Genomic DNA, 112,348 nt, shown 5'->3' on the forward strand with positions numbered 1-112,348 from the left:
TTGCGCACCCTCAATTGAGGTCCGGCTTTTACGGTTGTTCATCCAGATGGTTAACGAAGAGAACACCAACAAATGGATAGAGATGATCGGCAGAAAAACCAGCGGCTCGTCCAGCACGAGTAATAGAAAAGGTAATGACAGAACAGCGCCACCAAATCCTAAACCGGAACGCACAAAACCGCTCCACACGAAAATCAGCGCAATCAAAATATACTGAACAACTGACAAGTCAGACATAAAGAACTATAAACTCCAGCAAGCCTGACGGCTCAGTTTGCAAGATATTTACGAGGAGGACGATGTGCAGGATGCAGAATCGCTGGCAAACATTAAAAGCTGCCTAATGGTCATAATGCTACTGGCATTTGCACAAAATGCCCAGAGCGAGGCCACCCCGTTTCACGAAAACCATCATTACCAGCCAGTCTGGACATCCCCCATTGCTCGCCACGAATTACTTCAGGCGATTAACGAGTTGGCCGATGACGGATTGAACCCGGCTGATTACCACCAAGAGGCCTTACGCGACATTATTCACAGATCAGCGGTTGATGCCTCGCAGACGCTTCCCGAAGAGCTGGATCTGATTTTTACCGATGCCTTTCTATTACTCGCTGCCCATCTTCGTGACGGTAAGGTGGACTCGCAAACCATTCAGGCGCAATGGCTCTCTCAGAAGCGGCAACCCCTCTTACAATCGACCCTTGAACAAGCCTTGCAAGACGAAACCGTCTACCAGACCCTACAATCCTTCAAACCGCCTTTTCCAGCCTATCAGAAACTGCGCGAGTACCGGCGCCAGCTCTCCGGCCTGCTTGGCCGGCCTTGGCCTTTACACGATTCAGGCCCCACCATTCATCCGGGCGACAGCGACCCACGCATACCCGCGATTCGTCAGCAGCTCAGGTTGCTGGGTGATCTTCCGCCCGCTGACCACGACACCCATTACAGTGCCCTCGACACCCCCGAAAGCCAGCTTTATGCGGGCAACCTGATTACAGCCATACCGGCGTTCCAGGCCCGCCACGGTCTTGAACCTGACGGCCTTGTCGGCAAAAAAACACTGGAAGCTCTGAACATTATGCCCATTGAGCGCATTCGCCAGATCGACGCTAATCTCGAGCGTTGGCGCTGGCTGCCAGATTCCCTCGGCGACACCTATGTGCTGGTCAATATCGCTGGCTACGACATGGTTCTGGTGGAAAACGGCAAGGAGGTCATGCATCAACGGGTGATCGTTGGTGATCCTTTCAGGCAAACCCCAGTGTTCAGTGATCGTATTCGTTACTTGGTATTTAACCCAACCTGGACGGTTCCGCGAACGCTGATGATCAAAGACCAGCTGCCCAAATTACAGGCCGATCCCGGCTACCTGTCCCGGATGAACTTCAAGGTTTACAAAGGCTGGGGAGCCAGCCGCGTCGAAATGGCTCCGGACGAGATTGACTGGAATGCCCTAACGGCCGACAACTTTCCGTATCAACTTATTCAGCAGCCCGGGCCCAACAATTCACTCGGGCAGGTTAAATTCATGTTCCCGAACAAACATGCGATATATCTACACGACACGCCGGGCCAGTATCACTTCAGTCGGGAACAGCGCACCATCAGCTCTGGCTGCATCCGAGTTGAGCGCCCGTTCGAACTGGCAGAAAGATTACTCACCCTGAACAGCTCCTGGACCCAAGAAAACATTAGACAGGCCCGGCAAGAAAATGAACCGGTGAAGGCCATTTTGGATAAGTCTGTCCCTGTCCACCTGCAATACTGGACAACTTGGGTTGATAAAGCAGGCACGCTGCAGATACGGAAGGACGTATACGGGCGGGACCGTCGGCTGGTTGATGCGTTAAGATCTGATGTCAAAGGAAACTTGCAGCTAACGCCGAGGAGCCACCCATGATTCGAACGCTTGCCCCCTTGCTTATCGCCGTGTCGCTCACGGCATGCCAGAGCCTGCCAGGCGTCGATCCGGACATTGGGGATAACACCGTACTCCTGAGTGCTCAACACTGTTTGGAAGAGCCTGTGGGCGATAACAACCGCATTCATTACGGACCCTGTCTCAAAATCACGGAGATCAACGGTAACAAACCAGCGGTTCGGGATGACGGGTTCATTGCCTTACCCGTCGGCCAGCCTTTCACGATTGAAACGGCATGCGTCTACCGTTTGGCCGACGGCCGCCCCATCCCCGCTACGGTGGAAACCGCAACGTTTCCAGTCCGGGCGGACACTTTCTCTCGCGGCGGCCGGCGCTGGTACCTGCACGCGCACAGACAGGCTCGTGGCGTAATCGGCTGCTCGCCTACCCTGGCACCCTCAGTTTATCCTCTTGAAAAAACTGACTAAAACCTGACCGCACGATGACCATCCTTTAACGTGCCGTTCTCTAAATTGCAGGATCGCCAATCTTGTGCCAAGTTTATGGTGCATTGCAAAAAAGGAGGATAACCAATGCTCTATTGGGCTTTAGTGTGTCTCGTTGTTGCGATCATTGCGGGCGTGCTGGGTTTCGGCGGTATAGCCGGTACAGCTGCAGGCTTCGCTAAAATTCTGTTTTTTATCTTTTTGATACTACTGGTTGTAACGGTAGTGATGAACGTGCTCAAAGGAAAAGGCCCGAAGGTCTAGGGCTTCAGAGATGTTCATGGCCCTGGCTAGCCAGGGCCGTGGTATCGCTTGCCTCTTAGTCGCCAGCCAACATGGCCTGCAACTTCTGCGTCAATTCAACCGCTTCACACCCCATAGGGGTTAGATAGCCGCCATCTTCCTGCGAAATCAGCCCCTTCGAGAACAGAGAAGCAGCTGCCCGAACCGTTTCCGGGGCCGCCTGACTGGCGTGTACTTTAATGCCCTCTTGAGTGGAGGTAGAGGGAAACTGCAACAGCAGATTCAGTTCGGCAAGATGAACCGGCGAGAAAGGCATAAGAAACTCCTTGTTAGGTATCTTCTTTGCAGCATAGCGGAAATAATCTCCATCGAGCGAAATTTCTCACAAACAAACAAAAAGCCTACACTTCGCAGTACCTGTCCGTTGGCATTAACGGTACATTGAAGCCTTAGGTCCAGCATTCCGGTTATGAAATGACGTCGAGCATCACCACCCGCAGAGTTTTCGTTATTGCCCTTACTTCCCTGTTGGCTTGGGCGGCAGGTTCCAGCGCAGTCGCCGACACCATCAAACGGGTTGTCCACCCCGACGGACGCGTGGAATTTACCAACGTCAAAAGCAAAAGCCAGCCGCGCCCCTCCACCAAGAGCGAAACCGTTTACCGGTACAAGGATCAGCACGGCGTTGTTGCCTACAGCAGCCAACGACCGGCCAGCTCTGACTTCGATGTGATCAGCTTCCATTGCTACGCCTGCGACCCGAACTCAAACGTAGACTGGCGCAAAACACCGTTGTTTCTTAGCCCGTTCAAGAACGAGATTACTACCGCCGCCAAAGAATACGGCGTAGACCCGGCTCTGGTCCGCGCGGTTATTCATGCCGAATCTGCCTTTAATCCACAGGCGCTTTCCCCGGTAGGCGCTCAAGGCTTGATGCAATTGATGCCGGGCACCGCAAAAGAACTCGGAGTGAAAAACCCGATGACCGCGTCCGAAAACATTCGAGGCGGCGTGAATTACCTGTCTCAGATGCTTGCACGCTTCAAAGGTGACACACGCCTTGCCACCGCAGCCTATAACGCGGGCCCTGGCGCAGTCAGGCGCTATAAAGGCATTCCTCCCTACGCTGAAACCAAAGCCTACGTGGAACGAGTAGGCATCCTGCATCAACGCTACGCCGCCAACTAATGAGCAACCCGATTGTCTCAGTCGCCATCCCCGGCGATATTGTTCACGTGGACCGGGATAAGTACGGCAACATTCTGGTGATCGACGACCGCAAGCATCGGATACTCAGTTTTGATTCGGTGTTTGAGCAAAGCAAAATCGTGCGTGCCGCGCCAAACCTGCCGGTGCATGAATACAACCGCGCGATGCTGTTACCCGTCGCCTTTCGGGAACCTCAACATGTCACCGTACTGGGCCTGGGCGGCGGTGTACTTGCCCACGGTTTACACAAGCTACTACCCAAGAGTGAGATTCAGGTCTTCGAGCTACGAGAAAAAGTGGCGGAGATTGCCCGAAAATGGTTTGGCCTGCCGAACAGCAACCGGCTACAGGTGACCATTCAAGATGCGCGACTGGCTGTGGATAACCTACCGGAAGCCAGCACTGACATGATCCTCACAGACCTCTACAGCGCCGATAAAATGAGCCCGGCCCAGGCTCAGAGGCAGTTCATTAAAGCCTGCAGCAGAGCCTTAACCAGCACGGGGTGGCTTGCCCTGAACTACCACAAAATGCCCGAGGCTAATGGCAACCTGGTTCGTGAGCTACGCCGGCAATTCCCACTGCTCCTGGTATTCAGAAGCAAAACCAATAACTGGGTGATTTACGGCAGCAAGCAAGGCTTCAGCAACGTTAAAATAGATTCTTCGCGGTGTGCAGAGTTGGAAAAGCGCTTACCCATAGGCTGGGCAAAGCTGAGGAAAAAGCTGGAAGTGATGGAACTGAGAGAGGCTAGGCGCCCCTCTCTACCGTGCTCAGACCCCGTATCAGGCCCGGCTTAGGAACTTCCGCTCTTCCACGTTAACCTTGATGCGGTCGCCTGTGGAAATGTGTTCAGGCACTTGCACAACCAGACCGGTGGTCAGGTGCGCAGGCTTGGTGCGTGCCGTTGCGGAACCGCCCTTCACAGAGGGATCGGTTTCTTCAATGGCTAACTCGACCGTAGGCGGCAAATCCAAGGCTACCGGGGTATCGCTCACCAGAATAGCCATCACACCCTGTGTTTCCTCAGTAATGAACAGCAGCTCGTCTTCAATAGCGCTCTTATTCAGCATGTACTGAGTGAAGTCTTCGTTATCCATGAAAACGTACTCGTCGCCGTCGGCGTAGGAAAACATAACCGGACGGCGAACCAGGTCGGCCAGGTTCAGCATGTCTGAATCTTTGAAGGTTTCGTCTACCTTCTGGCCAGTGACCACATCATAAAGACGCATGCGGTACAGGCTGCCACCGGCACGGCCTTGGGGCACCGAACGCTCGATGTCTTTTACGAAAAACGCACGTCCATCAAACTCAACCGCTTGGTTCTTTTTAATCTCACTCGCTTTTGGCATGTCACCTATTCCAATATAAGTTGATCACCGTGGCCGTGATATACCACGACTGGGCTAAATATGCGACTTTACTCAGCTATTCGCCTTAGTCAGTTGCTCGCGTGTTTGCAGGCGCCCGGCCCTTCGTATTTCAGCGTTGGCATAACGCCGGCGCTGTTCACTCGTTTCGGGAATCACCTCCGGGACATCCACCGGCTTACCCTCTTCGTCTACGGCCACAAAGGTGAAAAACGCAGACAGGATGTGCCGAACATCACCGGTATAGCTATTTTCTGCCTCCACCCGCGCACCGATCTCCATCGAAGAGCCCCAGCTGCGGTTCAAGGTCAAACTGAACAACAAAGTATCCTTCCCCCTTGCCGGTGCGCGAAAGTGGATGGAATCGACCGCTGCGGTCACGCACACATGCGCTGAGTGCCGTTCGGCTACAACCAGCGCCAAACGGTCGCACTTGGCCATGATCATGCCTCCGAACACCGTGTCGTGTGAGTTCATATCGTTGGGAAACACTTTATACACATGCTTCTCAATGGCGGAAGCCGAAACAGGCTTGGCCGGTTTTTCAGACATCGTAAGATTTTCCTTCTGTTAATTACTCACAAATACTGTGGACAACCGTGTTAGCAAGGTAAGGACATATAGGCTACAGCCGCGCTACGAGCGGGCTAAAGAGATTTGTCGGTAATTTAACCAAGGTAGAGACTAACACATAAAAACCAACAAAAAAGGGCGTTCCTTGAAGTAATGCACAGCTAATGACTGCGTCCCGCCCAGAATGGGGATAACCCTGACCAGTTACGCACATATTCTGTGGACAACTGTGTTAGCAAGGTAAGGACATATGGGCTAGAGCCGCTCTACAAGCGGTCTTACGGATTTTGTAGGTAATTTAACCAGAGCGGAAGCTCTACCATAGAAATACCGAATCACCCGTTTTTTACGCCCAAAAGCAAGCAAAATCAGGCTTTTTTTGAGAGTCGCTGGGGATAACAAAGTACGGTTACCCACAAAGTCTGTGGAAAACTGTGTTAGCAAGGTCAGGACATACGGCTGGGAGGCTTGGTATTGCTGGGTTTTCGGAATATGACGGTAAATTGATCAAGGCCAAGTTGGGCGGCCGCATTTTAGCGGCCACCCAAACCCATCACCCCATCAAATCAGACTTATCTGCGTCTTGCTCAATGGCACGATCCAGTGTGGCCAGATACTCGGCCTTCACCTTAAGCTTGGTTTGCTTGTGCGCGCGCATATTCAGTTGTTTGTACTGAGTAGCAACGGCTTTGGCGCGCTCCATCAGCTGCTCGGGTGCAACCAATTCATCCAGAATACCGGCCGAGATCGCGCTTTCCGGGTTGAAGATTTCAGCATTCACCACAGAGCGATAGAAATAAGGCGCAGGCATGCGGTGGCGAGCGATCTCAATACCCGCGTGGTGCATGGTCATACCGATCGCCACTTCGTTCAGGCCCAGCTTAAAGTTGCCTTCTACACCAATGCGGTAATCCACAGACAGCAGCACAAAGACGCCTTTGGCAATCGCGTGACCACCACAAGCGGCAATCACCGGTGTCGGGAAGGCGGCCAGACGGCGAGTCAGCGAAGAGCCCACTTTCACCAGCGCCATGGCGGCGTCTATGCCTTTCTGCATTTCTTTCAGGTCGTAGCCACCCGAAAACATACCCGGCTGACCTGTCAGGATAACGATTGCTTTATCGTCTTCGGCACGGTCGAGTGCGGCGTTCAGCGCTTCAAACACGTCGTGGCTCAGGGCGTTAGCCTTGCCATTGTTCAGAGTAATCGTGGCAATGCCGTCGTTCAGTTCGTAAGTTACGAGATCTGTCACCGTTGTGTCCTCATCAATTTCATCAAATAAAGTGAGCGTTTGTTAACTCTATACATTAGGCCGGGCTTCGGCAATGCAATCATCCTCACTATATAGCCGTCAGGGTTGAACAACCCCGGATTGCCGAACCAGACAGTTCATAGTGGTAATAGAGACATCTCTGAAAACTGCATCAGACCGCACCTTTTCCGGAAAGCGATCATACACCGCCCGACGACAGGATGAGGTGCGGGATTCCGCAAGCGCAACGCATTCGTCTTCCGCTTCGGAGCTATTTGCGTTTGCAGTGGCCTCTTCACACAGATCATTTATCCGCGAAATGGCCAAGTCCACCACGGCACTGCGGTCTACCGGTTTGGCCTCGAGATTGGCAAAATCGGCCGCCCCAACCTGAGCTGGGTCAGGCTGTATCTGGTTCCAAAACACGTACCCCAGTGCCGCAACCACCAGAGTCACGGTAACGATGGGAAATTTCATCAGTAAAGCTCGCTTTTCATGAGTGTTTGCCACGGCGTGTCAGGCGGAAAATTAACTCCGGTGAAAGTCGTTTCACCCAAAGTGCCGCCATTTCTTTACCCTTACCCACAGGAATTTCACGCTTGCGGGCTTTTAGACCTTTAAAAACCACGGCCGCACATTCGTCCACATCCATCCCACTGGCAACGTCGCTATCCGTTTCGCCATGAGGGGTGCCATCGGCAGACAAAGAGTTTTTAGCGATATTAGTACGGATAAAGCCGGGAAGAATGGTAGACACATGCACACCGCTGCTTTCCACTTCCGCCCGCAAGGCATCGAAGAAACCAACCATCGCGTGCTTGGCGGCGCAGTATCCGGTCATTTTCGGCACGCCCACCTTGCCCGCAACACTGGCCGTTACAGCCAGATGACCTTGGCCGCGCTTCAGCATATGTGGCAGTACGGCTTTCGTCAGGGCGATCTGGCCCATCACATCCACATCCATCAGTTTCTGATACACCGACATATCGGTTTCGGCGCACAACGAGCCTTGCGAGAGGCCCGCGTTATTCACCAACAGATCAATCGCTCCAAAGCGATCCACTACCGTTTGCGTGGACGCTTCGTGAGAAGCCCAGTCTGTGACATCCAGAGGCAGCACAAAAATATTATCTTCGGGCAAACCCGCCTCAACACAACGAGCGGCCACGCGCTGCAATTCATCTTCACGACGAGCCGATAACACCAACCCGGCGCCATCTTTCGCAAACTGAAGCGCCAACGCTTCACCAATACCCGACGACGCGCCGGTGATCCAAACGGTTTGAGCCGTCATAAACAAGCCTCCAACAGGCAACACATAGTTATTATTTATGCGCACGGATACTAGCAGAAAAGCGCACCGTCTCCTCAAACGGCCGGCGGCAATAACCCACTTTGACCTCAACGGCTATACGGCGGGTAATCCTTAAGCGCCTCCGGCCGCCGGAAACTGTCAAAAGCATCGATTTCCCAAGGCCGAATGGCCATCAATAGGCTCACTCCGAAACGATGTTCCAAGGGCAACGCCAGATCTTCTTCGTGGCAGTGTCGGAACTCCAGAGCCAGCCGCTTGAGTTTCTGCTGGACCGCTTCATTCGATTGGGTTGAGAGCATACCGCTTACGAACAGCCGCAGTTCACCGGGGTGATTAAACCGGCACTTCAGAAAATCCTGCTGTACTTCGGCTTCGAAAAATTTCTGTATGGGCCCACCCGGCTGCCAGGCGAAATCATGGCTGACCAAAAGTTTGAATCGGTTCCCGGGCAGTAGCTCCAGCACCCCCATGCGATCCAGCTTGGCGAGATAGCCAATTAAATCGATTTCCGACAACTCGTAAACCTGATGAATCTCCAGAAACTGCCATCGGTTCATGGCACAAACGGCGACCAGTAACAGACGCACATCCGACACCAGTTCCTTTTCCTGCTCCTCGCTCAGTTGCTCGACCTTAGGCTCTGGTGCCAGCTTGCGTACCAGATCGCTGATTTCCATGCCCATCAGCGTGCAAATCTGGTCAAGGCGTTTAAGTGAAAACTGTTTCTCTGAAAACAGGCGCTTAACACTCGCTTCTGACAGACCCAAAGCATCAGCCACGTCCTGATAAGTCAAGCCGTGGGACCTTAGTTGTCGTTTAAGCTCGCCGACAATGGCACTGGTTTGCGCCATGAACTTTCCTCCCGCTGTGCTCCACCGATCAGAAAGTATCATCATTCGATACGCGAGAGATACACCCTCAATACCTTTCCGGAAACGCTCGCGACACATTCGGCGATGACGCACAGTTCGGTTGTCCCAACAACAACACCAATGAGGAAGACATCATGGATAGCGAACTGAAGAGCAACTCAAACTCCTGGGTATTTTTTGTGAAAGTTTCATTCGCGATTGCGCTGTTTGCCGCCGCCGCGGGTGTAGTGCTTGCGCCTGTGGATATCGTGATAAAGGGCTATATGGCGATCAGCGCCCTGTTTCTTGTCAGCACCACCATCACACTTTCAAAAACGCTGCGCGATGAACACGAGCAGAGCCGGATTTCGAACCGCATATCCGAAGCTCGCACCCATCAACTGCTGAAAGAATACGGGGAGTAACACCATGAGCATCTGGCGCAAATTGAACACTCTGTTTCGGGCCTCGGCTCACGAACCGGTCGCAAAGCTGGTAGAGGCCAACGACATTCGTATCTTTGAACAGGAACTCCGGGACGCCGAGCAAGCGATCGCGCGCTCCAAGCGAGAGCTGGCGCACCTGATGGCTGAGAAAACCCGGCTCGAGCGCGACAACACCGGTCTGCAAGCGGCTATTAACAAACGGGAGCAACAAGCCAGCCAGGCGCTGGAGCAAAACGACGAGGCCTTGGCGCTGGAACTGGCCAACCTGATCGCCGAGGATGAAACCGTGCTGCAACGCCAGCAACAACAGCACGCAAAATTACAGCAACAGGAAAGCCAGCTACGCCGACAGCTGCGGGATTCCGGACGGGCACTGAAACATTTTCACAGTGAAATGCGACTGGCGAAAGCCAACCGGCACGCCGAACAGGTCACTCGACAACTTCGGGGCCACTCAACAGGGTTGCACAGTCACATGGAAGACTTGAACGTATCGGCTGATCGCATTCGCGCTCGCCAAACGGAGGCGGAAGACGTAGAAGCCGCCTTGACCGAGCTGGATGAAGAACAAAACAACGGGAATTTGAATGCCCGCCTGAAAGCCGCGGGCATCGACAACGAAGCGAACAGTGGAGAAAAAGTGTTGGCTCGCCTAAAAGCCCGCTAGCGCAACAATATCTGAATACTGTCGCACAGACACGTTCACACCCGCGCTGCGGCCAGCATCGATACGAGAAACTTCGTTCGTCATGGCCGCAGCAATCGTCTCCGCCTCAATGGCACGGTACTTACGCAGCGGCCCGATCAGGGCACGGTTGGCTACCGGCATCACCGCCATACCCAGTGCTTCTGCCGTACGATGCTCGTCACGCTGCCCTAATAGCAGGCTGGGCTGATAGATGGATAGATACGAGAATTCCAAAGCCCGAATGGCGTCTTCCAGCTCACCTTTCACCCGACTGTAAAACACCGAAGAACGCGAAGATGCGCCAATGGCCGACATCAAAATACAGGCTTTCGCGCCCGCTTCTTTCGCCAAGCTCGCCGCGTTCAGAGCGTAGCTGTAATCCACCTTACGGAACGCTTCTTTAGAGCCGGCTTTTTTGATGGTGGTGCCCAAGCAACACACAAGCACGTCAACGTTGAACTCCCCGGCATGAGCATCCATGTCATCAAAATCGATAACCGGTGCTTCCAGATTCGGGTGGCTCCACCCCAAAGGCCGGCGCACCGGCGCCACGACGGCCGTAATGCCGGGATTGCTCAGCAACTTCTTGACCAACAAACCACCCGTTAACCCCGTCGAACCCAGAACCATAACCTTCATAAAGCGCTCCGTTGCTGTTTCGCCACTTCTGATCGCGGCACTGATTGCGTAGGATGATACTAACAGGAAGCGGAAGCTGACCCTCACATCATCAATGCAGGTACTATGCTCAAAATCTCAAACGCCGTAGAAATTGCCGACTGGGAAATCGAAATCACGCAAATTCGAGCCCAAGGCCCCGGCGGCCAGAACGTCAACAAGGTGGCCTCTGCGGTACACCTTCGCTTCGACATTCAGCGCTCTTCCTTGCCGCCTTTCTATAAGGAGCGACTGATGGCGTTTTCAGACCAACGCATCAGCAAAGAAGGGATTGTGATCATCAAGGCACAGTCTTCCCGCACCCTGGAACTCAACAAAGAAGACGCGCTAGAGCGCCTGAAAGAACTTATCTTGGAAGCGGTGAAAATCCAAAAAGCACGGCGACCAACCCGCCCTACCAAAGGTTCCCAACGCCGGCGCGTGGACAAGAAAACTCAGAAAGGTAAAACCAAGGCGCTTAGAGGAAAGGTCAAAATTTAAATGCCTCTGCCCTACTATCTCGGTTGCCCGCAATGGCAAGACCCAAACTGGACCACACAACTGCCACCCGGAGCATCCGCTCTTGCCCGCTATGCCCGCGTGTTCAATACCGTTGAGGGCAACACCACTTTTTACGCAACTCCCAGTCAAGCGCAATGCGAACAATGGCGCAAACAGGTGCCGGATGATTTCCGCTTTCTGCTCAAGTTGCCCCGAGCACTGACACACGAGCGCATGCTCACAGGAGTGGGGACGGAGTTACAAGCGTTTCTGGATGTGATCGAGCCCTTGCTGGATGTCCTTGGGCCGATGCTGCTGCAACTACCGGCAAGCTTTGGTCCGAACCGACTCTCGCAACTGTGGCGTTTTCTGGATACGGCACCAGACACCTTGGACTGGACTGTAGAAGTAAGAAACCCGGCGTTTTTTGCCAAAGGCGAAGAAGAGAAGGCGCTGAATCAGGGGCTGCGCCAGCGCAAGCTGGCCCGCGTATGCATGGACAGCCGGGCAGTGTTCTCCGCCGTCCCCGACAACGATGTGATCGTGGATGCCCAGCGCAAAAAGCCTCGGGTTCCCGTTCACTTGCTGCCCAGCGACGCCCCACCCGTCATCCGCTACATCGGTCACCCGGATTTAGAAACAAACCGGGACTTCCTTGCGCCCTGGGTCACTCGGGTAAAAGGCTGGCTAGAATCCGGTGTCCAACCCTATGTATTCATGCACATGCCCGATAACGCGCACGCGGTTGCGTTGGCCGAGCTTTGGACGGAGTTATTACGGGCGCAGCTTCCGAGCTTGGAACCTCTTCCTGTGGATGTTTCAAAACCCCAGCTTGGGCTGTTCTAAAACAGCAGACTTAACCCACCGGTCACCAGCGCAAACAGAACGGACAACCAAATCAGCGTTTTCCAGGGGAATGGTGGCGCAGGCGGCTCTACCTCGAGTTGCTTCTCCAGATAGTTTTTCAGCAACCGTGTATTGCGGGTATTCGCTTTGAAAATCGCATCAAAGGCATCCCCGAATACCGGCAACAAGCCCCCCACGAAGTCGATGCCCATGTTACGGAGCATCTTCAGCTTAACGCCTTTGCTTGCCCCAGCTCGCTGGGCTTCCACCAACACATAACTCGCCAGCACCAGACCTGCAACATCGCCCACCACCGGCACCACACCGATAATGGCCTCTGCACCGATTTTAAATTTGGTAAACGGGATGCCAATGCTGCTGTCGGTAAAGCGGCTGAACTTATCCAGCCGTGAAAGCGTTGCTCGTTGCCGCGCTTCGATGGGGGCTTTTGCCATTTGCGCTCCAAACCTGAGGGGAACTCACACGTTTATTTGGTCATCTGGCCAACATAGGCTGCAGTGAACGCGGTCTCCTGAAACACCTTCAGGCCAGTGTCAGAGAACGGGATCGGCAGCGGCTTAGATGCCAACGTGGATTTAATCAATGCGGGCGTCAGCAATTTTACGTCTAACGCCACATCGGTAATCAACTGAATAGTTGCTTCCAGCTTAAAGCTAATCGCGCCACCTGCAAACTTGCCTTTCGGCATTCGTTCTTTGATGGCAACGCCGGTGACCCCATGTTCCGCCATCAACTCAGCAAACGCCTTCTGAAACTGTTGCAAGTCTTCGCGGGTGTGATTCTTCGGCAGCGACAATTTGCGCACCTTACACTCCGGCAAACTGAACTGGCCACGGTCCAGACTCAGCAAACAGATGACGGCATCGCTGCCACTCAGTTCAACACCACAAATCGTCATAGAAACTTTCCCAATCTCAAAACAGCCTTAACCACAACACTTCTTGAACTTCAGCCCGCTACCACAACTGCACGGATCGTTGCGCGAAGGCGTTTTAGTTACCGTAACCGTCTCGCCCTTGTTCAAAATCGCGGTTAATTCACCAATCGAGTCCACCGCGCCGTCACGAGTATCAACGGTAATGTTGGCGTAGAGGTTGGCTTCGGCCACCTGGGCTTCTACTTCTTCTTTACGAGCCTCACTGGTCACCACCAAGGATAAAGGGAACTTCTCGCTGCCACTCTTCTGGCTGGCGTTGGTTTTAAAACCACCGTAAGCCGTGTGATGCTGGCGAGCGTCCTGCCGGCCTTTGTAAAAAAATTTGTCTGACATGCTGAAATCCTGATGAATGAACGTGCGCCCAGGCTCGCCAAAGATTGCCGACCCTCGCGAGGCGACGTTTTAACACGCTTAAGGAATGGGATATATAGGCAGCCGCGTAAATCTTTAAGAGCTTTGACTATCCGCTGCATCGTTTGCCGCTTCCGAAGCTGCGCCCTCTGCATCGCCGTTTTCCTGATTTCGCCCGGCCTCTTTCGCGAGCGCCATGCCACCCTGCATCAATAGAGACTTCATACGGGGGTCCTTCTGCTCAGCCACGCCTAAGGCAAAAGCCGCCAACGCCGCTTCCAGCGGGTTTTTCTGAATGAGCCGTTTAATCGACGCGATGGGAGAACCGCTCGAGTGGCCGCTGCCCGAACCTTCTGACTGCTTCGAAGGCAGGGGGCGAGTCATGCGATAAAAGAAAAGGGACAACAACAATAGACAGGACAAGCCCGTCACCGCCAAAGCGCCGGCCCCGCCCAACAGAGGGGTCAGCGCCAAGGTGGCGGCGTTGACGAGCAAGTAAAAGCCGGTGAGCAACAAGGCAACCAACAACACAAAGCCCAGCATAAAGCCCAGAAAAGCGGCTATGGCTTTGCGCAGGGCGCCTTGCAGCCAATCCGAATCAGGCATCATCAGCGATCCAAAAACCGACCAACCAACACACCGGCAAGGAACATAATAACAATACTGAGGAAGGGCCGCTCCTCAATCTTATGCTCTACACTCTCGACCGCTTTGCCACTGGCATCCCGAGCCCGGGTGAGCGCTTCGTCACCGCGCTGCTTTACCTGATCAAACGCGGCAAGGCTTTCCCTTCGAATTTCATCCCGTAGATTACTGATGTTGCCCTTTTGGCCATCAGCCACACTTTTAGCGAGCGTGGAAAGATCTGCCTGAAGTTTTCTCAGATCCTCACGAACCTGATCGTATTCGCTCTTATCCGATTTTGCTTCCATATCGTGCCTCCTTATCAGTATCGATAACTGCTATTTCGGCTTTGCCACCCCAACGTGAATACGGATGGCTAACCTCAATCTAGCACAAGGATCGCAACCTGAAATGAGGACTTGTTAATCTCCGGTTCAGAACGAACCGGACAGCACCTCCTGAAGATCGCTCTTCAGCGCTTCGGGCTCAGTGATCCAAAGCTCGCTGTCGGCACCGGGGAACACGCCAACCTCGAGCTTGTCGCGGGTTAGGCCGGGCACCCACTTCTTGAAGAAGTCTGGCAAAGACAACGCTTTCGGAGACAGATCGCCGGAACCACTGGCGTAATCAGCCGCAAACGCCTCACTTGGCCATACTGGGAGATAACCAACACCGTCTTCTTCTGACACAATCTTTAGAAACTGGTTATCGGAATTGACCAGGATCCACAGCTCGCGCTCTTCCACCACGGCATCCAGAAAATAGTCGTATCGTTCCTCGCCATCCATCTCGAGAATCTGGGCTAACGGGTTATCGCTCATTACGGCTTCCTTATGGGAATACGGCCTTTGGCCTGAATTGGAAAGATAGATACGAACGCCCGGATCATACCCAAAGCGTGAGCCTGCGTCTTACCCGGACAACATCATCTCGCCAATCAACCCCAGCATAAAACCGGCCACGGCCCCTAAAGGCGGGCCCCAGTGCTTCTCCAACCGCGACTGCGGTGCAATATCCTGAAAGATAATGTAAAGAATGCCGCCCGCTGCGAACAACATAATTCCGGACACCAACTGATGCGAATCCGATAAAAAATAATGGCCGGTAGCGCCAGCCACGGGCCCCAGCAGTGCCATCAAGGCAAAACCACCCACGATTTTCACCCGTCCGTAGTCGGTGGAACGGGTGAGCTCGCGATAAGAGTTAAATCCTTCTGGCAAATTCTGCAGCGCAATGATGCCAGCCAGCAGAACGCCGCCCTCGCTGGAGACCGAAAACGTAGCCCCTAGCGCCAACGCCTCCGGCACAAAGTCGGTCAGCATCGCCACCAACTGGCTCGCCGACGTGCCATTAGCCGCCAGCCAGCGATCAATCAACATGAAGGTGATTCCGCCCGCCGCAAAACACGCGACAACCGCCGGTATCGCCAGATTGGCTGTTCCCTCTGGCACCAAAACCAACGCCACGGCCGCCAACAGCGCGCCACCGCCGAACGCAATCACGCTATGGTGCAGTTCGGATTCCAGCCAATCCGGGTGAATACGCTCCACCGATGCCAAGGCTGCCCCCAACGGCATGGCGGCCCCTGCCATCAGCGTGAGCAGTAAAACTTGCAACAGGCCGTTAGCTTGAATCGCCTCAACCATTCCCAATACCGTCCTAGTTGTTCATCCTGAACTATCAGCATAAGCGCCTTGATTACAAAACCAAAATACGGCCAAACATTACCATCTCGACAATGTTTCGGTTTCCTGCACTGTAAAAAGGTTCAGATTGCCCCAATATAAAAAGCATTCGCTCGCACATTCAACATCAGGACCCACGCATGAATGCTATCCTCAAACAGTTCCTCCTAGTCTCCAGTATCTATTTGCTCGCCCCTAACGCCGGCGCGTTTGGTCTGAACGATGCTCTGAACACCGGCGCCATGGCGCTATCGCCAACGACTGAAGTAAGTGGCGAAGCCCAGCAACTGGTAGGCCAGCTGACCAACGATTTAGGTGTTACCCAAGCTCAAGCTGTTGGCGGTACCGGCGCCTTGTTACAGTTGGCACAAAACCAACTTGGCCAAGAAGCCATCAACAACTTGAGCGGTGAAACCTCTGGACTGTCCAGCCTTCTAGGGGGCGGTGGCGGGCTAGCCGAAGGCCTGCTTTCCAACATTTCATCAATGGATGGGGTTCAATCAGCCTTCTCGGCTTTGGGAATGGATGCCGCCATGGTGCAGCAGTTTGTTCCGGTTATTCTGGGTTTCCTGGGCAACCAGGGCGTTGGCTCCTCACTGCTGGGGCAACTGCAGGGTCTATGGGCGCCAGCCGAATAATCCGGCACCCGATCATTTAGCCTTAATGTCTTATCCGAACGCTCTCCCCAGCGTTCGGATACAGGCAATGGGCTGATCAATCAGCGGCACATGCCCGCTGTTTTCTAGGGTGACCAGTCTCGCGTTAGGCAGCGCAGCGGCCATGCGCGCCTGCCCCTCCCAAGGGTACATTTCCGAACGACGACCCGCGATCACCGTGGTCGGCACGTCCAGAATTGGCAAAAGCCCACGAAAGTCGTACTCCCGCTCTGTGTAGGCACGCATGTGCTGATACAAGGTGTACCAGTTATCCAACGGCACAAGCTGACGAGAAATTTGCGGCACCCGCATGAGCTGCCCCGCGCTCCATTTCATCCAATCGCGACTCAGCGCCGCGCCCATGAAACCGGCCAAATCCTCATGCAACTGCTTTCGTAGCGATAACGGTAGCGCCTCATAGGGAGTTTGAGGATCAATCTTCGACACCGTATCCAGTAACGGTTGCCATCCCCGAATTCGCTCCGGCCCCTGCTCTCCGAAAATGCCCCACGGCCAGTCCGGGGCATGAGATATACGCGGAGCCTGATCAATATGGACGTAATGGCGGATAGCCTCGGTGCCGAACATTTCCATATAGCGCAATGACGTACTGGCCCCCATGGAGATGCCGCCCAAACCAACCGGTTTGCCGTAACTGTAGGCACGGATGACGGCATCCAGATCCTTGGCGTGGCTGGTCAGCACACAGGGTTCGCTGCAGCTCAGCCGCGAAGATCCGCCAAATCCTCGAAAGTCGGGAAGTACAAACCGGAACTTATGCGCCAACGGCAACACAATCGGCAACCAATGGCGGCTTTCCATACCAAAACCATGAAGCAGGATAACCACCGGCCCACGGCCAATTTCCCGTACTTTCAGCCTGGCGCCATCGTGTGCCGTAACTCGTGCCATCTTTACTCTTGCTCCGCTGGGTTCAATGGCCGACATTGTCTATGGGCTGACAAGAACGCCGCAATGGGCTTAGAAGGCCAACCGCGCATCCATACTGTTTTGCGCCAACTTGCGGGCCTGCTCTTCGGTCATCCCCAAGGCATCTCGCAGCGCCACGAAATTCTCCAGCACATAGCCACCAAAATAGGATGGGTCATCGGAGTTCACGGTGACCTTCAAGCCACGTTCCAACAACTCCAGAATGTTGTGTTGGCTCATGTCCGGGAACACTTTCAGCTTAGTGTTCGACAAAGGGCACACGGTTAGCGGAATTTGCTCATCCGCCAGCCTATCGAGCAATCTCGGATCTTCTGCGGCACGCACACCGTGGTCTATTCGACTCACTTTCAGCAAATCCAGCGCTTGCCAGATGTATTCGGGTGGTCCTTCTTCACCCGCGTGAGCGACCGCCAGCAAGCCTTCGGCCCTCGCCTTGGCAAACACCCGCTCAAACTTGCCAGGCGGATTCCCCTGCTCAGAGCTGTCCAGCCCCACCGCAAAGAACTGCTCGCGAAACGGCATCGCCTGCTCAAGTGTTCGGAAAGCCTCGTCTTCTGACAGGTGACGCAAAAAACTGAGAATCAACCCGCTAGAAATACCCAACTGCTCCCGCCCATCGCGCAGGGCAGCGCTGATTCCATTAATCGCCACCTCAAAGGGGATGCCGCGCTCGGTATGGATTTGAGGGTCGTAGAAAGGCTCAACATGCACCACGCCCTGCGCCTCGCATTTCTGCAGATAAGCCCACGTGAGATCGTAGAAATCCTGCTCCGTGCGCAGCACGTTGGCCCCCTGATAGTATAAATCCAGGAACTCTTGCAGGTTATTGAAGGAGTATGCCTGGCGCAGCGCATCAACATCGCTCCACGGCAATTCAATGCCATTACGCCGGGCCAGCGTAAACATCAGTTCGGGCTCAAGGGCACCTTCAAGGTGCAGATGCAGCTCCGCTTTCGGTAACGCTTTCAGCCAGTCTTCGTTCATCGCCGCCTCCGGGGCTCACTTTTTTAGTGGATAGTATTCAAAGCGACATCTGGATCAGCCAAACCGGCTTTATACCCAGTGCCTGCCGCGCGCCTTCCGCTTCCGGCCAAGTCAGCAACCAGCCAAGCACGGCGAGGTTCAGAAGTACCTGGAGCCAGAAGGTTGCCTGAAACGAAGCTTTTCGGGTTTTGTGCCGAAAGAACTGCTGACCTACCAAAGCCCCCGGCCAGCCACAGAGAAGCTCAAACAAGTGCAATCGCCCCTCCGGCACCCGCCGATTACCCCGTTCCGCCGCACCTTTATCAACAGCGTACATCAGAAACGTTATCAGGCTCATCACGCCGTAAGCCGCGGGAAGCAGCAGCGGCACATAGCCCAGCCAACTCAGCAGTGAAAGTGCGCCTAACACCCCGGCAGCAACCAATAACCCCAACCAAACACCCGGCGCGACGGAGGCACTCAAGCGAGCCGCGCCGGCATACTGAAACTGCGACGCTCGCAACCGCCCTTGCTTGTCTTTAGTGAGCGCGAAATTCACTTGGCGCCCGGAGGAAGGCCGGCCCTGCCCCTGATAAGCGCTAATGTGTGCGAAGATGCGGTCGCCACCGTTTTCCGGAGTGATAAAGCCAAAGCCTTTGGCGTCGTTCCATGACGTGAGTGATCCTTTCTGATTCAATGTATGCTCCTTCATGATGGCAGCGATGTGGGTTTTCTTTATCGGTATCATCGCATTATATGCAGGCGCAGCCCCAGCGGGATTCGTTTTCAGGGGCACTTAACACGCATAACCTGAAAACAGTGTTCAGCAACAGGAGATCTAGTTCAATGACCACCAACCTTCCCTTTTCTCAAGCTTGTGAGAACAACAAAGCACCGATTCTCGAAAAGCTTCAAGAAATCTTTGTTGCGTCAGGTAAGGTGCTGGAAGTGGGCACAGGCACCGGCCAGCACGCCGTGCATTTTGCCACGGCTATGCCTCATCTGCAGTGGCAGCCGACCGACCATCCACAGGCAGCGGATACTTGTCGCCCTCGGTTGGCACAAGCTGCGTTGCCCAATATCCTACCGGTGCTAGAACTGGACGTAGCCACTCCCCCTTGGCCCGTTGAAGCCTTCACCTGGGCCTTCTCGGCAAATACAGCCCACATTATGGCTTGGGAAGAGGTCGAACACATGTTCCGCAACATTGGCGAACGTCTGCCCAAGCAAGGCGCCTTTTGTCTGTATGGCCCATTCAACCGTCAGGGCCGCTATACCAGTGAAAGCAACGCACAATTTGACCAACACCTGAAGGCCAATGCGGCCCACATGGGCATCCGAGATTTGGAAGATATTAGTAAACTGGCGGAAAATGTGGGGTTAACCTTGTCAGAAAACCATTCGATGCCTGCAAATAACCAACTGCTGGTTTTCAGGATAAAAAGGAGCAAGTTATGAGTAATCAATTTGACATCAATTATCTGGACCGATGCGTCGAACTGGCCGCAGAAGCGCTGGAGTCCGGCAATCCGCCATTCGGGTCGGTGCTGGTCGATGCAAACGACAATGTATTGTACGAAGGCCACAATCTCACCGCCGGCGGCGATAGCACCCAACATCCCGAGTTTGCCATTGCGCGCTGGGCGGCTACCAACATGACGCCTGAAGAGCGTGCCCAATCCACTGTGTACACATCGGGCGAACATTGCCCCATGTGCGCCGCAGCTCACGGCTGGGTAGGCCTTGGCCGCATCGTTTACGCCAGTTCTTCAGAGCAGCTAAGCGCCTGGCTGAACGAGATGGATCTGCCACAACCCCCAGTCGCAACCCTGCCCATTAATAGCGTAGTGCCAAACGTACCGGTTGAAGGCCCTTTCCCGGAACAGGCAGACGCGATTCAGCTGCTACAGAAACAGTATCATGCAGGCCGCTGAGCAAATCGTCGTCAAGGTGAGGTGATCCAAAAAAGCAGTTGCGGACTACTCTATCAGTCTTATTCCAATTTCAATGCAAATGGAGTTCTGCATGATTACCGTCCATCACCTGAACAACTCTCGCTCACAGCGCATTCTCTGGATGCTGGAAGAATTGGGCGTGCCGTACGAGATCAAACGTTACGAGCGCGATGCCAAAACCATGCTGGCGCCGGAAAGCCTCAAGAAGGTGCACCCGCTGGGCAAATCACCAGTCATTACTGACGGTGATCTGGTGGTGGCGGAATCGGGCGCCATTATCGAATACCTGGCCCACACTTACGGCAAAGGCACCATGCTGCCAGAAGCCGGTGGCCAGACCTGGCTGGATTACACCTACTGGCTGCATTACGCCGAGGGATCCTTAATGCCACCTCTGGTCATGCGCCTGGTTTTCGAGAAAGTCAAAACCAGCCCGATGCCGTTCTTCATCAAGCCCGTGGCCAAAGGCATTTCGGACAAAACCAATGAGGTTTTCATTGGCCCGATGATCAAAACCCACCTGGATTTTGTCGAAGCCCATCTGGCGAAGAACACCTGGTTTCTGGGGGATAACCTCAGCGCGGCGGATATTCAGATGAGTTTCCCGCTGGAAGCCTCGGTTGCTCGCGGCATCGTTGGCAAGAACCGGCCCAACATCACCGCTTGGGTAGAGCGCGTCCACGCCCGGCCTGCTTACAAATCCGCGCTGGAAAAAGGCGGAGAGTACGACTTTGCCTGATGCGGCACTCTCACGCTGGGCCAGAAACCTGCGCCCTCAAAAACTACCGTTCCGGCGGCGCGTCACCCGCGCTTCCGTGGCGTTGGTCTATCGAAAGACCGAGCACGGTGAAACGGAACTGCTGTTCATCCAGCGGGCGCGCCGGGAAGGTGATCCCTGGTCTGGGGACATGGCGTTCCCCGGAGGCCGACTGCAACCGGAGGACCCCTCCACCCGTGCCGCCGCCGAACGGGAAACCCTCGAGGAAACCGGCGTCGATCTCAAGCAATACGGTCGTTTCCACACCCGGTTATCAGATCTGCTCACCCGACATCACAGCCGTTGGCGGCCGATGGTCATTACACCGTATGTGTACGAGTGGCAGGGACCTTCGTCCGTCATGCTCAACCACGAAGTGCAACAAGTGGTGTGGGTTCCCCTATCCTTCCTCGCTAAAAAGGAAAATCAGAGCACCCTGCCCTGGCGAACTCCGCTCGGCACCTTAAACATGCCCTGCTGCCGGTATCAGGGATACTGCATTTGGGGCCTGAGTTACAGCATGCTGCAGGAGCTGTTAACGCTTACTACCGACGCTTGATCACAGCGATTGGCGCAGGACGTTTTCTATAATGTCTGCAGGCAGCACAACAGGATTAGCCTTCATAGAGGAAGCACTAGCAGCTGCCTGAGCGGCTGACTTAATGTGGTCTTCCGTCACACCGATCGAAGCCAGCCCCGGCAAGCCATTCTGAACAATCCATTCGCGAAAACTCTCAAGAGCCTTGCCGGCTGGCACTTCGAATACCTCCGCAATCCAACCAATTACATGATCGATTCGAGCCTTGTGCTCTACCTCAACCACGCTACCACGGTTCGCGGCAATGCCCGCGGGCAACAATGCACCACATATAGCCCCGTGGGGCGCGCCACACAAACCGCCTAGCGGCCCGGCGATGCCGTGTACAACCCCAAGCCCCGAGTTCGCAAGAGCCATTCCGCCAAACAGACTCACCTGCGCCATAGCATCTCGCGCTTTCCGAGATTCGCCCTCCATCAGCTGCTTTAACGCAAGAAGCCCTTTGGGAATCGCCTCTTTACACAACATATCCGTGAACAGGTTTGAACGCGACGAGAGATAAGGCTCGATCACCTGAGTGATTGCATCCAATCCTGAATGCAGGGTCACCTGCCTAGGGCAGTTATCGGTCAGCGCCGGATCAACCAAGGCAAGATCAGGCAACAACTGATTATCCCTGAGGCTAACCTTGCGCTGGGCATCGGCGACATCAATAACTGCGTTTCGAGTGACCTCCGCGCCGGTACCCGAAGTCGTTGGCACCAGAATCAGCGGCAGGCGCCGAGCAGACAATGGCAGCCCGCTGCCGACCACTTCCAAATGACTCAACAAATTCGTCTGGCTTGGCAACATCGCAGCCATCACCTTTGCCGAGTCCATAACAGAACCGCCGCCAATTCCCAGCACCAGATCAATGCTCTGCGATTTGCCTTTATCAATGGCGGCTACAAGCGTTTCAAGATCCGGCTCTTTTTCGATTTCCAGCGTTTGGACAACGTCCACATCCTTAAGCGATTCAAATGTCTCGGCGAGTCTGCCGGGATTTCTACCGTGGACAATCAGTGCCCGCTTGCCCAGGCTCGCCGCCCGCTGGTTCAGTTGAGCAACGAGCCCGCGCCCGAACACAATCTCGGTGGGAGTAACCAAGCTGAATGCGCTTAACATAAAAATCGCCCTGAAAAATGAGAGGAAACCCTTTTTATCAGCCTACCTTTTCCTTGGTTGTTCGGGAACGCACGTTTCACTAATTCAAACATGAACTATCTTGCCTAATAGACGTTTGCTGTTACCATAAATGTTCAATTGAACATCTAGAAATAAAAACCAATGGAGCCGGCCCTCCCAGATGTTCAGTAAAAACGCATGGACCGCTCCCCCACGGAGAATCACAATGAATTTCCAGAAGAAAAAGCTTCCCGGGGTACTGCCCACTGCTGCCTTGGCGGCATCCGTTTTGATGACAGTCTTTAGCGGTCAGGCATTGGCAGACTGCGAAAGGGGCGCACTGGATACGCTGTATTGCGACGAAAACGGCGACATGGTTGCCGACCTGCCCAACGACAAGTCGCAGTGGAACGATCCCGACACATTGATTTTTGCTTACACACCGGTTGAAGACCCCGCTATTTACTCCGACATCTGGCAGCCGTTCATCGATCACCTGTCGGAAGTGACCGGCCGTGATGTTCGTTTCTTTGCCGTTCAGTCGAACTCCGCTCAGGTAGAAGCCATGCGCAGTGGCCGTCTGCATATTGCTGGTTTCTCCACAGGGCCAACGCCTTTTGCGGTTAACCTGGCCGGCGCCGTTCCTTTTGCGCTGATGGGTTCTGATTCCGGCCAGTTCGGTTATTCACTGCAGGTTTACACCCACAGCGATTCCGACATTCATGAAATCACCGACCTGAAAGGCAAGCGTGTAGCCCACACTTCCCCGACATCTAACTCCGGCAATCAGGCGCCACGCGCTCTGTTCCCGGAATTGGGCGTGGTGCCTGGTGAAGACTATGAAATCACCTTCTCCGGCAGCCATGACCAATCCATGCTGGGCGTTGTTGCCAAAGACTACGACGCAGCTCCGGTCGCGTCTGAAGTGGTAGAGCGTATGGCCGCTCGTGGCCTGTACGACACCGAAGACGTGCGTTTGGTTTGGGAATCCGACCGCTTCCCGACCACCTCTTACAACCACGCGCACAACCTGCACCCCGATTTGGTTGAGAAGATCCGTGAAGCCTTTTACACCTTCAAGTTCGCCGGCACCGAGCTGGGCGAAGAGTTTGAGGGCGTAGAAACCTTCATCCCCATCAACTACAAAGACAACTGGAAGGTCATTCGTACCATTCAGGCCTCTAACGGCGTCCAGTACACCCGCGAAAACCTCAAATAAGCAGACCAGGAGCCTCTGGCAAACCGCCAGAGGCTCTACCCGGAGTTAACCACATGTTAGAGATTACCAACCTCGTAAAGCGTTACGGGCAAAACGAGCCTGTGCTTAAAGGCCTGGACCTGAAAGTCGAGGGTAGCAGCGTTGTTTCCATCGTCGGCGCTTCCGGTGCCGGTAAAAGTACCCTGCTACGTTGTATCAACCGGTTGGTCGAGCCAACCTCGGGTTCAATCAAGCTGAACGGCCACGAGTTGGTCAATCTACGCGGCAGCGAGTTGCGCCATTCCCGCCGACGCATCGGCATGGTGTTTCAGGGTTTTAACCTGATCGACCGATTGACCGTTATGGAAAACGTGCTCTCCGGGCGCTTGGGCTATGTGTCTTTCTTTCAGGCGTTGACTCGCCGTTTCCCGCAATCGGATATCGACCGCGCCTTCAGCCTGATGGAACGTGTCGGGATCGCCCATTACGCCGATAAACGTGCCGACCAGTTGTCAGGTGGTGAGCGCCAGCGCGTGGCCGTGGTGCGTGCCCTGATGCAAGAACCTGAAATTCTTCTGGCCGACGAGCCCACCGCCTCGCTCGACCCGAAAACCTCACAACAAATCATGAGCCTGCTGCAAAGTCTGGCCAATGAAATGTCGCTGCCTGTTCTGATCAACATTCACAACGTCACTCAGGCTCGCATGTACACCGACCGCATTGTCGGTATGCGTCACGGCCAAATGATTTTTGACGGCGAACCCAAAGACTTCAATCAAGATGCTCTGGATGCCATTTACGGGGGCATTGAATCTCCGGAAGAAGATGCCGGTGAACCCGCGTCCCCAACCGAGGAGGCTTCCGCATGACATCCGGCAGAACTGCATCCGATACAACATCGGGCAGAGTCTGGAAAAAGCCCCCGTTTATAGCCAATCCCTGGATTCGCTATGGCTTGGGAGTGATCATCCTGGCCTACCTGTACTGGGCGTTCTCCACTCTGCCGTTTGACTGGCAGCGCATTGCCGAAGGCTTGCCCCGTGCCGGCAAAATTTTTGGTGGTGCCGTCCCGCCCAGCTTTGAGCGGGCCGAATTGCTTTGGACCGGCTTCAAAGAAAGCTTCCAGATCGCCTTTCTGGCTACCATGCTCGGGGTTCTGCTGTCAGTTCCCATTGCGGTGATGGCCGCGCGCAACGTTTCACCGCTGCCGGTTTACCTGTTGGGCCGCACGTTAATAATCGTTTCCCGCAGCTTTCACCCGGTGATTGTCGCCATTCTGTTTGTTGCGGCTGTGGGCTTTGGCCCCATGGCGGGCATTCTTACCCTGACCCTGTATTCCATAGGGTTTGTGGCAAAGCTACTGGCGGAAGAGATTGAAGAAATCGACTGGGGCCAGGTGGAAGCCATGCGTTCAGTGGGTGCGGGTTACATGAAGATTCTGGTGTATGGGGTTTTCCCGCAGATTATGCCACGCCAGATCGGCCTTTCGATGTACCAGCTCGACAGTAACCTTCGCGCTTCGGCCGTGGTTGGAATTGTTGGTGCCGGTGGTATCGGCGGCACCTTGATGAACGCGTTCGGACGTTACGATTACGATTTCGCTTTTGCCATTCTCCTGATGATCATTGCAATCATTCTGGTCAGTGAAGGCTTGAGCGGATGGGTGAGGAAAAAAGTATGGTAGATCACGCAGCTAAACTGACAGACCGAGTGTGGTCGCGTTACAACCGTAAAGAACAGCTTACGCGCTATGTGGTCTACCTGGTCACCCTGATCGCCGTTGTCTGGGCCGTAAGCGACATCAACATCTTCTGGCCATGGGTGTGGGATGCACCCAACCAGATCCAAAGCCTCGCGGGGCGCATGTGGCCACCGGAGTTCAGCAAATGGGAGGCGATTTTCTCCGCGATGCTGGAAACCGTCCACATCGCCACCTTGTCTACCATGCTGACAATCTTCATCGCCTTGCCGGTGTCTTACATTGCCGCGCAAAACACCACGCCGAACAAGGTTACCCTGTGGGTTGGCCGGTTTATTCTGGTATCCAGCCGCTCGGTGAACACCATCATTTGGGCGTTGTTGTTCGTGGCCATTTTCGGCCCCGGTGTACTGGCCGGTATTCTGGCGGTGATGTTCCGCTCTGTGGGCTTCATCGGCAAGCTGATGGGCGAAGCCATTGAAGAAATCGACCGTCGCCCGGTTGAGGCCATGGAAGCAACCGGCGCCAGCAAAATGAAAGTGGTGCTGTACGCGATTGTGCCGCAGGTCATGCCGGCCTTCTTTGCCATCATCATTCTGCGCTGGGACATCAACATCCGCGAATCCACGGTGTTGGGTTTGGTGGGCGCCGGTGGCATCGGGGTACTGCTGCAAGGCTCCATCGACATGTTCGCCTGGCAAACCGTTGCAACCATCCTGCTTGCCATTGTTGTATTGGTCATTTTAGGCGAGGCGCTGACCAGCGTCCTGCGCAAGAAAGTGATCTGACCTTGCAGTGCTTGTCGTCTGAACCCTTTTGGGCGGCAAGCACTCACGCTGTGAACTGGAATCTCCCTTCTATGAAAGACCTAATCGATTTTGGCACTGCCGACATTTTGTTCACCGATGTGGACGACACACTCACCACCGGTGGCCGGCTGTTGCCAGAAACCTATCTTGCCCTCTGCCGCTTGGCCGAAGTCGGCATTAGCATCATCCCGGTAACCGGTGGCTGTGCCGGATGGTGCGACCAGATCATCCGCACCTGGCCCGTTAAAGCGGTGATTGGCGAAGGCGGCGCCTTCTATGCAGAACGGACTGCCCCGCAGACGGTTGCCTGGCACTTCTGGGAGAACGAAACCAAGCACCGCCGCGATCAACAAGCCATCCTGGATGCCGTTGCGGCCCTGGAACTGGACTTCGAACCCAAGCTGGCCACTGACCAAGCGTTCCGCTTTGTGGATGTGGCAGTCGACTACAACCAGCAGGAATCGCTCACACCGGAACAGGTGAAGGCCATTCACGACCCTCTGATGGCGCAGGGCTTCAGCGTTCGGCAGAGCTCTATCCACATCAACATCTGGCTGGGCGAGTTCGACAAATCCACCATGTCCGTTCGGGTCGGCCAGGAAGTGCTGGGCCTGGATATCGAAGCCCTGCAGAAGCGCGCGGTCTTCATTGGCGATGCGCCGAACGACGAAAGCATGTTCCGCAACTTTCCAATGAGCGTCGGGGTCGCTAACATTCGCAAGCATTTACCTGTGATGACGCACCAACCGGCAGCGATTGCCAGCCAGCCATCGGGGCTGGGTTTTGCTGAAATGGCAGAGGTCTGGCTGCAACATCGCACCTGATTGAGCACGGAGTCTGATGAGCGCGAGAGAACGCCAGCGTTGCATCCTGGAATGGGTGCATGAACAGGAGCATGTCGAAGTTGAAGACATCGCCCGACGTTTTGGCGTTACAACTCAAACCATCCGCCGCGACATCAACAAAATGTGCGAGCAAGGCCTGTTGCGGCGTCGCTACGGCGGCGTCAGCCTGCCGGCCAAACCTGCGCCCGCTCTGGCGCCTGCCCCTGAAGAACCGGTTGCCAACGTTCGGGCCAAACAGCTCATCGCCCACCGTATTGCCACCGACATACCGGAAGGTGCCACGGTAAGCCTGGGCGTGGGCAGCACGATAGAACTGATCGCCCAGGCGCTGATCGGGCACAAGGCACTGCGCATATTAACCAACAACTTCCGTGTGGCGGCCGCGCTTTCGGGGAACCCCGGCATTGAAGTGATTGTATCGGGGGGGATATACCGCCACGCCCATCACGATGTGGTAGGACCGGAAGTGACAAACTTCTTCAGCTCTTTCACCACCGACTTCGGCATTGTCAGTACCGGCAGCATGGATCTGGTCAATGGTCTGATGGATCACGAAATTCGCGAAGCGGAAGTCAGCAGAGCCATCATTGCCAACACCCAAACCCGCCTACTCGCGGCCGATCATAGCAAATGGAGCCACGACTCCCACTGCAAAGTGGCCTCGTTCAACTACGTTGACCGCTTCTACACCGATAAAATCCTCAAGAAGCACCGTGTCGGCCTACCGGGCTCACTCAACATCATCGAATGCAGTTTAGAAAATAATTGTAAAAAAACTTTGCAACGCCTCTGAATTCGCGTACCTTGTCTCTCGTTGGAAAGATTAAGCAAAGCATTTCACGAATAAGACCTTTCAAGTAGTCATACTTCTAGTCCTGTTTTTGACCCTGCACGTGTTCATGTTTCCGCATTCCGCTGATCAAAGATCACAACGATCTCTTGGCAGCAAATTATTGATTAAAATCAGGTTATATATTATGTCTACAGTTACCGGCACCGTTAAGTTCTTCAACGAAGCAAAAGGTTTTGGCTTTATCACTCGTGAAAGCGGCCCAGACGTTTTTGTTCACTACAGCGCTATTCAAGGCGGCGGATTCAAGACTCTGGCTGAAGGCCAGCAAGTAGAATTCACCGTAACTGACGGCCAGAAAGGCCCTCAGGCAGAGAACGTTGTTGCCCTGTAAATAACAGGCAAAACGTGATCAAAAAAAGGCAGCCTAGGCTGCCTTTTTTATTGCAATCAGAATACGTTATTACTTCTTCAGACTGATCTGCCTTGAACCGGTGGGGAACGTTTGCCCACTCTTACCCTTACCTACTTGCTCGACGGTGCCACCCGCTTTCAGAAACGCTGCGGTCTGCTCTTCAATCGTGGCTGACGTTAAAGTCGATTTTTCGTTCTTCTTACTCATTATATTTACCCCGTCCACTTCGGTTTATTTACCAACCTAAGCTTCCATACTATAGGAATTGGAAATAAATTGTCTGAAATATAAACAAAACATCCAAAAAATCGATTTCAGAAACGCAAAACAAGCATTTCCCGAATACTTAGCTAACAAATAGAATAACGATATTCCAAATAGTTAGGAGTATCGCGAAATGTTTAGGGGATTAGGCGTGTGCGCATTGCTTACCACCGCAGGCTACGGCCTTGCAGCGCTGCCTCCTGTTCAGAAAACCGGCCTCGGGCCACTGGTGTTTACGTTAATACTCGGCCTCGTGGCCGGAAACCTCCGCGTTGGAAAACAGCTGGAAGGCACCGCAGCCGGGCTTGGCTTTGCGTCGCGCTGGCTGTTAAGGACAGGCATCGTACTCTTCGGGTTTTCTCTCACGGTGCAGCAGTTGGTGGGATTGGGGCCGATGATTCTGGTGCTGGATACCCTTGTTGTTCTAACCATCACCACCGCAGGTTATTGGTTGGGCACCCGGTGGCTAAAACTGGATCGCGATACCGCCATTCTTACCAGCGCCGGAAGTGCTATCTGTGGTGCCGCCGCGGTACTGGCCACCGAAGGCGCCATTCGCGCAAAACCAGCCGCTACATCTATGGCGGTCGCTACCGTGGTGCTGTTCGGCACATTGGCCATGTTCGTGTACCCGGTCATGTTCCCGCTGCTCGGTTGGGATGAAGGGCTATACGGCATTTACATTGGTTCCACGGTCCACGAAGTGGCACAAGTGGTCGCTGCCGGGAATGCCGTTGGCGAAGAAGCCATGGCGAATGCGGTCATCGTAAAACTGGTTCGGGTTATGTTGCTGGTCCCGTTCCTGCTGGTCATCGGCCAGATCTGGAACCGAAGCCGGAACAAAACCGCTGATGCGGGCGCAACAACCAGCAAAATCACCGTTCCCTGGTTCGCGTTTGGTTTTGTTGCCGTGGTCGTGCTTAATAGCCTGCTGCACCTCCCGCAAACAGCCCAGAGCACGCTGGTGCTTGCAGGGCAAATCGCGATGACCATGGCGATGGCCGCTCTAGGGTTTCAAACCCGGATCGAAGCGCTACGGCACTTGGGCGTAAAGCCGTTTATTCTGGCGCTGTTGCTCTTTGTGGCGCTGCTGGTCGGAGGTGCTGTGGTCACGCCGGCGATTATCGGGTAACAACCAAATCGGTTATCGGGATGCTGCTAGAGCGCATCCAGATAACCCCACCGCGATAGCTGCCCCATCTGGGTCTGTATCCAGACGGCGCGTTCCTGCACATAAGGCGAAGGGGCGCGCACACTCAACACCTTGGGGTTGGGCAGCACAGCTGCCAAGTGCGCCGCCTGCCGAGCCGATAACACACCCGCCGGAATGCGGTAATAGGCACGGCTGGCAGCCTGCACACCGTAAATGCCCTTGCCGAATTCGGCGGTGTTCAGGTACACCTCGAGAATACGCCGTTTTGGCCAAAGCGCATCAATGGTCAGCGCCAAGCCGGCCTCAATGGCCTTTCGCACAAAGCTTCTGCCATTCCATAAAAACAGATTCTTGGCGGTTTGCTGGGTGATGGTACTGGCGCCGCGCAACCCCTCACCTGCCTGATACTCCGACACCGCTTTATGCACTGCCTGAAAATCGACCCCGTGGTGCTCTAGAAATCGCTGGTCTTCACTGGCCATCACGGCCAAGGGCATCCAGTCTGAAATTTCCGACAAGGGCACCCATTCGTGCTGCAGCGACGGCCCACCGTCACTCATCTGATAACTCAGCATAAAAGCGCTCGTGGGCGGGTTTACAAACCGAAACAATAAAATCACTGCTAGAACCAATGCGACCGCACCTGCGGCGCACCAAAGAAAGAACCGCAGTATTCTTTGCACATAGGAATTCTTGGTCTTCTTTATCATTCGCTTTCCTAATTACCTCCCCCCAAATGGGGGCAGTTTATGAAAGTTTATCCATGTTAGTTTGCCAGAGTCCCTTCAGCGGCAGTTTTCTTAAAAAGGAGTTTTTATGAAAGAATTCAAGAACTGGGCTCTCACAGCAGTCATTTCCTCCATCGCCTTAACGGGATGCAGCGGCAGCAGCTCATCCGGCGGCTCATCATCAACACCCCCGCCCGCCGGCGCAAACGAAACCGGCGTGTTCGTTGACAGTGCCGTGGCAGGTATTAACTATGCAACATCCCCCAGCGGACAAACAGGCCAAACCAACAACCTAGGCGAATACGAATACCAATCCGGTGACACGGTCACCTTCAGCGTGGGTGGCATCAACCTGCCACCGGTAACAGCGACAGGGCGTATCACTCCCGTCGACATGGGAAGCGGCACCACCAACTGGAATGAAGACCAAACGGTCGTCAATATTTTGCGCCTGCTGCAAACATTGGACGACGACGGCAACCCGGCTAACGGCATTAACATCACGCCCGCCGTGCACACTGCCCTCAAAGATGTTGCCCTGGACCCGAGCCTGAGCGAATCAGACTTCGAAACCCAGGCCAATACAGCCCTTCAGAACACCAGCAAAACCCTGATCGACAAAACCGCTGCGATAGCCCACTTCCAAGAGTCGCAGAATGGCGAACTCACCGGAAGCTGGAAGTTCGTTGAGCCAAACGGCAACGTAAACGTTCTGACCTTCTTCAACGGCGACCAATATCTGATCGTGCATCGCGATGCCGACGACGGTGACCAGCAAGCGGGCACTGGCGAATACGGCACCTACGCTTGGGACAACGCGTCAGGTGACCTTAACCTGACCGTCCTCGGCGATTCCGACCGCAGCGGCGGCCTGGCAGACGTCAATGAAACCGCCACCTGGACCATGCAACTGGTGAACGGCGGTCTGGAACTCACCTCGGCCGGTGATAACGAACAAATTGTCTTCGAACCGATCCGAAACGAGCGCAATAGTCTGGTGGGCAGTTGGTACCTTGGCGAGGGAGAAATTGGCGGCCAGAACGCTCACAACGTGTTGACCATTCTGGACGACAACCATTACGTGATTGCACACAACTTGAATCAAGAGACTTACGGCAGCAGCAGCCCTGTAGGCGTTTCCTCGGAATGGGGTAACTACAGCTATGACGGCGAGACCTTTGCGGTCAGCAACGTTACCGTGGATCTGGACGGCCCGGGCGGTTTTTACGACAACCCGGCCAACGATGGCAACGGCCCGGTAAACGGCCCCGCCATTTTGCATCCCACGGGCGAGCTTACGTTAACCGACAATGCCAACAGTCAGGACAGCTTCACACTGGTGCGTTTGGGCCGTTATGCGGTTGATTTCCGGGACTTCGAAGGCGACACCAAACCGGTATACGTCGAAGCCGATCTGTACCCGGGCGATATGGCTAAGGACAGCTATTTCTTTGCTTTCAGCGATTTTGTAGCGCCCGGCGCAGAGGGTACTTACGACCTGGAATTTTCCAAAGATGCGCGTATCACCGTAAATCTCTCTACAGAAAATAACAGTCGCACGGGCACAATAAATTTCGGTGGCGACGAAATTAACCAAATCCCTGATTGGGAGGTCAGCACATCAGGCGCTTTGGTATTCAAAGAAACGGACGGCACATCTGGCGACTATGGCCACTGGCGTTTCCTGAATATAAAGGGTGGCGATCCCCAGTTCCTGGTCCATCTTGATGGCGTCGATCCGCTTGAACTTCAGTTCACCACGGGAATCGATGACGAACCCATCAAATAACCCCCATTGCTGAAACTACCCACATCCCGAGGCGTGCAGAAAGCAACCTCGGAATGTGGGCTCCCGCTAGCCTATCGCTCTTACCAACGCACCAACCAGTTCGGCCTGGCGGCGGTAACCGTTCTTCGCCAGCAGATTTTTCACATACCCTCTGACGGTATGCACAGACAGCCCTTCCGCTTCAGCCGCCTCATTAATACTCAGCCCGTGCATCAGATGCCCTGCCGTAATCGCTTCGGCATGCGTGCAGCTAAAAAGCCGTTTGAGTTTGCCAATATCGGGTGTTCGTGTTGCAGAGAAAGGAACCAGCTCTACCAGAGCACCGTATTGGCCGAGCGCCTCCGCAGAATCAAGTTCCGCTTCCATCGATAGTGGGGTAACACAGACGGCCAATCGCTCATCACCCGACTGATCAAACAGCGCGATCATGTCCTGAATACCGTCCCGGGCATTGAAAATGCTCGTCAGAATGGCATCATTCAGTTGTCGGTTAAATCCTTGGTGCCGACTTTGCAGACGCACATCGCTTTGTTCGGTAACGAACAAGCGAGGATGGGAACTCAGCACCGCGTCTGCTGCGGCGTTGCAGCGCACCACACGAGCCATTTCATCCAGCACGATCATGGGTTTGCCAACCTGATCCAATGCCATCGCCAAGGTTTCGTGCTGAGTTCGTGACTGATAAATCTTATGGAACAAACCAACTGCATTTTCAATGTGCGGGGCCAGCATGTTCATCTGCATAAGCTCTGTCGATGTATAGTGGCCTTCATCTCGATGACGGTTCGCCAGAAACACCACCTTGGCAGCGGGCCCTTCACTGACCAGCATACCGGCACTATCACCAAGCCCCACGGCCTTTACCCATTCACGGGTTTCCCCGTTAACCACGCTTAGAATATCTACGTCGGGATTGCAGCCGGCTAACGAATCAAACTGTCGTGGGGGTAGCGCGCTGAAATGCAACAGCGCGTCGTCTTTTGCTGCCAAGCCACTGTTTAAAAACCATTGCTCGAACCCTTCCGGGTATCCGAAGGTCCAGCCGTATGCCATCTGCATAGGTTCGTGGGTCAACCCTAGAATCCCCCCCTGAAGACACCGGAACTGTTTTCGGAATTCATCAAAGAAAGGCTGGAAGCCTTGGTTGGTATGCAAACAGCGGTACAAGATGGTGACGAGCCGGTTATAACCCTCAAACTCTCCTGCTTTGATGTTCAGCGAATCCGTTATCACCCTGGTCACAACAGCAGCCCTTCATTCCCTTTAATAGCTAGACATAAGGAGCTTTTCGAAGGCGTTTCGCGCATGGTGAATTCAAGTCGCTCGAATCACTCCGGGTCTTTCATTGTTTATATTAGAACGAGTTTTCAGATCGGCCACTGCAAATTCGCCGATCGCTCCTACACCTCGTTGGCTTTCCGGTATTGACCCCGATAATCAAAAATACGCTCTTGCACCTGCCAATAATGCTTGTGCTTACGGGCAATAACGAAATCAGGCGCTGGCATCAAAGCCTCCGATTCAAGCACGTGTTCGACCTTGCTGAACTCTTTGGGTGCCTGGCCGTTCGCGTAACGCCGCCCGAAGAGTTTATTGAAAACGCTGCGCTGCGCCGGTCTGCCGAAGTCGAACGACTCGTTCAGTTCTTCCCCGTCTTCGCCATGGTAAGTGATTTTGAGCTTATCGCCCTTGGCCGATGAGGTCACACCCGCGCAGCGGATGACCATGGCGTTCTTGAGCCTCAGCGCATCCCGAAGCTGATCGTCGGGATCGATAATGGCCCCCTTACACTGATGGCAATTGCGGGCCGCGATGTCATTCTCGGCGCCGCATTGTGGACATTCTTTAAATCGAAAACGGTAATCACACTGCTCGGGGCGCTCCCTCGGCGCTGAAGAGTTGGCTTCTTCAGCAGGCTCCAGCAGCCCCTGGCAGCGGCGACCGTAGTGCTCAATAACGCGACCGTCGCTGTCGGTTTTTCCCCAGAAGATGTTGGCAAACCCACAACCCGGGCAGAACACCTGTACCGGCTCGCTGTCGGGATCCGGCTTTTTCTCGCCCACTTCCGGGTGATGCAAATTGACGCTGTTACCCGCGTAATCAATCACCAGACAATCCTGCTTACCGTCATCCAATCGGAGGCCACGGCCAACGATTTGCTGGTACAAGCTGACCGACTGGGTAGGCCGAAGAATGGCGATGAAATCCACATGAGGCGCATCGAAGCCCGTAGTGAGCACCGACACATTCACCAGATACTTCAACTGCCGCTGCTTGAAGCGCTGAATCAGCGAATCCCGCTCAGCCAGATCAGTCGCGCCAGTAATCAACGCGGTTTCGTGCTCGGGCAAATACCCGGTGATTTCCTTCGCGTGCGCCACCGTAGCCGCAAAGATCATTACCGCTTTACGTTCAGCCGCCAGCTCCATTACCTGCTCAATAATGGCTCGGGTAACGCGCTGATGTTTGCTCAGTAACTCGTTCACATCCTTCTCGGCGTATTCGCCAAAACGGTCCTGCACCAGCGCAGAGAAATCGTATTGCGCCACCGCAGCATTCACCAGTTCAGGCTTGGTGAGATACCCGCGATTGATCATATAGCTGAGCGGCAGTTCGTAAATGCAATGCACAAAGGGCTTGTATTGCTCACTACGCACAAAACCCCGGTAGTGATAGCGGTAAATCCAGCCCATGGCCAGCCGGTATGGCGTGGCGGTTAGCCCTAGCACTTTGAGGGAATCGTTCTGCTGCTTCAGCAACTCGATGATGCGCTGATACTGGCTGGTGTCCTCGCCGCTGACGCGATGGCATTCGTCGATGATCACCAGCGAGTACTCATCTTTGAACTGATCGAGATTCGCCGACACCGACTGCACACTGGCGAAGGTCACCTGATGCCGGTTGTCCTTGCGCTTCAGCCCGGCGGAGAAAATCCCGCCCGTTAACCCATAGCTCTCGTACTTGGCGTGGTTTTGTTCCACCAGCTCTTTCACATGGGTCAGCACCAGAATCTTGCGCTTAGCCAGGCGCGCCAATTCCGCGATCACCAGGCTTTTACCCGCACCGGTCGGCAGTACGATCACCGCAGATTCATCCGATTTACGGAAATGCTTCAGCGTAGCCTCGACGGCTTCTTGCTGGTAGGGGCGCAGTTTGAAGGGGGCGTTCATGGGCATGGGCTTAATCGTTGAATGGCCAGAACTCTCTTTGCGGCGGTTCGCCGTGAGGAATTACAGAATGGAATCCGGCTTAATAAACAGCTTGATGTAAACCAAATACCCCGAAAACAAAAACAACGGAGCCATGTACCAAAGGTACGCCAGCTTTCCCGCGCCCATGCGATACAGCACAATCACAACGATCGCACTGACAATGCAACTTGCGGGCACGGAGTACATGGCCGAATCCAACACCGACGAATCAAACGGCGAGAGCCGGTGCGTGTTGCTAATGGCACTGAACCCGAACACCACCAGCATAAACATCATGTATGCCAGAAGAAACTGGCCAATGGTACCTGCAACTACCCATCCTAGAGTCATTCGTCATTCCTTTTACTATTTGATCATCCGGCAACTGCCCAACGCCTGCGCTTGCAGATACTCACAAAATGCCTTCACGTCAGGATTAGTGAACTCACTGGAAATAAACTCGCCCGGAATCAGCCCTTCATCCCATCGGCTAGTCACCAGGGTATGGGGGTAAGTTTCATCCCGGGGATAGATCTGCACCACCGCTTGGGTCTGGTGGATATAAAGATCACGAAGCTCTTTCGCGCAACGAAGGGCACTAGGGTCATGGTAGGCATTGCACTGGTAACCCGCCTCGGTGAAAAACCCGCTAGCGGCTGAGAACAGCTTGCTTGCCTGCAAAGAAGACGACGGCGCTGGATGAATGGTTCTGGCCACATCGCTGGTGATATTGGTGCATCCGACTATGAGCAACAGGAAGATAACTACCAGAGTTTTAAATTTATACACAACAGAGCCTAACCCTTAAGTGATATCCGGCATTCGAGGTCAACATCCTGAGTTGATAAGCACCGCTCCCAGAGCTTAACTCAAGAGATCACCCTGCACTCAATGTGTTGAAACGCTCATAGCGGACATTTCGACCGCGAGGAGCATTCTATACGAAGGAGATTTCTATGAAAAAGCTCCATGCACTCGCATTCTATGCTCTGATCACCCCCACCATAGCCTTGGGCTCAGCCACCTTGCTAGCCGCTCATCACGGTAGTGAGGATAAGGATGTGGGTGAGCAAGAGATGGATTCCCACGCCGAGAAAGGTAAGCAGTCCTCAGAGCGACACGAGGAGTCCACGAAGTCGAAATACAATACCGGCGACCCCACAGGCAAAGCTGACGAAATGGACCCGAAAAAAGGCGACCATTCCGACATGAAAAAGAAAGATAAAATGAAAAATCCGTCGGCGGATAATATGACCGAGAAAGAATAGAGCCTCGGCCATTACCTCGGATTAGTGATGCCCACCCGGCCCATGGGCGTGGCCGTGTGCGATCTCTTCTGCATCGGCATCGCGCACTTCAATGATTTCGATATCGAAGGTGAGGGTTCTACCGGCCATCGGGTGGTTGGTGTCCACATCCGCGAACTTGAGGCCGACCTTGGCAACCACCACATGGCGCGGGCCTTGCTCGGTTTGAACCTGAGCAACCATGCCTTTCTTCCAGCGCTTGGCACCCATCAAATGCTTCACCGGCACGCGCTGAATGGCATCCGGCTTACGGGGCCCATAGGCTTTTTCCGGGCCGATGGTTACGCTGAACACTTCGCCCGCTTCGCGGCCTTCAAGGGCTTCTTCCAAGCCTTGGATCACACCGCCGTGGCCATGCAGATAGGCATTCGGCTGGCCGCCGCGGGAGGTTTCCACAACCTTATCTTGCTCATCACGCACACTGTAGTGGAACAACACCACTTTATTCTTTTCGATTTGCATAAGATTCTCTGCAACGGTTAAAAGTACGGCATTATAACCAGCTGTGGCATCAGCGCCCTAAGACAACTGCTGCTCCAGCTCCATCGAGCTTTCCGGCACCGACTCGTGCTTCTCCTCAGAACGGCCAATCACTGAGGTAACCACCAGGTCCCCGGTGACATTCATGGCGGTCGCCCCCATGCCCACGAGTGCGTCAATCGATACCAGTAAGGCCACGGTTTCAATCGGCAGCCCCACTTGGGCAAACACCGTGGCAATCATGACAATACCCGCCCCCGGCACACCGGCCGTGCCGATAGAGGCCAGAGTACCGATCAGCACAATTTCCAGCATGGTGACAAAATCCAGCGGTACGCCCACCACATTGGCCGCGAAAACCGCGGAAATGGCAATGCGGATCGCCGCGCCGTCCATATTGATGGTGGCCCCCAGCGGCAAGCTGAAACCGTAGATGCGCTGGGGAATTCCCATACGCCGGGCCGCGTTTAACGTGAGAGGCAGCGTCCCGGAACTGCTCTGGGTGGCAAAGGCCGTGGCCACCGGTGCCCGGGCCTCACGAATGAAGCCCGCCAGGCTAACGCCATTCAGGCGCATCAGAACCCCGTAGACCACCAGCTGCACCGCCAGAGCGATGTACAACACCATAACCATATCGCCCAACGCCAGTATCGTGGCCATACCCTGCTCACCGGCGGTACTGGCAACAATCGCAAACACGCCAATCGGCACGTACTGAAGCACCCCAGACATCACCTTCATGGTGACATCGTTCAGGCCAGACACCACACCGTACAACTTATCCGCAGACTCGCGATGAGCGTCTGATTCCCGCAATTTCAGCAGGGCCACACCAAACACAATCGCGGTGAAAATAATCCCCAGCAGGTTCGGCTTGGCGAAGGCCTCCACAATATTGGCGGGCACAATGTTCAACAGTACCTGAACAAAGCCCGGGTTCTCCGGCACCTCAACGGTGGCCGACGACGATAATTCCAGACCACTACCAGGTTCGAAGAAGGAAGCTACTGCCAGCCCCACTGCGATGGCCAGCGCCGACGTCAGCACATAAAAACCCAGCAGCTTCCGGCCCACGCGGCCCATACTGGAAAGGTTGGCCTGATTGATACCCACCATCAGGGTAAACAGCACAATCGGCACGATCAGAAACTTCAACAGTTTCAGCAGCAGTTCCCCGAGCGGGTTCAGCCATTCGGCCACCACCGGCCCGCCAACAAGGCCAACCACCAAACCCAGAACCAGCGCAATACCAATGCGCAGCACCAGCGAAGACTTCAAATAAACATCCAGTACAGCTTTCATAGGGGCTCCCGTTAAACCCTGGCCCGTTAATGAGCAAGCGATTAAATACGTAAGGCGGGGGATTCTGGGCAGCAGCGGGCTATGGGTAAACCTGTATTCCCACGTACGTTACTCACAGATGCTGTGGATAACATTGTTGGGAAGCTAGGGTTAAACCGCCATAAGCCTTGAGGCACAAGGGCTCGAGGGATTTGATGCAAAAATAGGCTATACGGGAAGGCTATATGGTTATAGAGAATCCGTCTCAGCAGAGGCAGTCTGGCCAAGATCGGGAACATGCCAAGCCTCTGCCGGTCAAACCGAACAACCGGGAGCGCTTTACCCCCGTCTATGGCGGCTACTGCGCCTGGGCAGTAGCCCAAGGCTACCTTGCGAAAGGTGATCCACAACACTGGACCATCCGGGACGACCGCCTGTACCTAAACTACAGCCAATCTATTCAGGACCGATGGCTGAAGAACCCCGATGGGTTCATTCAGCAGGCCAACGCCAATTGGCCAGAAGTTCTGGAATAGTGGCCTCGAAGCGTCCAGCTCATCGAACGCTTCGATGTACCAACCTGACAAGACGAACAGATTCTGGTTAGTACTGGCTTATGGACTAACCGGTATTACCACGAACGTTACCCACAAAAGCTGTGGATAACTGTGTTGGGAACCTCGGGTTAACCACTCAAAAGCCCCGCGCCATGGGGACTCGGGGGAATTGATGCTAAAACCGTCAAGTTAATTTAGGACGGGGCAAACAAACCAAATAGCAGGCTTGTCGCGTTTCAGCAGTTGCCCTTCTTGGCTTGGCCCGGTGGGCAGAAATGGCCACGAGACGTCTTGTAAGAACGGCGATCGTCGTAGTCATAACGACGGCGATCATAATCACGATCGTGTTCTCCGTGGTCTTTGGTGGTAATGGTTGCTCCCGTTGCCGCACCCACGGCTCCGCCGAGAATAGCGCCATCTCTGCCACCTACCTCATTGCCGATGGCAGCCCCAATTGCTCCTCCAATACCGCCACCCAACGCAGCGTCGGCGGTTTCATCTGCAGCGGCTCCCAATGAGGCAGCACTCAGAGACAGAAATACGAGCAGTGATTTCATGTTCATGATCTAAATCCCCTGGTTCAGGTGGTCTGACCTGCCCGAGATGAAAGGCAGGAGAGCAGTTCTCCAGCGCCCAATCAGGCACTTGTCAGTTTTGAACCATTCGAGATTATCAGAAACACACGAGAGCGCGCCCTTACCTTTTATTTATATTTCAAGAGGTTACGGATACTTAACGGATGCCTTGCGATTTAATCCACTGATTGATCTGCGCCTGATTCATGGCACCGCTTTGGCGGGCGACTTCCCGGCCGTTCTGAAACAGAATCAGGGTGGGAATGCTGCGAATCGCAAACTGACCGGCCGGCCCAGGCGCCTGTTCGGTGTTCAGCTTGGCAAAGCGTACTTTCCCACGCCAGTCTTTCGCAGCTTGCTCGAACTGGGGAGCCATCGCTTTACACGGGCCACACCAACTGGCCCAGAAGTCCACCAGCACGGGCACATCACTTCGTTTCGTGTGTGCAGCAAAGCTCTGTTCCGTTAACTCCAGAACCTGATCCGGCCACAGGGGTTGTTTACAGGCGCCACAATTGCCGCCGACTGACAGCTTCTCGGCCGGTACACGGTTCACTTTGTGACAATGGGGACACACCAGGTGTCGAACGTCAGTCATAATGCATCTGCCTCTGATGGGTGAGTTTTAGGAATAATCAGGGCATAAGAAGAGAAATCAAGCAACGCGATACGCTGCGGTACCGCCCTGCGGACGCAACAGGGACGACCGCCTGCTCCTGAACTACAGCCAGACACTTCAAAACAAAAGACTAGCAGACCCCAAACGATTCATTCAGCAGGCGGACGCGAACTGGCCATGCGTACTGCAATAGTTACATCGCAGCGTCCAGCTCATCGATTGCTTTATTCAGCACCTTTACAGACTCGGCGTGCTTACCCTGTTTATGCAGCGATTCTCCCTGATCCCGAAGTTTCTTGATCCGAGTTTCCGTTGTACTGTCCAATTGAACCATCTTCAGTTGTTCATCAATTTTGTGCACCAGCGTAGGACAATGGCTGGCGAAAACGCTGCTCGCAAAAAATACCGTGAATAATAGAACCGCAAGATAACGCATCATAGCTCCCCCTTATTCACACGCCCTTGTTGAGTATAGACGACCAAGCTTAGCCGGGCGGTTTGGAAACGTCATCATAAGTTGGCCGCAGTTTGGCACTCTTAATTGGTCGCTCCGGTCGCAAAGCGGACATTCGGAGTAGCCTAACAACGGCCCCCGTACTGGACACTTCGTAGCACAGCGGATTGTTGCTCCGTGAGCTTGCGATTATCGTATTCATCAATTAATCATAACTCCAATCCAGTCACGAGAGAGAAAAACCCCATCAGAGTCATACAACTCACGTTTCATCGTGTGTTGGACCCTGTAAAGAGCGGCCTCCGGTAGCTTGACCATAGATACTGGGCGATAAGATTGATTGTAACTGCTTACTCTTTCTTATCGCAGATACTTAATAACCCCCTTTTGCTCTACATCCCTTTCTTCCTCGGGCGCTACCGGACCGTGGTTGGTTTTCCCAAATACAGATTTAAGTGGAAACTTCATCTTATTTGTTGTTTTTTGGCGAACCACGACAGCTAAAGAAATCTTTGGTTCTAAAATCTTGCAGCAGATATATACTCCTGCCTATCAGACCGATGCCTCGTTCAGTGATGAAGACCTGATAGCCATGCAAGCTATCTTGGCGAGGGAGGTCGCCCAGTACCAAAAATAATGTTCTTCAATCCTGTTGGGTGAAATAGCCAAGAATTCTTGCTCAGACCTTCAAAGGCACTGAGGGTTTCCGACGAAGATAATGGCCTTCCATTCAGCCCAGCAGGAAAGAAAATAGCTTACTCACTGACTGCATGGGGCTTCGCTACTCGAATGGCACATCTTGTTTTTTCGGTGCGCGCGCCTGTAGAAGCGCTATTGCTAATAGCGCTTCTACCCTTCTGCGCCCACGCAGATACCTTCAACCTCTCATGGGACAACGACCTACTTCTGGGCCTTGATCAGGGCTACACAAATGGTGTGCGCTTGTCATATCTCACTTCGTCATCCAGAGACCCAGAGGCCACCACTTCCCGGTTATCCCGAGCGATGGGGCAATGGCTGGATGCGGTTCCGGGCATTGATCTAGAAACCCAGGAGCAGGCGGTCTCATTCAGTCTTCGGCAGCTGATGGTTACTCCTGATGACATTTCGCAAGAGCAACCCAGTCCCGATGACCTTCCCTATGCAGGTTACCTTATACTGAGCACTACTGTCTGGAGTTGGGACGCGGACCGTATTACGGGCTACGGGGCTCATGTGGGCTTAGTAGGTCCGGAAAGCGGAGCGGAAGCCTCCCAAAAATGGGTTCACAAACTAACCGGAAGTGAAGAACCCAGGGGCTGGGATTTCCAACTCGGCACAAATGTGGTCGGCGGCCTACAGAGCACGCATGCTCAAAAGGTGTGGCGTAGCGGTCGCAAAGGGGATTTGGAACAGGAGCTTGCTTGGGTCGGTTCGGCCATGATTTCCAGCCTTCGATCTCATACCAGGATCGGCTGTATTTGGCGAACAGGCAAATATCTACCACCGAATTTTGTACCCGATTACGCCGGAACTTCCAGCACAGTCGGACTTCCGGCAACATTTAATAATGCAGGGACGGGCTGGTCCGTTTTTATCGGCCTGGGACTCGAATATGTTCCCTATTCCAATCTGAAAGATAACGCCGGTCCCTACCGCTTCGAGGAAAATCTCATGCTGGCTCAGATCGGTATCGGTGCAACCCGGCAATGGCAAAGTCTCCAGGCGGCCCTGATCCTCAGAGCCACGACAGGGGAAGAACAATCGGACAAAGAGAGCTTCAGCTTCGGCACTCTGTCTCTGACCTGGCGCTATTGAAGCGTGAGGTGAACAGTCGTGAAGTCGGGTCGCCTTCCAAGGGGTGGGGAGCTTTGGTTCGTGCCGCCTATCAATAAAAAGACTATTTCCTGGCTCTTTTTGAGCTTGCGCTTTTAGCTCCACCAGGATGTCCGCAAGCTCTTTGATGTTCCTCGCTATAGATTGAGAGAGCTATCTTCGCGAAGCGACCCAGGATTTCTTTGCAGACATGTTCTGCTCGGGTGTCGGCGCCGCTTAAAAGCGAGATGAAATCATCCCCTCCAATATGGCCTATAAAGCCCGAACTCTGTGAGCTCTCGCTAAGGAGGTTGGCTAACGCCAATATCATCTGGGCACCGTGTGAGTATCCATAGACATCGTTGTCTGCCTTAAAATTGTTCAAATCGGAGTAAACAGAGCAGAACGCGTCGCTCGTCCCCAGCTTTGACCCCTGAGTTCCAGTTCATTTAAAACTGGAAAACTCGGCAAGATCTGGCGCTGAGCAGGAGATCATGGCATGAAGTGATCCCGTTACGCTGAAGAGCAGATTGCCTTCGTCCTGAAACAAGTCTAATTTGGTACACCGGTCCCGGAGAGAACTGTCGTGAGCTCGGCATTTCGGACGCAACGTTTGAAAGTGGCTGGCTTCACGACTTTTCAAACACTTAAAAAAGAACTATCAGCGGTTAGTGCACTGGCAAGCAGGTCAAAGTAGCAAAATTGGGCCGGTGATCTATACTTGAGTCCAAACATCTAGGAAGGGATATAAAAGTGAGAAAACTTATTAAGTTCAGTGCACTAGCCGTTCTTATTTCATCGTCAGGTGTCGTTATGGGTCAAGATGTTCTTGATGGGGAACAGATTCGTGATGCGCTGATAGGTAATACTCTGCAAGCCGACTATCGAGAAGACGGCAAGCGCCGACACACCTTCTACGAGTACTTTTCTGAAGACGGAAAAATCTACGGCCGCGACAAGCGAGCCGAGCAGGCATCCGGCTATACCCGTTATATCGGAACATGGGAGGTGAAAGACGGAGAGTTCTGTACCAGCATCGGCTATGGCCACCGGGGCGGCTGTAGCGTCTTCGAGCAGGTCGACCAGGACACGTATGTGAGAAAGTTCGACGGCGTCGAAATTGATCGCGTTAAAATTTACGAAGGACGCCACCATCCTAACATGTGATACAGAAGGGGCAGCCAGGAAAGTGCGTTCACACAGACATATGACGCCGGAACAACACCAGAGCTGCCCCGAAAAACACCGCTCCGATGGCAGTCAGAGCCAAAAACTGAGGCCACACCACATCAAGACCGGCACCGCGATACAGAATCCCCTGAGCCAGGCTCACAAAGTGAGTCGTCGGTGCCAGTAGCATGATTTCCTGAACGAGGTCCGGCATGCTCTCCCGCGGTGTAATCCCGCCAGATAGCAGCTGTAGCGGCAGTATGATCAGTATCAGCAAGAGACCGAACTGAGGCATGGTTCGGGCCACGGTGCCAACCAGAATGCCAATGGCGGTCGTGGAGAACAGGTGAATCAAGGCCCCGAAGAGGAAAAGTAAAACAGATCCAGCAACGGGCACCTGAAGCCAACCCTGAATAACCACAGTCACCGATAGCGTGGCCGCAATCATTACCACCAACGCATTGGCCCAGACTTTGGCCGCCATGATCTCGTAGGAGCGCAACGGCATCACCATCAGGTGCTCGATGGTGCCGTGCTCCCGTTCCCTGATCAGGGCGGCACCGGTCAGAATAATGCTGATCAGGGTAATTTCGGTAATCAGCTCCATCACTCCCCCGAACCAGGAACCCTCAAGGTTGGGGTTAAAGCTTACCCGATTCACCAGGTTAACCGGGAGCTCCGTTGAGCCACTGCCAGGCTCGATGAATTCCGCAACTTCGGTCATTACAAACGATTGAATGTAATTGGCCCCGATAAACGCCTGGGTCATTCGGGTTGCGTCGATATTCAGCTGCACACTGACAACGTGACCTTTTCGCACATCCCGCTCAAAGCCTTCAGGTATAACCAGAACGAAGGTATGTGATCCCCGGTCGAGCATGGTATCAATCTGGTCGTATCGGATCAGATCTGGCTTGAGAAACCATGGCTGCTGGAAAGACTGAATAATCCGCCCTGACAGTATGGTCTGATCCTCATCTACCACGGCCACGGGGGCATTGTTCAATTCCATGGATCCGGCCGAGCCCGCCGTATAGATAATCAGAGTGAATGCCAGCAGAACAAACACCATCAGCACTTTATCGCCCAAAAGGCTGCGCAACTCCTTGAGGCCAAGATTCCAGATATTCGCCAGTGACTTCACCGTTAGCGCCCCTGTTTCTTGAGCAGAACGACCGATATCAACGTTAACACCGGGATGAAGGCTGCCAGGCTTAGTAACGTCTGCTGAAGGTCAATGAAGGATAGTCCCTTGGTAAAAACCCCCCGGCTGACCTGAAGAAACCAGGTTGCGGGCCAGAACTCACCAATGAGCGCACCCACCCCTTCCTGAGAGGATACCGGCTCAGTCAGACCGGAGAACTGGACGGTGGGCAAGAGAGTAATAATCGCAGTTGCTGCCAATGCAGCAATCTGGGTGGAGGCAAAGGCTGAAATAACCTGCCCAAGCCCAGTGGTCACAACCACGTACAACAGGGCTCCGAGCGATAGTGTCCATAATCCCCCTTTGAGTGGTACCTCAAATATCCAAACCGCCAGCATCACTAGACTGACATAACTGATCATACTGAAAGCGATGTACGGGAGTTGCTTACCCAACAGGAACTCAAGGCGTGTTACCGGGGTAACGTATAGGTTAGTGATCGACCCCAGCTCTTTTTCCCGAACGATACCCAGAGCCATCAGGATGGAAGGAATAAAAATAAGCAGGATGGGGATAACTGCGGGCACCATCGCATCCAGGCTCCTGAAATCCTGATTATACCGATACCTGTCTTCAATCGAGACGAGGCTTAGTGTCGGAACGGTTCCATAGGTACGAAATACCAGGTCCGCCAGGTAGCTGTAGTGGATTCCCTCAACATAACCGGCAATGGTCTCACCCCGGAACGGCATGGCACCGTCAATCCAGACTCCGATTTCGGTGTCCTGTCCTCGCTTCAGATCTTTGCCATAACCCGGAGGGATCACGAGCGCGAGACTCAGCTCTCCAGATTGCATTCTCTTTCCCAATTCCAACATGTCATTGATGGGGGGGCGCTCGATAAAATACCGCGATCCGGAAAATGCGGTGACGTAATCCCGACTTTGCGGAGTCTGATCCTGGTCCAATACCGCAAAAGACAAATCTTCTACATCAAGAGTAATGCCATAACCAAGTATCAACATCAGCAGGGCCGAGCCGATAAAGGCAAACGCCATACGGATTGGGTCCCGGATCAACTCCCGTGCCTCTCGGTGTCCATAGGCCCACAATCTCCGGAAACTGAACCATCGATGTTCCGGCTCGTCCCCATGACCACCGGTGAGTACAGCTCCGCTGCCGATGTCCTCGGTTCCAGTGGCAGTCTCAAGGGTTCGCATGAATGCCCCCTCAAGGTTTTGCTCACCGGCCTCCCGGATCAGTACATCCGGCTTGTCGGACGCCAGCACCTCACCGGCGTGCATAAGGGAAATTCGGTCACACCGCTCACCCTCGTTCATAAAATGGGTAGAAATAAATATGGTCACCCCATCCTCACGGGACAGGCGGAAAAGCAATGCCCAGAACTGGTTCCGGGCGCCAGGATCAACACCTGAAGTTGGTTCGTCGAGGATCAGCAATTCAGGTCGATGTACAACAGCCACGGCCAATGAAAGCCGCTGGCGAACCCCCAGTGGTAGATGACTCGCCAGCTGATCCATTACATCGGCCAGCCCGAACTCCTGTGCCAGCTCATCCACCCGGATACTGACCTGGTCTACTGGAAGGTGAAACAAACGGGCGTGCAGTTCGAGATTCTGCCTCACCGTCAGTTCCCCATACAGGGAGAACCCCTGCGACATATAGCCAACGCGCTGCCTTGTGCTCAGATCCCTGGCATCCAGTGGCTTACCAAAGAGTAAAACGTCACCCTCGGAAGGAGGCAATAGCCCAGTCAACATCTTCATGGTCGTGGTCTTGCCACAGCCATTGGAGCCAAGGAAGCCAAATATCTCCCCTCTGGAAATCGAGAAACTGACGTCTTTAACCGCAGTAAAGTCGCCAAACCGCAGGGTCAGATGGTTTGCCTCGATGGCAGGGACGGTATCCATCGTATGGGACGCTGCCAGGGAAGCTTCGGCCTCTATATTGTCTCTGGCGGTTTCGTCGGCAGTTCCTGACGACAGAACGATGAAAGCTTCATCCAGCGTTCTAGTGTTAGTCTGCGCACGCAGCTCCCTGGGCGAGCCAGTCGCCAGAATAGCTCCGCCATCCAGAGCAGCCAACCAGTCATACCGTTCCGCTTCTTCCATATAGGCGGTGGCTACCAGGACGCTCATACCTGCTTGCTGGGCTCGAATTTTATCAATCAGATCCCAGAAACGGGCACGGGACAAAGGGTCGACACCGGTGGTGGGTTCGTCGAGTATCAATAGATCGGGGTTATGGATCAGGGCGCAACAGAGGCCGAGCTTCTGTTTCATACCCCCCGACAACTTGCCGGCCGGTCGATTCCTGAAAGGGAGTAACCCAGTGGCCTCCAGCAGCCGGTGGATCTGTTGTTTTCGCCCATCACCGGTCAGCCCGAAGAGATCAGCAAAAAAGCCAATGTTCTCATCAACAGTCAGTGCGTGGTAAAGATTACCTCCCAACCCTTGAGGCATGTAAGCAATGCGCGGCGCGAGCCGATTGCGAAACTGCTGACTCCCCATATCGCCGCCAAGCACCTCCAATGACCCGGCTTGCAGTTTCCGGGCACCGGCGATCAGCCCCAAAAGCGTGGATTTTCCCGCGCCATCCGGTCCTATTAGGCCGATCATGCGACCGGAAGGTATCTCAATATGAATATCAGTCAGTGCCTGAAGCCCACCATAAACGTGGCTAACGCCCTCCAGGCGAGCAACGGTGTCAGTCATTGGGCAAAGTTACCTGCAAATGAGCTGGCCAACCCTGACTTTCGTCGAGCAGGACGTAGGCAACACCGGGCACGCCAGCTTTAACTCGATCGCGGTAGGCTTTCAACAGGTCTGCATCGATGCGGATCCGGACCCGAAACATCAACTTCTCACGTTCGCTCCGGGTCTCTACGGATTTCGGCGTAAACTGGGCTTCTGCGGCAACAAAGCTAACTTCCGCCGGGATCACATAATCTGGCAGGGCATCAAGTATAATCCGTGCATCCGCTCCAACCCTGACTTTGCCTGCCTGCGATGTTGGCAGAAAAATGGTCATGTAGACATCAGTCACATCCAGCACTGTAGCAACTTTTCCACCGGCAGCGAGAACCTCGCCAGGCTCAGCCAACCGATACAGCACCCGCCCACCCACCGGGCTCTCCAGGTGACTGTCATCAATTGTTGTTTTTATCCCACGAATACTGGCTTGCGCGGCGTCAATACCCGCACCGGCCGAAGCAACCTGAACTCTGGCTGCCTGCAAAGCAGCCGCAGCTGTTTCAGCCTTGGTTTGTGCCTGATCAAACTGTTCGCGGGAAACATGGCCTTTTTCCATCAGGCTCTCGAAGCGAGCCAACTCTGCCCGCGCCAGGCGCAGCTCGCTTTCCCGTTGGTTTACAACAGCCTCTGCTAGGCGTTTATTTTCGCGCGCTTGGTTCAGGTTGGCCTCGGCGGCAGCCAACTTGGCTTCCAGTTCATCGGTATCCATCTCCGCTACTGGGTGGCCAGCCTCGATCAAGTCGCCTTCCGCAACGGAGAAGCTTTCCAGTCGACCGGCGAGACGGGTGGCGATGTCGATTTCCGTGGCTTCGATACGACCATTACCCGAGGCAATATGCTCGGACAGAGGGGCCTCGTCGGTCATGACCCGCCAGACAATAGCGGCCAGAATGATTACCACAACACACAACGCTATAAGGCCTTTTAGGCCGAAGTGGGCTTTTGAATCAGGCATGAGTCTTCCCTAGGTATACAGATTTCAGGATACGGGGTCTGGTAATAAACTGCATAAAGAGTCGTGACACCTCCTCCAATCAGCCTAACCCCTTCATGAACAGCATTCTATCGAAAGCTAGAAGAAAACGACCAAAAGGATGCGTTTCAACACGCCCGTTACCCGTCCGACACGCGAGTGCCCGCCGATCCTTCCAGTATGGCCACCGCATCCTGCAACCGCCCAATGCCGCTGATCCCGCCCGCCTGGGCAAAATCGCAGGCGGCGTGCAGTTTCGGCCCCATGGACCCGGCCGGCATATCCAGTGCCCGCGCCTCCGACACTGTGAGTTCCGAAAGCACCATCGACTGGTCGGTACCGAAATCCCGGTAGACCGCATCAACATCCGTTAAAAGGAGCAACGCGTCCGCGCTCAGTTGCCTGGCCAGCAGTGCACTGGCGGCGTCCTTGTCGATGACCGCCTCAATGCCGACCATGCTGCCGTCGTCCCTGCGCAGAACGGGTATTCCACCCCCCCCGGCACACACCACGACCACGCCCTGATCGAGCAGTAATTTCAGTACGCGCATGTCCGGTATTTCCAGGGGCTTCGGAGAAGGCACCACCCGGCGCCACTTGTCACCGTCCGGCGCAATACTCCAACCCGCACCGGCTGCCCGGCGCTCGGCCTCTTCTCGGTCATAGACCGGCCCCACAAACTTGGTCGGTTTCTCGAACGCAGGGTCCTTGGGGTCGACTACGACTTGCGTCAGCAGCGTCGCTACCGGCCGGTCATGCCCGAGGGCATTTTCCAGTTCCTGCTCGATCATATAACCGATCATGCCCTCGGTTTCCGCACCCAGGACATCCAGCGGGTAGGCCTCATCCGGTTTATAGGAGGCGCCCTGTAAAGCCAGCAACCCCACCTGTGGCCCATTACCATGGGTGACCACAAGATCGTGGCCGGCCCGGACAACCGCTGCCAGCGATCGTGCCGCAATCTGCACATTGTTGCGCTGGACCTCCGCAGTGAGCGGCTCCCCGCGCTTAAGGAGGGCGTTACCACCCAACGCTGCCACTACCAGCATGTCAGCCTCCCAGGGTCGCCACGAGGACGGCCTTGATGGTGTGCATGCGGTTCTCGGCCTGGTCGAAAACAATCGAAGCGGAGCTTTCGAAGACCTCTTCAGTCACCTCCATGGCGTTAATGCCATAGGTCTCCTGAATCTCCTTCCCCACCACAGTCTCGGTGTTGTGGAAGGCCGGCAGACAATGCATGAACCGCACCCTGGGATTGCCGGTTTTCGCCATCAACGAGGCATTGACCTGGTAAGGCATCAGCAGTTTGATACGCTCGGCCCACTTTTCTTTCGACTCACCCATCGAGACCCAGACATCGGTATACACGAAATCGACGCCGGCAACCGCGGCGTCAACATCCTCCGTGATGGTGATTCGGGCTCCGGTTTCAGCCGCCAACGCATGGGCCTCCTCCTGAACGGCCTGTCCAGGCCAGCAGGCTTTTGGTGCGCACAAGCGCACGTCCATACCCATCTTGGCGCCACCGATCAGCAGGCTGTCGCCCATATTGTTGGCGGCATCGCCGATAAACACGTAGGCCACATCCCGCAGCGGCTTTTCCACATGCTCCTGCATGGTCAGGAAGTCCGCCAGTATCTGGGTAGGGTGAAATTCGTTGGTGAGTCCGTTGTAGACCGGCACGCCGGCATACTGGGCCAGCTCTTCCACGACGGACTGCCCGAACCCCCGGTACTCGATGGCATCGTAGACCCGACCAAGGACCCGCGCCGTATCCTTCACCGATTCCTTGTGGCCGATGTGAGTACCGGTCGGCCCCAGGTAGGTTACCCGCGCCCCCTGGTCGAAGGCAGCAACTTCAAACCCGACCCGGGTGCGCGTGGAGTTCTTCTCGAAGATCAGTGCAATGTCCTTGCCCTCGAGCTTGGGCACTTCGGTGCCAGCATACTTGGCGGTTTTCAGATCCGCAGACAGCTTCAGTAAAAAGGCGATTTCCCTGGGGCTAAAATCCCTCAGGGTAAGGAAGTGTCGGTTCTTGAGATTGAATGCCATAACGGTTGTCCTTTCCGGTTAAACGGGATCACGCATCGTTGGACAGCTCATACAGCGGCCGCCACCACGGCCACGCCCGAGTTCTGCTCCCGGTATTGCCAACACTTCGATGCCTGCCGCTTCCAGTGCGGCGTTGGTATCGTCGTTGCGATCATAGCCAATAACGACTCCCGGGCTAAGCGCCAGGACGTTGTTGCCATCATTCCACTGCTCACGCTCTCGCTCCGCCGGGTCATTACCGCCAGTGGGAACGATCTCCAGTTGCTTGTAACCCAGTACGTCCGCAACTACTTCGAACAATGGACGTGGATCCTGACGAAAAGCGAGATGTTTCTTGCCCTCTCCGGGGCGCAGGTCATAACAGACCATTTCATCGGCCACTTCCTTGAACGTCGTGACCACATTGCCGCCACAGAATGTAAAGACGGTATCCAGATGCATGGCTGAACGGGATTTGGGTATCTGGCAGGCAACCACCCGCTCGGCTGTGCCACTTGCAAAGAGCAACTTGGCCAGCTGACCGATGGCTTGAGGGGACGAGCGTTCGCCCATGCCCACCAGCACGGCACCATTACCCACCGGCATGACATCCCCACCCTCCAGAGAAGCAAGACCGTGATCTTTCAGCGGGTCGCCCCAGTGCACATTGACTTTGCCGGCGAATTTGGGGTGGAATTTGTAGATGCCGGCCATAAGCAGGGTTTCAGGCTTCCGCGCCGGCCAGTACATGGGGTTCAGGGTGACGCCACCATAGATCCAGGCGCTGTTATCGCGGGTGAACAGTAAGTTTGGCAGTGGCGGCAACACGAAGCCGTAATGACCGAGATGGTTGCCAAACAGGCCAACCGGATCAAAAGGCAGATCGGCTACTTCAAGGCCTCCAATAAGAAACTCTGCCAGCCTGGTCCCCGGCAGTTCGTCCATCCAGGCACGTAGATCCGAGACCATCCCGACACCGATTTCGTTCCAGGTAATGCGATGATCCAATATCCATTTGCGCGCCTTCCCAATATCCAGCGTCTCAGCCAGCAATTCGTTGACGTCCAGCACTTCAACGCCCTTGGCGCGCATGAGGCCGGAAAACACGTCGTGGTCTTTCTGGGCCTGCTTGACCCAGAACACGTCATCAAACAACAGCGCATCGCAGTTGGAGGGCGTCAGGCGCCGGTGCGCAAGGCCCGGGCGGCAGACAATAACCTGCCGTAGCGTGCCGGTTTCCGAGTGAACACCCAGTGTCAGTTCAGACATGGCAATCTCCTTTTTACCAGGGAATCAGATAAGAGTACCGATGCTGATAATCAGACTTATGAACACAGTCAGGATCAGCAACAATGGCCAGATAAAAGCGATCCACCGATCATAGGACACCCGTCCGATCGCCAGACCACCAACCACCACGGCAAAGGTCGGGTTAATCAGGTTTACCAAGCCATTGGCGGATTGATAGGCGGTAACCACCAGATCACGGCCAACGTTCGCAAAATCGCCCAGTGGCGCAAGTATCGGCATCGACAACACCGCGAGGCCAGACGACGACGGCACAAAGAAGCTCATACCCACTTCAATCCAGAACATCAAGTTGATGAACGCAAGCTCGGGCAGCCCGCCCAGTGACGTCTCCGCGCTGTGAAGAATCGTGTCGGCGATCATGCCCTGATCCATGATCACCACGATGCCACGGGCCAGCCCGACCACCAGTGCAACACCCAACAGATCCCGGGCACCATCAACAAAACTGGCTGTGAGCTTTTTCTCGCCCAGACGGGCAACAATGCCGATGACAATGGCAGCGCCAAAGAACAGAGCACCCATGCGCGCCATCCACCAGCCCTGGGAGGATACGCCCCAGATCATGACGGCGAACGTCATGGCGAAGATGACCAATACGATGATCTGAGTGGCATTGAGAGTTGCATCCTCAAATCCTTCATCATGACCTTTCAGGAACAACTTACGATGCGCCCCCCACTGCTTGGCGACAACCGACCGCGATGGATCCTGCTTGACCCGGTGGGCATAGCGCATCACATACGCAGCGCAGATAACCAACCCTCCCACCAAGAGCACGAACCGGAGCACGATGCCGTCGGTAAACGGAATGTTCGCAGCGTTAGCCGCAATTACGGTAGCAAACGGGTTTATGGTCGAGCCCAACACGCCAATTCCGGCGCCAATAAGAATAATGGCTATGCCGGTTACAACATCGTAGCCGGCGGCGATCATCACCGGGATAAGAATGGAGTAAAACGCGAGGGTCTCCTCAGCCATGCCATAGGTCGTGCCCCCGATGGCGAACAATGTCATCAGGATGGGTATCATCCAGATTTCGTGGCCTTTCAAATGCCGCATCGCGCTGCGAATCCCAGTATCTATGGCCCCCGTCGCATTCATCACGCCGAGAAAGCCGCCCAGGAACAGAACAAAGAGAGCAACATCGATGGCGTTGGCGACATAGCTGTCGGGATCATAGAAGCCCGCTGTCGGCGCCAGCATGACATCGACGAAGCCTTGAGGATTCGGGTCCATGGTTTGATAGGTCCCGGGCACGGCAACTTCACGCCCAACCTCTTCATTCATGACACGCTCATATTGCCCGGCCGGGATAATCCAGGTTAGCGCAGCTACAAGAACGATCAGGCCAAAAAGAATGGTGTATGCAGTGGGGAATCTCGAAGCAAGGTCATGCTCGGGATTTTCTGACAGCTTCTTGTCTTCAGTCACGATGCGTCTCCTGTCCTTATTCGCATTGTGTAGACTTGCTCCCCGGGGACCCAAATAGACGGACACATCCCCATTGGCAATGAGTCAATTATCTAGGTCGGCATGCCTACGACATCATAGTAATCGTAGACACGTTACCGAAATAAGGCACTTACAGAGTTGAGATAGGACATTTTTTGACGAATTTGCACTAAAGCCGGTCGGCTCTTTCAATATAGACCTGCCTCATAGGGCGAATTCTCAATCCATTTCAGAGGAATACTAGCTGCCTTTCCAATATTCTGCGAACCCGGGCGCTATCAAAAGTTTGCGCGCAGCTTATCTGTGCACATTTCTGCAAGTTAAATCCAGGAGGCTAAAAAGGTCTTTTCTAAAACAAGGAGTAACAAGTTTGGCTTGTGAAAAGTGCGCAGCACTGTGCAAACATTTTGCGTAATTCAGGTATCCCTCATTACGCCCATAAATTCTACAGGCATCTTTGCCGACCCAAGGCCCTCACAGGAACTCTGTTTTGAGCCCATTCCTTAGCTCCAAAAAGGATGAAGTTTCAGGCTTGAGCCAGAGAAACTGGCTCGGATTGAATGCGAGGCGAATGTTCGCTTTTGTTTAACAGCGGGAACAAGCGCCACCACATCCCGTAAGCAACGGTCAAAACCGACCTTTCTATATTGCCCAAGAAACTGACAGTGTTCCAAAGCTGAAGTTGTCTTTATGGCGCTCGTCTTCGCTGGTCGAGGCACGCAATGTGACCGCGGCCAGCAGGTGATCCCACTGCCAGGTAGCGCCCAGACCAAGCCGACCAATCAGCGGCCCTTCGTCGAAACGGTAAGCCCCGGCATTGTCATCGATGTAGGAATAGCCTACATACTCCAGCCCCAGCCCCACATATACTGACCAGCTACTGCCTGAATCCTTGAACGAGCCCGGCAAAGCGATGGTTGAGGATGTACCAGCGTAGTCCGGCACAAAATTTATAGGAAGGTGTCTGCCAAGCTGCCAGACCAACCCGGTTTTAACGGAGGTCCGAAAACTCGACAGTAGTCCGGATCCAACCACCGACACACGCTGTTCAATGTTGCCGCCCTGCCCGAGTTGCAGGAGTTTTCGGCCATGCGCAGCCTGTATGCCACCCACCACATCGGTTCCAAGCTGATTCCCCCACCCTTGCGGCTTGTCGCTTCCCGTGGCTTTGTGCACCCATTTCTGAACCGACTCGGCACCGCTTTCGGGCCCAATAACGCCAATGTGAGCACCAAAGCCGGTAATCGTATCGGCGTTCCAGCTCCAGAGAGTGCCGCTGAGCGACAGGTGGCCGGCATAGGGAATGTCGTCGAACTGCGGACCTTCAACCGTAATATCTTCAGGCGTAACCATGAATTGCCGCAAACTCAGGCTTACCGCCTGCTTTGAATCAGCAGTTCCAATACCTGGCAGAAAGCGCAGCTCATCACGCAGAATCCGGGCAAATCTTGCCGACTTTCCATCGTTCTCGTCAGCGGTGTCCGTCAGATACGACAAGCGTACCCCGTTTGTATAGCCACGATCGGTTCCGGTAAGCAGGTCGTTATCCCAGGACAGGTTAACAACCTCTGCCTTCAGGCTGGTTGGGAAAACACTCATAGCGAAAGACAGCAGGAAAGCACATTTGCAGCGACGACTCAAATCCAGTCTCTCCGGTTGAAACTAAAAGTAATGAGCAGGCCTAATGTCGGGTCAGACCTGTTACAACGGCCACTCAATCCAGATGTGCAGACTAAGTGGCTTTCCTCCGTTTTTCGAGTTCCTCCCATCGACGCGGTCAGCTCCTCCGGATTAACGTGCCGCCGGACTGAGATAAGAACACCCGATTACTTGGAAAAGTCCAGCGTAGTCAATCGACCGACAGATACCGGCTCTTTAGCTGTCGGTAGTCTGAATTACTACACTTTATTCCAATCTCCCCGAGTGTCAGCTCTGTGATTAGCCGAATCATCCCCCGTTATTCGCGATAAACTCTGGTGCGGCCAAGCCTTGACTGTTAACGAGTGCCGATGGGTGATACTCTCGCGCAACATATAGCTTTCTACAGGCGGGCTCTCGGACTTCCCGCTGGACTGCTGTCCGATTCTGGACAATCAAAACCAGACACTTTTTTTGAGCTTGAAGTTCGCATAGTAAACTGTAAAGCCAGAAATTAAGCAGCTGGGGCAGTGGTCATTCTGTCCAGGTAGAGCCATCTCCAACCTGACAAATGCGTGCCCAAACTTGGGATAAAACGTGTAACTAGCGGTGTTAACAGAACTTTTTTGAACTTCCGTCCAGCCTGCAAGTTACTGACGAACAACGATTTAGACCCACCGACCTCACTCCAAACCGACCCCAATCGGCGCCCTCCGGAGGCAGAGGTCAGAGGTTCGAATCCTCTCAGAGGATTCCTGGGTCTGGCCCCAGAAAACGTAGACGAGGGCAACAGACACCATGGCAACCGTAACAATGGGGAACTTCATTAACGCTTTCCGTTTATGCGGCGACAACGCCGGGTGATAGACATGCAGGCAGCCTACCCCAAGCGGCTTCGTCATGCATCACCCAAGGTTACGCACAGAATCTGTGGATAACTTTGTGCGTAGCGCAAGGATAGCCGGCCTGAGCCCAGTAGAACCGGGGGTTCAAGCAATATGGCCGCAAAATGAACGGGGTATAATTTATCCACCGAAGAGTAGCTTCCCTCCAGACGCCAATGCCCTATACTGCGACATATCCCATGCTCTCGAATCCATCCACCGAAGACTCCACCCAGAGTAGCCTAGCCTGGAGGTACGGTCTTGAAAAACAAACCTGAAGAACTGGCCACCGACAGCTCGGTCTACAAAACCCTGCTGGAGTCTACCAGGGCCATACCCTGGAAGATCGACTGGAAAACCATGAAGTTCGCCTATATCGGCCCCCAGATCGAGGCGCTACTGGGCTGGACACCGGAAAGCTGGCAGAGCGTGGAAGATTGGGCCACCCGCATGCACCCGGATGACCAGGGCTGGGTCGTGGATTTCTGTGTCGCTCAATCCAAGTCCGGCATCGATCACGAAGCTGACTATCGGGCACTGCACAAAGATGGTCACTACGTCTGGATTCGGGATGTGGTGCATGTTTCCCGCGATGAGAATGGAGAGGTCGAAGCGTTGATCGGTTTCATGTTCGACATCAGCGAGCGCAAGAAAACCGAAGAAAAAGTCGTGGCCTTGCAAAAAAAGCTCGAGGAATATTCATTCCAGGACGGCCTCACCGGCGTAGCGAATCGCCGAATGTTTGATTCATTCATGGACGAGGCCTGGCATAGTGCCCTGAGAAATCATCAACCTCTCTCGGTGCTGCTTTTGGATATCGATAACTTCAAGCAATACAACGATCTTCATGGTCACTTGCAAGGGGATGAGTGCCTTAAACGTATAGCCAAAGTGCTCATGGGTGCTGCAACGCGTTCTAAGGACTTTGTTGCCCGTTTTGGTGGCGAGGAGTTTGTCATCGTTCTGCCGGAAACCAATCCTGCGGCAGCACTGAAAGTTGCCGAGCGGTGCCACCAACATCTCCTGCGAGAACAGATTGCCCATGGGAACAATAGCGCAAGCCAGCTGGTCACGCTAAGCATCGGCGTCGGCACAATCACTCCAGCGAGAAATGATTCACTCACTGACTTTCTGGAGCTTGTGGATCAGCGCCTGTACGAGGCGAAACACCAAGGCAGGAACCGCATCGTGGCAGCCTGAATCCACCACTCCACCGAAAAAGTCATGTAAGCCATGACGACACAACGTATTTTCCGACAGGGAATCGTTACAAAAAAATCCCGGTTTAACGTTTACAAATTCCAAGTCCAACACAACACTTGCCACTGAAGTCGTCAACCAGCAGCTGTAATCTGGTTGTTTGTTTGTACGGAAAGCCATGCATCCACGGTCGCCTTGCTTCGATATCTGGCCGTATGCTGAGGAACTGAACGACAAGGTTGTCTTGCCGCAGGGAAACGTCCAGCGGCACCGGTTGTATTGTCTGCATCGCCCGCCCGACAGGGGGCCCACCAGGATGCACAATCAACCGAAAGGACACATCATGCCCAATCAACTGTGGTTAAGGATTGAACCCGAAAAGGCCATCAACAGCGCAGACGCTGAATCGCTTCAGGTCCGTGTCAGCTACGAGATCTCGATCCAGACCGAAGACAAGCAGAATGATAGTCATCCTGCCAGCGACATTATCAGACTCGATCGCCATGCCAGTGCAGAAAGCAAACTCGAACCCGTCCTCCTGAGCAAGCCCATCCACGCGCGACTGGAAAGCCGACAGGGCCAGGAGCTGGCAGACCTGGGCGAGATTGATACCGGGCCCGGCAAGAAGGGGGAGCCCGTCACCCTCGTCATTCCTGCAGAGTCCCTGAAGCATGCCCTTGAGCGCAACAACCCGGAGCAGCAACCGGTGCTGGAACGATCCGGCCGTTTTGTCACGCTTGGCCAGGTCGACCGCAGGTTCGATGACTATTCACTGAGTGTCGATCTGATCGATACCGAGGCAAAATATCAGGCGATTTCCAGTCTGCTGGCACAAAACGCTGACAACGGCACCAACGCCCGTTCAGCCGAAGTAGCTCTGGATACCCACACGGCTGGCCATCTCGGGGCATTGTCACTGACAGGCGCAGATCTCAAATTCGATGGCAGTTTTCATATAAAGCGTCCCTTCAACGTCGGCACCGAAGCCAATGGCTGGATCTGGGTGTTGAACGGGCCAAAGTTGATTGTCGGTTACCAGTCCGACGGCTCCGTTTATACCCCTTTGCGGGACCTCCGCATTATGCTGCCCTGGCAAGATCCGGTGAGCGATGGCCAGGAGCACGGTAAGGGTTCGTGCTGCAATAATGGTCATCCGCCCCTGAACATGGACGAAGACAGCCTGCTGAACGATCCGGACCTGTTCAGCGACGACCCCGGCTCATTTTGTCGGCCTTTCAGCAACCCGGCCCGCATTCTGGGCGAACGCCGTTTCCAGACCGTCTTCCGGGTGGAGCAGCCTGAGATCGAATCCACCTCTAACACCAAACCGGATTACCGGGGACTGATCGCCCCCAGGGATGCCAATGAGTTCCGAATGATGTCCACCGCCATGGTGGCCAGCGAACAACCGGACAGTGAGGCCGCCAGCGTTACCCGGACCAGGTTCGCCATTGACACTGCCAGTCTGCAGCGTTTCCTGCCCAAAAACCCCGGCGTATTCATGCCGCCCATTAAAGCCATTGATTTCCTGCCACTGCCCAAACTCCCCTGGCTGAACAAGCGGCAACCTGTGAGCGCCCGAAACCCCATCGACTGGGACGGCGACACCACCAAATATCAGGCTCTTTCCGTGGCGGGTGGCCACATCATGGAATGGCGAGTGCAGTGGCGATCCAACGGCTATTCCCTGGGCGATGTGGCGCATACCCTTACCCTGGCACCACGGCAAACCCGCCGGATTGTGAAACTGGATTGGCGACGCCGCGAAGCGAGCATCCGGCGCGAGACCAGCCAGTTTGCGGAAGAGGTTGCCCAAAGCACGTTCAGCGACCGGGATTACCACAACGCCGTTCGCTCCAACCTGAACGAATGGAGCAAGGGCGGCAGCAGTTCCAAAACCACCGGTGTGGCAGGTGGCATCGGATTTGCGCTCGGCCCGGTGGTGATTGGTGGTGGTGCTGCCCATGGCCGGGCCAGTTCCAGCAGCTGGCAACAGGGTGGCCGCAGCGTGTCGGCAGCAGAGGAACAAAGCCTGAGAGACGCCATCCGCCAGTTCGGTGACTCGTTGCGCCAATACGAATCCACAGTGGTGAACGAAGTCAGCCAGGACGAATCGATTGAAGGCGTTTCCGAGGTGGTTCGCAACCCCAACTACTGCCACTCCCTGACCGTCATCTACCATGAGATTCTTCGACATATCCGCGTAGACACTGTGCTCGCCGGCGTGCGCGAATGCCTGTTTGTGCCCTTCGCGATTCGGCCCTTTACCTTTTCCCGTGTGATTCGCTGGCGCGATGTGTTCGAGCGTTACCTGCAAAAACGCGACCTGCGCTGGGCACTGAAATACACCGAGGACATCCAGAACCATTGGCAGGGATCCGATGTTCCAGCCGGCCCCCGCAAGGCCCAACCCCTGGAAAGCCTGACAGGAACCATTTACATCAAACTGGGCATTGAGCGCCCGCGAGACGAGGTGGTATCGGATCAGATCGACGACCAGCTAAGCGCAGAAGGTGCCGTCGGCGAGAAAATCACCACGCGGGTGTGGCAGGCCTACGCCAACATCCTTCCCATACCGGTAGGCCAGATTGTGGCCCGCATCCGTGGCTTCTCTGCCTCCCAGCGGGATGCCTATTTTCAGCGGGAAATCGCACCGGCGATGGCACGGCGATGGGTTGACCGACTGCGCCTGGACAGCCAGAACGGCGAACTCGAAGGCACCGATTTCACCCTGGTGGGCGAATACCGGTTCAACCGCACGGTGCGAGTTGATTTCAACGTGCCATCGGAGGCCCTGGCCGGGAACAAACGGGAGGATATCGCCAAGCTGATTCTTTCCGCCACCGAGCACCTACCCAAAGGTTCCGTGGCAAATGTGACCAGTGCGAACATTCATTTTCACACCAGCCATTACGAGCGGCGTATCAGCTCACCACGGGGTACGGATGACCTGATCTCCCCTCCCGCCTGGGATGACAACGAAACCGATCGCCCGGCCCCGAGCGAGAGCGCCACGCTGTCTTTCCGGCCGTCTAACTGGGAAGAGCAAAATATGCGGCTGGAAGCCGAGAAAGCGAACCGCAAGTTACTGGAACACATTAACGACAACCTGCACTACTACCATAAGGTGATCTGGTGGACCATGGACAGGGACGAGCTGTACATGCTCCTGGACGGCTTCGCCATATCCCCCAGCGACGGTCGCTCGATCGCCTCCGTGGTTGAACGTGAACCCATTGCCATCATGGGCAACACACTGGTGTTCAAGGTAGCCGCTGGCGCGTTCCTGGGCATCAACGGCCATGAAAGCTATGAAGATGCCTTCCGCTATTACAAGGGTGAAGGCGCGCCGGCCATGCCCATGCGAATCAGCCTGCCCACCGATGGCCTTTACGCGCAGGCCATCATGGACGAATGCAACGCCTGTGAAGAGCATGAAGGCTCAACCGACTGGGTGCTGAAAGATGAAGACCCGGCCCTGGCCGACTTCCCCGGCAACTTCTTTGATTCTCGCCGTAGCCAACCGCAAGACATGACCCCCACCAACATGCCAGATTCCATCATTAACCTGCAGAATGCACCTGCCGCACCAGCCCCTCAGGGCTTTGGCGACATTCTGGGAGCCGTGGCAAACAGCAACGCCTTCCGCGACATGGCTGGCCTTGAGGGCACCCAGAAGAACGCTTTGGGTGCGCTGAATTCGGCGGCCAACCTGGCCGGTCAGTTCGGCGGCTTTGCATTACAGACCCGACTGGCGGAACTACAGGCAGAAAAGGATGCAGGCGCAAACTTTGACAAGAAACGCGCCGCCATAGACCGCGCCGTTGAAAAGGGATCCATGTCAAAACAGGATGGCGAAGCGGCCTTGCGCAAACAGGCAGAGCAAATGGGGCAGAAAGCCGCCGATGGCGTCTCTGACCGCGCCAAATCCATCGTTGAGCAATTCGGTAAAGATCGGGATGTGTCTGTCACCGAGCAAGACGCTGGCGGCATTCGCACGGTGAGTGTGGGCAAGGGTTTGCAGCTCGCATCGTTCCGGCCAGATGCTGACGTTGAAGCCCTCGAACGGTCTCTGGCGAACCAAAAGATTATTGAGCGCTATAACCGCGGCACCGCCTGGAAACGGGACATCGTTGCCAACGCGGAAGCGGAGGAAACCGCCTGGACCAACGACGACGGAACCAAGAAGCAAGAAGGTACTGAATTGGCGAAGCTCCAGGATTACTTCGGAGCCATTGGCCAGTGGGCCGTGGATCAGTTCGCGGAGGACTCGCGAGACAATGAAGCCGCCTGGAGTGCCGCGTTTATTTCCTACGTCGTCAAGAACGCCGGGGTAACGCCCAGCCATGGGTTCAGTCCCAGCATCCGGCACATGACCTACATTGTTGAGGCACTGGTGAACCGAAAGAACCGGGATCTGGACAGGCCGTTCTGGCTTTACAAAGCAGAAGACCTGTCACCTCAGGTCGGCGACATCCTCTGCAAGCCCTGGAACGAGACCCCTTGCGCCAATCTCACATTGGCCGGGCTGGAGAGCCAGTTCATCGAAAAGAAAGCCAGCGGCGAATACGCCATCAAAGGAACGCCAACCGGGCATTCCCACACCGATGTAGTCGTCCGGCGTTTCTCTGATGACGGGACCGATTACATCGAAACCCTTGGTGGCAACACCCGTGATCTGTCTGGCGTAGCTCACACCGTTGGCCGCCGACGTTGGCGCCTCAATGCAAATGGCCGGGTAGACGCATGCGTCGATCGCAATAACGAGGTAATCGAAGACTGCCCTCCATTTGCGTTCATCCGGATTGTCCACCCGACAACGCAGCAACTGCTCGACGCAGCCGCCGATGAGGGAGGAGTCAGTGTCTAATTCCGTGTAACACCGGGATACGCCTTCCTCGCCTCTGGCCGCCGGAGGCTTGCGAAGGCGTCAATCTCCCACGACCGCATGGCCATCAGCAAGCTGACTCCGAAACGCTGTTCTAATGGCAGGGCCAGGTCTTCCTCATGGCAATGACGAAACTCAAGGGCCAGGCGTTTCAGTTTCTGTTGCACGGATTCGTTCGATTGGGGCGACAGCATACCGCTTACAAAAAGCCGCATCTCACCCGGCTGGTGGAATCGACATTTCAGGAAATCCTGCTGAACTTCCGTTTCAAAAAAACGCTGGATTGGCCCCCGGGGTTGCCAGGCGAAGTCGTGGCTGACCAGTAATTTGATTCGGTTACCGGGCAACAACTCCACCAGTCCCATGCGATCAAGCCGTGCCAGATAGCGGATTAACTCCGGCTCCTCTATCCGATAATTCTGGAGTATCTCGCCAAACTGCCAACGGTTCATGGTGCACACCGCCACCAGCAACAGACGCAGGTCAGACACCAGCTCCCGTTCCTGTTCTTCGCTCAGTTGTTCAACCCTGGGCTCGGGGGCCAGCTTGCGAACCAGATCGGTGATCTCCATCCCCATCAGCCCACATACCTGGTCCAGGCGCTTCAAGGAGAACTGACGATCTGAAAATAACCGTTTCACACTGGCTTCTGACAACGCCAGCGCCTGTGCCACATCCTGGTAGGTCAGCCCGTGTGCCCTGAGCTGACGTTTCAATTCACCGACAATCGCGCTGGTTTGCGCCATAACCGCCCCCTTTCTTACCAGCCATTCAGCCAAACGTATCAATATACGATACCCGATGTATAGGACAGCACTACCTTTATAGAAAACCTCGCCCACCCTCCCTGGTTCACGCACAGTGGAGCCGTTCCAACAACAACGTCATCAGGAGTCAATCATGGACAGCGAACTCAAAAGCAATTCCGCCGGGTGGGTATTCTTTGTGAAGGTTTCCTTTGCTATCGCGCTTTTTGCGGCCGCCGCCGGCGTGGTGTTGGCACCGGTGGATCTGGTGCTCAAAGGCTACATGGCCATCAGCGCCCTGTTTCTGGTTAGCACCACCATCACGCTTTCAAAAACCATCCGCGACGAACACGAGCACCAGCGCATCGTCAACCGCATATCCGAGGCACGCACCCATCAACTGCTGAAAGAATACGGGGAGTAACACCATGAGCATCTGGCGCAAACTGGACACCCTGTTCCGGGCATCGGCCCAGGAGCCGGTAGCAAAACTGGTGGATGCCAACGGTATCCGGATATTCGAACAGGAGCTGCGCGATGCAGAACAGGCCATCGCCCGCTCCAAGCGGGAACTCGCCTGCCTGATGGCGGAAAAAACCCGGCTGGCCAGGGACAACGAACACCTGAGGGCCACCATCGACAAACGGGAGCATCAGGTAACCGAAGCGCTGGAGAAGAATGAGGAAGAGCTGGCGCTGGAATTGGCCAACCTGATCGCCGAAGATGAGCCACTTCTTGAGCGCCAGCAACAGCAGCACGACAAGCTGCAGCAGCAGGAAAACCGGTTGCGCAAACAGCTGCGGGACTCTGGCCGGGCGCTCAAGCATTTCCACAGTGAACTCCGGCTGGCCAGGGCCAACCGCCACGCAGAGCAGATTAACCGCCAACTCCGCGGGCACGCCCGGGGGCTGAGCAGTCATATGGAAGACCTCAATCAATCCGTTTCCCGCATTCAGGCAAGACAGGCCGAAGCGGAGGATATCGAGGCGGCGTTGACAGAGCTGGACCGGGAACAGGAGGACGAAACCCTGGACTCGAAACTGAAAGCCGCCGGCATCAGCAACGGAAAGAGCAGTGGCGAACAGGTTCTTGCCAGGATTCGTTCGCGGTCATCCGCAGACCGCAGCAAATAGCGAACATCACGCAAGCTGGGAGCAGCTATAAGCAAGAGTCTATTACCTCTGCTTATAGCTGCCCCCCAAGAGAGACTCGAGGCCACTACTTTGCACGCCAGAAGACCCTTCGCAGAACGCACGGATTAAAACTGGGAAACCCCGAAGAAGGCTGCTATTTTCATAGATAATCGCCTGCTTCCCGGCCAATGGCTTATTCGTGGGCAACTCCCGGAGCCTGGAAATGAAACGATACCTGACCATGCTGCTGGTATCGCTGTTTACATGGATTGAGACAGTCACCGCAGATGATACACAACACCTGAGCATAGCGGTTGGTGACTGGCCGCCGTATTTTGATCAGGAGGCACCCGATCAGGGGATTGTCGCCCAATTGCTGCGAGATGTGTTTGCCGAGGAAGGCTTTACGGTCTCCTACCACTTCCTCCCCTGGAAGCGAGCTTACTATGAAGCCGCAATGGGCAAACACGATGCCACGGCGGTATGGATGCATGCGGAGGAACGTGAGCAGGAATTCACCTTCAGCGACCCGGTCCTCAAAGAACGCTTCGTGGTTTTTCACCTGAAAGACCAGCCGGTCAGTTGGTCTTCGGTGGAAGACCTGTCTGACCTCAGACTCGGTGGCAGCATTGGCTACAGTTACGGTTCGGCTTTCGACCAAGCGATAGAGGATGATCTGCTTAGCATTGAATGGGTCGCCAGTACCGTGCTGAATTTCCGCAGGCTCCTGTTCGACCGCATCGATGCGTTCCCCGAAGAGATCAACGTGGGCTATCACATTTTGCGTCGTGAACTTGACCCGGAGGAAGCCAGCCGCATTACCCAGCACCCCCGCCCTCTTCTCGAGAACGAAAGTTTCGTGTTGTTTCCAAAAACACGACCAGACACCGTGCAACTGGCAGAACGTTTCAACGATAGACTGCAGGCGTTCCGCGACAGCGGCCGGTATGACCATTACTTCAAGAATCCCCAGTACAGCCTGCAGCCGCGACAAGGGCAATAACCCGCTCAGAACCGGCTCCTCCCCCGCAGCAACACCTGTAAAGCATCAATGCTGTCATCCCCATCCAGGGGAAACGCCAGATCAAAGTGCAACATTCTCTGTACTTCAACTCTGCTGGATGCCAACCTCAAGCCAACCCCAACATCCCTCAACACACCACCGTCCGGCCCGTTACTCTGACCGTCAGCAAACCAGGCGCGGCCAGCATCAACGAACACCACCCCGCCCATCCGAAACAACTTGAAAGGATGCCAGTCGGGGAAGTACCGGCGTTCGAGTGTCCACAAAACCCTTCGGTCCCCTTGCTGGTATTCACTGGGATAGCCACGAAGCCCGTTTTCACCTCCTATCAACAGTTGTTGGTCGGCGGTCAGGTTACGAGCAGCGGTAAAGGCAAGACTCGTGTACCAGCCGGTCCAACGAACGGACCCACCGTGAAAGTACTCCAGGCTGAGGGTGCCAAGGAGGTTTTCGACGCGGTCTTGATCAAGCCGATACGTGCCACTCTGCTCCAGACCATAACTGGCGTAGTTGGTTTCCGTCGCCAGCAACGAGTCCTGAAAACTCATGTTCAGAACAACCCGATCTTCAGTGGCCCCCAACCCGGTGCCTGAATAGCCAAGTTCCGTACGCCACACAAAGCCATCACGGACGTCTTCAACCCGCTGTAAACGAGTCAGGTTGGTCATCTCACGAAAACGGTTCTGGCGGTAATCAAAACCAATCCATGGATAGCTCAGGGTTCGATCATCCGGCAACACATCCAGGGCAGGCTGATCAGGTAACGACTGAAATCCGAACGCCTCGTAGCGATACCCCGCCAGCAGGCGGAGCTGCCGCTCGTTGCGCTCAGCCAGGCGCCATCCGCCATCAACACTGAAATACTCCCGGCTACGGCGGTAATCGGCAATGGCTTCTGCCCCCACGTAGCGGGATTCCTCCCGGACATCATCCACCCCAGCCAGGCCAAAGCGCCAGTTGGTGCGGACGCTGCGAACGGCCGTGGAACAAACCGCCGATGACGACGGCTGGGCGCATCTCGGCAAGGTTGGCCAGTACATTTCAAACAACAGCTCCTTCTCCCCGGTGAACTACGGATATAAAAAGCTGAGTGATTTGATTCGGGCCAGTGAGCTGTTTGACATCGATACCAGAGAAAAAAACGTGGTTTTCATCAGAAGCCCAGAGAAATAGGTCTGGCTAACAATTCGATGTTCGGTTAGGTCGCAAAGCGAACATTCAGATTAGAGGCCGAAGGGCTCGCTTTGAGGGTCATGTGAATCGGGGTAAGTCCATTGCCTTAAGTTATGTTGATTTGGAAGCCAACACACCAGCTGCACCCAAGTAGAACGACGCGACGATCTTATTGGCCCATTTGCTCCCCCGCAAATGCTTGCCCAGCTTGGATGCTCCCACTATGTAGGTCGCGTATATGGAAAAAGAAATCGCTATTGCGACTGCCACCAATGCTACCGCTTGAGAAATATAAGCGCCGGAAGACGTGATGAATAACGGGTAGATCATCAGACTCGCCAGCAGTGCTTTAGGATTTGTCAGTGAGACTGCCATTGCGCTTAACATCATTTTGCTTACGGTCATTGTCTGAGAGGAAACAGTTACAGTATTTACCCCGGACCTGAACGCCTTTTTGGCGAGATACACCAGATAAGCAACCCCACACCACTTCAGCAATACCAGTGCACCTGCATAGCGTTGTATCAGTACGCCCAGTCCGGATAACACGAGTATCCCATGGACACAGGTTGCCAGCATAAAACCCACTGCGACTGCCAGCGACTTCCGTGCGCCATACCTAAGGGACTGTCCTACGGCAAATGCAGCGTTCGGCCCAGGCAGAGCCAGGATTGTCGCGAAGGTTGTAGCGAAAGTGATTAAAAGTCCCCAATCGACTCAAAACCCTCCGCTTTTACCCCGTTGTATTGACCGTCGTGGAGCGACATTTGCGTCATGATAAATCCAGCTGATCAATCAAGTTCGCCAGTCGTCGACGCCCCTCTTTATCCAGGGTTTTGAGCGGCAGCGGTAAACACGGAGACTCAGCAAGTCCCTGCAATTCCGCAGCAGCTGCGACAACCCGCAGGCTTCCTCCCGACTCGTTGAACAATTTCCATAAGGGCTGTAATCGTTCCGATAAACGTGTCGCTTCCTGCGCGTTCCCGGCCTGCGCTGCGCGGGTAATCGCAAGTGCTGCAGCGGGAAACACTCCCCCGATCACAGAATACCAGGCATCACACCCGGCATTCAGGCCTGTCACGGCGAAGGCATCTCCGCTTACACCCAAAGTGACATTTAATGGAATGCGTACTCGAAGCGCTTCAACCCGCGTCCTTGCTTCAGTCGCGTCCTCAGGCACTCCGGGAATCTTAATGGAGGCCACGTTCGGAAGATGCGCGATTTGTCCGTGAAGCTCGTCGCTGAAAATAAACTGAGTAGTCCCCGGGTTGTCGTATACGCAGAGCGGTACCGACAGTGCGTGCGTTACGGTTTCATAGAGCCCGAAAACTTCGTCTGGAAACAGCTTCTGATACGACATTGGCGCTAGCAGTACCCCGGTAACACCAGCAGCCTCTGCATCTTCAGCCAGCGTAAGTACATCGCGCGTGCGCAGTGCACCAATACCCGCCATCACGGGAATATTCCCCGCGTGTTCGACTGCGAGCCTTACTACACGTGCACGCTCGGCCATGGTCAGATAGGCATAGTTTCCAGTCGAGCCCAACACGCCTATTGAGTCAACGTTGGCAGTAACGAGCTGTTCGATCAATCGAACAAATGCCGCCTCGTCTATACCTTGCTCACTCATAGGGGTTAAAGGAAATGCGCTGAGCCCCGAAAACATGATGAATCCTCCGAAATCACGGAACAGACGGATGTCTTACCCTTTGAAGCCAGCCTATCAGAACAGAGGCCGATTAGTGCCCATATGCTAATTCAAATGCCGCTTGCCAGAGACTGGGCTACCAACGACTTACAGGCCTGTCTGGCGATTGAGTGTCATTCGACGAAAAATCGTTCCCATGAGGAGCAATAACAGGCATCCCAGATTGTCATCCTGAAGGTACGCTACAAACTCAGATCGCTCTTAGTGGTTGGCATGTTTCGTCTAATCCAGAAAGCACTGGTCGCAAAGCAAACGTTCAGGCAAATAGATTTTGGAATATGCGCAGTAGACGGGTAGGCACCCTGCGAATGATCGTGATAACCGGTAAAGACGTGATAGCAAGGTGCCAGGCTGAATCCTGGCACCTTGCTATCGGCGTTACTCACCAAGAGTTCGCTGTTTCCAGAGATAAAAGAGCACAGGAATCACCAGCAGCGCCAGAATGACAGCGGAAATCATACCGCCCACCATAGGTGCCGCAATCCGGCCCATCACCTCCGACCCTGTACCGGTGCCAATCATAATGGGCACAAGCCCCCCGATAATGGCGGCCGCCGTCATCATGATTGGCCGAACCCGCATACCGGCACCGTGTAGTACGGCATGGCGGAGGGTTTCTCGCCTTGGCGTCAGCCCTTTGTCTTCACACGTTTCCAGCATTGCGTCATAGGCCTGATTCAAATACACCAGCATGATCACACCAATCTCTACCGCAACGCCGGCCAGCGCGATGAAACCAACACCGACGGCTACCGAAAAGTTATAGCCAAGCAGATACATCAGCCAGATAGCACCGATCATCGCAAACGGCAGCGTGCCCATAATGATCCCCACCTCGGCAAAGCGGCGAAAATTCAGGAACAGCAGAATGACGATGATGGCCAGCGTTAATGGAACCACATAGCTCAGTTTTTCCTTCGCACGTAGCATGTACTCATACTGACCAGACCAGTTAATTGAATAACCGGGAGGCAGATCCAGCTCTTCGCTCACGGTAATCATGGCCTCTTCAACATAGGTGCCCACGTCGACACCCTCAATGTCGACAAAGGTCCAGCCGTTCAGGCGTGCATTCTCACTCTTGATGGCCGGCGGGCCATCCTCCACACCGATATCCGCCACATCTGCCAGGGCAATGCGCTGGCCGGATGCGGTCACGATGGGCAGTTGCTCAAGCTTCTCGGGCGAATCCCGGTAATCTTCCGGATAACGAAGATTGATGGGGTAGCGCTCAAGCCCCTCGATGGTTCGGGACACATTGATACCACCAATCGCCGAGGCCACAACCTGTTGAACATCCGCGATATTCAGCCCATAACGAGCGGCACGCTCACGATCAATATCCACCTTGATGTAGCGGCCACCAGCGACCCGCTCAGAGTAAACAGACGCTGTGCCGGGGATGTCGACCATGACTTTCTCAAGGCGTTTACCGATATCCTGGATGACGGTAAGGTCCGGGCCGGCAATCTTGATGCCCACCGGCGTTTTAATACCCGTTGCCAGCATATCGATGCGCGTGATGATCGGCATGACCCAGGCATTGGTTACCCCCGGGAACCGAATCAGAGTATTGAACTCCTGCTTCAGCTTTTCGGTGGTCATGCCTTCCCGCCATTGATCCCTGGGCTTGAGCTGGATGAAGGTCTCAATCATCGTCAATGGCGCCGGATCGGTTGCGGTATCCGCCCGCCCCACCTTGCCGAACACGGTTTCGACTTCGGGTACGGTGGCAATCAGCTTGTCCGTTTGCTGCAACAGCTCCCGTGCTTTTCCAATGGAAATGCCCGGGTAGGTGGTGGGCATGTACATCAGGTCGCCTTCATCCAGCGGCGGGATGAACTCACTGCCGATTTTGGTGGCTGGCCAAAGGCCCACAGCCAATACCAGCAACGCAGCAATAACCGTCGTTTTCGGGAAGCGTAACACCAGCTTCAGAACCGGCATATAAATGCCCACCAGCAGGCGGTTCACGGGGTTCTTGTGCTCCGGCAGCACCTTGCCTCGGATGAAATACCCCATCAACACCGGCACCAGCGTCACCGCCAGGGCCGCACTCGCCGCCATCGCGTAAGTTTTGGTGAACGCCAGGGGCGAAAACATCCGCCCCTCCTGAGCCTCCAGGGCGAACACCGGCACAAAACTGACGGTGATGATCAGCAGCGAGAAAAACAGCGCTGGCCCCACCTCCGAGGCTGACCGCGCCACAACTTCCCATCGGTTCTCGGGCGTTAACGGAGTTCGCTCCATGTGTTTGTGCATGTTCTCGATCATTACAATCGCACCATCAATCATGGCGCCAATGGCAATCGCAATCCCCCCGAGTGACATGATATTGGCATTGATGCCCTGCCAGTGCATGACGATAAAGGCCGCCAGAATACCCACCGGAAGGCTGAGAATCGCCACCAGCGACGAGCGCACGTGGAACAGAAAGACAATGCACACCAGGCCGACCACCAGGAACTCTTCCAGCAGCTTGAACCCCAGGTTGTTGACTGCTCGCTCGATCAGCCCGGAGCGGTCATAAACCGTCACCACCTCCACACCTTCGGGCAAGCTGGATTTCAGGTCTTCCAGCTTCGCCTTCACGCCATTGATGGTGGCCTGGGCGTTTTCACCGAAGCGCATGACCACAACACCGCCTACGGTTTCCCCTTCCCCATTCAGTTCGGCAACTCCGCGGCGCATCTGAGGGCCGACTTCAACACTCGCCACATCTTTCAGAAGTATGGGGGTACCGTTGTCATCCAGGCCCAGTGGGATAGACAACAGATCCTCGCGGGACTGGATATAGCCAGACGTGCGCACCATGTATTCCGCTTCCGCCATCTCGATCACAGACGCGCCCACTTCCTGGTTGCCCCGTTTGATCGCGTTCTGGATGTGAGCCAGCGGGATGCCCAATGCCCGGAGTTTTTCCGGGCTGACCTTCACCTGATATTGCTTCACCATACCGCCGAGGGCAGCTACCTCAGAGACACCCGGCACCGTTTGCAGTTCGTACTTCAGGAACCAGTCCTGCAGACTGCGCAACTGGCTTAGGTCCTGGTTTCCGGTTCGGTCCACTAACGCATAAAGGTAAACCCAGCCAACGCCGGTAGCGTCTGGCCCGAGCTGAGGCTTTGCCGAATCTGGCAAACTGGGCGCAACCTGGGACAGGTATTCCAGTACCCGGGAGCGGGCCCAGTACATATCAGTGTCTTCATCGAAGATCACGTAAACATAGGAGTCACCGAAGAACGAGTAGCCCCTCACCGTTTTCGCGCCCGGCACCGAGAGCATGGCTGTCGTCATCGGGTAGGTCACCTGGTCTTCCACCACCTGCGGCGCCTGGCCGGGGAAACTGGTTTTGATGATGACCTGCACATCGGACAGATCCGGCAGAGCATCCACCGGCGTCTGTTTTAGTGAATAGAGGCCGAGCCCCGTAATAAGCAACGTCGCCAGCAACACCAGGAAGCGGTTGCGAATAGACCAGTGAATAATAGCGGCAATCATGACTCGCCTCCGCCATGGCTCATGGTGCTGTGATCCATACCCTCATGATCCATCTCCTGCTCCTCCATAGCCTGGGGCGATGTCATGCGCTGGAAGTCCGAGGTTTTGCTGGATTCCGAATCGATCAGGAACTGGGCGGATGTAACCACTGTGTCTCCCGGCGTGAGGCCATCGAGTATTTCCGCATACTTGTCGCCGACGCGCCCAACGGTCACGTCAACCGATTTGAAGGCGCCCTCGTCCATTGCCAGAACCAGTCGGTCGCTCTGCCCGGTGCGGATGACCGACTCCCGCGGCACCAGGAACTGCCGCTGTCCCCGTTCGCCCTGAACATCCAGGCGAGCGAACATACCTGGCATCAGGACACCATCAGCGTTATCAAAGCGCATCCGCACTTGCGCCGTCCGGGTTTTCGGGTTCACTTCGGGGTAGACGTAATCCACATTTCCGCGCCACTCGCGACCGGGCATGTAATCCAGCGTCATCTGTACCCGATTACCAGCCTCTACGGCGGAAAGCTGGCTTTCAAACACTTCGCCGATCACCCAGACCTCATCCAGTGCGGCAATCGATAAAACCCGGTTTCCGGGCTTGATGAACATACCCTCACGAACATTCAGATTCTCGATCACCCCGGAACCCGGAGCGTAAACCGTCATGGTTCTCTGGACTTCGCGCTTCTGGCGCAGTTGGCTGATCAGACTAGCCGGCACGTTCAGCGCCAACAATCGCTCGGTAGCAGCATCAACCAGTCTCTGATTGCCACGGTTCATCGCGAGAAGCAGTTCTTCCTGCGCATTCACAAGGGTGGGCGAGTACAGCGTGTACAAAGGCTTGCCTTGCTCAACAGGCTCGCCCTCGGCTTTGACATAAAGCGCTTCGATCCAGCCTTCAACACGAGGGTGCACGTGGGCCATCTCGTCTTCGTTGTACTGCACGTAGCCTACGGTAGTAATGTTGTTAGGCAGGCGCCCCTGAATCACCGGCTCCGTTCGAACCCCAAGGTTGTTGACGACCGTTGGTGAAATTCGGACCGTCCCAGCTGACCCACCCTCCTCGTACACCGGGATTAGATCCATCCCCATCGGGGATTTCCCGGGTTTGTCACTTTTAAAATTGGGGTCCATCGGAGCTACCCAATACAGCGGCTCCTTTGGGCCAGAAGCTGCCATTTCAGCTGTAGGCGTCGAAGTCGCGTCAGTGTCAAGCCAGTACGTGGCCCCGGCACCGGCGAGTCCGCCGAGCAATACAAAGCCCAAAGGGCGAGCAAAATTAGCCATGATGGTCAGTCCTGGTAGCGATTCAGTAAAAAGGAAGGTGCGTCGGAGGTGACGGTTGTCAGATAACGGAACTTCGCCAGATTTCCAGCCCGCTCGGACATCATCTGTATCAGCTCAAGCTGGGCGCTGAGCTCTGCAATTCGCGCTCGTACCGCCTCAGCGAAGTCGCCGTCATCGTTGTCGTAAGCAGTCAATGCTGCGCTTGCCTGCGCCTCCATTTGCGGCAGCAGGGTCTGTTCATAGAGCTCTATGCGGTCATCCAGCCGTTCAATCCGGGCCACAGTCGTCCGGGCTTTGGCCCGAAGCTCCCGGATCAGCAGCATACGTTCTGTTTTTGCCGCCTCCAGTCGCGCCACAGAGGCATTCAGCTTTCGATCCTGGCGGTTGCCGGTAAAAATCGGGAGATCAAAGCCAATACCTACAGAAAACAGGTCGGCTCTGTCCTGACCGTTGGGGGCCCGCTCCCTGTATCCATATTGTGCAGATACCGACCATTCCGGCTTGTAGGCCTGGCGAGCCAGGTCAACGTCAACACTCTGAGCATCGATTAACTGATCGATTGCCCGGATGGAAGGGTGGCGAACCAGCGCCTCTACGGAGGCTTCGGCCAAGCCTTGTGGAAACACTCTTAGCAGCTCACGAGGTACATCGTCCGTGACTGCAACTTGAGCCTGATCCCGGCCGATCCATTCTGCCAACGCCTCTCGGCTCACTGCCTGCTGCAAACGCAGCACCGTCAGCCGGTCCTCAAGTCGGGTCAGTTCCAGCGAGGCACGAATAACATCCTGCTGCCGGGAGCCCATGGTTGCAGAGGTATACCCAGCCTCGACGACATCTTCTAACTGTTGAAACAGAGCGCGGTTTGCTTCAATCAGCCGGATGCTTTGCTGGGATCGCCAGACCTCAAGCCAGAGGTGCGTCACCGTTTCCATGACCCGCGCCCGACGGTTTTCGCGCTGAAAAGGCTGAACGCCTGCCATTACCTCTTGTTTTACTCTGGCCAACTGACGGCTTTTACCTCGCGGAATTCGCTGGGTAAATCCAATCGTGGCCTGAGTCATTGCCTCCTGTCCGGTATCAAAAGTATCCGTGGGCAAATTCGCGGCACCAAGCGTCATTCGCGGGTCCGGGAGTGTACCAACGGCCATCGATTCTTCCAGAAGAGCACCCTGCATCTGCACACTCTGACGCAGCCAGGGATCGTTCTCGATGGCCGCATCGATCGCGCCGGTCAATTCAAGTCTGGGTGCCGCCCAACCGGGCAGACTGGCGAAAACCAGAACGCCGAGAACGGCCGGCCTTATAAGGCGAGGAAGAAGGGACAATGTTATATCTCCATTGAATTATTTCTAAAACAAAACCTTATATCTCTTATCTGAAACCAATCTGAATTACAGAACAAAATGGCATAACTTGATTTATATCAAGCCTTTGTTATTTCTGAATAAATTCACTTATCTTTAATTATTGATGTTAATTTCAGGATCAATTCAGAAACCGGTGTTTTAATTAACTCATCAACCGATAAGGAGGTGTAAAAATGAAAACGTTACTTACATTTGCAGCAGCAGTGACTCTTTCTACATCTGTTCTTGCTGGCAACATGCCAGACAATAAAGACATGAAACCCATGCACAGCCAAATAATGGATAAATCATCTGTTGAAGAAATTCTTCAGAATGAAGATTTGCAACGCTTACACAGGGAGATGACACGTTACGCGATGTCTGAAGTGGGTTTTGATGCTCGCGTTCAAATGATGACGGATGAAGGACGAGCTTATCATAAGGCACTGAAACAAAGACAAAAAAATACCGCAAGGTAATTCTTGCGGTAAAGTTAACTCGTGAAGACACAAGCGTCGACTGGCTCGGGTTTTAAGAAAATCGTCGCTCAGATCACGTCTAAGTAGACCACAGAAATCTGAAACTGAACTGAATTTTTAAAAGGTTTTAGATAATAAGGAGAGTATCATGAAAAAAATCATTATCGCTGCCGCAGCTGCCACTTTATTTTCTACCATGGCCACTGCCAATTCAGGATTAGCCGACCGGATTAATGAAGTCCGGTCCTACCCGAACAAAACAGTCGACACGAAAACTGAAACAATGACCTGCATGAAAAACATGCACGTTAACAAAGATTTGAGCAGATCACACAGAAAAACGGGCCACGATCATACTTAAATAAATCTGTCATATAAGAGAAAAGACACTAGTCGACTGTCCATTTAATAGGCAGTCGACTGCCTATTAAATATCGATCACCCAGACAATATTTACTTCATTTCGCCAGTGCCTCTTCATAGGGATCTTATAGATCCTGCATTCGGCCAACCTGACGAGCCAGCCGCATCGACTCATTTTTCTCCATCTCCAAAAGAGATTCAAACAGCTCTTTTGCTTCTGGGATTTCGGCTTTTCCAATCAGCGTTTTGTAGAGATCAATAATCTGATCATGAAAGTCGAATACCTCCCGGCAGATACCATCGAAATCAAGCTTCGCATACGGCTCGTCGCAGGTTCGATGGGTTTTGATCGGATTATGGGACAAATAGTCATACACACGAGTTTCCAGTGTCTTTTTATCCCCTTGATGCTCAAACTCGTTCACGATCCGCTCTATTTCCGATTCATGAGCTGCCAGATAATCCAAAAGCGCACGGGCCCGCTCTTCCTCGTGCTTTGTTGCGCAATGGGACAGACAGCTCGCCAGATGTGAGTGCAGATCACGCGTCCAGTCGATCAATTGTCCGAACGTTTTTATGTACATATTTTCTTTCCTTTTCTCTTCTACACAATAGGCCTGACATTCAATCATTCAAAAGCTCATGACTTTGCCCCAAGCTTAACCACCCGTAAGCGCAGCGCATTCACGATCACGCTAACCGACGACAGCGACATGGCGGCGGCTGCAAGAATTGGCGAGAGCAATATCCCGAAAAACGGGTACAAAACCCCGGCTGCTATCGGAACACCCGCGGAGTTGTAAACGAAGGCGAAAAACAGGTTCTGCCGGATATTGCGCATGGTCGCCAGCGACAACCGGCGGGCCTCGACAATGCCCATCAGATCCCCGCGTAGCAGGGTAATGCCGGCGCTTTCGATGGCCACATCGGTTCCTGTGCCCATGGCCACACCCACATCCGCCGTGGCCAGTGCAGGTGCGTCGTTAACGCCGTCACCCGCCATCACCACCACGCGACCCTCGTCCTTCAGGCGCTGAACTATCTTGCCCTTGTCTTCCGGCAGCACTTCCGCTTCCACTTCGTCGATATGCAGTTTGCGGGCAACTGCTTCAGCTGAGGTGCGGTTGTCGCCGGTCAGCATGACCACCCGGATGCCGTCCTTTTGCAGCGCGGAAATAGCGGCTTCGGTGGTTTCCTTGACCGGATCGGCAATCGCCAGCAAACCCGCGACCTTTCCGTCGACAGCGGCAAAAATCACGGTAGCGCCATCTTTTCGGAGCTGGTCGGCTTCGCCGTCAAAGTCCGCGGTGTCGACATTCTCCGACTCCATAAGAAGGCGGTTGCCAAGCAGCACCCGCTTGCCCTCGATCTGGCCCGTCACTCCTTTTCCATTTGGGGAATCAAAGTCTTCCGCATCCGGCAACTTCAGGTCCATGCCCTTGGCTTTATCGAGAATGGCGTGGGCCAGTGGATGCTCGCTGCCCTTTTCCAGACCGCCGGCATAACGCATCAGATCACTGTCATTGAACCGGTTCGCCGCGACCAGCCGGGTGACTTGCGGCTTGCCCTCCGTCAGCGTGCCGGTTTTATCCACCACCACGGTGTCCACCTTCTCCATACGTTCCAGTGCTTCTGCATCGCGGATCAGCACGCCACTCTGGGCACCACGTCCGACACCCACCATGATGGACATGGGCGTCGCCAGGCCAAGTGCGCAAGGGCAGGCAATGATCAGAACACTGACTGCCGCAATCAGTCCGAACGCCATAGGCGGTGCGGGTCCAAAGAATGACCAGGCTATAAAGGCGACAATGGCAATCACAATAACCGCCGGCACAAACCAGCCTGCGACTTTGTCGGCCAGTCCCTGGATGGGTGCTCGGCTGCGCTGGGCGCTGGCCACCATCTGAACGATCTGGGACAGCATGGTATCGCGGCCAACCTTGTCGGCGCGCATGATGAAACTGCCCTGCTGGTTAATGCTGCCGCCGATCACCGGGTCGCCGGATTTCTTGCTGACCGCCAGGGGCTCGCCGGTCACCATGGACTCATCCACGTTGGAACTGCCTTCAAGCACTTCGCCATCCAGCGGTACCTTGTCTCCGGGGCGCACCCGCAGACGGTCACCCACCTTGACCTGATCCAGTGACACATCGGACTCGCTGCCATCGTCATCCAGCTTCCTGGCTGTGGCGGGCGCCAGATCCAACAGAGCCTTGATGGCGCCGGAGGTTTTCTCCCGAGCCCGCAACTCCAGCACCTGGCCTAGCAACACCAGCACGACAATGACCGCTGCGGCCTCGAAGTAGACGGCGACCGACCCGTCTTCCTGCCGGAAGGCGCCCGGAAATATCTGGGGCGCAAGTGTGGCTACCAGGCTATAGATCAGCGCTACGCCCGTGCCAATGGCAATCAGCGTGAACATGTTCAGGTTACGACTGACGACAGACTTCCAACCTCGAACAAAGAACGGCCAGCCACTCCAGGCCACCACGGGCGTTGCCAACACCAGTTGAATCCAGTTGGACATTTGCGGGGCAATGATGTGATCAAGCCCGGTAAGATGCCCACCCATTTCCAGCACCAGTACCGGCAGGGCCAGCACCAAGCCGATCCAGAATCGGCGGGTCATATCTTTGAGCTCTTCCGAAGGTCCGTCGTCCAGGCTCACCTGCTCGGGCTCCAGGGCCATGCCGCAAATGGGGCAATCTCCGGGGCCTTGCTGGCGAATTTCCGGATGCATCGGGCAGGTATACATGGTGCCCGGTGCCACTGGCTCTTGCTGCGTCTTTTCTTCACCGAGGTATTGTTCCGGATCCTCATCAAATTTCGACTGGCAGCGCGACGAACAGAAGTACCAGGTTTTGCCACCGTGCTGGCTGCGATGTTCTGCAGTATGCGGATTCACTGTCATGCCACAGACCGGATCCTTGGCAGTGTGCTTACCAGGCTCTTTATCGGTGTGATGATCGTGGTGATGGGCGTGATGATGCTCAGCCATTTTGATCTCCTGTTTTATCTGCGGGCCAATCGGCAAACGCAATGAAATACAACAGAACCAGATTGACAACAGGAATCAGTATCAGCACACCCATCCATCCCGGATACCCCGTGCGCTGACAAATACGCCAGGCTGGAATAACGACCACAATGGCAATCACCAGCATCCACAGCCAGTGCCCTGCCCACATGCTGTGCCCGAACATGTTATCTCCCATCATGACAATAGCCTCTCTTCCTGATTTTGGTTAATGGTGATGATGCGCGTGACTCTCTTCGTGTTTCGCTTGCGCGGATTCCGGCGATCTTTTCAGGAAAATCTGCTCGGAAACGGCAATCACAACCATGGTGACCAGCGCCACGCCAATGACGAACGGGTCGGTATTCATTTTTACCCAGACAAAGCCACCCAACGCCAAAAGATCCAACAAGATCGCCGTTGCTGGCACCCAAGTGTTGGCCTTGATGTCAGCGCGTAGATAGCGCAGCACACCCCAGTGAATGGCAATGTCCATAATGAGATAAAACACGATACCCAGCGCAGCGATGCGGGAAAGATCGAAGAAGGCGGTCAGGATTAACCCGAGGACCACCGTGTAGACCAGTGTGTGTTTCTGGATGCTGCCGGGCATGCCGAAATGCCGGTGAGGGACCAATTTCATCTCCGTCAGCATGGCCAGCATGCGAGACACCGCGAAGACGCTGGCCAGAATTCCGCCTGCCGTGGCCATCATGGCGATCGCGACGGTAAACCAGACACCATAATCGCCGAGAGCGGGACGCGCAGCAGCTGCGAGGGAGTAATCCCGCGTTTCGATGATTTCAGACAGTGACAGGTTGCTGGCGACCGCAAAGCCCACCAGCGTGTAGATCACCACGCAGGCCGCAATGGAAATAACGATGGCGCGCCCGACATTTCGCTTAGGATCAATAACTTCCGAGCCGCTGTTGGTGATGGTAGTAAAGCCCTTGAACGCCAGAATTCCCAACGCGGTTGCGCCCAAGAAGTTGCCCAGCGCCCCGGCTTCACCCGGCTCCGAAAAATCAACCGAGATTGAGTCGGCAACCCAGATACCCACCAGTCCAAAAATCAGTATGCCGCCGATTTTCAGAATCCCGATAAAGGAAGCGACCCCCTGAATCATCCGATTGCCCAGCAGATTGATCAGAAAGGCCGCCAGAATCAGCGCCACCCCGAGAACGGGCACCATGCGGCCGCTTTCATCCCCGCCAAATAGTTGCATGGTGTAAGAGCCAAAGGTGCGAGCCAGGAAACTCTGGGCGATCACCATGGAAAAGTACATCAACAAGGCGTTGAAAGCCGTTGGCAGCCGGTTTCCATACGCCTTGTGCAGGTACATGCCGATACCGCCAGCAGATGGGTAGGCATTCGAGATCTTGATGTAGGAATAGGCGCTGAAGCTGACAATGACCGCTGCAGCAAGAAAAGCCAGCGGGAAAAACACACCGGTCATCTGGGCCATCTGGCCGGTCAACGCAAAAATACCGGCACCAATCATGACGCCGGTGCCCAACATGACCGTCCCTGATAGAGTGAGACTGCCTTCCTGATAGCGGGTGCTTCGATCTTCTTCCCTGTTCATTCGGCCTCCTGTTATTTTTTCATAGGTGGGATCTTGGAACAGCAGAATGGCTCATGCTTCGCATTGGCCCGGACGTTGTCGTCGGTAAACCGGTACCAGTCCAGTTTGCGCTGGGTCCACCATCCCACTTTCAATCGACCACCGTAAGCCTTGATCACGTCCAGTAGTTCATCAACCGACCAGTGGGTACCGTCATAGGTCACCTGCAATGCGCCATTTGACTGACGCTCGGCAAAATCAACGCAGGGATGATGATTAAGATCGTGGATCAGCTCTTCCCAGCGATCTTCGCCAAGTCCCTCAACGGCGATCTTCCGACGTAACAAAAACTGCTCCTGATTGGTTGCTTTGTGTGCTTTGGTCATGGGGTGACACCTCTCTTCCTGATGACTTCTCCCTGCATCAAAACACTCCAACCTGAACTGCCACTGAAAATGGACAAAGGTCTTTGGTGGATTTGAGTTACATCAAATCGCAGACGAAAAAGGGCCATGGGTTTCCCCATGGCCCGTCAACAACACCATCAGAATGCGATTCTAGCGCCGATCACGGCAAACCAGTCCTCAGTGCTTCCGCCGCCGGTTTCAGCGAGGTCCGCGGTGTCACCGTATTTGCGCTCATGCACCACACCAACGTAAGGCGAGAAGGCGCGGTCGATCAGGTCGTAGCTCAGCCTGATACCTGTTTCGGTTGAAACCAGACCCTTTCCAACGCCTATTTCCCGGTCTTCACTGAAAGCCACCGTCGCGTCCAGGGTAGCTGCAACAATCCAGTAATTGGTCAGCAGCAACTCGTACTCTGCGTCCAGCGCGGCGGATGTGTCACCTTCATTACTGACATACAGGTTGGCATCAATCTCGAACCACTGCGGTGCAAGCCCCGCGACACCCAGCACGGCGTATGTGCGATCCAGCCCCTCGGGTGTGTCAAAGCGAACACCTGCCTTCGCATCAAAGAACTTGGAAATAGGAATCTGTCCAACGAGCTGATTTTCCAGCTCCTCGTAGGCCTGTTCCTCAATAGCGTACTCGCCCTTGGTCAGCCACCGGACTTTGAAATCGTCGGTACCGTAGAAAAAGTCAGCGTTCCAGGCCGCCAACTCTTCGTCGTCGTCACTGTAACGGTATTCAAACTCCTCAAATTGGATACCCCAGGTCGTCAACGGCTGTTTGCGTTCAGTTGTATCGACAATCATGTCCTGAGCGTGCACAGCCACTGGCAGCAATGCCACAGACAGAAGACAAGACAGCGTCAAAGGCAGGCGATAGCTCATGCTTCACCTCCTTCTTCAGTCACGACTTCGGCTTTTGCCTGATTTGAATCAGGGCCGCCTTCAATAATCACTTTGCGGAACATTCCTGCAGCTGCGTGATAGGACAAATGGCAATGGAACGCCCATTGGCCCGGCGCATCAACCTCGGTTTCCACGTAAACTGTGGTGCCCGGATTCACGCTCACGGTGTGCTTGATCGGGTTCCATTGGCCCGCGCCAACATCCAGAATAGACCACATGCCGTGCAGGTGCATGGGGTGCGTCATCATGGTTTCGTTGACAAACTTGAAGCGAACGCGTTCACCGTATTTCAGACGAATGGGATCTGCGTCTTCGTACTTAACGCCGTTGATACTCCAGGTATAGCGTTCCATGTTACCGGTCAGGCGAAGCTCAATTTCCCGGGTCGGTTCCCGCTCCTCGTACAATGGATCCTGTGCTTTTAGATCCGAGTAGGAAAGGAATTTGCCACCGTTGGCCGCCTTTGGCATCAGCCCGCTACCCTTTGCGTAGAAAGGATCAGAGGCAGCGCCCTGATTCATCGCCATGGATCCGTGATCCATACCTTTCATGCCTGAATGATCCATACCCTTCATGTTGGAATGGTCCATACCTTCCATGTTGGAGTGATCCATGCCCTCCATTGAAGCGTGGTCCATTCCGGCCATGCTGCCGTGATCCATGCCCGGCATGCCGCCCATGTCCGCCATGGTGAGTCTTGCAGGCTCACGCAGCTGCGGAACAGCCGCCTCCATGCCCTGTTCTGGCGCCAAGGTGGCTCTGGCATAGCCTGAACGGCCCATGGACTCGGCGAAGATCGTATAGGCCTGCTCGTCTTTGGGACGAACGATCACATCATAGGATTCCGCCACGCCGATTCGGAATTCGTCCACACTGACGGGCTGGACATTGTTACCGTCAGCCTGAACAACCGTCATATCAAGGCCCGGTATCCGGATATCGAAATAGGTCATTGCAGAAGAGTTGATGAACCGCAGCCGAATGCGCTCACCCGGCTCGAAGAGACCGGTCCAGTTCTGTTCCGGCCCTTTCCCGTTAATCAGGCCTGTAAAGCCCTGCAAGTCCTCCACATCCGCTTGCATCATGCGCATGTCGCCCCACGCCATACGACTCTGGATGGTGTTCATCAGCCCGTCTTTGGAGGCATCTGAGAAAAACTCACCCACGGTCTGCTGCTCGCGATTGTAGTAATCCGGCATCATCTTCAGATTGCGCATGATCCGATCACCGGAATGCGGGTGCTTGTCGGTCAACTGGACTACGTATTCCCGGTCATATCGAAATGGCTCACGACCCTCGGGCTCAATGACGATAGCTCCATAGGCGCCGTCGGGTTCCTGAAACCCAGAGTGGCTGTGGAACCAGAACGTGCCGGCCTGCTGGATCGGAAACTCATAAGTAAACGTTTCCCCCGGCTTGATGCCCGGGAAACTGATGCCGGGCACACCGTCCTGGTCGAAGGGAAGAATCAGACCGTGCCAATGGATGGACGTCGTCTCATCCAGATTGTTGGTCACGTTAATTTTGACTTCCTCTCCTTCTTTGAAACGCATCACCGGTCCTGGCGATGCCCCGTTGTAGCCAATGCCTTCTTTTACAAAGTCACCGGAGTCTATCTGAACCCGGTCAACCGTAAGGTCGTATTCGGCGGCCAAGCCCAATGCGGGCATCAGCAAACCGAACAATACTGCACCTAAGCGAATGTTCATGTGCGTCGCTCCAAATTCAACTGCAGGAAAGGCCTCCGGGCGAGACACCCGAAAGCCGATCAGATCAAGGTATTACCAGTAGTTTGAGTTACTCGAAATTAACGTCGCCGTACATTCCGGCCTGATAATGCCCGGGAACGTTGCAGGCAAACTCGATATTGCCCTTATCGGAAAACTTCCAGACCACTTCCTGACTCTGACCCGGCTCCAGCAGAACGCTATTCGGGTCGTCGTGCTTCATGGAATGACCGTTCCCCATGTCCATGTTCATCATGTCGTGGTGGAGCTTGCCGCCTTGGATTACGCCATGTTCGACCATCATCATCATTTCTGCCTGGTGGGCTTCATGCATGCCCGGGGTACCAATATTAAATTCATGCACAAGGTTCCCCTTGTTTTCCACGACGAAACGCACCGTTTCGCCGGGCTTTACGTTGATCGACTCCGGCTCGTAATAGTTGTCATACATTTCGACCGTTATGGTGCGACTAGCCTCCGAGGCCTTACCAGGTTCGCCGCTTGCAGAGCTGTGCCCGTGGCCTCCATCATGAGCACCAGCCGCAAACGCTGTTGCTGACATTGAAAATACAATACTCGCCACGAACAGTTTTGTTGCCTTCATCTTCAATCCTCTGTGAAATAATGCACGCAAGGCCAGTGCTGGATTCAGCCTAAACCTTGAATAACGTCTAGAATCCCATGCAACCTTCGCTCACTAACCTGAATTCTTTCTGAAAAACTCGAACTATTTTTTCTTCAGGCTGAATTCAGGTTGATCAGTCACACTTTCGATCGTGGACCACACCAATAAGGACAGAACCATGCGTTTACTGCTTGTCGAAGATGACCGCTTGCTGGCTGAGGGGCTGGTCAGGCAATTGGGAAAAGCCGGTTTCAGCGTTGATACAACGCCCAGTGCTCGGCAAGCAGCAGTTCTCGGTGAGCAGGAAGATTACCGTGTCGTTGTTCTGGACCTGGGTCTGCCTGACGGCAACGGGCTGGACGTATTGAGAAAGTGGCGAACAAATCGCGTCAGCTGCCCGGTTTTGATTCTGACCGCCAGGGGAAATTGGCAAGACAAGGTGAACGGATTAAAAGCCGGGGCCGACGATTACCTGGCAAAACCTTTTCAGGCAGAAGAACTGATCGCCCGTCTCAATGCTCTCGTGCGTCGTAGTGAAGGAAGGCTCGATGCTCAGGTTAAGGCCGGCCGCTTTGAACTGGATGAAAATCGCCAGAGCCTCAAAATGGACGACGGCGACGAACATACACTGACCGGCACCGAGTTCCGGTTGCTACGCTGTCTGATGAGCCGCCCTGGCCACGTTTTCTCAAAAGAACAACTCATGGAACAGCTTTACAACTTGAATGACAACCCGAGTGAAAACGTCATTGAGGCGTATATTCGTAGACTGCGGAAGCTGGTGGGCAGCGAAACCATCTCAACACGCCGCGGTCAGGGGTATATTTTTAATGCGACTCGTTAGAAAGCCGGCATCCGTCAAAGGAACGTTGCTTGCTCTGTTACTGCCCGCCGGGATTGCTCTAATGGGCATAGCGTGGTTGGTTCATGGCTTGCTGCTCGACCGTATGTCCCGGGAATTTCTTGAAAGCCGACTGAAAGACGAAGTCGCTTTCCTGGAACATCAGATTCGCGACGCGCATGGCCAAGTTGACACTCTCCAGACGGGCGATTATTTCAAGGATGTTTTTCATCATGCCTTCGCCATACAGTCACCCGAACAGACCATCATTTCACCGGATGTCTGGGCTCCCCTATTGACGCCTCTGATAGAGAACGAAGAAGACGGAACCCTTCGCGTAGAAGGCGCCCAAATTACTGCCACTCCTTCAAACATCCTCGCCTATCGAAAGTCTTTTCAGGTCGGCGAAACCCCCATCGTCGTAATCGTCTCTGAAGATCTGGGGGCGCTGAAAAGCAGCCAGGCGGCCCTTCATGCCTGGACCGCCGTAGTATCTATTCTGTTGATCATGCTCTTGGTCGCCGTGCTCTGGTTCGGTATCACGCTATCCATGCGGCCGGTTGTTACACTGAAAGCCGCATTAAAAAGACTCCAGGACGGCGAAATCTCGCGAATCAACGTTCAGTCTCCAGAGGAGTTTCATCCTCTCGTTTTGCAGCTAAATCAGTTGCTCGACTCCCTGGACCAGCGACTGGAACGCTCCCGAGACGCTCTCGCAAATTTGTCTCACAGTGTCAAAACCCCCATCGCAGCCGTTCTGCAGATACTGGAAGATGATACCCGCCCCATCGACACGGATCTTAGGCGCCAGATGACGGAGCGACTAGACGATATCGACAAGCAACTAGAGGCGGAAATGCGCCGAAGCCGTTTTGCCGGGCCTCAGGTTGGGAAAAGCGCTTATCCCCTAAAGCAGGCACGGGATCTTCTGTGGATGCTCGGGCGCTTGTACCCCGAAAAGTCGTTTGAGCTATCGAGTTCCCTGCCTGATGATTGCCGCTGGCCGATAGAAGAGCATGACTTGAATGAAGTACTGGGTAATCTGCTCGACAATGCCGGAAAGTGGTCTTCACGATGCGTAGAGCTGTTGATAGAACAAGGCAGTGATTTAAAACGAATCGTTGTTACCGACGATGGTCCAGGGGTTGATGAGGACAATTTGGACAGCTTGGGCCAGCGGGGACTGCGACTTGACGAGCAAACACCCGGGCACGGTCTCGGCCTTGCTATCGTCCGGGATATAGTGACCCGCTATGAGGGCAAAATCAGCTTTACGGCGGAACCGCAACGCGGCTTGTGCGTTACGATCGAGTTTTATAGGTAATTTAGATCAACCGATATAGAAGGTTGGATGCTGGCCACTCAATTCCTTTCACGGGCACTTAACTTGAACAGAGGCTCAGGTGCTTGCTCCACTTAGCAGATTATACCTCGCGGTCTTCTGACAAAAGGTGACTGCTTGTTCTTCCAGTCGTTACAGCGCTTGCCCGGCCGGCCCCAGCCAAAATTACAAAAATCTGACATCACAAAACTCTAAGCCCGACGCAAATACCGATATCAAGGCACTGTAAAAGGTCGGCTTTGTGGTCAATTCGATCGTTTCTGAATGTTCGCTTTTGTTTTTAAAGACAACCTTTCGTGCTGCGACAAGCGTTTGCCTGTGTGACCATAAAATAGCCAAACTGGCCAACGTATAGTTCCCATAGCACGGCTGAACTCAAAGCTGACACTGACTTTACTCACAAAAGCTGTGGATAACAGAACCGCAAGATAACGCATCATAGCTCCCCCTTATTCACACGCCCTTATTGAGTATAGACGAGCAAGCCTAGCCGGGCGGTTTGGTAACGGTGAGCTTTCCACTCACCCTTGCCAGCATAAGAGACTCTGTCCCCTTCATCACCCTCGCTTGGACTCGAAATTTGGCTGGCTTGTGATGTGTAAGCCGCCGAACCTCAGAACAAGCGCTCCCCGTTATCCACCTGCGCGTCCGGTCTTACCAAGGTAACTGCGCCCTTCTCCGTTTGCACGCCAGTAACCAGGCACTCCGACAAAAAAGGGCCGATTTGTTTGGGCGGAAAATTGGTGACGGCCAGAACCTGCTTGCCGATGAGCTCATCCTTGCCATAGAGGTTCGTAATCTGTGCACTCGATTTCCGAATACCAATGTCCGACCCGAAATCCACTCGCAATTTATAGGCAGGTTTGCGCGCCTCGGGAAAATCCGTCACGTCAATGATGGTCCCGATCCGCAGTTCAACCTTCTCGAAATCGTCCCAAGTAATCATCTCACTGCTCCTTCGACGTAGTTAGTCTGTTAACAATTCTGGCTCGGCGACCGTCCGGCTTTTCGCACGACCCGCGATCAAAGAACCAATGACAATCAGAATGCTGGCACTCAACACCGCAACCGTAGCCTCGCCGAATCCGGCAAGGATCAAAAGGATCACTGAAATGAGTGGCGCACTGTATGCCAGGGTTCCCAGTAACTGGATGTTTCCGTGCTTTACACCATGGTCCCAGGTGAAGAATGCTATGCCCACCGGTCCGAGGCCGAGCCCCACCACGCCAATCCATTGAAGTGCGCCTTCTGGCCATACCGTTTCCTCCCACAAAAGGTGGCAAATTAACGCCAGAATAGCCGTAACACCGCAAAACCAGCCCACGGCATCGGTCGGTACCGAGCGAACCAGTCTGCTGAGAACAGAATAAGATGACCAGATCAGAGCGCAGGACAGAGCCACCAGGTAACCCGGCAGGTTCTCCCAGGCAAATCCGTCGGCATTACGGCTGATCAACAACCAACAGCCTGCCAGGGCAACCAGGGCCCCAACGATGTACTGAGCTCGTAGTTTCTCGCCCGGCAGGAAGGCCGACAATAGGACGATCAGCAGCGGCCAGAGGTAAGCCAGCAGGCTGACTTCAACGGCCGGCGCCAGTGTCATGGCCTTGAAGTAGGCAAAGTGATATCCGAACAAGCCAACGATGCCGATGCACCATGCGAGTGGCGACTGCCGTAAATAACGCACACCGGAATGCCCCGAGAGAATCCAACGGCCGCACATCAACAGGAAAGCGATGCCGAAGGTCATGGCCATGAGCTGAAACTCTGGAATCTCGCCACCGGAAAGCTTGGTCAGCAATGCCAAAGTGCCCCATAACAGAACGGAAATCGACCCGATCCAGGTTGCGGCGTTAACGGATGCCATGAAACCCTCCCCGAAATTCTCGCGTGTGAATGATTTCAGAAGGGTATCCAGTGCGAAGGACAGGAACTTTCAAATCTTGGCGGAACTATTTCGAAATACGGCGGAAGTGGCTGGGTGCTTTGCCAAAGTGGGCTCTGAACCGGTCGCTAAAGGCCGATAACGATGAATAGCCGACAGCGTCGGCAACTCGCTGGACGCTGAGCCCCGACTGCTCCAAAAGCCGCCAAGCTTCTTTCATTCGTAACTCTGTGAGGTAGTGATGCGGCGTCATGCCGACCTGGCGCCGAAACAGATCGTTCAACTGCCGAATGCTCAGATGTGCCACGGCAGCCGCCTCGGCCAAGGACAGCGGTCGGTTGAAGTGTTCGTCCAGAAATTGTTTCGCGGCGCGGACTCTGCGGTCCAGCTTCAGCTGACTTCCATGGCGCTCCTGAAGCAACTGAATCAGCAGGAGTAGCATTTGATGTTGGGTAAAATCCGACTCAGTCCCATTATGGAGCTGTGCATGAAGGAACTGGACGTAGTGGAGCAATGCTGGATCCAAGTCTACGAAACAAGGTAGCTTGTCCAGCGCCGGGGCCAAGCCTTCGGGCACGTCTGCAACCAAAAACCGGTTATCATCGGTCGCAGCATACCCATGGCCAATTCCCGCGGGAATAATTGCCGCTCGATGCTGAGCCACTTCCCCTTCGATGGCATCTACCGACAGAGACAGCGTTCCCACCAAGGGCAATACCAGTTGATGATGGTCGTGGGAGTGGTTTTTTCCCTCGTCCTCGTAGGTTCGTATATGCAAGCCGATCTTAGAATGCTTCATGCGACCAGTATAATCAGAAACACAGGAGAGTCATCACAGAACCACTCTTTCACCCATCTCTCATCCGGGATCCGACCGGTTCATACTAAAAAGGGCGGCTTCGGGAAACTTGATGCAAAAATGGACGATGCATCACCAGATAGAAAGAAATGCATTCATTCAGTGGTGAATTGCAGACCTATCCACAAAGCAGCGCCAGGCACGTAAACTGACTCCTCAACCGAAATAAGAGCCGAGGGCCACATGACATCACAAAAACGCATCTACCTGGCCGGCCCGGAAGTGTTTTTCCCACACGAAGAACACAACGCCATCGTAGCCGAGAAAAAGCGCCTGCTTCGCGAAGCGGGCTGTGAAGGCATAGACCCGCTGGACACCGCCCTGACGTTTTCCGAACGCGACGCCAAACCCACGCGCGGCCACCGAATCCACCAGGCCAACCGCGAACTGATGGACAGTTGCGACGCCATCATTGCCAACCTCACCCCCTTCCGCGGCATCAGTGCGGACCCGGGCACGGTGTTCGAAGTCGGCTACATGATCGGCCAGGGCAAAGCAGCTTTCGGATTCACAATGGACCGCAGGCACTACCGTGAACGCGCGGGCGCAGCCGATCGGGATGAACTGGGCCACAGCATTGAAGACTTCGAGATGAGCGACAACCTGATGATTGAGGGAGGAATTCAGGAGTCCGGTGGCCAGCTACTGGTGGCAGAGCAGCCTGGCGAACACCGGTTTTTCTCGGCTGAACTGTTCCGCCGTTGTGTTCAGGCGCTGATAGGCCATAGGCACTCCAGATAATGGTCACTGTCGACCGCCGAGTTCTGCCCGAGTAATCTGATATATTTCCGAACTCACGGACTCCAGAAACGCTGAAAACTCAGACACGTTAAGGCCGGGCCAAATGTCTGGCCCGGCCTTTTCCATCAGTTGATGGTTACCTGCTGGCGAGCTCCTACCAGGTAGTAACTACCACCTTCGGTGAGGGTGTACTCATACAGAGGAACAACAACTGCACTGCCCGGGGCTTCAAACACAACCGAACCGCTCGTGTTCGCATAAGAAACCGTGCTTTCCAGAACCAGGAAGTCAGAAGCAGCCGCTGTCATGTTGTTACCAACCTGAGTTGTGACTGTGAGATCCGCCAACAGGGCAGAATTTGCCGCAACTACCAGATCAGATTTAACCGGCTCAACCGTAACCGGATAGTCACTGAACCACTGGGCATAGTCCGTCGTCAGCCCGTGCGTGCCGGCCAGATAGTATTTTTCTGAGTCAGCCAGATTACGGAACGTCCACGGCCAGAAAGTGGTGCCGCGATGTTTTGCTGCTTCCATCACTTCCGGAGCGAGGCTACCGTAGGACGGGTTGAACGTGGAGGAATACTGCTGAGTGGCGTTGAGAATCGTCCGCAGGTTCTTTTCCATATTGCTGTCTGAGCTGAAGCCTGTCAGGAAACCGCCAGACACACCGGGCATGACTTCCTGCAACTTAAGCAGTTGGTCAGAGTTGAAGGAAATAACAATCACCTGATCGTGAACACCATGGCGTTCAATGGCCGCTTTCAGGTGCTCAACGATTTCAGGCTTGCCGCTCTTGATCTCAACAAAGTGAACCGCACGCTTACCTTTCAATGCCGTAAAGAACTCATCCATGGTTGGCACAGAGTGGCCACCATCAACAGTAAGGGCCTTGAGCTCTGCCAGCGATTTCTCTTCAACTGCACCGGTGCCATCGGTGGTGCGATCGACAGTGCCGTCGTGCATCACCACAACCTGGTTATCGGTGGTCAGATAGATGTCCGACTCAACGGCGTCTGCACCCAGCTCAACCGCTTTCAGAGCGCCCGCAACGGTATTCTCGCTCACCTGGGAAGGAACGCCACGGTGGCCAACAACCAGCGGTTTTCTCAACAGAGTGTTCTCCGGCAACGCGGTGAAGAACGCAAGCGCCTGGTCCGGGTCCGTCGTCAGAAGGCCATTAACACCCGCCGTCAGAGCATCAACCGTTTGCACATATTCCGGTTGCTCCAGCTGCCCCCAGACGGAGATCAGGCGGTTCTGGATATACTGGACAGACGTTTTGTCCAGCAAGCTTTCCGGCAGAATCGCAATCTTGGCTTTTGACTGATTGGTAGTCTGTACAATGCGCAATAGATCAGCCGGTCCAGCCACCAGGTTAGCATGAGTAAAATCCACGGCAGCCCGAACAAACGGCATTTTTTCCCGCGCGTCTATCAGCAACTCCTGGTTGTCTGACACCAGTGTCAGGTCGAAGAACTGATGACGTTCAACCACGGGTTTCAGAGCGTCAACGGCAGCCTGGCTGGTTACATACAACATCGGCATAGCGGTGAACTCACCGGCATCCAGCATTTGGTCCAGGTACCCCAGGCTTCCACCATTCTGTCCAGACAACATCAACTGGTCATCCAGCTTAAGGAAAACTGAATTTGCGGGCGACGCCGTCAGATCGCCGGCGACCGGTGAAAGGTTGGTGATGCTCGGAGCCATAGACGCACCGGTCTCCGGCTCAGCCACACTCACCATCGGAGGTAATGGCGGCAACGCCTTCAGCTGTTCCGTAACGGTAACGCCCTCAACCCGCAACAGACTGCCCGCCGCCTGAAAGCCAACACCGCCCTGTGAGAAATCGCTGTCTAGCACAGAGTCTTGAAGCAGGGTGCCGTTGAGGTACTGTTGAACGCGATCACCGTGAACCACGATGGTTGCAGTATAAAGCTTGGCAGGGTCAATCACTTCCGAGAACCCGGCCTTGTCAACAATGCTCCACTGGCCGGTGTTTCGGAACGCATGCTCCGTCCCGTTGGCGGCCGTCGCGTTCTGGCGAATGGCCATTTGGTAGTAGGGTTCTACTCCCAGACCGGTCCGATATTGCATGCCGACCCAACGAGAAGTAGTGTTGGCCTCTGCAATGGTGAAAGACACTTCAATACGATAGTTTCCCTGGTCCTGCAGGAACTCGGGCAAACGCACGGCCACCGGCGTGTAATTGTTACCGCGGCCATCAACGAACAAGCTTCCCTCTTTTGTGTAGAAAAGCTCTTCCGCGCCATCCATCACCATCCAGCCTTCAGGGAGCTTACCCTCAGCGATGGCTTCGAAGTCTTCATCCAGAAGAATGTTGGGTTCGGGCTCGGGCTCAGGATCTGGATCTGGATCTGGATCTGGATCTGGATCTGGTTCAGGATTCGTTACTGGCGGTATTTTATTATCATCACTGCTGTCAGAATCGTCGCTACACCCTGCCATCCCGGTAATGGCCACAAGCATTAACGCTAGAAGGATTACCCTGCTCATCAAGCACTCTCCATATCGGCTTCGAAATGAGCAGGCAGAATAAGCCGCGAAGATGACCCAGCCGTTTCAGAAATAAAACACTCGACTGGCAGCTCGAAACCAACCCACAAACTCCCTTGCAGCCTCCTGGATCTCGTTGATCAACCAAACCCAAAACGTCGGGTCGGATAATGATATGCTCCTCCAACCTTCTTCAATAAACAGGTTCGGCCCGGATCATGATCAAAGCCTTTGCCGTTTCCAACTATCGCAGCCTCAGAGACGTGGTCGCACCGCTGGCGGGCCTGAACGTTGTTACCGGTCCGAACGGCTGTGGCAAATCAAACCTCTATAAATCGTTGCGCCTGCTGGCGGAAACGGCAAAAGGCAACCTGATCTCCTCCCTGGCGGAAGAGGGCGGCCTGGACTACACCTTCTGGGCAGGGCCCGGCCAGTTCTCAAAGGAGATGCGGGACGGCTCAGCGCCCGTTCAGGGGACCGCCGGGAACACCCCATCCCGCCTACGGCTGGGGTTTGCCGGCGAAGAATTCGGCTACGCGATTTCTCTTGGGATTCCGGCCTCTACGGGGTTTGCAGGTTATCAGGAACCCAGCATGTTTCAGCTCGACCCTGAAATAAAACGCGAATGTATCTGGGTGGGTGATATCTGCCGCCCAAGCAGTTGTCTGATTGATCGCGTCGGGCCGGTTGTCAAAGTACGTTCAGGGCGGAAATGGGAGGTCTACGACACCCGGCTAAACACCTATGAGAGCATTCTGAGCGAGATCAGTGATCCTGTGGCTGTACCTGAAGTCCATGCCGTCCGGCAGGCCATCAGGCAGTGGCGCTTTTACGATCAGTTCCGCACCGATCAACACTCCAGCATCCGCACCCCGCAAATCGGAACCCGCACCCCGGTGCTGGACCACGATGGCCATAACCTGGTTGCAGCCCTGCGTACCATTCACGAAATCGGCGACCGGGAGGGCCTGCACAGCGCTATTGAAGATGCCTTTCCCGGAGCGAGGCTTGGGTTCAGCACAGACGCAGGCAACCGTTTCGTCCTGGAATTTGAGCAGGCCGGCTTACTCCGCCCCCTGAATCAGGCCGAGTTTTCTGATGGCACCCTTCGCTACCTGCTGTTGGTTGCCGCGCTGCTTACACCCCGCCCACCAACACTACTGGTGCTGAATGAACCAGAAACAAGCCTGCATCCCGACTTGCTTCCAGCCCTCGGCCGGCTGATCATTCGCGCCTCGCGGGAAACCCAGGTGTGGGTTGTTTCCCATGCCCCTCGACTGGTAGCCGCTCTGGAAGCAGACGACGATTGCCATTCCATCGCACTGAACAAAGAGCTGGGTGAAACCCGCATTCTTGGCCAGGGGCTTCTGGACGCGCCCCCATGGAACTGGATGGATTGACTATTCAAACGCCCAAACTGAAGTGAAGCTGAACCGGCGGGCCGAACCAAACCCCGGAAGACCGGGACGACCGTCGGCCTGATTCCTGACCAGCTTTATCACGAACTTTACTCACAAAAGCTGTGGATAACTGTGTTGGAAACCTCGGGTTAAGCGCCCGGAAGCCCCGCAGCAAAAGGGCTCGGGAATGTTGATGCTAAAACGGGCAATCTCGTTACCATCCACCAGCTATAGCGTTCTCCGATCATCAATTCAATTGATTCAACCTAGGGCACAAGAGGGTAGGCCGCCCTCACCTGCCTCATCACAATCCTGGCATCCTCCGGCTTCAAACCCTGCTTTCGCAACTGCGGCATCACCATCGCGCCCACCTTCTGGCAACGGGAGCTATCAATTCCGTGCTTTTGAAACACATCGGCAATGGCCTGTGGTTGGACATCCGGATTGGCTTTCAGCAGGTTGCCGATGTCGATGGCACAGGCCTGCTCTTCAGGGGCAGTGTTCTGTTTACTACGCCAGATCAGGACAGCCACGATGGCGGCGAAAACACCGATGATCAGAAACTTCATACTAAGGCACCTTTGTCCCGGTTTTTCCTAGCGAATACCCTGCGATTGCAGCCACTGACTGATCTGGGCCTGATTCATGGCGCCACTCTGGCGCGCCACCTCCCGGCCGTTCTGGAACAGAATCAGGGTCGGTATGCTGCGAATCGCAAACTGACCGGCCGGCCCGGGGGCTTGTTCCGTATTCAGCTTGGCAAAGCGCACTTTCCCGCGCCAGGCCTTCGCGGCCTGCTCGAACTGGGGCGCCATCATTTTGCACGGGCCACACCAGCTGGCCCAGAAATCCACTAACACAGGCAGATCGCTGCGCCCGGTATGGGTAGCAAAGGTCTGCTCCATTAGCTCCAGAACCTGATCCGGCCAAAGCGGTTGTTTGCAGGCGCCACAATTGCCGCCGGAGGACAACTTGTCGGCCGGTACGCGATTCACTTTGTGGCAATGGGGACATACCAGGTGTCGAACGTCAGTCATGATGAACGGGCCTCTGATTGGCTGATGGTAGAAATAATCTGGGCAGGAGAAGAGAAATCAAGAGGCACTAAAAATCGCGCATCTCACGAACACGTATCAACCGCTTTCCGCTACCATCAAAGTAAGTCGGTGTCAGAGGCTCAAGCGCCATGGGACTGTCGATAAAACAGTCGGAATTTACAGCCCCGGCGCCTGATCTCGCTGCCCCTGAAACCACCGGGTAATGCCAGGCAACGGCCAGAGTGCTGCCCTCCTCGTTTAAAAAAGCTTACCCCCTTGTTGTGTAACGAGTGGGTTCTCCGTAAAAAGGCATAGGAATCACCGCGGCCAACCCTCAGGCAAGGCCATCATCCATCCCAGGAGTGTTAACCGTGATTGTTCGCGAGCGCCCCGGCCCACTCCGGCTGTTGCTGGCCTGGAAAGGGTCTGTTGTCCCCCACATTCTGCCGCACATCCTGCTTACGGGAATGTTTGCAGCCGCCGTTACCTGGTTTTCGCGCCACCACTACCTCGACGGCACGGTCGACTACACACTTCTGCCGTTCACGATCATGGGCATCGCCCTGTCCATCTTTCTAAGCGTGCGCAACACCGCCACCTACGACCGCTGGTGGGAAGCCAGAAAACACTGGGGACATATGGTGTACGAATTTCGCAGCCTGGCGCGGACTGGCACCATTTACCTGAGCCCGGAGCGACGCCGGGAGCTTCTGACCCGATGCCTTGCTCACGCTCACCTGCTGCGCGGCCAGTTGCGGGGAGAAGATGTACGGTCTGACCTGCCCGGGTCACTGGCACCCGAACTCATTGACCAGGCCCTGAGCACACGCAACCCCGCCGCCTTCATGCTGCACCGGGCCGGAGACGTACTCGCCGAAGCCCACAAGGCGGGCGATCTGGATTCTGTAGCAACCGCAGCCGTAGACCAGCACCTTCATGGCCTCGCGGGCATTCAGGCGGCCTCGGAACGCATTGCCCTCACCCCGTTGCCCTTTGCCTACACCCTGCTGGCTCACCGCACGGCGTATGTGTTCTGCTACCTGCTCCCGTTCGGTCTGGTAGGCGTCGCAGGCTGGTTTACGCCGGTGTTCACCGCCATCGTGGCCTACACGTTTTTTGGGCTGGATCGCCTGTCTGAACAGCTTGAGTTTCCCTTTGGCCGACACACCAACGACCTGCCGCTGGATGCCATCTGCCGCATTCATGAAATTAGTGTTGCCGAAGCCCTGGGCGACCCGGCACCCGAACCGCTGCAGCCGGTCAAATACCAGTTGCAGTAAGGGCCCGGCGGTTACAACGGCATGCGCCCGGTTCGCTCCAGCCGCTCGCTCACCCATTTGTGATACAGCTTTGCCAGCGCTGGCCGAATTACCGGCAAGCCAATCAGCCAGGCAAGCGGTTTCAGCAGCCAGACCCGCGACATCAACAGAATATAGGCATCCAGTTCCCGGTGGATGTTGCCCTGGCCATCTTCCACATGGAGCTCCTGAAGCGCGGCTTTCGGGTCTATACCACGTTCCTCCAACTCCTCATCACGGCCGGTGATATCCACCCACTCCACCGATTCGCCGGTCCTGCCCGCGAGTCGTTCATAAAGCCTGCGATCCTTGACACAGCTTGGGCAGGCGCCATCGTAGAACACACGAAGCTGATCGCCTGGTGCCGTCATCACTATCCCCTCCTGTTTGCATCGCATTCATCTGATTACACGATAAAGCACTGCGTGGCTCCCGTTAACCCTTCGGATCTCAGGCATAACCCGCGAGAGGCTCTACCATCGCCCTCAAAATCCAGGCGCGTTTCGATCATTGTCTGGCTCGCATGCTTTTCGATTGCCAGGAGCCTGATCGGCAGGCCGTTCTGCATCATGTTCGGAGCCGAGGCCGCCGCATGTTCCAGGTTTGCACGACGGTAGACCATATCGGCAATAGCCAGGAAAAGGTCTGTACCGCGATGCCCCCGAGAGCATTACTCACAGCCAACTCCGGTTGCCCGCGGTAGGCCGCTGTTACCGAGAGCACCGAACCACTGAGGGAGGTCGCTGCCCCCAGAAGCACGGCTCCAGTGGTTGCCTCACCCAGACCGGTCCGGTCGGCGAGCTGGTCGACCACCCGTGTGATACGTGTGCCCGCAATCGCAATGACCAGCGCACAGACGCTGAAAACCACGATGCTCTGTGACAGCGTCCAGCTGTCCAGATCCATGATCGGCAATGTCATCCTCCTGTTGCCTTTGAAGCCTACCGCGCAGCCAACGCAAAACGCGCGACAGCAGTCGCTGCCGTCATTACTTCTTTCTTATTGACCTCGCAACCCAGTTCGCGGAGTTGATCCTGCACTGACCGGCAGTTCAATAATCTCACCAACCACACCGTCTTCACTCACCTCCAGCCGCCCCACCGTGATCGGAAACGTAAAGCGCCGGGGCCCGGCACCACCGGGATTGAAATAAAGCACATCGCCAACCCATTCATTGCGGGGTTTGTGGGAATGGCCGGCGATCACCACGCGGTATCGGCCTTGCGGATCGAGGTCGAGGGTTTTGACGTCGTGAAGCATGTAAAAGGCGTGGCCGAGAAATTCCAGATCCTGAACATCAGGGAGCGTCGCTGCACGTCCTGCCGTATCGATATTGCCGCGAATGGCAAGCAAAGGAGCGATGGCCTCCAGTGCGTCCAGAACCTCGTCCCGCCCCACGTCACCGGCATGAAGGATCAGATCCGACCCCTCCAGAGCTTCCAGGGCTTCGGGACGCATTTTGCTGTGGGTGTCTGCGATTACCCCGATTTGCATGTTTACGCCTCGTTCAGTCTCTCAGTCGACCTGCCAGGCCCGTGCACGTGGCCAGGCAAATAAGCGTTGCTATAGTGAAACAAGCCCGCCTCAATCCCATAGTGGCGAGATCCAGTGCAAACGTACAACCCATGGCAGGAGTTTCCCATACCCACTTACACCGTCACGGTCGCCGCAGCAAAAATCACAGATCGCCGAGGCCATCACAGCCGCCAACAGCGCCCAAACCGGCGCGCCCCCGGTCTTTGCGCAGGTTCTGTTTTCTGCGGCCAATAAAGGCGACCATTTTGTGGGTGGCAAAGTGAACACCGGGCCTCAGGTGTATGTGCACGGCCTGGTACGGGAGGGCAGAAGCATCAAGATCAAACAAGCCCTGATGAGCCAGATGCTTGAAGAAATCGCCCAAATCGTGGGCATCACAGCTGAAGATGTCTGGGTCTATCTGCAGAACATTCCGGCCACCCGGATGATCGAGTTTGGGCGGCTTTTGCCTGCGCCGGGAGAGGAAGCTGAGTGTGAAAAGGGAATGACTCAGGAAAGCGGGGCAGCTTAACCAAATAACCGAATTAATAGATCTGTCCCAGTTTTCCGAGCTTTTCGGCAGAATCATTAAACGCCACGCTGAAAAGAGTCATTCAATGATTTTACAACCGGCAACGGCGGGATTTCCCTTCCGATTTTTGCACGAAAAACGTCCGCATCATTTTCTAACTCTTTATCACCTACTGATTTGGCATACTTTTCAATTGAATCCAGAAAATGACCAACAACAAATGAGTTAAACCACCTCTCGTGCTTAAGAATATTTGCGTACAGGAGATTATGATCCACAGGCTCATAAACTTCGCCAACATAGTCGTTGAACTTGCCATACAACCCATTCACACGAAGCCTTTTGGCAAATTGAATCCGGCAATAGTCGCGCAGTATGACTCTCAATGCATCACTCAAATCAGATTTCAAACCATTACCGAAAAGACCTTGCAATATTTTTTCAAAATAGAAGGACATGGAAGTAAGATCACCAACCTTTAAATACTTAAGAGAGTCTGACACTAATTCTATATAACATCCTTCTTGAGCCTCCAAAACCTCATATAAATGCCTATTGAGAAATTCATCATCAAAATTGAAAGCATAAGTTTCTCCGACATGCTCCTTAAGAATTTCCAAATAATCTTGAACTTTAAACTCAATAGACAGATTGGGATTAGACACGAGCATCAACGCATCATGGTTCAAAGAACAAGGGGTACTTAACCTCTTCCTTGCTATGGTATCCGGCAGATACTCAATATATAACTCCCTACGTACAGGAGATTTTGCCAAAGCCAAAACAAAACGCTCCGATAAGGATACGCGATTCATGGCTGAAACAATTTCAATCATCGTCGAAAGTATTCTTCGCTTAATCACCAGATCAACTAGCGCAAAAGTCACCATATTATCCAGAAGAAATATAATTAATTCTTCCAAATCATCTGAAAAAGAATCACCCGAAAAAAACAATATACTCAAACCATCAATTATATTCTGATAAGCGATAACCGAATTATATCTATCTTTACTATTCCGAAACTCCAGACCTTCCGCATACGCCCCAGAAAGAATTCTAGGGTAATTCTTAATTAACGCCACATCAGAAAGGTAAGACTTTATTTGATTTAGCTCAGACTTTGTGGCGGATTCAGCATAAGCCCTCAACTCCCTCTCACGGTCACTCGACCAAGCCGAAACATTTCCTCGCGGAATCGATCGATTTTTAAATATTGCAGGAGTCTTTTCGACAAACCGCTCAATCCCGAATACCTCACCGCCGAAACAGAAAATTGGCTCGGATTCCAATAAAACTTTGTCGTCGAAAAATTCTGTAGAGTTTGCTACGACAAAACCGATACTATCAAAATGAGAATATGGTTTTCCATCATTGCCAGTATTCGGCTGAGACCAAGAGGGGAATACTGAGAGTATTTTTTCTCCGCGGTGCTGTATTACCAGCCGAATCTCTTTTAAAGGGTCTCCCAAATTACAATATCCGACTAATTGACCTTGGATACTACTTTTTCTATCGAGATTATTAAGTGCAACATCTATCGCATTTAAAATATCATTCTCACCATATCCTTGGGGGAAAAGAGTCTTCCATAGATATCCCGATTTGTAATACTCATCTGGATACATTGTATTCTTTGATGCCTTTGAACTAAAAAGTTCTTTGGGGATTCTTAGGGTAATAACCCCATTCCCTAAAGTCCGTGCAAAGTACCAATTTGAATGCACCCGGCTATCAAAAAATAACACGTGCGCCAGTTCATCAGCATGCAATATTTTAAAGCTCACCCATCCATCGTATGTATGGAGACCGCCTTTCAAAACCGTTTGTGTTGACTTATCACCCCTTCGAGTAGGGCGGATAGAAAAGTCGCCCCTTATTATATGATCCAGGCTGGCGCGCGAAATCTCAAAAGTGTCGCCATAAATGGAAGTAAACTTTCTTAACGAATCCGACAATATAATCACCTATCAATTCTTTGAAAACGGGGAAAGGTCAATAGTTCGCCTGTCGCCCTCCCCGATGTACGCGCATACTCTTTGATACCGATACGGTTTGCAACTCAACTGCCAAACTTGCTCGGACCTGTCATTGTTCCTCACCCGCTTCACTAAAATTGACGGATAACCGCAAACCTGCTCAAAATTTTGACAATCTAATCCTCATCTAGCGGGACCATGCTAATCCTTGGGTAATACAGAGCCCCTACAATCATTGGCACTTTGAGCTCCCTACATGAGATGAATAGCTCGACTACTTCCTACAGCTCAGTTTAATCAATCACTCTTGCTTCAACGGGACATAGCTTTCAATAGCAACAAGGAGCTGCCACAAAGGTATTTATGTCAACAAAGCTGCTGTTGTGACGGACCACCGATGCGCTTTTAAAGTTCTCCCATTAATTAATGCGGTTTCCTCTCTTGGCACTTCTTCAATTTAGTGAGCTCCCCAAATTGCTGCCAGCCTGCACAACCCAAACTCACATCGACCATGCGCAAACCGTAACGTTAAAACTCTTGCCGAAAGACATAATGCCAATCCGGGGACATCATTAGGCTAAGGAAAATAAACCTGTCCCGGTTTTCCCATATTTTCTCAATCTCCTCCTGTTTAGGGCTAAGGCCGGCGCACAACGGCACACTTGTAATGGAGGCGCAACCGCGGTGAAAAGAGCGCCCGGCGGCCACCCGCGAACTAATGCGCCTTGTTATGTATTACCATCTTGGCTCCGACCATGATTCAACCTTCCCACGCATAAAGACCACTTCTGCGCGGTTCGGATATTGCCAACGTGCGAGGTTCCCCCCATCCACTCGTTCAGGCGTGCCGAGGATTCTTTCGACATCATCGTAGCCCATTGATGTTGTCAACTTTCTCCAGTTTGCGATCGATTTCCAACCATCCCCTCTCGCAACGAATTCCTGGACTTGATCTTCATCATTTAGCTGAGATTCTAGGTTCGATAGCCGAACCGTCAGTTCTTGGACTTGTTTCTCCAGTCGATCAATACTAGCGCTCTCGTCTGCATGCACATTGAGGGCAACGCTAATCGCGAGAAATCCTAAAACGATTATGATTTTAAACATCGTCTCTCTCAGAAATATAACGCCTGGACTCAGCCGCACTTGAGGCGAGGCGCTAGGTGGCGTAGCCAAACCAAGCAGTGGGTCAAGTGTCGACTGCAGCGATTTATTGGGCATCATCGCGCACACTGCTCAGATTGCTTTCTGCACATGGAAGGATGCTAACTCTTTAAGAGTGAATGATCGGTTGTTCTTTAAAGTTTCTTCTAGTTTTCGATGAGTTTCGAACCATTCATCGCTAATTGGAAGGAATGTATTTACGTACTCCGTTCCTTTCTCAATGACAACTCGTACCTTACGATCCCCATGATCAGGCAGGGCGGCAATAAATTGGCCTTTCCCTAAATACCTGATTTTTCGAATCTCAATCGTCTTTGCAGGAACCCAGTAGGTTTTGTCTCGCGATGGATTCCTTTTACGAATAGCGCCCCGAGCGAAGTAATGATACTCCTCAACTTTGCGTTTTAGGTTCGCGATACCGTAGCGGATGGCTAAAGCCTCGTTTGCGTGCTGCCCAGTTTTATATGTATAGGGCGTTTCTTGGGCGTCTGCATCTCTATGGCGTTGTCGTTCCCGCTCTTGGCGCTCTGCATCTTCCCGAAACGCCCGAGCCTTCGATTCCTCTGCATCTCTCTTCTCCCTTTCCCTTTCTCCTTTTCGTTTTTGTTTTTCTGCTTTTTGTTTCTCCTTTAACTTCTTATTACGCTCCCACTTTGCATTCTCCAATGCTCTACGTTCAAGGAAAGCTTTTCGTGCTGAGGGGTTAAACACATGATAAATGCGCCGAAGTCCAGTATAAAAAAGATAAGTTCCGAAAAGGGCTGCGCCTGCAGCAGCTAATGCAGCTCCAGCAATCAAGGCCCATTTTGCCATCTGGATAATGATAGTCAAAACCACGATTGCCAATATGAAGTACCACATTCGTTGGCCCTAATTCGATTTATTCAGTGACGCTCAACGCCAGAGCCCACCAGCGCACTTTAGTGCGTCCGCGTGACACGATTTTTTATGTGTTTAGTCACCAAATCGGAGGAATTCGAGCAACCTAACTACCTCTCTTGGCGGCCGATTTAATGGAGCCACAGTTTTAACTGACGCTCTGATAAGGCATTTATTGCCAATTACAATATCTGTAGCCTTTGTAAATTGCTCGACAGCTTCCTTTGTAGCTGAGCCATAAAGAAGCTTCCCAGCATTATCAGCCAATTCAAACTTTCGATGCTCTGGCAAAAATCCTACCAGCGTTCCTTCAACTTCAGTTGTTTTTTCTTCAATGCTTGTCGCTTCTGTTCTTATTTTTGCCCGGTGTATTGATGGACCATCAAGCGTAAAATCGAGATTATTTTCTACAACACGTATAGTTGCTTTACTTGAATCCAGATTCAAAAAAAGATCACGAAGAGCAATCAGTGTTCTTGGCTCCAGCTCCTCTAAAATAGACTCAAACACAGCATCGTCTTGAGCGGCAGAATCCCTAAGTAAAAGCGCCGCCTTATCTATAACATGTGACAGTTGAGATGATTCTAACTGCATTTGCTCGCTCATCTCATCGAGAACGAATCCAAACGAACCTCTTGCCAAGCCTGTAACCATTAATTCAGAATGCGACTTAAAAGGAACCTTTCCTCTTTCGCCTAAGTCACCGACTTCATTATTCGCAAATACTTTGGCGATCAAGTTTTGAAACTGCTCTAGTGCAGTGCCAGCAAACTCAGCAGCAATTCCTTTCGACCCAAGGACAGGCTGCCCACCAAAAAATAAAGCAACACTAGCGCTGTTATCCTCAAGCGTTTTTTCTTTAAGAGCTTTCAATTTATTTGATAACTCATCAATTCGATGCTCAATCTGCATTTCCCCTACAAAGTCGTTTGATTGACGAGCGCTCGTCAGTAGCTCATTCAGAGTAGCAATTTCAGAAGATAGGCTATCAATAGTAAGTTTCTTAGGCATTACCTGCCTCTCTATCCAAAATCTCTGATGCTTCGTTGTCTCCGCATACAATGGGGACTTCAACCATTCCCTTCCAGAGATATGATTCTCGTTGGTGTGAAAACAAACCGAACCAGTATCGGGTATTACTCACCACATGTAGAGGATGTGTATGCAAATCAACAAAATACGCGTCGCAAAAGTATTTCTGCTTTGCTTCATTCGGAAGAAAAAGATCCTTGTTTCCGCTCACTAATTTCTTCCATTGCTCGAAATCGTCAGTCGGCCTAAAGGCGAAAGTGACTATGTCCACATCCGCTGGCGGTCGGCCACGATTGAGCTCCACGTTCTCCACAAAGCTGCCATCAAGCCACTGAACGCCGCTAGAAATTCCGATTTCCCTGAGCTTCTTCCGATAGTCGAGAAGCCCTCTAAGTATACGTCTTCTCTCGGGAGAATGAGCGTAACGAAGGACAAACTCGGATATCGTTGTTTTATAGGGTGCCATGCCAGCAGGATCGGTTGGCCCTTGCCCTGGTATAAATGGAGGTAATACTCCTGATTGATTTAACTCTGGTATCACTTTTCAATCTTCCTATGATCTCTCAGGCCATTATGGCACATGACACTTACTGCATGCGGGCCTTCAGAATGGAGCCTAAGGTGCAATGCTATGGGCGTCGCCATACCTGGTTATGTACTGCTACGGCGCAGCACCACGGTTTTATTAATGATGCGTCGATTAATTTTTTGCTTCCAAGCAATTTGCTTGGGCGATAATTTGCGCTTCCGTCTGGTGTCCATCAAGAACTTGTATTCCTGATCAAAGATGTAGCCAAGTTTGAAAGCATGATAGATCAGGTCTTCATTTGCGTTGGCAGTGTCATCTGCCGCTATGCGGCGAAGTCCCGCGAAAAGATTGCCGGTCTCAATACCTATGAAGCGGTTAATACAGACGTTGCCGACGTACGTGGTGTTACCGTTGAGCTGATTGCGAATGTAGCAGTGCTCTTTGATATCCTGGCCGCAAGGACAGCTATCAAATTCTTCGCTGACCTCGACCCCAATGAGCGCCCATTCAGTTCTCGCGGTGTCAAAATCAGTTGCCACTGAAAGAGGGAGAATATGGGCAGCCAAGCGTTCTTTGTTGTGATCCATATTTACCTCCCATGAGCACATAACGCTGAGCACAGCGGCGACCTTGGAGTGGCGACGAAGGAGCCACGTAAAGGGCGTCCGGCGGCCATCGGCCGCGTACTGCTGCGACTTGTTAATTGGATACTTCAATGTACCACTTCGGTTTGATACGCCCGAAATCTCTACGGGTATTGGATTTCAGTGCTTTCTTGGAATCCAACACCTTTACTTCGCCATGCTCCCTGATAAAAACAACCCAATGCCAGAATGGCTTACCTTGCTCGGTGTGCCATTTGATAGCCAACAACGCTGTGTCCGGTAGACTTTCCCATGCTTTGAATGGTGTTTCTTTGGGCGAAACGGTGATGCCAAATTCACGAAGTAGTGTCCGAACATGCTCTGTTTCTGACCAAAGCGTTGTGTCTGCCGCATAAATGCCCAGCGCGTTTGCCTTTTGTTTGGCCTCCGCGTAACTGACACCGGCGAGAGCAGCACTTGCAGCAATACCGCAACCGGTTGGTTCTTCCTGAATGACAGGTTCCATAGCTTTACCAATTAACAGTGATTCGATAGCGCGCTTCGTTATTGCAATCATTTGAGCGTTAACAAAAACTCAGAACCAAAAAATTCAAACTTCGCCAATTAAACCTTTTAAATCAATATGCTAATCTGCACTAACACTCTGTTCGCGCCGCAATCATTTGACAGCTTCATTACTGCAATAACGAAGCACCAACCATCCCCCGGCATTTGGGAAACGCCTTACAGCCAAAAAACTCCTTCCCAACATTTTCTCCACGCTTAACCGTGCGCTTTACCATCTCACCCTGGCACTTCGGGCACCGTGGCACACTTTCTTTCTTGGCCACGATCTCCTTCACATGCGCCACGTGCTGCCGGTGATTTCTGAACGTAGCTGCCAGCCGCCCGGATTCAATGGCTTCAATCACCTTCTGAACCTCAGCATCCGACAGTCGCTGCTCGGTTTGGGCTTTGATAAAGCGGACATACCCACCACCGTGGGTCACGTTCTCCGGCATGGGCGTTTTGAACGTGGAATCCCCCACAAAGACCACTACCGAAAACACCTGCTCATCACTCAGGCCCAACAGGCTTTGCAGTGTCTTCACGTGTTTGTAGTTTTGATGCAGCGGGTTCTGGAATTTCTGCGAGTGCTTGAAGATCTTCTGCGTCCAATAGCGCTGTTTTGCGTTACCGAAGATCCAGCCCTTCATGTTCTTGGTTTCCACCACAAACACGCCATGCCGGGAGACAATGATGTGATCGATCTGGGTGGTGCCGTCTTCGGTGGGCAAGGTGACGTTTTTGATGAGGTGGTAGCGGGTTTTGTCGAGAAACAGCTTTGCGGCGAGGTTGACCATGGCTTCGCCGGCTTTGCCTTTGAACCAGGGTGTTCTCAGAATTGGCAACAGGATGAACAGCGGTACGAAATACCAGACTTGATTCGGTAGAGAGTTCAGGAGGGTGTTGAATAGCTGGCCGAAGTCCATCGGTTTTCCTTAACAGCTGTCAATCCGTTTCTTATAACTACACACTAACCTACTCTTCAGTAAACTTCCCATACCGTCAAGGTCAAATTTTGTAAACCATATACTGAAAAAGCCGCGCGGTTGCCCGAGCGGCTTTTTCGTTTCTGAGGGGACGACGGAATCAAGCGGCGGCCAGGTATGCTCCCGCCACAGCCAGCACTCCCCCAATCCCCCGACTAAACCGGCTATCCGCCTTCAGCATCAAGGCACCCAGCCCACGCCCAACCAGCGTGATGGCCAGGGTGGCGATGGAGAAGCCGGCCAGGTAGGCCGCCAACGTAGCGCCTTCCGGCATTTCCGCACCATGGGCGAAGCCATGAAACAGCATGAACGCACCAACCAGGGTGCCACCCACGGCGGTGGGCAGTTTGGCCAGGGTGGCGATGAGGATGCCCGCCACCAGTACCGAGAAGGTAATCCCTGTTTCCACGCCCGGCAGGGTCAGGCCGCCCCAGGCCAGGGCGGCGCCGAGCACCATGCCGCCGATGACGAAGGCGGGGGTGGCGTTTTTCATGAGTTTGCTCTGGCGCACGCTCCAGAAGCCGATGGCGGCCATAGCCAGCAAGTGATCCAGGCCTAGCATGGGGTGCAGCAGGCCGCTGGTGAAGCCGCCTTCGGTGTGGCCGGGGTGGGCCATGGCGGTGGCGGAGGCGGTCAGCAGCGCAGCGGCACTGAGCAATTTCGTTACGAGTTTCATATCAATTCTCCCAATTCGTGTATGCGGTATCTCGAAATTCACTATGTTGCACGAGCCTTAGGTTCTGGTGTGGTGAAGGGCTAGGCGCCCCGGAGCGCAGGAAGCGGGACATACCTACTGGTAGGACCGCTTTTGAGCACCGGAGTAACGACGCCATTCGCCTCACCAGAGCCTCAGGCGGTCTCAGCAGTCTTGTGTGGGCGCCGCTCGGGCAGCATGCCACGCTCCAGAATGAAGCTGATGATGGTGTCCAGCCCTACCCCGTCGTACAGGTTGGTGAACACGAAGGGGCGTTCGCCGCGCATTTTTTTGCTGTCCCGTTCCATTACGTCCAGGGAGGCGTGTACCTGTTCGGCAATGTCGATCTTGTTGATGATCAGCAGGTCGGACTTGGTGATGCCGGGGCCGCCTTTGCGGGGGATTTTGTCGCCGGCGGACACGTCGATCACGTACAGGGTGAGGTCGCTCAGTTCCGGGCTGAAGGTGGCGGAGAGGTTGTCACCGCCGGATTCCACCAGCACCAGTTCCAGGCCCGGGTGACGGCTTTGCAGGTCGTCGATAGCGGCCAGGTTCATGGAGGCATCCTCGCGAATGGCGGTGTGCGGGCAGCCGCCGGTTTCCACACCCAGGATGCGGTCTGCGGCCAGGGCTTCGTGGCGCAGCAGGAAGTCGGCGTCTTCCCGGGTGTAGATGTCGTTGGTGACCACGGCGATGTCGTAGTGGTCCCGCAGGGCGGTGCATAGCTGGCGCAGCAATGCGGTTTTACCAGACCCGACCGGGCCGCCGACGCCTACTCTCAGACAATGTGTCATGGCTGTATCTCCTTGATGTTTTTATTCAGCTTCTGAAAAGCCGTGAATACTGGGTTTCATGCAGGGCACTGCCGAGCGCAAGGCCTGGCAGGATGGGCCCGAGTTCGTGGTCTTGCCGTGCCAGCGCCTGGTCGGAGGCAATCACCAGTGCCGGGCGCAGTTGTTCGATAATCCGTTGGGCGGCGGTGTGGCCCAGGGGCAAGGCTTTGCAGGCCACCGCCAGCTGGTTTTCCAGCCAGGCCCAGGCGGAGCCGAGCAGGGTTTGGCGCACGGGCACACACCGCTGGTGGGCCACCCAGGCGAACATGGTGATGTAGCCGGGGTCTTCCGGTATCAGGTGTGGCTTGGGCAGCAGTTCCAGGTTGCGCAGCAGAGTCACGAGGGCCGCGCCAAGGCGGCTGTCTTCGTCGCTCAGTTCGGCGGTTTCCCGGGTGGCGTGCAGCCAGTCGTTCCACTGCGCCAGTGCTTCGGCATCGCTGCTGGCCCAGGCGCTTTGCAAACGCACCAGCAAAGGCAATTCGCAGCGGCTGAGGCCGTCTTCCAGTACGCCTTCAATCCACTGGGCCAGTTCGGCTTCGTTGTTCACCCAGCCCAATTCGAAGGCGCTTTCCAAACCTTGTGACCACGCAAAGGCACCGATGGGCAAGGCCGGGCTGACCAGTTGCATCAGGCCCAGCAAGGCCAGATCACCACCCTGCGGGGTGGCGGCCTCAGTGGGCATGTTCGTGGCTGTGGCCATGACTGTGCCCGTGGTCGTGATCGTGTGAATGGCTGTGGCTATGGCCATGCCCGTGGGAATACCCGGCTTGGGTGTAGGCACCGGGTTCCGGGTCGAACGGGGCGGTGTGGTGGGTCAGGGTTGCACCCAAGCGTTCCGCCAGTTCTTCCAGCACGTGGTCCGGGGTGATGCGCACGTAGGCGCCCTGCTCGTCCATTCCGATGGCCAGCGTTACGTGGCGATTGCCCAGGTGGTAGCACAGGCGCGCCAGAGGTTGGCCGTTTTCAATGCGGGCGGTGACTACCTGTTCTTCCGCCGCGCGGATGCGGACGATCTCGCCGGTTTTGGCTTGCAGCAGGTCGCCGTCGCGCAGCACCGGGCCGCGGTCCAGAAACAGGCCTACATCCACGTTGGTTTCGGTGGTGGCCCGCAAACGGCCGCGGATGCGCAGCTCGTAGGGCAAAGTCAGGTTGTCCAGAATCTCGCCGGGGTCGATCCCGGCGTGGTTCACATCGCCAAGGCGTTTTGTTAGTTCCAACATAATCGGTTCTCCAATTCCCGGCTTAAAAAAGATGGTAGCGCTGGGCCAGGGGCAGTTCGGTGGCGGGCTCACAGGTGAGCAGTTCGCCGTCTGCGTGTACTTCGTAGGTTTGCGGGTCCACGGTGATGTGCGGGCACGCGTCGTTCAGTTTCATGTCTTTCTTGCGCACGCTCCGCACGCCTTTGCAGGCGGACAACGGGCTGTCCAACCCCAGCTCTTCGCCTATGTTGGCGTCCAGCGCGGCCTGGCTGACGAAGGTCAGGCGGGTGGCACTGGCGGCTTTGCCGAAGGCGCCGAACATGGGGCGGTAATGCACCGGCTGCGGTGTGGGGATGGAGGCATTCGGGTCGCCCATGGGGGCGGCCGCGATCATGCCGCCTTTGAGGATGCAGGCGGGTTTTACGCCAAAGAACGCCGGGCTCCAGAGCACCAAGTCCGCCAGTTTGCCCACTTCCACCGAGCCAACTTCGTGGGCGATGCCGTGGGTGATGGCGGAGTTGATGGTGTATTTGGCGATGTAGCGCTTGGCGCGGAAGTTGTCAGCGCCTCGTTCTTGGTCTTCCGGCAGCAGGCCGCGTTGCACTTTCATTTTGTGGGCGGTTTGCCAGGTGCGGCACACCACTTCGCCTACCCGGCCCATGGCCTGGGAGTCTGAGGAGATCATGGAGATCACGCCCATGTCGTGCAGGATATCTTCAGCGGCGATGGTTTCCCGGCGGATGCGGGAATCGGCGAAGGCCACGTCTTCCGGGATGTTCGGGTCCAGGTGGTGGCATACCATCAGCATGTCCAGGTGTTCGTCGACGGTGTTCACGGTGTAGGGCCGGGTCGGGTTGGTGGACGACGGCAGTACATAGTCCTTTGAGCAGGCGGTGATGATGTCCGGGGCGTGGCCGCCGCCGGCGCCTTCGGTGTGGAAGGTGTGAATGCAGCGGCCTTTGAAGGCGGCCAGGGTGTCTTCCACAAAGCCGGATTCGTTCAGGGTGTCGGTGTGAATGGCCACCTGAATGTCGTACTGGTCAGCCACGGTCAGGCAGTTGTCGATGCTGGCCGGGGTGGTGCCCCAGTCTTCGTGCAGTTTAAGGCCGATCACGCCGGCTTTGATCTGCAGCTCCAGCGCTTCCGGCAGGCTGGCGTTGCCTTTGCCCAGAAAGCCGATGTTCATGGGCAGACTGTCCACGGCCTGGAGCATTTTGCCAATGTGCCAGGGGCCCGGGGTGCAGGTGGTGGCGTTGGTGCCGGTGGCCGGGCCGGTGCCGCCGCCGAGCATGGTGGTGATGCCGCTCATCAGGGCTTCTTCTACCTGTTGGGGGCAGATGAAGTGGATGTGGGGGTCGATGCCGCCGGCGGTGAGGATTTTGCCTTCGCCGGCAATAATTTCGGTGCCGGGGCCGATGACGATGGTCACGTCTGGCTGGGTGTCGGGGTTGCCGGCTTTGCCGATGGCGGCGATGCGGCCTTTTTGAATGCCTACGTCGGCTTTGACGATGCCCCACCAATCGAGGATCAGGGCGTTGGTGATGACGGTGTCCATTACGGCATCGTCTACCCGTTGGCTTTGGCCCATGCCGTCGCGGATGACTTTGCCGCCGCCGAATTTTACTTCGTCGCCGTAGTGGGTGTGGTCTTGTTCGACTTCGATCCACAGTTCGGTGTCGCCTAGGCGCACGCGGTCGCCTACGGTGGGGCCGTACATGTCGGCGTAGGCTTGTCTGCTTATTTTCATGTTATTCCTCTATGAAATTGGGTGCCGGGGCCGATCGGGTAAGGCTTTCCAGGAACCGCTCCTACCGGCACATCCATGTGGCGCTTGTTCTCCGGCATCCATGCCTCCGCACATTCCTGGAAAGCCTTACCCGCTCGTCCCTCTTAGCTATTTCGTGGAGTCCAGCGGGCCCATTACTTCGCCACGGAATCCATAGATTTTTCGTTTGCCAACGAACGGAATTAGGGTGACGGAACGAGTTTGGCCGGGTTCGAAGCGGATGGCGGTGCCGGCGGCAACATCCAGTCGAAGGCCGCGGGCTTTTGCGCGGTCGAAGTTGAGTGCGGGGTTGGCTTCGGCGAAGTGGTAGTGGGAACCGATTTGTATCGGGCGGTCGCCGGTGTTGGCGACGTCTAGTGTGACGCGTTCGCGGCCGGCACAGAGTTCGATGTCGCCGTCGCGGATTTGGAATTCACCGGGGGTCATGGTCTGCTCCTTAGACAATGGGATTGTGGACGGTGACCAGTTTGGTGCCGTCCGGGAAGGTGGCTTCCACTTGCACTTCGTGGATCATGTCGGCGATGCCGTCCATGACGTCTTCACGGGTGAGGATTTCGGTGCCGGCGCTCATGAGTTCGGCTACGGTGCGGCCGTCGCGGGCGCCTTCCATGATTTCGGCGCTGATCAGGGCCACCGCTTCGGGGTAGTTCAGTTTCAGGCCGCGTGCTTTGCGGCGTTCGGCCAGCAAGGCGGCGGTGAACAGCAGCAGCTTGTCTTTGTCTCTGGGGGTGAGTTCCATAACGTGTTCCGTTGTTATTAGCTGGGCTTCAGGTGAGCCAGATTCTGGGTGTATGGGCCGGCAAGCCGGTGAGCATGGGCCGCAGCAGGTGCCAGGCTTGTTCGCACAGGGCCCAGGCTTCGTTGCGTTCGGTTCCGAGGTAGCGCAGTAACAGCACGCCTCTGCGGCGGGTGACTGCCCAGCGGTTGTGATCCGGGAGTTGTTCTCTCAGGGCTTCGATGGCGGCGGCTTCGTCGCTTAGGCCCACGGCCCAGAGTGTGGCTTGCACGGTGGCACCGCCCTGGCCCCAATGGCCGGTGAAGCGGCGATGGGCGGGGTCCAGCAACTGGCGTTCCAGCCACAGGGGTTTGCCATCGAGGCTTAGGTGAAAGCGTTGTTCCAGCGCGCCGGTGGCGAAGGGCAGTTCGCTGGCCGGGCGGCCGAGGGCGAGCACTTCCCAGCCGAGGGTTTCGGCACCGCTTTCCAGTTCAATGGTGGTGGTTTGTTCGCCCCGGGAGCCGTCAAAGGCGATGGTTTCTTGGGGCAGGTATTCCAGCGTTGCGTCTTTGGCCACCTGCAATCGGGTGTGCTGCGCCCAAGCCACGCCGTGGCTGTCGGCTTTGTAGAGTTTGGCGGCGGCCGGGGTAGTCAGCAGGGTGTGGCCGCCTTCGGCTACGGTGGCTTCGATGCGCAGTTGGTCACCACTGACCAAACCGCCCGGTGGGTGCAACAGATACACGTGGCAACAGCCGTGTTTGCCTTCCGGATAGAACGGGCGCTGTACACGCAAGGGGCCGGTGTGTCGGCGACGCACCATGCGGGTGACCGGCTCGGCCCCGCCCTCGCTTCGGGCTTCGAAGCCGAGGGACAGTGAAGCCGCCCAGCGCCTTTCGGTATCAAACCGGTGGCCAGAGCTATGGGTCGCGATGGGTTGGTACGCGGTCATACGGTCAGGTGTTTCTTGATCAGCTCGTCGCTCAGGCCTGCAATTTCGCCTTCCGCAACTCGCCGACCCCGGTCTAGGATGGCGAAGCGGTCGGCGTATTTGCGGGCGAACGGGAGTTTTTGTTCCACCAGCAGTACCGTCAGGCCGTCTTCTTCAATCAACTTGCGAATGACTTCGCCAATCTGCGCCACGATGTTGGGCTGTATGCCCTCACCCGGCTCGTCGAGGATCAGCAGTTTCGGTTCAATCACCAGCGCCCGGCCGATGGCCAGTTGCTGTTGCTGGCCACCGGAGAGGTCGCCGCCCCGGCGATGTTTCATTTCTTTGAGCACCGGGAACAGCTGGTAGATGCGTTCGGGGATTTTCTTGCTGCCATCTTTTCGAACCGCCAGGCCGGTGCGCAGGTTTTCTTCTACGGTCAGCAGCGGAAAGATCTGCCGGCCTTGAGGCACGTAGCCAATGCCAAGGCGGGAGCGGTCTTCAATTTTCTTTTGGGTGAGTTCCACGTCACCCGCCAGCGCCATGCGGCCGTTCTTGACGGTTTCTTCGCCCATGATGCATTTCATCAGCGTGGTTTTACCTACGCCGTTACGCCCCATCACGCAGGTGCACTGGCCTTGGGGGATGTCGAGTTCCAGGTCCCAGAGGGTGTGGCTTTCGCCGTAGTATTGGTTGAGTTTCTCGATCTTGAGCATCAGGCCTCTTCCCCCAGGTACACTTTGATGACTTCCGGGTCGTTCGACACTTGGTCCATGGTGCCTTCCGCCAGCACGCTGCCTTGGTGCAGCACGGTGACTTTGCGGGCGATGGAGCGCACAAAGCCCATGTCGTGCTCCACCACTACAACCGACTGTTTGCCGGCCAGGCTGGTGAGCAGTTCGGCGGTGCGTTCCATTTCCTGTTCGGTCATGCCGGCTACCGGCTCGTCCACCAGCAGCAGCCGGGGCTTTTGCATCAGCAGCATGCCGATCTCCAGCCACTGTTTCTGGCCGTGGGAAAGAATGCCTGCGGGTTTGTTGCTCAGAGGTTCCAGCTTGATGGTTTCCAGCACCTCGCCAATGCGGTCCCGGTGTTCCGGCTTCAGGATGGCGGTGAGTGTCGGCCAGATGCCTTTGTTGGTGGCCATCGCCAACTCGAGGTTTTC

At 54.6% G+C, this 112,348-nt stretch carries 123 protein-coding genes (2 of these 123 running past the window's edge); 41 read left to right on the forward strand and 82 right to left on the reverse strand.

Going from position 1 to position 112,348, the window contains the following annotated elements; translation table 11 throughout:
- A protein-coding gene (locus tag MWU64_RS00495; RefSeq protein ID WP_247059152.1) for a TSUP family transporter crosses the window boundary here: on the reverse strand, positions 1-237 show its start. It extends 543 nt beyond the left edge of the window; only the first 237 of its 780 coding nucleotides appear in the window; the start codon lies at positions 235-237; its stop codon lies off the left edge, out of view.
- Between the two features lie 64 nt (positions 238-301).
- Here MWU64_RS00495 and MWU64_RS00500 point away from each other — a divergent pair, with 64 nt between their 5' ends.
- The 3 genes from MWU64_RS00500 (at position 302) to MWU64_RS00510 (ending at position 2,634) form a co-directional block, all read left to right on the forward strand.
- The gene (locus tag MWU64_RS00500; protein WP_247059154.1) at positions 302-1,903 is read left to right on the forward strand and encodes a L,D-transpeptidase family protein; all 1,602 of its coding nucleotides are present in this window, start codon (positions 302-304) and stop codon (positions 1,901-1,903) included.
- Positions 1,900-2,352, forward strand: a complete 453-nt coding sequence (locus MWU64_RS00505) for a hypothetical protein (RefSeq protein WP_247059156.1) — start codon at positions 1,900-1,902, stop codon at positions 2,350-2,352. Before MWU64_RS00500 ends, MWU64_RS00505 begins: the two co-directional genes overlap by 4 nt.
- 105 nt (positions 2,353-2,457) lie before the next feature.
- A complete protein-coding gene (locus MWU64_RS00510) occupies positions 2,458-2,634 on the forward strand; it encodes a DUF1328 domain-containing protein (RefSeq protein WP_247059158.1) in 177 nt (58 codons plus the stop codon).
- A gap of 55 nt (positions 2,635-2,689) precedes the next feature.
- Here MWU64_RS00510 and MWU64_RS00515 read toward each other — a convergent pair whose 3' ends face one another.
- The gene (locus tag MWU64_RS00515; protein ID WP_247059161.1) at positions 2,690-2,929 is read right to left on the reverse strand and encodes a TIGR02647 family protein; all 240 of its coding nucleotides are present in this window, start codon (positions 2,927-2,929) and stop codon (positions 2,690-2,692) included.
- Between the two features lie 158 nt (positions 2,930-3,087).
- Between MWU64_RS00515 and MWU64_RS00520 the strand changes: the two genes are divergently transcribed.
- A complete protein-coding gene (locus MWU64_RS00520) occupies positions 3,088-3,801 on the forward strand; it encodes a lytic transglycosylase domain-containing protein (protein ID WP_247059163.1) in 714 nt (237 codons plus the stop codon).
- Positions 3,801-4,622: a methyltransferase gene (locus tag MWU64_RS00525; protein ID WP_247059165.1), complete on the forward strand. Its 822-nt coding sequence runs from the start codon at positions 3,801-3,803 to the stop codon at positions 4,620-4,622. Before MWU64_RS00520 ends, MWU64_RS00525 begins: the two co-directional genes overlap by 1 nt.
- Here MWU64_RS00525 and yeiP read toward each other — a convergent pair.
- The 6 genes from yeiP to MWU64_RS00555 all read right to left on the reverse strand — a co-directional run bounded on the left by yeiP (position 4,608) and on the right by MWU64_RS00555 (position 9,183).
- Positions 4,608-5,174: an elongation factor P-like protein YeiP gene (gene yeiP, locus MWU64_RS00530; protein ID WP_133004760.1), complete on the reverse strand. Its 567-nt coding sequence runs from the start codon at positions 5,172-5,174 to the stop codon at positions 4,608-4,610. The two genes, MWU64_RS00525 and yeiP, sit on opposite strands and share 15 nt — an antisense overlap.
- A gap of 72 nt (positions 5,175-5,246) precedes the next feature.
- On the reverse strand, positions 5,247-5,744 hold the full coding sequence (locus MWU64_RS00535; RefSeq protein ID WP_114334269.1) for an acyl-CoA thioesterase: 498 nt from the start codon (positions 5,742-5,744) through the stop codon (positions 5,247-5,249).
- 574 nt (positions 5,745-6,318) lie between these two features.
- Positions 6,319-7,017, reverse strand: a complete 699-nt coding sequence (locus MWU64_RS00540) for a crotonase/enoyl-CoA hydratase family protein (RefSeq protein ID WP_247059167.1) — start codon at positions 7,015-7,017, stop codon at positions 6,319-6,321.
- A gap of 99 nt (positions 7,018-7,116) precedes the next feature.
- On the reverse strand, positions 7,117-7,494 hold the full coding sequence (locus MWU64_RS00545; protein ID WP_247059169.1) for a hypothetical protein: 378 nt from the start codon (positions 7,492-7,494) through the stop codon (positions 7,117-7,119).
- A 16-nt stretch (positions 7,495-7,510) separates the two neighbouring features.
- Positions 7,511-8,311, reverse strand: coding sequence for an SDR family oxidoreductase (locus tag MWU64_RS00550; RefSeq protein WP_247059171.1), 801 nt, complete (start codon positions 8,309-8,311; stop codon positions 7,511-7,513).
- Between the two features lie 107 nt (positions 8,312-8,418).
- Positions 8,419-9,183, reverse strand: coding sequence for a helix-turn-helix transcriptional regulator (locus MWU64_RS00555; protein WP_247059173.1), 765 nt, complete (start codon positions 9,181-9,183; stop codon positions 8,419-8,421).
- Between the two features lie 155 nt (positions 9,184-9,338).
- Between MWU64_RS00555 and MWU64_RS00560 the strand changes: the two genes are divergently transcribed.
- On the forward strand, positions 9,339-9,608 hold the full coding sequence (locus MWU64_RS00560) for a YiaA/YiaB family inner membrane protein (protein ID WP_247059175.1): 270 nt from the start codon (positions 9,339-9,341) through the stop codon (positions 9,606-9,608).
- Between the two features lie 4 nt (positions 9,609-9,612).
- Positions 9,613-10,296, forward strand: coding sequence for a PspA/IM30 family protein (locus MWU64_RS00565; RefSeq protein WP_247059177.1), 684 nt, complete (start codon positions 9,613-9,615; stop codon positions 10,294-10,296).
- Here MWU64_RS00565 and MWU64_RS00570 read toward each other — a convergent pair.
- Positions 10,282-10,956, reverse strand: coding sequence for an NAD(P)H-binding protein (locus MWU64_RS00570; protein WP_247059179.1), 675 nt, complete (start codon positions 10,954-10,956; stop codon positions 10,282-10,284). The two genes, MWU64_RS00565 and MWU64_RS00570, sit on opposite strands and share 15 nt — an antisense overlap.
- 105 nt (positions 10,957-11,061) lie before the next feature.
- Between MWU64_RS00570 and arfB the strand changes: the two genes are divergently transcribed.
- On the forward strand, positions 11,062-11,475 hold the full coding sequence (gene arfB, locus MWU64_RS00575) for an alternative ribosome rescue aminoacyl-tRNA hydrolase ArfB (RefSeq protein ID WP_114334276.1): 414 nt from the start codon (positions 11,062-11,064) through the stop codon (positions 11,473-11,475).
- Positions 11,476-12,321, forward strand: a complete 846-nt coding sequence (locus tag MWU64_RS00580; RefSeq protein ID WP_247059181.1) for a DUF72 domain-containing protein — start codon at positions 11,476-11,478, stop codon at positions 12,319-12,321.
- On the opposite strand, the gene MWU64_RS00585 is transcribed toward MWU64_RS00580, so the two are convergent.
- The 7 genes from MWU64_RS00585 to MWU64_RS00615 form a co-directional block, all read right to left on the reverse strand.
- The gene (locus tag MWU64_RS00585) at positions 12,318-12,776 is read right to left on the reverse strand and encodes a DUF4112 domain-containing protein (protein ID WP_247059183.1); all 459 of its coding nucleotides are present in this window, start codon (positions 12,774-12,776) and stop codon (positions 12,318-12,320) included. The genes MWU64_RS00580 and MWU64_RS00585 overlap by 4 nt on opposite strands.
- A 32-nt stretch (positions 12,777-12,808) precedes the next feature.
- Positions 12,809-13,240, reverse strand: a complete 432-nt coding sequence (locus MWU64_RS00590; protein ID WP_247059185.1) for a DUF3010 family protein — start codon at positions 13,238-13,240, stop codon at positions 12,809-12,811.
- Positions 13,241-13,267: 27 nt separating this feature from the next.
- A complete protein-coding gene (locus tag MWU64_RS00595) occupies positions 13,268-13,612 on the reverse strand; it encodes a PBPRA1643 family SWIM/SEC-C metal-binding motif protein (protein WP_247059187.1) in 345 nt (114 codons plus the stop codon).
- 114 nt (positions 13,613-13,726) lie between these two features.
- A complete protein-coding gene (locus tag MWU64_RS00600; protein WP_247059189.1) occupies positions 13,727-14,236 on the reverse strand; it encodes a hypothetical protein in 510 nt (169 codons plus the stop codon).
- A gap of 2 nt (positions 14,237-14,238) precedes the next feature.
- Positions 14,239-14,562 carry a hypothetical protein gene (locus MWU64_RS00605; protein ID WP_247059191.1) on the reverse strand — a complete coding sequence of 108 codons (324 nt, stop codon included), beginning with the start codon at positions 14,560-14,562 and terminating at the stop codon, positions 14,239-14,241.
- A 126-nt stretch (positions 14,563-14,688) separates the two neighbouring features.
- On the reverse strand, positions 14,689-15,075 hold the full coding sequence (locus tag MWU64_RS00610; RefSeq protein WP_247059192.1) for a DUF2750 domain-containing protein: 387 nt from the start codon (positions 15,073-15,075) through the stop codon (positions 14,689-14,691).
- Positions 15,076-15,165: 90 nt separating this feature from the next.
- Positions 15,166-15,900 carry a divalent cation transporter gene (locus MWU64_RS00615; RefSeq protein ID WP_247059194.1) on the reverse strand — a complete coding sequence of 245 codons (735 nt, stop codon included), beginning with the start codon at positions 15,898-15,900 and terminating at the stop codon, positions 15,166-15,168.
- 179 nt (positions 15,901-16,079) lie between these two features.
- Between MWU64_RS00615 and MWU64_RS00620 the strand changes: the two genes are divergently transcribed.
- Positions 16,080-16,577: a DUF2780 domain-containing protein gene (locus MWU64_RS00620; RefSeq protein WP_247059196.1), complete on the forward strand. Its 498-nt coding sequence runs from the start codon at positions 16,080-16,082 to the stop codon at positions 16,575-16,577.
- Between the two features lie 30 nt (positions 16,578-16,607).
- On the opposite strand, the gene MWU64_RS00625 is transcribed toward MWU64_RS00620, so the two are convergent.
- The 3 genes from MWU64_RS00625 to MWU64_RS00635 form a co-directional block, all read right to left on the reverse strand.
- A complete protein-coding gene (locus MWU64_RS00625; RefSeq protein WP_247059197.1) occupies positions 16,608-17,507 on the reverse strand; it encodes an alpha/beta hydrolase in 900 nt (299 codons plus the stop codon).
- Positions 17,508-17,576: 69 nt separating this feature from the next.
- Positions 17,577-18,530: an adenosine deaminase gene (locus MWU64_RS00630; RefSeq protein ID WP_247059199.1), complete on the reverse strand. Its 954-nt coding sequence runs from the start codon at positions 18,528-18,530 to the stop codon at positions 17,577-17,579.
- 37 nt (positions 18,531-18,567) lie between these two features.
- On the reverse strand, positions 18,568-19,206 hold the full coding sequence (locus MWU64_RS00635) for a cold shock and DUF1294 domain-containing protein (protein WP_247059201.1): 639 nt from the start codon (positions 19,204-19,206) through the stop codon (positions 18,568-18,570).
- A 149-nt stretch (positions 19,207-19,355) separates the two neighbouring features.
- Between MWU64_RS00635 and MWU64_RS00640 the strand changes: the two genes are divergently transcribed.
- The 4 genes from MWU64_RS00640 to MWU64_RS00655 all read left to right on the forward strand — a co-directional run bounded on the left by MWU64_RS00640 (position 19,356) and on the right by MWU64_RS00655 (position 21,780).
- Positions 19,356-19,967, forward strand: coding sequence for a DUF938 domain-containing protein (locus MWU64_RS00640; RefSeq protein WP_247059224.1), 612 nt, complete (start codon positions 19,356-19,358; stop codon positions 19,965-19,967).
- Positions 19,964-20,443 carry a nucleoside deaminase gene (locus MWU64_RS00645; protein WP_247059231.1) on the forward strand — a complete coding sequence of 160 codons (480 nt, stop codon included), beginning with the start codon at positions 19,964-19,966 and terminating at the stop codon, positions 20,441-20,443. Before MWU64_RS00640 ends, MWU64_RS00645 begins: the two co-directional genes overlap by 4 nt.
- Before the next feature lie 91 nt (positions 20,444-20,534).
- Positions 20,535-21,203, forward strand: coding sequence for a glutathione S-transferase (locus MWU64_RS00650; RefSeq protein WP_247059233.1), 669 nt, complete (start codon positions 20,535-20,537; stop codon positions 21,201-21,203).
- Positions 21,196-21,780, forward strand: coding sequence for a CoA pyrophosphatase (locus tag MWU64_RS00655; protein ID WP_247059235.1), 585 nt, complete (start codon positions 21,196-21,198; stop codon positions 21,778-21,780). Before MWU64_RS00650 ends, MWU64_RS00655 begins: the two co-directional genes overlap by 8 nt.
- On the opposite strand, the gene MWU64_RS00660 is transcribed toward MWU64_RS00655, so the two are convergent.
- Entirely contained in the window at positions 21,781-22,923 is a 1,143-nt protein-coding gene (locus MWU64_RS00660; protein WP_247059236.1) for an iron-containing alcohol dehydrogenase, read from the reverse strand.
- A gap of 226 nt (positions 22,924-23,149) precedes the next feature.
- Between MWU64_RS00660 and phnD the strand changes: the two genes are divergently transcribed.
- The 7 genes from phnD to MWU64_RS00695 all read left to right on the forward strand — a co-directional run bounded on the left by phnD (position 23,150) and on the right by MWU64_RS00695 (position 28,658).
- A complete protein-coding gene (gene phnD, locus MWU64_RS00665; protein ID WP_247059244.1) occupies positions 23,150-24,142 on the forward strand; it encodes a phosphate/phosphite/phosphonate ABC transporter substrate-binding protein in 993 nt (330 codons plus the stop codon).
- Between the two features lie 53 nt (positions 24,143-24,195).
- The gene (phnC, locus tag MWU64_RS00670) at positions 24,196-24,990 is read left to right on the forward strand and encodes a phosphonate ABC transporter ATP-binding protein (RefSeq protein WP_247059246.1); all 795 of its coding nucleotides are present in this window, start codon (positions 24,196-24,198) and stop codon (positions 24,988-24,990) included.
- On the forward strand, positions 24,987-25,805 hold the full coding sequence (phnE, locus tag MWU64_RS00675) for a phosphonate ABC transporter, permease protein PhnE (protein ID WP_247059249.1): 819 nt from the start codon (positions 24,987-24,989) through the stop codon (positions 25,803-25,805). Before phnC ends, phnE (MWU64_RS00675) begins: the two co-directional genes overlap by 4 nt.
- On the forward strand, positions 25,799-26,608 hold the full coding sequence (gene phnE, locus MWU64_RS00680; RefSeq protein WP_247059251.1) for a phosphonate ABC transporter, permease protein PhnE: 810 nt from the start codon (positions 25,799-25,801) through the stop codon (positions 26,606-26,608). Before phnE (MWU64_RS00675) ends, phnE (MWU64_RS00680) begins: the two co-directional genes overlap by 7 nt.
- A 71-nt stretch (positions 26,609-26,679) precedes the next feature.
- Positions 26,680-27,453 carry an HAD-IIB family hydrolase gene (locus MWU64_RS00685; protein ID WP_247059257.1) on the forward strand — a complete coding sequence of 258 codons (774 nt, stop codon included), beginning with the start codon at positions 26,680-26,682 and terminating at the stop codon, positions 27,451-27,453.
- A 16-nt stretch (positions 27,454-27,469) separates the two neighbouring features.
- A complete protein-coding gene (locus MWU64_RS00690; protein WP_247059260.1) occupies positions 27,470-28,267 on the forward strand; it encodes a DeoR/GlpR family DNA-binding transcription regulator in 798 nt (265 codons plus the stop codon).
- 184 nt (positions 28,268-28,451) lie between these two features.
- Positions 28,452-28,658 carry a cold-shock protein gene (locus tag MWU64_RS00695; RefSeq protein WP_199006208.1) on the forward strand — a complete coding sequence of 69 codons (207 nt, stop codon included), beginning with the start codon at positions 28,452-28,454 and terminating at the stop codon, positions 28,656-28,658.
- Positions 28,659-28,727: 69 nt separating this feature from the next.
- On the opposite strand, the gene MWU64_RS00700 is transcribed toward MWU64_RS00695, so the two are convergent.
- A complete protein-coding gene (locus MWU64_RS00700) occupies positions 28,728-28,886 on the reverse strand; it encodes a hypothetical protein (protein ID WP_247059262.1) in 159 nt (52 codons plus the stop codon).
- 190 nt (positions 28,887-29,076) lie between these two features.
- Between MWU64_RS00700 and MWU64_RS00705 the strand changes: the two genes are divergently transcribed.
- A complete protein-coding gene (locus tag MWU64_RS00705; protein ID WP_247059264.1) occupies positions 29,077-30,075 on the forward strand; it encodes a YeiH family protein in 999 nt (332 codons plus the stop codon).
- Between the two features lie 26 nt (positions 30,076-30,101).
- Here the strand turns inward: MWU64_RS00705 and mtgA are convergent, their stop codons facing one another.
- The gene (mtgA, locus tag MWU64_RS00710; protein WP_247059287.1) at positions 30,102-30,806 is read right to left on the reverse strand and encodes a monofunctional biosynthetic peptidoglycan transglycosylase; all 705 of its coding nucleotides are present in this window, start codon (positions 30,804-30,806) and stop codon (positions 30,102-30,104) included.
- 106 nt (positions 30,807-30,912) lie between these two features.
- On the opposite strand from mtgA, the gene MWU64_RS00715 reads away from it, so the two are divergent.
- Positions 30,913-32,613, forward strand: a complete 1,701-nt coding sequence (locus tag MWU64_RS00715) for a hypothetical protein (RefSeq protein WP_247059289.1) — start codon at positions 30,913-30,915, stop codon at positions 32,611-32,613.
- 66 nt (positions 32,614-32,679) lie between these two features.
- On the opposite strand, the gene MWU64_RS00720 is transcribed toward MWU64_RS00715, so the two are convergent.
- From MWU64_RS00720 to MWU64_RS00735, 4 genes are all read right to left on the reverse strand, one after another.
- Entirely contained in the window at positions 32,680-33,855 is a 1,176-nt protein-coding gene (locus tag MWU64_RS00720) for a helix-turn-helix transcriptional regulator (RefSeq protein ID WP_247059291.1), read from the reverse strand.
- A gap of 158 nt (positions 33,856-34,013) precedes the next feature.
- Positions 34,014-35,783: a DEAD/DEAH box helicase gene (locus MWU64_RS00725; RefSeq protein ID WP_247060704.1), complete on the reverse strand. Its 1,770-nt coding sequence runs from the start codon at positions 35,781-35,783 to the stop codon at positions 34,014-34,016.
- Positions 35,784-35,843: 60 nt separating this feature from the next.
- Entirely contained in the window at positions 35,844-36,155 is a 312-nt protein-coding gene (locus MWU64_RS00730) for a hypothetical protein (RefSeq protein ID WP_247059293.1), read from the reverse strand.
- A gap of 15 nt (positions 36,156-36,170) precedes the next feature.
- Positions 36,171-36,593 carry a hypothetical protein gene (locus MWU64_RS00735; RefSeq protein WP_247059295.1) on the reverse strand — a complete coding sequence of 141 codons (423 nt, stop codon included), beginning with the start codon at positions 36,591-36,593 and terminating at the stop codon, positions 36,171-36,173.
- Between the two features lie 167 nt (positions 36,594-36,760).
- Between MWU64_RS00735 and MWU64_RS00740 the strand changes: the two genes are divergently transcribed.
- Positions 36,761-37,072 (forward strand): hypothetical protein, encoded by a 312-nt coding sequence (locus MWU64_RS00740; RefSeq protein WP_247059297.1) that lies wholly within the window; start codon positions 36,761-36,763, stop codon positions 37,070-37,072.
- A gap of 21 nt (positions 37,073-37,093) precedes the next feature.
- Here the strand turns inward: MWU64_RS00740 and MWU64_RS00745 are convergent, their stop codons facing one another.
- Both MWU64_RS00745 and MWU64_RS00750 read right to left on the reverse strand, forming a co-directional pair.
- The gene (locus MWU64_RS00745) at positions 37,094-37,573 is read right to left on the reverse strand and encodes a peptidylprolyl isomerase (protein WP_247059301.1); all 480 of its coding nucleotides are present in this window, start codon (positions 37,571-37,573) and stop codon (positions 37,094-37,096) included.
- A gap of 57 nt (positions 37,574-37,630) precedes the next feature.
- Positions 37,631-38,893, reverse strand: a complete 1,263-nt coding sequence (locus MWU64_RS00750; protein WP_247059303.1) for a dicarboxylate/amino acid:cation symporter — start codon at positions 38,891-38,893, stop codon at positions 37,631-37,633.
- 224 nt (positions 38,894-39,117) lie between these two features.
- Between MWU64_RS00750 and MWU64_RS00755 the strand changes: the two genes are divergently transcribed.
- Positions 39,118-39,408: a YHS domain-containing (seleno)protein gene (locus MWU64_RS00755; RefSeq protein WP_247059305.1), complete on the forward strand. Its 291-nt coding sequence runs from the start codon at positions 39,118-39,120 to the stop codon at positions 39,406-39,408.
- Positions 39,409-39,665: 257 nt separating this feature from the next.
- On the opposite strand, the gene MWU64_RS00760 is transcribed toward MWU64_RS00755, so the two are convergent.
- The 3 genes from MWU64_RS00760 to MWU64_RS00770 form a co-directional block, all read right to left on the reverse strand.
- Positions 39,666-39,992: a hypothetical protein gene (locus tag MWU64_RS00760; RefSeq protein WP_247059307.1), complete on the reverse strand. Its 327-nt coding sequence runs from the start codon at positions 39,990-39,992 to the stop codon at positions 39,666-39,668.
- A 169-nt stretch (positions 39,993-40,161) separates the two neighbouring features.
- Complete coding sequence (gene trxC, locus MWU64_RS00765; protein WP_247059309.1) at positions 40,162-40,602, reverse strand: thioredoxin TrxC; 441 nt, start codon at positions 40,600-40,602, stop codon at positions 40,162-40,164.
- Positions 40,603-40,816: 214 nt separating this feature from the next.
- Positions 40,817-41,062 (reverse strand): hypothetical protein, encoded by a 246-nt coding sequence (locus MWU64_RS00770; RefSeq protein WP_247059315.1) that lies wholly within the window; start codon positions 41,060-41,062, stop codon positions 40,817-40,819.
- Positions 41,063-41,866: 804 nt separating this feature from the next.
- Here MWU64_RS00770 and MWU64_RS00775 point away from each other — a divergent pair.
- Complete coding sequence (locus MWU64_RS00775; protein WP_247059317.1) at positions 41,867-42,874, forward strand: lipid A deacylase LpxR family protein; 1,008 nt, start codon at positions 41,867-41,869, stop codon at positions 42,872-42,874.
- A gap of 82 nt (positions 42,875-42,956) precedes the next feature.
- On the opposite strand, the gene MWU64_RS00780 is transcribed toward MWU64_RS00775, so the two are convergent.
- Positions 42,957-43,256, reverse strand: a complete 300-nt coding sequence (locus MWU64_RS00780) for a diguanylate cyclase (RefSeq protein WP_247059326.1) — start codon at positions 43,254-43,256, stop codon at positions 42,957-42,959.
- A 428-nt stretch (positions 43,257-43,684) separates the two neighbouring features.
- On the opposite strand from MWU64_RS00780, the gene MWU64_RS00785 reads away from it, so the two are divergent.
- Entirely contained in the window at positions 43,685-44,038 is a 354-nt protein-coding gene (locus MWU64_RS00785; RefSeq protein ID WP_247059328.1) for a hypothetical protein, read from the forward strand.
- Between the two features lie 28 nt (positions 44,039-44,066).
- On the opposite strand, the gene MWU64_RS00790 is transcribed toward MWU64_RS00785, so the two are convergent.
- The 8 genes from MWU64_RS00790 to MWU64_RS00825 form a co-directional block, all read right to left on the reverse strand.
- On the reverse strand, positions 44,067-45,185 hold the full coding sequence (locus tag MWU64_RS00790; RefSeq protein WP_206853159.1) for an ABC transporter permease: 1,119 nt from the start codon (positions 45,183-45,185) through the stop codon (positions 44,067-44,069).
- A 2-nt stretch (positions 45,186-45,187) separates the two neighbouring features.
- Entirely contained in the window at positions 45,188-47,920 is a 2,733-nt protein-coding gene (rbbA, locus tag MWU64_RS00795; RefSeq protein ID WP_247059330.1) for a ribosome-associated ATPase/putative transporter RbbA, read from the reverse strand.
- Positions 47,913-48,914 (reverse strand): HlyD family efflux transporter periplasmic adaptor subunit, encoded by a 1,002-nt coding sequence (locus tag MWU64_RS00800; protein ID WP_247059331.1) that lies wholly within the window; start codon positions 48,912-48,914, stop codon positions 47,913-47,915. The genes rbbA and MWU64_RS00800 overlap by 8 nt, the downstream gene beginning before the upstream one ends.
- Before the next feature lie 158 nt (positions 48,915-49,072).
- On the reverse strand, positions 49,073-49,981 hold the full coding sequence (gene arcC / locus MWU64_RS00805) for a carbamate kinase (protein WP_247059332.1): 909 nt from the start codon (positions 49,979-49,981) through the stop codon (positions 49,073-49,075).
- Position 49,982: 1 nt separating this feature from the next.
- On the reverse strand, positions 49,983-50,984 hold the full coding sequence (locus MWU64_RS00810) for an ornithine carbamoyltransferase (RefSeq protein WP_247059333.1): 1,002 nt from the start codon (positions 50,982-50,984) through the stop codon (positions 49,983-49,985).
- Between the two features lie 18 nt (positions 50,985-51,002).
- Entirely contained in the window at positions 51,003-52,232 is a 1,230-nt protein-coding gene (locus MWU64_RS00815) for an arginine deiminase (protein WP_247059334.1), read from the reverse strand.
- A 24-nt stretch (positions 52,233-52,256) separates the two neighbouring features.
- Positions 52,257-53,705 (reverse strand): YfcC family protein, encoded by a 1,449-nt coding sequence (locus tag MWU64_RS00820; RefSeq protein WP_206856358.1) that lies wholly within the window; start codon positions 53,703-53,705, stop codon positions 52,257-52,259.
- Positions 53,706-54,368: 663 nt separating this feature from the next.
- Positions 54,369-55,367: a lipid A deacylase LpxR family protein gene (locus MWU64_RS00825; RefSeq protein WP_247059338.1), complete on the reverse strand. Its 999-nt coding sequence runs from the start codon at positions 55,365-55,367 to the stop codon at positions 54,369-54,371.
- Positions 55,368-56,509: 1,142 nt separating this feature from the next.
- On the opposite strand from MWU64_RS00825, the gene MWU64_RS00830 reads away from it, so the two are divergent.
- On the forward strand, positions 56,510-57,448 hold the full coding sequence (locus MWU64_RS00830; protein WP_072678517.1) for a sensor domain-containing diguanylate cyclase: 939 nt from the start codon (positions 56,510-56,512) through the stop codon (positions 57,446-57,448).
- Between the two features lie 343 nt (positions 57,449-57,791).
- The gene (locus MWU64_RS00835) at positions 57,792-62,318 is read left to right on the forward strand and encodes a DUF2272 domain-containing protein (RefSeq protein ID WP_247059340.1); all 4,527 of its coding nucleotides are present in this window, start codon (positions 57,792-57,794) and stop codon (positions 62,316-62,318) included.
- On the opposite strand, the gene MWU64_RS00840 is transcribed toward MWU64_RS00835, so the two are convergent.
- Positions 62,315-63,082 (reverse strand): helix-turn-helix transcriptional regulator, encoded by a 768-nt coding sequence (locus MWU64_RS00840; protein WP_247059362.1) that lies wholly within the window; start codon positions 63,080-63,082, stop codon positions 62,315-62,317. The two genes, MWU64_RS00835 and MWU64_RS00840, sit on opposite strands and share 4 nt — an antisense overlap.
- A gap of 154 nt (positions 63,083-63,236) precedes the next feature.
- Between MWU64_RS00840 and MWU64_RS00845 the strand changes: the two genes are divergently transcribed.
- From MWU64_RS00845 to MWU64_RS00855, 3 genes are all read left to right on the forward strand, one after another.
- A complete protein-coding gene (locus MWU64_RS00845; RefSeq protein ID WP_058092198.1) occupies positions 63,237-63,506 on the forward strand; it encodes a YiaA/YiaB family inner membrane protein in 270 nt (89 codons plus the stop codon).
- Positions 63,507-63,510: 4 nt separating this feature from the next.
- Positions 63,511-64,215: a PspA/IM30 family protein gene (locus tag MWU64_RS00850; protein ID WP_247059365.1), complete on the forward strand. Its 705-nt coding sequence runs from the start codon at positions 63,511-63,513 to the stop codon at positions 64,213-64,215.
- A 223-nt stretch (positions 64,216-64,438) separates the two neighbouring features.
- The gene (locus tag MWU64_RS00855) at positions 64,439-65,218 is read left to right on the forward strand and encodes a transporter substrate-binding domain-containing protein (RefSeq protein ID WP_247059367.1); all 780 of its coding nucleotides are present in this window, start codon (positions 64,439-64,441) and stop codon (positions 65,216-65,218) included.
- A 5-nt stretch (positions 65,219-65,223) separates the two neighbouring features.
- Here the strand turns inward: MWU64_RS00855 and MWU64_RS00860 are convergent, their stop codons facing one another.
- Entirely contained in the window at positions 65,224-66,279 is a 1,056-nt protein-coding gene (locus MWU64_RS00860) for a BamA/TamA family outer membrane protein (protein WP_247059370.1), read from the reverse strand.
- Between MWU64_RS00860 and MWU64_RS00865 the strand changes: the two genes are divergently transcribed.
- Positions 66,221-66,412, forward strand: coding sequence for an OST-HTH/LOTUS domain-containing protein (locus MWU64_RS00865; protein ID WP_247059374.1), 192 nt, complete (start codon positions 66,221-66,223; stop codon positions 66,410-66,412). The genes MWU64_RS00860 and MWU64_RS00865 overlap by 59 nt on opposite strands.
- A 111-nt stretch (positions 66,413-66,523) precedes the next feature.
- Here MWU64_RS00865 and MWU64_RS00870 read toward each other — a convergent pair whose 3' ends face one another.
- The 5 genes from MWU64_RS00870 to MWU64_RS00890 form a co-directional block, all read right to left on the reverse strand.
- A complete protein-coding gene (locus MWU64_RS00870) occupies positions 66,524-67,111 on the reverse strand; it encodes a LysE family translocator (protein WP_348645539.1) in 588 nt (195 codons plus the stop codon).
- A gap of 73 nt (positions 67,112-67,184) precedes the next feature.
- Positions 67,185-68,078, reverse strand: coding sequence for a dihydrodipicolinate synthase family protein (locus MWU64_RS00875; protein ID WP_247059376.1), 894 nt, complete (start codon positions 68,076-68,078; stop codon positions 67,185-67,187).
- Between the two features lie 420 nt (positions 68,079-68,498).
- Complete coding sequence (locus tag MWU64_RS00880; RefSeq protein WP_247059378.1) at positions 68,499-71,621, reverse strand: efflux RND transporter permease subunit; 3,123 nt, start codon at positions 71,619-71,621, stop codon at positions 68,499-68,501.
- A complete protein-coding gene (locus tag MWU64_RS00885) occupies positions 71,618-72,901 on the reverse strand; it encodes an efflux RND transporter periplasmic adaptor subunit (RefSeq protein WP_247059379.1) in 1,284 nt (427 codons plus the stop codon). The genes MWU64_RS00880 and MWU64_RS00885 overlap by 4 nt, the downstream gene beginning before the upstream one ends.
- 5 nt (positions 72,902-72,906) lie before the next feature.
- Positions 72,907-74,226 carry a TolC family protein gene (locus MWU64_RS00890; RefSeq protein WP_247059381.1) on the reverse strand — a complete coding sequence of 440 codons (1,320 nt, stop codon included), beginning with the start codon at positions 74,224-74,226 and terminating at the stop codon, positions 72,907-72,909.
- Positions 74,227-74,441: 215 nt separating this feature from the next.
- Here MWU64_RS00890 and MWU64_RS00895 point away from each other — a divergent pair, with 215 nt between their 5' ends.
- Together MWU64_RS00895 and MWU64_RS00900 are read left to right on the forward strand one after the other, a co-directional pair.
- Positions 74,442-74,726 (forward strand): hypothetical protein, encoded by a 285-nt coding sequence (locus tag MWU64_RS00895; protein WP_247059383.1) that lies wholly within the window; start codon positions 74,442-74,444, stop codon positions 74,724-74,726.
- A gap of 148 nt (positions 74,727-74,874) precedes the next feature.
- The gene (locus MWU64_RS00900; protein ID WP_247059385.1) at positions 74,875-75,087 is read left to right on the forward strand and encodes a hypothetical protein; all 213 of its coding nucleotides are present in this window, start codon (positions 74,875-74,877) and stop codon (positions 75,085-75,087) included.
- A 127-nt stretch (positions 75,088-75,214) separates the two neighbouring features.
- Here MWU64_RS00900 and MWU64_RS00905 read toward each other — a convergent pair whose 3' ends face one another.
- From MWU64_RS00905 to MWU64_RS00940, 8 genes are all read right to left on the reverse strand, one after another.
- The gene (locus MWU64_RS00905; protein WP_247059387.1) at positions 75,215-75,673 is read right to left on the reverse strand and encodes an ATPase; all 459 of its coding nucleotides are present in this window, start codon (positions 75,671-75,673) and stop codon (positions 75,215-75,217) included.
- Positions 75,674-75,729: 56 nt separating this feature from the next.
- A complete protein-coding gene (locus tag MWU64_RS00910; RefSeq protein ID WP_348645535.1) occupies positions 75,730-78,090 on the reverse strand; it encodes a heavy metal translocating P-type ATPase in 2,361 nt (786 codons plus the stop codon).
- Positions 78,083-78,310 (reverse strand): hypothetical protein, encoded by a 228-nt coding sequence (locus MWU64_RS00915; RefSeq protein ID WP_247059397.1) that lies wholly within the window; start codon positions 78,308-78,310, stop codon positions 78,083-78,085. Before MWU64_RS00915 ends, MWU64_RS00910 begins: the two co-directional genes overlap by 8 nt.
- Positions 78,311-78,337: 27 nt before the next feature.
- On the reverse strand, positions 78,338-79,693 hold the full coding sequence (locus MWU64_RS00920; RefSeq protein WP_247059399.1) for an APC family permease: 1,356 nt from the start codon (positions 79,691-79,693) through the stop codon (positions 78,338-78,340).
- Between the two features lie 11 nt (positions 79,694-79,704).
- Positions 79,705-80,058: a hypothetical protein gene (locus MWU64_RS00925; protein WP_247059401.1), complete on the reverse strand. Its 354-nt coding sequence runs from the start codon at positions 80,056-80,058 to the stop codon at positions 79,705-79,707.
- A 158-nt stretch (positions 80,059-80,216) separates the two neighbouring features.
- A complete protein-coding gene (locus MWU64_RS00930; RefSeq protein ID WP_247059403.1) occupies positions 80,217-80,966 on the reverse strand; it encodes a copper resistance protein B in 750 nt (249 codons plus the stop codon).
- Complete coding sequence (locus MWU64_RS00935; protein ID WP_247059411.1) at positions 80,963-82,696, reverse strand: copper resistance system multicopper oxidase; 1,734 nt, start codon at positions 82,694-82,696, stop codon at positions 80,963-80,965. Before MWU64_RS00935 ends, MWU64_RS00930 begins: the two co-directional genes overlap by 4 nt.
- An 88-nt stretch (positions 82,697-82,784) precedes the next feature.
- The gene (locus tag MWU64_RS00940) at positions 82,785-83,318 is read right to left on the reverse strand and encodes a cupredoxin domain-containing protein (RefSeq protein WP_247059413.1); all 534 of its coding nucleotides are present in this window, start codon (positions 83,316-83,318) and stop codon (positions 82,785-82,787) included.
- A 199-nt stretch (positions 83,319-83,517) separates the two neighbouring features.
- Here MWU64_RS00940 and MWU64_RS00945 point away from each other — a divergent pair, with 199 nt between their 5' ends.
- Positions 83,518-84,183: a response regulator transcription factor gene (locus MWU64_RS00945; RefSeq protein WP_247059415.1), complete on the forward strand. Its 666-nt coding sequence runs from the start codon at positions 83,518-83,520 to the stop codon at positions 84,181-84,183.
- Positions 84,170-85,504, forward strand: a complete 1,335-nt coding sequence (locus MWU64_RS00950; RefSeq protein WP_247059417.1) for an ATP-binding protein — start codon at positions 84,170-84,172, stop codon at positions 85,502-85,504. The genes MWU64_RS00945 and MWU64_RS00950 overlap by 14 nt, the downstream gene beginning before the upstream one ends.
- Before the next feature lie 631 nt (positions 85,505-86,135).
- Here the strand turns inward: MWU64_RS00950 and MWU64_RS00955 are convergent.
- From MWU64_RS00955 to MWU64_RS00965, 3 genes are all read right to left on the reverse strand, one after another.
- Positions 86,136-86,468, reverse strand: coding sequence for a tRNA-binding protein (locus MWU64_RS00955; RefSeq protein WP_247059419.1), 333 nt, complete (start codon positions 86,466-86,468; stop codon positions 86,136-86,138).
- 21 nt (positions 86,469-86,489) lie between these two features.
- Entirely contained in the window at positions 86,490-87,389 is a 900-nt protein-coding gene (locus MWU64_RS00960) for an EamA family transporter (RefSeq protein ID WP_247059421.1), read from the reverse strand.
- A gap of 85 nt (positions 87,390-87,474) precedes the next feature.
- Entirely contained in the window at positions 87,475-88,206 is a 732-nt protein-coding gene (locus MWU64_RS00965; RefSeq protein WP_247059423.1) for an AraC family transcriptional regulator, read from the reverse strand.
- Positions 88,207-88,449: 243 nt separating this feature from the next.
- Here MWU64_RS00965 and MWU64_RS00970 point away from each other — a divergent pair, with 243 nt between their 5' ends.
- The gene (locus tag MWU64_RS00970) at positions 88,450-89,007 is read left to right on the forward strand and encodes a nucleoside 2-deoxyribosyltransferase (RefSeq protein WP_247059425.1); all 558 of its coding nucleotides are present in this window, start codon (positions 88,450-88,452) and stop codon (positions 89,005-89,007) included.
- A gap of 125 nt (positions 89,008-89,132) precedes the next feature.
- Here MWU64_RS00970 and MWU64_RS00975 read toward each other — a convergent pair whose 3' ends face one another.
- Positions 89,133-91,526 (reverse strand): glycerophosphodiester phosphodiesterase family protein, encoded by a 2,394-nt coding sequence (locus tag MWU64_RS00975; RefSeq protein ID WP_247059427.1) that lies wholly within the window; start codon positions 91,524-91,526, stop codon positions 89,133-89,135.
- A 218-nt stretch (positions 91,527-91,744) separates the two neighbouring features.
- On the opposite strand from MWU64_RS00975, the gene MWU64_RS00980 reads away from it, so the two are divergent.
- Positions 91,745-92,926 (forward strand): AAA family ATPase, encoded by a 1,182-nt coding sequence (locus tag MWU64_RS00980; RefSeq protein WP_247059429.1) that lies wholly within the window; start codon positions 91,745-91,747, stop codon positions 92,924-92,926.
- A 266-nt stretch (positions 92,927-93,192) separates the two neighbouring features.
- Here the strand turns inward: MWU64_RS00980 and MWU64_RS00985 are convergent, their stop codons facing one another.
- Both MWU64_RS00985 and trxC (MWU64_RS00990) read right to left on the reverse strand, forming a co-directional pair.
- Positions 93,193-93,495 (reverse strand): hypothetical protein, encoded by a 303-nt coding sequence (locus MWU64_RS00985; protein WP_247059438.1) that lies wholly within the window; start codon positions 93,493-93,495, stop codon positions 93,193-93,195.
- Between the two features lie 27 nt (positions 93,496-93,522).
- Positions 93,523-93,963 (reverse strand): thioredoxin TrxC, encoded by a 441-nt coding sequence (gene trxC, locus MWU64_RS00990; protein ID WP_247059440.1) that lies wholly within the window; start codon positions 93,961-93,963, stop codon positions 93,523-93,525.
- 371 nt (positions 93,964-94,334) lie between these two features.
- On the opposite strand from trxC (MWU64_RS00990), the gene MWU64_RS00995 reads away from it, so the two are divergent.
- Positions 94,335-95,243, forward strand: a complete 909-nt coding sequence (locus tag MWU64_RS00995; protein WP_247059442.1) for a bestrophin family ion channel — start codon at positions 94,335-94,337, stop codon at positions 95,241-95,243.
- 11 nt (positions 95,244-95,254) lie between these two features.
- Here MWU64_RS00995 and MWU64_RS01000 read toward each other — a convergent pair whose 3' ends face one another.
- From MWU64_RS01000 to MWU64_RS01010, 3 genes are all read right to left on the reverse strand, one after another.
- Positions 95,255-95,632 carry a DUF393 domain-containing protein gene (locus tag MWU64_RS01000; RefSeq protein WP_011786421.1) on the reverse strand — a complete coding sequence of 126 codons (378 nt, stop codon included), beginning with the start codon at positions 95,630-95,632 and terminating at the stop codon, positions 95,255-95,257.
- A 196-nt stretch (positions 95,633-95,828) separates the two neighbouring features.
- A complete protein-coding gene (locus MWU64_RS01005) occupies positions 95,829-96,182 on the reverse strand; it encodes a hypothetical protein (RefSeq protein ID WP_247059452.1) in 354 nt (117 codons plus the stop codon).
- Between the two features lie 78 nt (positions 96,183-96,260).
- Positions 96,261-96,755 carry a metallophosphoesterase family protein gene (locus tag MWU64_RS01010; RefSeq protein WP_247059461.1) on the reverse strand — a complete coding sequence of 165 codons (495 nt, stop codon included), beginning with the start codon at positions 96,753-96,755 and terminating at the stop codon, positions 96,261-96,263.
- Between MWU64_RS01010 and MWU64_RS01015 the strand changes: the two genes are divergently transcribed.
- Complete coding sequence (locus MWU64_RS01015; RefSeq protein ID WP_247059463.1) at positions 96,754-97,308, forward strand: tautomerase family protein; 555 nt, start codon at positions 96,754-96,756, stop codon at positions 97,306-97,308. The genes MWU64_RS01010 and MWU64_RS01015 overlap by 2 nt on opposite strands.
- A 56-nt stretch (positions 97,309-97,364) precedes the next feature.
- On the opposite strand, the gene MWU64_RS01020 is transcribed toward MWU64_RS01015, so the two are convergent.
- The 18 genes from MWU64_RS01020 to urtD form a co-directional block, all read right to left on the reverse strand.
- A complete protein-coding gene (locus MWU64_RS01020; RefSeq protein ID WP_247059464.1) occupies positions 97,365-99,266 on the reverse strand; it encodes a hypothetical protein in 1,902 nt (633 codons plus the stop codon).
- 756 nt (positions 99,267-100,022) lie between these two features.
- On the reverse strand, positions 100,023-100,394 hold the full coding sequence (locus MWU64_RS01025; protein ID WP_247059466.1) for a hypothetical protein: 372 nt from the start codon (positions 100,392-100,394) through the stop codon (positions 100,023-100,025).
- Between the two features lie 129 nt (positions 100,395-100,523).
- Positions 100,524-101,312 carry a hypothetical protein gene (locus MWU64_RS01030; protein WP_247059475.1) on the reverse strand — a complete coding sequence of 263 codons (789 nt, stop codon included), beginning with the start codon at positions 101,310-101,312 and terminating at the stop codon, positions 100,524-100,526.
- 93 nt (positions 101,313-101,405) lie between these two features.
- Positions 101,406-102,341 (reverse strand): hypothetical protein, encoded by a 936-nt coding sequence (locus MWU64_RS01035; protein WP_247059477.1) that lies wholly within the window; start codon positions 102,339-102,341, stop codon positions 101,406-101,408.
- Positions 102,334-102,903 (reverse strand): hypothetical protein, encoded by a 570-nt coding sequence (locus tag MWU64_RS01040; RefSeq protein ID WP_247059485.1) that lies wholly within the window; start codon positions 102,901-102,903, stop codon positions 102,334-102,336. The genes MWU64_RS01035 and MWU64_RS01040 overlap by 8 nt, the downstream gene beginning before the upstream one ends.
- Before the next feature lie 110 nt (positions 102,904-103,013).
- Positions 103,014-103,478, reverse strand: a complete 465-nt coding sequence (locus tag MWU64_RS01045) for a hypothetical protein (RefSeq protein WP_247059490.1) — start codon at positions 103,476-103,478, stop codon at positions 103,014-103,016.
- A 112-nt stretch (positions 103,479-103,590) separates the two neighbouring features.
- Positions 103,591-104,001: a hypothetical protein gene (locus MWU64_RS01050; protein WP_247059493.1), complete on the reverse strand. Its 411-nt coding sequence runs from the start codon at positions 103,999-104,001 to the stop codon at positions 103,591-103,593.
- A 169-nt stretch (positions 104,002-104,170) separates the two neighbouring features.
- Entirely contained in the window at positions 104,171-104,968 is a 798-nt protein-coding gene (locus MWU64_RS01055) for an NERD domain-containing protein (protein WP_247059502.1), read from the reverse strand.
- Between the two features lie 160 nt (positions 104,969-105,128).
- Positions 105,129-105,704 (reverse strand): HupE/UreJ family protein, encoded by a 576-nt coding sequence (locus MWU64_RS01060; RefSeq protein ID WP_247059512.1) that lies wholly within the window; start codon positions 105,702-105,704, stop codon positions 105,129-105,131.
- A 173-nt stretch (positions 105,705-105,877) separates the two neighbouring features.
- A complete protein-coding gene (gene ureG, locus MWU64_RS01065; RefSeq protein ID WP_228223747.1) occupies positions 105,878-106,516 on the reverse strand; it encodes an urease accessory protein UreG in 639 nt (212 codons plus the stop codon).
- Between the two features lie 25 nt (positions 106,517-106,541).
- Positions 106,542-107,255, reverse strand: a complete 714-nt coding sequence (locus tag MWU64_RS01070; protein ID WP_247059515.1) for an urease accessory UreF family protein — start codon at positions 107,253-107,255, stop codon at positions 106,542-106,544.
- Complete coding sequence (ureE, locus tag MWU64_RS01075; protein ID WP_247059519.1) at positions 107,227-107,775, reverse strand: urease accessory protein UreE; 549 nt, start codon at positions 107,773-107,775, stop codon at positions 107,227-107,229. The genes MWU64_RS01070 and ureE overlap by 29 nt, the downstream gene beginning before the upstream one ends.
- Before the next feature lie 22 nt (positions 107,776-107,797).
- Positions 107,798-109,501, reverse strand: a complete 1,704-nt coding sequence (ureC, locus tag MWU64_RS01080; RefSeq protein WP_247059521.1) for an urease subunit alpha — start codon at positions 109,499-109,501, stop codon at positions 107,798-107,800.
- Between the two features lie 147 nt (positions 109,502-109,648).
- The gene (locus tag MWU64_RS01085) at positions 109,649-109,966 is read right to left on the reverse strand and encodes an urease subunit beta (RefSeq protein WP_247059532.1); all 318 of its coding nucleotides are present in this window, start codon (positions 109,964-109,966) and stop codon (positions 109,649-109,651) included.
- A gap of 10 nt (positions 109,967-109,976) precedes the next feature.
- Positions 109,977-110,279 (reverse strand): urease subunit gamma, encoded by a 303-nt coding sequence (locus MWU64_RS01090; RefSeq protein ID WP_247059534.1) that lies wholly within the window; start codon positions 110,277-110,279, stop codon positions 109,977-109,979.
- 28 nt (positions 110,280-110,307) lie between these two features.
- A complete protein-coding gene (locus MWU64_RS01095; protein WP_247059541.1) occupies positions 110,308-111,204 on the reverse strand; it encodes an urease accessory protein UreD in 897 nt (298 codons plus the stop codon).
- The gene (gene urtE, locus MWU64_RS01100) at positions 111,201-111,899 is read right to left on the reverse strand and encodes an urea ABC transporter ATP-binding subunit UrtE (RefSeq protein ID WP_247059543.1); all 699 of its coding nucleotides are present in this window, start codon (positions 111,897-111,899) and stop codon (positions 111,201-111,203) included. Before urtE ends, MWU64_RS01095 begins: the two co-directional genes overlap by 4 nt.
- Positions 111,899-112,348: the 3' portion of an urea ABC transporter ATP-binding protein UrtD gene (gene urtD, locus MWU64_RS01105; protein WP_247059545.1), read on the reverse strand. Its footprint extends 375 nt past the window's final position; the window shows 450 of its 825 coding nt (coding positions 376-825); its start codon lies beyond the right edge, outside the window; it ends in the stop codon at positions 111,899-111,901. Before urtD ends, urtE begins: the two co-directional genes overlap by 1 nt.

Origin of the sequence: Marinobacter sp. S0848L, assembly GCF_023016065.1 — a bacterium.
Classification (GTDB): Bacteria; Pseudomonadota; Gammaproteobacteria; order Pseudomonadales; family Oleiphilaceae; genus Marinobacter.

Coding starts and splice junctions, on each gene's coding strand:
- MWU64_RS00505 (WP_247059156.1), top strand. CDS start 1,900: ATGATTCGAACGCTTGCCCCCTTGCTTATCGCCGTGTCGCTCACGGCA.
- MWU64_RS00510 (WP_247059158.1), top strand. CDS start 2,458: ATGCTCTATTGGGCTTTAGTGTGTCTCGTTGTTGCGATCATTGCGGGC.
- MWU64_RS00515 (WP_247059161.1), bottom strand. CDS start 2,929: ATGCCTTTCTCGCCGGTTCATCTTGCCGAACTGAATCTGCTGTTGCAG.
- MWU64_RS00520 (WP_247059163.1), top strand. CDS start 3,088: ATGACGTCGAGCATCACCACCCGCAGAGTTTTCGTTATTGCCCTTACT.
- MWU64_RS00525 (WP_247059165.1), top strand. CDS start 3,801: ATGAGCAACCCGATTGTCTCAGTCGCCATCCCCGGCGATATTGTTCAC.
- yeiP (WP_133004760.1), bottom strand. CDS start 5,174: ATGCCAAAAGCGAGTGAGATTAAAAAGAACCAAGCGGTTGAGTTTGAT.
- MWU64_RS00535 (WP_114334269.1), bottom strand. CDS start 5,744: ATGTCTGAAAAACCGGCCAAGCCTGTTTCGGCTTCCGCCATTGAGAAG.
- MWU64_RS00545 (WP_247059169.1), bottom strand. CDS start 7,494: ATGAAATTTCCCATCGTTACCGTGACTCTGGTGGTTGCGGCACTGGGG.
- MWU64_RS00550 (WP_247059171.1), bottom strand. CDS start 8,311: ATGACGGCTCAAACCGTTTGGATCACCGGCGCGTCGTCGGGTATTGGT.
- MWU64_RS00555 (WP_247059173.1), bottom strand. CDS start 9,183: ATGGCGCAAACCAGTGCCATTGTCGGCGAGCTTAAACGACAACTAAGG.
- MWU64_RS00560 (WP_247059175.1), top strand. CDS start 9,339: ATGGATAGCGAACTGAAGAGCAACTCAAACTCCTGGGTATTTTTTGTG.
- MWU64_RS00565 (WP_247059177.1), top strand. CDS start 9,613: ATGAGCATCTGGCGCAAATTGAACACTCTGTTTCGGGCCTCGGCTCAC.
- MWU64_RS00570 (WP_247059179.1), bottom strand. CDS start 10,956: ATGAAGGTTATGGTTCTGGGTTCGACGGGGTTAACGGGTGGTTTGTTG.
- arfB (WP_114334276.1), top strand. CDS start 11,062: ATGCTCAAAATCTCAAACGCCGTAGAAATTGCCGACTGGGAAATCGAA.
- MWU64_RS00580 (WP_247059181.1), top strand. CDS start 11,476: ATGCCTCTGCCCTACTATCTCGGTTGCCCGCAATGGCAAGACCCAAAC.
- MWU64_RS00585 (WP_247059183.1), bottom strand. CDS start 12,776: ATGGCAAAAGCCCCCATCGAAGCGCGGCAACGAGCAACGCTTTCACGG.
- MWU64_RS00590 (WP_247059185.1), bottom strand. CDS start 13,240: ATGACGATTTGTGGTGTTGAACTGAGTGGCAGCGATGCCGTCATCTGT.
- MWU64_RS00595 (WP_247059187.1), bottom strand. CDS start 13,612: ATGTCAGACAAATTTTTTTACAAAGGCCGGCAGGACGCTCGCCAGCAT.
- MWU64_RS00600 (WP_247059189.1), bottom strand. CDS start 14,236: ATGCCTGATTCGGATTGGCTGCAAGGCGCCCTGCGCAAAGCCATAGCC.
- MWU64_RS00605 (WP_247059191.1), bottom strand. CDS start 14,562: ATGGAAGCAAAATCGGATAAGAGCGAATACGATCAGGTTCGTGAGGAT.
- MWU64_RS00610 (WP_247059192.1), bottom strand. CDS start 15,075: ATGAGCGATAACCCGTTAGCCCAGATTCTCGAGATGGATGGCGAGGAA.
- MWU64_RS00615 (WP_247059194.1), bottom strand. CDS start 15,900: ATGGTTGAGGCGATTCAAGCTAACGGCCTGTTGCAAGTTTTACTGCTC.
- MWU64_RS00620 (WP_247059196.1), top strand. CDS start 16,080: ATGAATGCTATCCTCAAACAGTTCCTCCTAGTCTCCAGTATCTATTTG.
- MWU64_RS00625 (WP_247059197.1), bottom strand. CDS start 17,507: ATGGCACGAGTTACGGCACACGATGGCGCCAGGCTGAAAGTACGGGAA.
- MWU64_RS00630 (WP_247059199.1), bottom strand. CDS start 18,530: ATGAACGAAGACTGGCTGAAAGCGTTACCGAAAGCGGAGCTGCATCTG.
- MWU64_RS00640 (WP_247059224.1), top strand. CDS start 19,356: ATGACCACCAACCTTCCCTTTTCTCAAGCTTGTGAGAACAACAAAGCA.
- MWU64_RS00645 (WP_247059231.1), top strand. CDS start 19,964: ATGAGTAATCAATTTGACATCAATTATCTGGACCGATGCGTCGAACTG.
- MWU64_RS00650 (WP_247059233.1), top strand. CDS start 20,535: ATGATTACCGTCCATCACCTGAACAACTCTCGCTCACAGCGCATTCTC.
- MWU64_RS00660 (WP_247059236.1), bottom strand. CDS start 22,923: ATGTTAAGCGCATTCAGCTTGGTTACTCCCACCGAGATTGTGTTCGGG.
- phnD (WP_247059244.1), top strand. CDS start 23,150: ATGAATTTCCAGAAGAAAAAGCTTCCCGGGGTACTGCCCACTGCTGCC.
- phnC (WP_247059246.1), top strand. CDS start 24,196: ATGTTAGAGATTACCAACCTCGTAAAGCGTTACGGGCAAAACGAGCCT.
- phnE (WP_247059249.1), top strand. CDS start 24,987: ATGACATCCGGCAGAACTGCATCCGATACAACATCGGGCAGAGTCTGG.
- phnE (WP_247059251.1), top strand. CDS start 25,799: ATGGTAGATCACGCAGCTAAACTGACAGACCGAGTGTGGTCGCGTTAC.
- MWU64_RS00685 (WP_247059257.1), top strand. CDS start 26,680: ATGAAAGACCTAATCGATTTTGGCACTGCCGACATTTTGTTCACCGAT.
- MWU64_RS00690 (WP_247059260.1), top strand. CDS start 27,470: ATGAGCGCGAGAGAACGCCAGCGTTGCATCCTGGAATGGGTGCATGAA.
- MWU64_RS00695 (WP_199006208.1), top strand. CDS start 28,452: ATGTCTACAGTTACCGGCACCGTTAAGTTCTTCAACGAAGCAAAAGGT.
- MWU64_RS00700 (WP_247059262.1), bottom strand. CDS start 28,886: ATGAGTAAGAAGAACGAAAAATCGACTTTAACGTCAGCCACGATTGAA.
- MWU64_RS00705 (WP_247059264.1), top strand. CDS start 29,077: ATGTTTAGGGGATTAGGCGTGTGCGCATTGCTTACCACCGCAGGCTAC.
- mtgA (WP_247059287.1), bottom strand. CDS start 30,806: ATGATAAAGAAGACCAAGAATTCCTATGTGCAAAGAATACTGCGGTTC.
- MWU64_RS00715 (WP_247059289.1), top strand. CDS start 30,913: ATGAAAGAATTCAAGAACTGGGCTCTCACAGCAGTCATTTCCTCCATC.
- MWU64_RS00725 (WP_247060704.1), bottom strand. CDS start 35,783: ATGAACGCCCCCTTCAAACTGCGCCCCTACCAGCAAGAAGCCGTCGAG.
- MWU64_RS00730 (WP_247059293.1), bottom strand. CDS start 36,155: ATGACTCTAGGATGGGTAGTTGCAGGTACCATTGGCCAGTTTCTTCTG.
- MWU64_RS00740 (WP_247059297.1), top strand. CDS start 36,761: ATGAAAAAGCTCCATGCACTCGCATTCTATGCTCTGATCACCCCCACC.
- MWU64_RS00745 (WP_247059301.1), bottom strand. CDS start 37,573: ATGCAAATCGAAAAGAATAAAGTGGTGTTGTTCCACTACAGTGTGCGT.
- MWU64_RS00750 (WP_247059303.1), bottom strand. CDS start 38,893: ATGAAAGCTGTACTGGATGTTTATTTGAAGTCTTCGCTGGTGCTGCGC.
- MWU64_RS00755 (WP_247059305.1), top strand. CDS start 39,118: ATGGTTATAGAGAATCCGTCTCAGCAGAGGCAGTCTGGCCAAGATCGG.
- MWU64_RS00760 (WP_247059307.1), bottom strand. CDS start 39,992: ATGAACATGAAATCACTGCTCGTATTTCTGTCTCTGAGTGCTGCCTCA.
- trxC (WP_247059309.1), bottom strand. CDS start 40,602: ATGACTGACGTTCGACACCTGGTGTGTCCCCATTGTCACAAAGTGAAC.
- MWU64_RS00770 (WP_247059315.1), bottom strand. CDS start 41,062: ATGATGCGTTATCTTGCGGTTCTATTATTCACGGTATTTTTTGCGAGC.
- MWU64_RS00775 (WP_247059317.1), top strand. CDS start 41,867: ATGGCACATCTTGTTTTTTCGGTGCGCGCGCCTGTAGAAGCGCTATTG.
- MWU64_RS00785 (WP_247059328.1), top strand. CDS start 43,685: ATGGGTCAAGATGTTCTTGATGGGGAACAGATTCGTGATGCGCTGATA.
- rbbA (WP_247059330.1), bottom strand. CDS start 47,920: ATGACTGACACCGTTGCTCGCCTGGAGGGCGTTAGCCACGTTTATGGT.
- MWU64_RS00800 (WP_247059331.1), bottom strand. CDS start 48,914: ATGCCTGATTCAAAAGCCCACTTCGGCCTAAAAGGCCTTATAGCGTTG.
- arcC (WP_247059332.1), bottom strand. CDS start 49,981: ATGCTGGTAGTGGCAGCGTTGGGTGGTAACGCCCTCCTTAAGCGCGGG.
- MWU64_RS00810 (WP_247059333.1), bottom strand. CDS start 50,984: ATGGCATTCAATCTCAAGAACCGACACTTCCTTACCCTGAGGGATTTT.
- MWU64_RS00815 (WP_247059334.1), bottom strand. CDS start 52,232: ATGTCTGAACTGACACTGGGTGTTCACTCGGAAACCGGCACGCTACGG.
- MWU64_RS00835 (WP_247059340.1), top strand. CDS start 57,792: ATGCCCAATCAACTGTGGTTAAGGATTGAACCCGAAAAGGCCATCAAC.
- MWU64_RS00840 (WP_247059362.1), bottom strand. CDS start 63,082: ATGGCGCAAACCAGCGCGATTGTCGGTGAATTGAAACGTCAGCTCAGG.
- MWU64_RS00845 (WP_058092198.1), top strand. CDS start 63,237: ATGGACAGCGAACTCAAAAGCAATTCCGCCGGGTGGGTATTCTTTGTG.
- MWU64_RS00850 (WP_247059365.1), top strand. CDS start 63,511: ATGAGCATCTGGCGCAAACTGGACACCCTGTTCCGGGCATCGGCCCAG.
- MWU64_RS00855 (WP_247059367.1), top strand. CDS start 64,439: ATGAAACGATACCTGACCATGCTGCTGGTATCGCTGTTTACATGGATT.
- MWU64_RS00860 (WP_247059370.1), bottom strand. CDS start 66,279: ATGTACTGGCCAACCTTGCCGAGATGCGCCCAGCCGTCGTCATCGGCG.
- MWU64_RS00875 (WP_247059376.1), bottom strand. CDS start 68,078: ATGTTTTCGGGGCTCAGCGCATTTCCTTTAACCCCTATGAGTGAGCAA.
- MWU64_RS00880 (WP_247059378.1), bottom strand. CDS start 71,621: ATGATTGCCGCTATTATTCACTGGTCTATTCGCAACCGCTTCCTGGTG.
- MWU64_RS00885 (WP_247059379.1), bottom strand. CDS start 72,901: ATGGCTAATTTTGCTCGCCCTTTGGGCTTTGTATTGCTCGGCGGACTC.
- MWU64_RS00895 (WP_247059383.1), top strand. CDS start 74,442: ATGAAAACGTTACTTACATTTGCAGCAGCAGTGACTCTTTCTACATCT.
- MWU64_RS00900 (WP_247059385.1), top strand. CDS start 74,875: ATGAAAAAAATCATTATCGCTGCCGCAGCTGCCACTTTATTTTCTACC.
- MWU64_RS00905 (WP_247059387.1), bottom strand. CDS start 75,673: ATGTACATAAAAACGTTCGGACAATTGATCGACTGGACGCGTGATCTG.
- MWU64_RS00910 (WP_348645535.1), bottom strand. CDS start 78,090: ATGGCTGAGCATCATCACGCCCATCACCACGATCATCACACCGATAAA.
- MWU64_RS00915 (WP_247059397.1), bottom strand. CDS start 78,310: ATGATGGGAGATAACATGTTCGGGCACAGCATGTGGGCAGGGCACTGG.
- MWU64_RS00920 (WP_247059399.1), bottom strand. CDS start 79,693: ATGAACAGGGAAGAAGATCGAAGCACCCGCTATCAGGAAGGCAGTCTC.
- MWU64_RS00925 (WP_247059401.1), bottom strand. CDS start 80,058: ATGACCAAAGCACACAAAGCAACCAATCAGGAGCAGTTTTTGTTACGT.
- MWU64_RS00930 (WP_247059403.1), bottom strand. CDS start 80,966: ATGAGCTATCGCCTGCCTTTGACGCTGTCTTGTCTTCTGTCTGTGGCA.
- MWU64_RS00935 (WP_247059411.1), bottom strand. CDS start 82,696: ATGAACATTCGCTTAGGTGCAGTATTGTTCGGTTTGCTGATGCCCGCA.
- MWU64_RS00940 (WP_247059413.1), bottom strand. CDS start 83,318: ATGAAGGCAACAAAACTGTTCGTGGCGAGTATTGTATTTTCAATGTCA.
- MWU64_RS00945 (WP_247059415.1), top strand. CDS start 83,518: ATGCGTTTACTGCTTGTCGAAGATGACCGCTTGCTGGCTGAGGGGCTG.
- MWU64_RS00950 (WP_247059417.1), top strand. CDS start 84,170: ATGCGACTCGTTAGAAAGCCGGCATCCGTCAAAGGAACGTTGCTTGCT.
- MWU64_RS00955 (WP_247059419.1), bottom strand. CDS start 86,468: ATGATTACTTGGGACGATTTCGAGAAGGTTGAACTGCGGATCGGGACC.
- MWU64_RS00960 (WP_247059421.1), bottom strand. CDS start 87,389: ATGGCATCCGTTAACGCCGCAACCTGGATCGGGTCGATTTCCGTTCTG.
- MWU64_RS00965 (WP_247059423.1), bottom strand. CDS start 88,206: ATGAAGCATTCTAAGATCGGCTTGCATATACGAACCTACGAGGACGAG.
- MWU64_RS00970 (WP_247059425.1), top strand. CDS start 88,450: ATGACATCACAAAAACGCATCTACCTGGCCGGCCCGGAAGTGTTTTTC.
- MWU64_RS00975 (WP_247059427.1), bottom strand. CDS start 91,526: ATGAGCAGGGTAATCCTTCTAGCGTTAATGCTTGTGGCCATTACCGGG.
- MWU64_RS00980 (WP_247059429.1), top strand. CDS start 91,745: ATGATCAAAGCCTTTGCCGTTTCCAACTATCGCAGCCTCAGAGACGTG.
- MWU64_RS00985 (WP_247059438.1), bottom strand. CDS start 93,495: ATGAAGTTTCTGATCATCGGTGTTTTCGCCGCCATCGTGGCTGTCCTG.
- trxC (WP_247059440.1), bottom strand. CDS start 93,963: ATGACTGACGTTCGACACCTGGTATGTCCCCATTGCCACAAAGTGAAT.
- MWU64_RS01000 (WP_011786421.1), bottom strand. CDS start 95,632: ATGACGGCACCAGGCGATCAGCTTCGTGTGTTCTACGATGGCGCCTGC.
- MWU64_RS01005 (WP_247059452.1), bottom strand. CDS start 96,182: ATGACATTGCCGATCATGGATCTGGACAGCTGGACGCTGTCACAGAGC.
- MWU64_RS01015 (WP_247059463.1), top strand. CDS start 96,754: ATGTTTACGCCTCGTTCAGTCTCTCAGTCGACCTGCCAGGCCCGTGCA.
- MWU64_RS01010 (WP_247059461.1), bottom strand. CDS start 96,755: ATGCAAATCGGGGTAATCGCAGACACCCACAGCAAAATGCGTCCCGAA.
- MWU64_RS01025 (WP_247059466.1), bottom strand. CDS start 100,394: ATGTTTAAAATCATAATCGTTTTAGGATTTCTCGCGATTAGCGTTGCC.
- MWU64_RS01030 (WP_247059475.1), bottom strand. CDS start 101,312: ATGTGGTACTTCATATTGGCAATCGTGGTTTTGACTATCATTATCCAG.
- MWU64_RS01035 (WP_247059477.1), bottom strand. CDS start 102,341: ATGCCTAAGAAACTTACTATTGATAGCCTATCTTCTGAAATTGCTACT.
- MWU64_RS01045 (WP_247059490.1), bottom strand. CDS start 103,478: ATGGATCACAACAAAGAACGCTTGGCTGCCCATATTCTCCCTCTTTCA.
- MWU64_RS01050 (WP_247059493.1), bottom strand. CDS start 104,001: ATGGAACCTGTCATTCAGGAAGAACCAACCGGTTGCGGTATTGCTGCA.
- MWU64_RS01055 (WP_247059502.1), bottom strand. CDS start 104,968: ATGGACTTCGGCCAGCTATTCAACACCCTCCTGAACTCTCTACCGAAT.
- MWU64_RS01060 (WP_247059512.1), bottom strand. CDS start 105,704: ATGAAACTCGTAACGAAATTGCTCAGTGCCGCTGCGCTGCTGACCGCC.
- ureG (WP_228223747.1), bottom strand. CDS start 106,516: ATGACACATTGTCTGAGAGTAGGCGTCGGCGGCCCGGTCGGGTCTGGT.
- MWU64_RS01070 (WP_247059515.1), bottom strand. CDS start 107,255: ATGGCCACAGCCACGAACATGCCCACTGAGGCCGCCACCCCGCAGGGT.
- ureE (WP_247059519.1), bottom strand. CDS start 107,775: ATGTTGGAACTAACAAAACGCCTTGGCGATGTGAACCACGCCGGGATC.
- ureC (WP_247059521.1), bottom strand. CDS start 109,501: ATGAAAATAAGCAGACAAGCCTACGCCGACATGTACGGCCCCACCGTA.
- MWU64_RS01085 (WP_247059532.1), bottom strand. CDS start 109,966: ATGACCCCCGGTGAATTCCAAATCCGCGACGGCGACATCGAACTCTGT.
- MWU64_RS01090 (WP_247059534.1), bottom strand. CDS start 110,279: ATGGAACTCACCCCCAGAGACAAAGACAAGCTGCTGCTGTTCACCGCC.
- MWU64_RS01095 (WP_247059541.1), bottom strand. CDS start 111,204: ATGACCGCGTACCAACCCATCGCGACCCATAGCTCTGGCCACCGGTTT.
- urtE (WP_247059543.1), bottom strand. CDS start 111,899: ATGCTCAAGATCGAGAAACTCAACCAATACTACGGCGAAAGCCACACC.